This is a genomic window from Rhodoglobus galactosidasius (genome assembly GCF_054957775.1).
In genome coordinates, this window is the sequence record NZ_JBQIAV010000002.1 from 56,909 (window position 1) to 172,251 (window position 115,343).

Sequence of the window (115,343 nt, forward strand, 5' to 3'; positions counted from 1 at the left end):
TCCGATCATGCAGTTTGGCGTTGATCGTTTCGCTGATGAGCTCACGGCCGCCGGGGGAGCGGGGATCATCACTCCCGACCTCGTCAGTGATGAGGCAGCGGAGTGGATTGCTGCATCGCAGCGCACCGGCCTCGACCGCGTGTTCTTGGCAGCGCCGTCATCCAGCGACGCACGCTTGGTTCGCGCTGTTGAGGCAAGTACTGGTTTCGTCTACGCGGTTTCCACTATGGGAATCACGGGCGCCAGATCTGACGTCGATACTGCGGCGAAGACGCTCGTCGCCCGCTTGCGCGACGCCGGTTCGACCAGCGCATGTGTTGGTCTCGGTATTTCCACCGCCGACCAGGTGCGTGAGGTTCTAAGCTATGCCGATGGCGCAATCGTCGGCTCAGTATTCGTTAGCGCTCTGGCTGCCGGCGGGGTGAGCGCGGTTGCACAAACTGCCGCATCACTTTCGACCGGTACGCTTGCTTAGTCGCAGTCCAGAAAGGTCACCGTCTTGTCATTAGTTCCGTTCAGTATCCCAAGCCCGCCTGAGTCGTGGGTCACGTTGGTCACGATTCCCTTCGGACAATGGTTGAGCGGTCTGGGGTTCGACCCAAGCCAGGCAATCCTCATCCGCACCTATGCGATCTGTATCTTGGTTGGCATCGTCGCGGCGACGTGGCTCACGACGCGCCGACTGAACAGCCGTGGTGCTGAACCTGGCATTGTGCTCGACATCATTATCTGGGCTGTGCCCTTGGGCTTGGTCGGGGCGCGGTTCTATCACGTGCTCACCCACCCCGGCGATTACTTCTACGAGGGTGCTGATCTGTGGGACGTATTCCGCATCTGGGAGGGTGGCAATGCCATCTTCGGTTCACTGATTGGTGGCGCCGTCGGCGCCTATATTGGTGCACGCAAGACCGGCATCCGATTCTGGAGCTTTGCAGATGCTCTCGCTCCCGGCATGCTTCTTGCTCAGGCCATCGGACGTCTCGGCAACTACTTTAACCGCGAGTTGTTCGGGCAGCCGACCGATCTGCCCTGGGGCCTCGAGATCGAGGCAACGAACTCTGCTTTTCCAGCAGGACTACCTGCGGATACTCTCTTCCACCCCACGTTCCTCTACGAGATGATCTGGAACGTCGTCGGAATTGTCTTCTTGCTTACTATGGAGCGTCAGTACGGCTTTGTGAAGAAGCACGTACTGGGGCTCACCGTACCGGTATTCACCGCTACCGGCCCGGTCCGCCTTCAGTGGGGCAAGGTTTGGGCGCTGTACATGATCTGGTATGGTATCGGCCGCTCATGGTTCGAGACGATCCGTATCGACCCAAGCGAGGTCTACCTCGGACTGCGCGTCAACGTCTGGGGAGCGATCTTTACGGTGGTTCTCGGCGTGATCTTGTTCATCATTCAGTCGCGTCGTCATGTCGGTGTTGAACAGAGTGCCTACGTCGATGGTCACAGATGGACCGCCGATGGTGTTGTAAACTCCGATGAAACCTATTCCGAGCATGACATTGTCGTCAACGCTGTCGAGGAGTCCGCTCCTGTCACTGTTTCGAAAGAGTCCGCCACAAGCGGCCACACCCCTCAGGCCTAAATCGGGCACTGAATTGTCTCTGGGCCATAGAAGTCCCTCTCCGCACCAGCAACAACGTGAGGACGGTACGGCATGGCTGTTACCCCACCCTTTGAACGCTTTGGTTCGATTCCCATAGCTGCAGGGATGTACGACCCATCCAACGAGAAAGATGCTTGTGGTCTCGCCATGGTGGCGACGCTCCGCGGTACGCCAGGGCACGACATCATTACGACGGCGCTTGAGGCGCTGCGCAACCTAGAACACCGCGGGGCCGTGGGTTCTGACGCCGGTACCGGTGACGGTGCGGGCATCATGACGCAGATTCCGGATGCGTTCTTCCGTGACGTAGTTGGCTTTGAGCTGCCCAGCAACGGCCGCTACGCCGTCGGTAACGTGTTCCTTCCCCTTGATAGCGCGGCACGCCATGAGGTCAAGGTGGGCATCGAGAAGCTCGCAGAAGAAGAGGACCTCACGGTCCTAGGCTGGCGCGATGTCCCGATCCAGCCAGCTGAGTTGGGATCCCTTGCTCGCGGAGCTATGCCTGCGATTGAGCAGCTGTTCCTGCAGTCCAAGCGCATCGACTTGAAGGGCACGCTTCGCGGTATCCACCTTGACCGCCAGACGTACCGCCTGCGCAAGCGCGCCGAGCGCGACCTGCATGCGTATTTCCCGTCGCTCTCATGCCGCACCATTACCTATAAGGGAATGGTTACGACACTTCAGTTGGAGCCGTTCTACCCTGACCTTTCTGATGAGCGTTTCGCTTCGAAGCTCGCTCTCGTGCATTCGCGCTATTCGACGAACACTTTCCCATCGTGGCCTCTGGCTCAACCATTCCGAATGGTCGCTCACAACGGTGAGATCAACACCGTGCAGGGCAACCGCAACTGGATGCGTGCCCGTCAGTCGCAGCTCGAATCGGCTGTCTTCGGTGATATCAAGGACATCCTGCCGGTCAATACGCTAGGCGCGAGCGACTCCGCGTCGTTCGATGAGGTTGTCGAGCTGCTGAACCTCGCTGGTCGGCCCCTGCCGCACGCGATGATGATGATGGTTCCTGAGGCGTATGAGAATCAGGTAGACGCTGATCCTCGTCGCCGCGCGTTCTACGAGTACCACTCGATGCTTATGGAGCCGTGGGACGGTCCAGCTGCGCTGGTCTTTACTGACGGCTCGCTTGTTGGAGCAACGCTCGACCGCAACGGACTTCGTCCTGGTCGTTATCTCGTGACCGACGACGGTCTCGTCGTTCTCGCTAGCGAAATAGGCGTTTTCGATGTCGACCCGACCAAGGTCGTTCGCAAGGGTCGTTTGCGACCAGGCAAGATGTTCTTGGTCGACACTCAGGCCGGCCGTCTGATCGAAGATGATGAGATCAAGGCCGAGCTTGCGGCGTCACAGCCATGGGCAGAGTGGCTTGAGAGCGGTCGGATTGCGCTCGAAGAGCTACCGGAGCGCGAACACATCGTGCACACGCCTGCGTCGGTCACCCGTCGTCAGCGCACATTCGGCTACACCGAAGAAGAAGTACGTATTCTCATCGAGCCAATGTCTCGTTTGGGCGCAGAGCCTCTCGGCGCGATGGGTTCTGACACACCAATAGCGGTGCTGTCTGAGCGCCCTCGACTGCTTTTCGACTACTTCACTCAGCAGTTCGCGCAAGTAACCAACCCGCCGCTCGACTCAATCCGTGAGTCGGTTGTCACGTCGATGCGCCTAGGAGTTGGGCCGCAGCGTAACTTGCTGGCGGCGACTCCCGAGCACGCCAAGCAGGTCGCTCTACCGTTCCCGGTGATCGATAACGACGAGTTGGCCAAGATCCAACACATCGAACCGCATCCGGGATCCCGTCTTGCGACGACCATCAAGGGCCTCTACCGGGTCGATGCTGGTCCCTCTGCGATGGAAGCCCGTTTGGCGGCAATGTGTGCCGAGGCTGACGCAGCGATTGCGGATGGCGCTGAGTTTATCGTGCTGTCAGACCGCGACTCCAACAAAGACTTGGCGCCAATCCCTTCGCTGCTTATGGTGGCGACAGTGCATCATCACCTCATCCGCCAACAGGACCGTATGAAAGTTGGCCTGATGGTTGAGACCGGTGACGTGCGTGAGGTTCACCATGTTGCGTTGTTGGTTGGTTACGGTGCATCCGCAATCAATCCGTACTTGGCGATGGAAACCGCCGAAGAGCTGGTGCGCAACGGCACCATCACCGATGTCAGCGCTGAGAATGCGGTTCGCAACGTGATCACGGCACTCGGCAAGGGCGTCTTGAAGATCATGTCCAAGATGGGCATATCGGTAGTGAGCTCCTATGCCGGCGCTCAAGCATTTGAGGCTGTCGGGCTTTCTCAAGCATTCGTTGACCAGTACTTCACGGGAACGAAGAGCATCCTGGGCGGCGTCGGTCTCGACGCAATCGCTCGTGAGAATGCCGCGCGCCATACTGCCGCGTATCCCGAGGACCGTGCGCCGACCGTGCACGAACGCCTCAACACCGGTGGCGAGTACCAGTGGCGTCGTGAAGGTCCGCCGCACTTGTTCAACCCCGAAACTGTCTTTAAGTTGCAGCATTCGACGCGCACGCGTCGCTACGACATTTTCCGCGAGTACACTTCGCAGGTCGACGAGCAAGCGCAAAGCCTAATGACGTTGCGCGGTCTATTTAAGTTCAAGACTGAGGGTCGCGAAGCGGTACCCATCGACGAGGTGGAGTCGGTAGCGAGTATTGTCAAGCGTTTCAGTACCGGCGCGATGAGCTACGGCTCGATCAGCAAAGAAGCTCACGAAACCTTAGCGATCGCAATGAACCAGCTTGGCGCGCGATCGAACACCGGTGAGGGCGGTGAGGACGTTGAGCGACTGCTCGACCCCAGCCGCCGCAGTGCGATCAAGCAGGTTGCATCCGGTCGATTTGGTGTCACGAGCATGTACTTGACTCACGCGGACGACATCCAGATCAAAATGGCTCAGGGAGCTAAGCCTGGTGAGGGTGGTCAGTTGCCCGCAAGCAAGGTGTACCCGTGGATCGCCCGGACGCGTCACGGCACACCAGGCGTCGGACTGATTTCGCCGCCGCCGCATCATGACATCTACTCGATCGAAGACCTCAAACAGCTGATCTTCGACCTCAAACGTTCGAACCCGTCAGCTCGAGTACACGTCAAACTGGTCAGCCAGAAGGGCATCGGAGCAGTTGCCGCCGGCGTCACGAAGGCCAAAGCGGACGTCGTATTAGTCTCCGGCCACGATGGAGGAACGGGCGCTAGCCCGCTCAACTCCCTCAAGCACGCGGGTACACCGTGGGAGATCGGTTTGGCCGAGACCCAGCAGACTCTCATGCTCAACGGAATGCGCGACCGCGTGGTCGTGCAGGTTGACGGGCAGATGAAGACGGGTCGCGACGTGATCATCGGCGCACTTTTGGGTGCTGAAGAGTACGGATTCGCTACGGCGCCGCTTGTAGTTTCTGGCTGCATCCTGATGAGGGTCTGCCACCTCGACACGTGTCCGGTTGGTGTCGCAACACAAAACCCTGAGTTGCGTGAGCGTTTCTCCGGCAAGCCAGAGTTCATCGTCAACTTCTTTGAGTTCTTAGCTCAAGAGGTTCGCGAGTATCTGGCTGAGCTTGGATTCCGCACGCTTGAAGAAGCTATCGGCCACAGTGAGTTGCTCGACATGAACCGAGCTATTTCACACTGGAAGACCGACGGGCTCGACCTCACCCCGGTATTTGAGGGGCCAGTGTTCGCTGACGATGAGCCGCGCACTCAGTCAGTAGCTCAGGACCATGAGCTTGATGAGCATTTCGACCAGAAGCTTATTGAACTCAGCCGCGACGCACTGGAGAACAAGACGTCTGTGGCGATTGATCTGCCCGTGCGCAATACTGACCGCGCGGTGGGCACAATGCTCGGACATGAAGTTACGCGGCGCCATGGCGAGCATGGTCTCCCGACTGACACGATCACGATTACCCTGCACGGTTCTGCTGGCCAATCACTTGGCGCATTCGTTCCCGCGGGTATTTCGCTGAAACTTTACGGTGACAGCAACGATTACGTCGGCAAGGGACTCTCGGGTGGTTCGGTCGTTGTCCGACCCGACCTGTCGAGTGTCTTCCCTGCAGAGACAAATGTGATTGCCGGAAACGTCATCGGCTATGGCGCCACGAGCGGAAGCATCTTCATCCGCGGCAAAGTTGGCGAACGCTTTATGGTGCGCAACTCTGGTGCCACTGCCGTAGCTGAAGGCGTTGGCGACCACGCGCTTGAGTACATGACCGGTGGGCTTGTGCTCATTCTCGGCACGACTGGTCGAAACCTCGGCGCAGGAATGTCAGGCGGAACCGCGTATATTCACCAGTTGCGTGAAGAACGTGTCAACGGTGAATCATTGAGCTCAGGCGAATTGGGTCTGACCGAACTCGGCAGCGCTGACGTCGAGATCGTGAAAGATCTCCTCGAACGCCATTTCGAAGAAACAGCGTCGGTTGTTGCTGAGCAGATGCTCGCCGACATGGATGCAACGGCAGCCCAGTTTACGAAGGTCACGCCCCGCGACTATGCGGCCGTGATTGAGACTCGAGCAACCGCATTGGCCGAAGGACTCGACCCCGACGGGGACGTTACTTGGGCGCGAATCAAGGAGGTAACCGGTGGCTGATCCCAAGGGATTCCTCAAGGTACAAGAGCGTGAGCTTCCCAAGCGACGCCCCGTCAGTTTGCGACTGATGGATTTCAAAGAAGTCTACGAACAGCAGGAGTCGGGTCAGCTGGCCCGCCAGGCCGGTCGATGCATGGATTGCGGAGTGCCGTTCTGTCACCAGGGCTGCCCACTCGGCAACCTCATTCCCGAGTGGAACGACCTTATGCGTCGTGGTGAGAGCGCTGAAGCAATCGAGCGTCTCCACGCCACAAACAATTTCCCTGAGTTCACTGGTCGGTTGTGTCCCGCGCCGTGCGAGAGCTCGTGCGTTCTGGGAATTAATCAGCCAGCGGTGACGATCAAGCAGATCGAAGTGTCGATCATCGATCAGGCGTTCGCTGACGGCAACGTCACGCCGCATCCGCCCGGCCGTTTGACGGGTAAGACTGTCGCCGTTGTTGGTTCTGGTCCAGCCGGTTTGGCGGCAGCCCAGCAATTGACGCGAGCCGGCCACACTGTTGCCGTGTTCGAACGTGAAGACCGCGTTGGCGGTCTGCTGCGCTATGGCATCCCAGACTTCAAGATGGAGAAGCGCCACATTGAGTTGCGTTTGGCTCAGATGCAGGCCGAGGGGACTCGGTTCCGTGCTGGCGTCACGATCGGCGTAGACATTTCCTGGAGCGATCTGCGATCGCGGTACGACGCGGTTGTCGTCGCAACAGGAGCCACAGTGCCTCGCGACCTGCCGGTCCCTGGCCGTGACTCTCTCGGCGTGCACTTCGCCATGGAGTACCTGGTGCAGTCGAACAAGGTTGGCGCAGGCGACGCGGTCAGCGAGCAGGTCACTGCCGAAGGCAAGCACGTTGTTGTTCTTGGTGGTGGAGACACCGGCGCTGATTGCATCGGCACGGCACACCGTCAGGGTGCGCTCTCGGTGACAAACCTTGCTATTGGTGTTCAGCCGCCAGCCGAGCGCCCAGAACACCAGCCATGGCCTCTCACCCCGACACTCTTCGAAGTGTCGAGTGCTCATGAAGAGGGCGGCGAACGCCTTTACTTGGCTTCGACCGTCGAGTTCGTGACCAACTCGGTTGGCGAAGTTCGTGCGATCAAGGTTGCAGAGACAGAATTCGTTGACGGTCGCCGTGTGCCGAAGGCGGGCACAGAGCGTGAGATTCCCGCGGACCTCGTGTTGCTGGCGCTAGGCTTCACCGGTCCTGAGACTGACACCCTCGACAGTCAACTTCCGTTGGCTTCGGATGACCGTGGCAATCTCACTCGCGATGCTGACTATCAGAGCGACACCCCTGGCGTTTACGTTGTCGGGGATGCCGGTCGTGGTCAGTCGCTAATCGTGTGGGCTATTGCTGAAGGTAGGGCTGCGGCATCCGCTGTAGATCGGTACCTTGAGGGGGAGACACAATTGCCGTTCCCCGTTTCGCCTAGCGATCGCGGTATGACCGTTTAGCTGTTCCACCACCACTATTACCACCACCCGTTCAACCACCACTGAATTGTCAAAGGAAGTTATGAGACGCGCTAAAATCGTCGCGACACTCGGCCCGGCTACGTCGAGCTACGAGAACATCAGGGCAATCATCGATGCAGGTGTCGATGTTGCTCGCATGAACCTCAGCCACGGAACCTACGCCGTTCACGAAGAGGTGTATGCGAACGTGCGTCGTGCCGCAGAAGATGCTGGCCGTGCCGTTGCCGTGATGGTCGACCTTCAGGGCCCCAAGATTCGTCTTGGCAAGTTCGAGGACGGTCCCTATGATCTCGCCGTTGGCGACATTTTCAAGATCACGACCGACGACATCGTGGGGAACCGCGAAATCTGCGGAACAACTTTCAAGGGCCTTCCGCAGGATGTTGCTCCCGGCGACTTCTTGCTGATCGATGACGGCAAGGTCAAGGTCAAGGTTGTTAGCTCGACCGACACCGTGGTTACGACCGAGGTCATTGTTGCTGGTGCTGTCTCGAACAATAAGGGCATCAACCTGCCCGGTGTTGCCGTAAATGTTCCTGCTCTCTCCGAGAAGGACGAGGATGACCTTCGTTGGGGCCTTCAGCTTGGCGCTGACCTCATCGCGCTCTCGTTCGTGCGCAATGCAGAGGACATCGTGCGTGTGCACGAGATCATGGATGAAGAGGGCCGTCGCGTTCCTGTCATCGCCAAGATTGAGAAGCCACAGGCTGTTGACCACCTCGAAGCGATCGTTGACGCCTTTGACTCGATCATGGTTGCGCGTGGTGACCTCGGTGTGGAACTTCCGCTTGAGGCCGTGCCGATTGTGCAGAAGCGCACCGTTGAGTTGGCTCGTCGTATGGCGAAGCCAGTCATTGTGGCAACGCAGATGCTCGAGTCGATGATTTCGAGTCCGGTGCCGACGCGTGCAGAGACTTCTGACGTTGCTAACGCAATCTTGGATGGCGCTGACGCCGTTATGCTCAGCGGTGAGACCAGCGTGGGGGAGTACCCCGTGATTACCGTTCAGACGATGGCAAAGATTGTCGAGTCCACCGAGGAGCACGGCCTCGACCGCATTGCAGAACTCGGTACCAAGCCAAAGACACAGGGCGGTGCGATTACTCTCGCGGCAGCTGACGTTGCCAGCTTCGTTGAGGCGAAGTACGTCTGCGTATTCACTGAATCTGGCGACTCAGCACGCCGGATGTCGCGACTGCGGTTCCGCATCCCGATGAAGGCGTTCACGCCCAACCCTGAAATTCACCGCCGTATGGCGCTGATTTGGGGCATCCAATCGTTCGTCGTTGACCGTGTTACTCACACCGATGCGATGTATCGCCAAGTCGACGAGGTTCTGCTCGACCAGAAACTTGCAGAGATCGGCGACAAGGTCGTCGTAATTTCGGGTTCCCCTCCCGGAATCGCTGGATCGACCAACGATCTGCGCGTGCACATCATCGGAGATGCGATTAACGCCAAGGCTCCGGCTTGGGAGAGCAAGTAGCTCAAGCTAGCTAATTAGCGACACTGTGCCGGCGCTGAACCTCTGGGTTCGCGCCGGCACAGCCGTGAACCCAGGTACTGGCTGCTATCAGAGGCATGGCCGTTAACTACTGAAACCGAGATCAGCAGTGCTGATCTCGGTTTCAGTATCCAAATGTTGTGCCGGATGTGGGACTCGAACCCACACGTCCTTTCGAACAAAGCATTTTGAGTGCTCCGCGTCTACCATTCCGCCAATCCGGCTGACTACAACGCTGAATAGAATACCGTAGGCTTGCTCCTGTGACTGACCAAAACACCAATCAAACTGCTCCTCGCCGCGTCGTCGTTGCCGAAGATGAGTCGCTCATCCGCATGGACATCGTTGAGATCCTCCGTGACGCTGGCTACGAGGTTGTCGGTGAAGCCGGTGACGGCGAGACTGCCGTGGCTCTGGCAACAGAACTGCGCCCCGACTTGGTCATCATGGATGTCAAGATGCCTCAGCTCGACGGTATCTCCGCAGCTGAGCGCCTGAGCGCCAACCACATCGCCCCTGTCGTACTCTTGACAGCCTTCAGCCAGAAGGAACTCGTAGAGCGGGCCTCAGAGGCTGGTGCACTGGCTTACGTGGTCAAGCCGTTCACTCCGAGTGACCTGTTGCCTGCCATCGAGATCGCCCTCAGCCGTTACGCGCAGATCATCACGCTCGAAGCCGAGGTCAGCGACCTCGTCGAGCGTTTTGAGACCCGCAAGCTTGTTGACCGCGCAAAGGGACTGCTGAACGAGAAGATGGGGCTCAGCGAGCCTGACGCCTTCCGTTGGATTCAGAAGGCATCCATGGATCGTCGCTTGACGATGCACGACGTGTCTCAGGCGATCATCGATCAGCTGAGCGCCAAGAAGTAGCTAGCTGCCGTACGCCCTGCCTATGAGGTGTGGCGGTCCTTCAGGATGTTCGTGATGCGCACGGTCGAGAGCCGACGCTCTTGCTCATCACGGATCACGATCTCGTGAGTTGCCAGAGTGCGGCTCAGAGCAATCGCCGTGCACGTGGCAGTGACGATTCCTTCGCGCGCGGCGCGGGTATGAGTCGCATTCACTTCGATACCCATGGCAATCCGGCCGGGGCCTGCGTGGATCGCTGAAGAGATCGAGCCGAGCGACTCGCCGAGAACGACGTGAGCGCCACCATGCAGGATGCCAATCACCTGAGTGTTGCCCTCGACAGGCATCGTGGCAACCGAGCGATCGGCACCAAGCTCCAAGAACTCGATACCCATTTTGCGAGTCAGTGCGCCTCCACCTGACTCAATGAGGCGTGCGACGAGTTCAGGATCAAGGTCATCGGGATACTTCACAGAGGGGTCCTTCGCGCTAAGTCGTTCCGGCTGTCGGCAGGCGCGGCTAGGCTGGCTGCGTGTCGGATAATCAAAAGCCTACCCTCATGATCATTGACGGCCATTCTCTGGCGTTCCGAGCGTTTTATGCGCTTCCTGTCGACAGTTTTCAGAACCGTGAGGGGCAACACACCAATGCCATCCACGGCTTCTTGTCGATGCTTATTTCGCTGCTGCAGAATGAGAAACCCACGCACCTGGCGGTCGCATTCGATATTTCGCGGTACTCATTCCGCACTAGGGAGTACCCCGAATACAAGGGAACCCGCGGCGAGACACCGGCAGAGTTCGTCGGTCAGATCCCGCTCCTCGAAGAAGCTCTCAAGGCGATGGGCGTGCAAACGCTGAGCAAAGAAGATTACGAAGCCGACGACATCCTTGCCACCCTCGCTCATAAGGGTTCGAGCAACGGCTTCCGCGTTCTCGTGGTTTCGGGTGATCGCGACGCCATCCAAATGGTCAACGATGACGTCACGCTTCTCTACCCGAACGCTCGCGGTGTTTCAGAACTGAAGCGCTACGACCGCGACGCTGTCTTTGAACGCTACGGGGTCGAGCCCCACCAGTATCCGGATGTCGCGGCTCTCGTTGGAGAAACCAGCGACAACCTCATTGGCGTCGACAAAGTGGGGGAGAAGACCGCGGTTAAGTGGATCAACCTTTACGGATCACTCGACGAGGTGCTCGCCCATGCCGAAGAGATCAAGGGCGTCGTTGGGCAGAACTTGCGTGACCAGATGGACCGCGCGGTGCGCAACCGCAAGCTCAACCATCTCCTCACCGACGTTGAGTTGCCCGTCACTGTTGGAGATCTTGACCGGCGCCCCATTGACGAGGCCGCCGTTCACGAAGTTTTCGATCGACTTCAGTTCAAGACGCTGCTTCAGCGTGTGCTCAAGATTGCGGCAGCGGAACGCGGCGATGAGCCTTCGTCGTCTGCCCCAGTCGACACCGCCATCACGGTTCCCGTTGTTCGCACCATGGTCGATGAAGAACTTGCCAAGTGGATCGACACGAACAGTGCCCAGGGCACGAAACCCCTCGGGCTCACCGTCGCCACCGTTGATGGCACCGTTACCGGACTCGGGCTGGCCACAGCATCCGAAACCGCCTTCGTGCCGTGGGCTGCAGACAGACTCGACTATGTTGCGCTTTCCGAATGGTTGGCCGGCGATGCACCGAAGCTTATGCACTCCGCAAAGGCGCAGCTCAAGATCGCGTCAGCCAACAGGGTGGAGATCGCAGGTGTTGCGTTCGACACAATGCTCGCAGCCTGGGTTCTCAAGCCCAGCGGCAAACCCGAGGAGCTAGAGGCTCAGGTTTACAACTACCTCGGCGAGACGATCGAGCAGAGTGATCCCAATCAGCTGGTGCCAGAAACCGAGGCGCTGAGTCCTGCAACAATGTCGTGGTACGTGGTGCGGGTGGCCGAATACCTTGCAGGCAAACTCGACGAAGGTTCGCTTGGTGTCCTCACTGACATTGAGATGCCGCTCGTGCCGGTTTTTGCGCAGATGGAACGCACGGGCATCGCCGTGAACCGGCAGTTGCTCAACGATCTCAGCACGTCGCTGTCAGAGACCGCGGCCGAAGTCGCACGCAACGCCTTCGAAGTGATCGGGCGCGAGATCAATTTGGGCAGCCCCAAACAGCTTCAAGAGGTGCTGTTCACTCAGCTGGAGATGCCCAAGACGCGGGCAAATAAGACCGGCTATTCAACGGATGCCGCCAGCCTGATCGACCTGCAAGAACAAGCCCCACATCCCTTCATCGACCTGTTACTCAAGCACCGGGACGCCACCAAGCTGGCTCAGATCATCACCGGCATTGAGAAGGCGATCGACGAGTCCGGCCGCGTTCACACTACCTACGAGCAAGCAGGCTCGAGCACGGGTCGCATCGCATCGAACGATCCGAACCTGCAGAATGTGCCCATCAAGACAGCCACGGGCCGTCAGATTCGCTCAGCATTTGAGGCGGGCGCTGGCTTCGACACGCTGCTGACTGCCGACTACTCGCAGATCGAAATGCGCATCATGGCTCATCTGTCGGGCGACGAGGGTCTCATTCAGGCATTCAACGAGGGTGAAGATCTGCACCGCTTCGTTGGCTCCCGCATCTTCGGTGTCGAGCCGTCCGATGTGACCTCTGAGATGCGCACCAAGGTCAAAGCAATGTCCTACGGATTGGCGTACGGACTCAGCGCCTTCGGGCTGAGCAAACAGCTTCGCATCGAGACCAGCGAAGCCAAGGCTTTGATGACCGACTACTTCGCCCGCTTCGGTGCCGTACGTGAGTACCTGCGCAACGTCGTAGAGCAGGCACGCGCTGACGGATACACGACCACGATTTTCGGGCGCCGTCGTCCGTTCGGTGACCTCAACTCGAAGAACCGCGTACTGAGAGACAACGCTGAACGCCAGGCACTGAACTCGCCTATTCAGGGTTCGGCCGCAGACATCCTCAAACTCGCGATGTTGCAGATCGACGCCGACATCCGCACTGAAGGGCTCAAATCGCGAATGCTGCTCCAGGTTCATGACGAACTCGTATTCGAAATCGCTGCAGGAGAACTTGAGCGAATGACTACTGTTGTCTATGAGCGAATGTCAGGAGCGGCAACACTCTCCGTACCGTTAGACGTTCACATTGGAACCGGTCACAACTGGGATTCCGCCGCTCACTAGGCACTGTGACAACCACAATAAGCAATAGCCACCGCCGCGAAGGAGTCGATATGACCAGCAGAACCGTAACCATCGGATCGAAGGTTGGGCTCCATGCGCGACCTGCGTCAGTGTTTGCTCAAGCAGTGAGCACGTGTGGAGTAACGGTGATGCTCACCGACTCCACAGACAAGACAGTCAATGCGGCGAGCATCCTCAGCGTGCTCTCCATGGGGATCGAGTTCGGCGATTCCGTGACGCTGTCGTCCGATGATGAAGGCGCCGAGACTGCGCTGGAATCGTTAGCTGCGTTGCTTTCAAACGAACTGGACACCTAGACAACTCAGTAGAGAACTCGACACAGAGGAAGCCAGACAACGATGTCAGATTCGAAGCCTCAGCCCGCCAGCGCTGGCGCCAACGGCCCACGCGAGGCCACCCCAATCGACGCGATCGCCGAGGAGTGGGTAGAGACGCTCACGGAGCTCAACCCCGCAATCGGCACCTGGATCGGATCGCCGGGAGCGCACTCGGGCTATGCCGATTATTCTCCAGAGGGCCACGCGGGCGTGATTGACGCCACTCGTAACGTGCTGGCTCGCCTCGAGGCCACGACAGTCGTTGACGATGTAGATCTGGTCACGAAGACCGAGATGGTGTCGACGTTGCGACTCGATCTTGACTCTGATGCCGCGAGCTTATGGATGCGCGATCTCAACAACTTGGCAAGCCCTGCCCAAGAAATTCGTGGCGTGCTCGATCTCATGCCCACCGCGTCAAGCGACGATTGGTCAGTGGTTGCAAACCGCCTCCACAACATTCCGGCGGCCATCGATGGATACATTGCCACGCTTCGTCACGGCATAGCTGAAGCAGTGGTCCCCGCTCAACGTCAAGTCGCCGAAGTAATCACTCAGGCTAAGCAAATCTCGGCATCGGGTGGCTTTTTCGATGACTTCATCGCAGGAGCTCGGGCTCTTTCGGACGACGATTCCACGCTAGATAGCGCACTGACCAAGGGCGCTTCTGAAGCAGCCAAGAGCTACCAGAAGCTCGAAGAATTTCTCCGCACAGAACTTGCTCCCCGAGCTGCGCCCCAGGACGCATTCGGACGCGATCTGTACGCGCTCCAGTCTCAGGGTTTCCTCGGCGCGAAGATCGACCTCGATGAGACGTACGAGTGGGGAATCGAAGAGCTTGCTCGCATGACTCGCGAGCAAGAGGCGATCGCGCGTGAGATTAAACCTGGCGCCACTGTTGCCGAGGCAATTGAGCATCTCGATTCCGACCCCTCGCGTACGCTTCATGGCACCGACGCACTCCGCCAATGGATGCAGAATCTGAGCGACGAGGCGGTGGATGCGTTAGCGGGCACCCACTTTGACATCGCTGAGCCGATGCGCGCGCTCGAGTGCATGATCGCCCCAACCCATGACGGCATCATCTATTACACGGGCCCCAGTGATGACTTCTCCCGCCCTGGCCGCATGTGGTGGTCCGTTCCTGAGTCGGTTACAGAGTTCACGACGTGGCGTGAGGCAACCACCGTCTATCACGAGGGCGTTCCTGGCCACCATCTGCAGATTGCGCAGGCGGTCTACAATCGCGATCAGCTCAACACCTACCGTCGGCAGTTGGCTGGTACATCGGGTCATGCGGAGGGCTGGGCGCTGTACGCGGAACGGTTCATGAGCGAGCTTGGTTTTCTCGATGATCCAGCCGACCGTTTCGGTATGCTCGACGGACAACGGATGCGCGCAGCGCGGGTAGTCCTAGACATCGGTGTGCACTTGGGCAAGCCCAAGCTTGACGGCACGGGGGTGTGGGATTGGGACTATGCGCTGGAGTTCATGACGAACAATGTCACGCTCGACCCCGCGAACATTCGATTCGAGGTCAACCGCTACTTCGGCTGGCCCGGGCAAGCCCCTTCTTACAAAGTGGGGCAACGCATTTGGGAAGAGCTGCGCGATGAGTGCAAAGCTCGTGAGGGTGCGTCCTTCGACCTGAAAGCGTTCCATCGTCGTGCGTTGAACGTCGGGGGAGTAGGCCTCGATACCCTCCGAACCACACTGTTGGCGCCGTACGAACAGCGCTAATTGACGCCAGTGTTCCCGGTTCGCGCCGAGAGAGCACCACTTCCTGCGCAATAGAAAGAAACACGGGGCTTTGCTGGTTGGTTTTACCTGACCTGAGGCGTTAGGCTGGAGTGTCGCAATTACGACTTCTTATTCGCCTGCCATCGGCGATCACAAAGATACATTTCACCCTTGGCCCAATTGTGCGCTTCTCGAAGCGCAACCCATACCGGAGCTACTACTACATGACAATCGCAACGACCGACAAGGCACCCAAGCAGGTCGCCATCAATGACATTGGATCTGCTGAAGATTTTCTCGCCGCGGTCGAAAAGACTCTGAAGTTCTTCAACGATGGTGACCTTATCGAAGGTACCGTCGTCAAAATCGATCGTGACGAGGTTCTCCTCGACGTCGGTTACAAGACCGAGGGCGTAATCCCCTCCCGTGAACTTTCTATCAAGCACGACGTTGACCCCACTGAGGTTGTCAACGTTGGTGACACCGTTGAGGCACTTGTTCTTCAGAAAGAAGACAAAGAAGGCCGTCTCATCCTGTCCAAGAAGCGCGCACAGTACGAGCGTGCATGGGGCGACGTCGAACTGATCAAGGAATCGGATGGCGTTGTCACCGGTTCGGTTATCGAGGTTGTCAAGGGTGGACTCATCGTCGACATCGGACTTCGTGGATTCCTCCCCGCATCGCTCATCGAGCTGCGTCGCGTTCGTGACCTCACGCCGTACCTCGGCCAGGAGATCGAAGCCAAGATCCTCGAACTCGACAAGAACCGCAACAACGTTGTTCTGTCGCGTCGTGCACTTCTTGAAGAGACTCAGTCGGCTAGCCGCACCTCGTTCCTCAACAACTTGGCCAAGGGCCAGGTTCGCAAGGGTGTCGTTTCCTCGATCGTCAACTTCGGCGCATTCGTTGACCTTGGCGGCGTTGACGGTCTCGTTCACGTTTCTGAGCTCTCGTGGAAGCACATCGAGCACGCTTCAGAAGTTGTTGAAGTTGGCCAGGAAGTTACCGTTGAGATTCTCGAAGTTGATCTCGAGCGCGAACGCGTGTCGCTGTCGCTCAAGGCAACTCAGGAAGACCCGTGGCAGGTATTCGCCCGCACCCACGCAATCGGTCAGGTTGCGCCCGGTAAGGTCACCAAGCTCGTTCCGTTCGGTGCGTTCGTTCGCGTCGCAGACGGCATCGAGGGCCTCGTGCACATCTCCGAGCTCTCGGGCAAGCACGTTGAGCTCGCAGAGCAGGTTGTTTCGGTTGGCGACGAGGTATTCGTCAAGGTCATCGACATCGATCTCGAGCGTCGTCGCATCTCGTTGAGCCTCAAGCAGGCCAACGATGGCGTTGACCCCGAGGGCACCGAGTTCGACCCGGCGCTCTACGGAATGCTCACCGAGTACGACGACCAGGGCAACTACAAGTACCCAGACGGCTTCGACCCCGAAACCAACGAATGGAAAGATGGTTTCGAGTCACAGCGCGAAAAGTGGGAGCAGGACTACTCTGCCGCTCAAGAACGTTGGGAACAGCACAAGAAGCAGGTTGCTGCTGCAGCGATTCAGGAAGAGTCGATCAGCAGTACACCCGCCGGAGCATCCTCGTTCTCGAACGACGACGCTGCATCAAGTGCAGGTGCAGGAACGCTTGCAGACGACGAGACTCTCGCCGCTCTGCGAGAAAAGCTTTCGACCAGCAACTAGTTTCTCGTTGAACGCTTGTGGCCAGTCTCCTTCGGGAGGCTGGCCACAGTCAGTTAACCGACGAAGTACGCAGGCGTCTGGACCGCCGGATGCGCAGCACAACGAGTGCGATGAGCGCGAGCAGCGCGACAAACCCTATTACGGGCACGAGCAGTGCCATGAAGCTCAGCAGCACACTGCTGATGTCTTCTGCGGCGCTCACCACGGGAGCGGCTGCGCCCGCTGTTGCCGCATTGAGCGCTGGTCGGGCAAGCATCTTGGTCGTGTGGGTTGCGAAGGCGAGTACCACGCCAATGGCGACCGGAACCCAAGCATTCGAGGTGAAGAACGAAGCGGGGTCGGAGACTACAGCCGTCTCTGAGGCCGCGCCTGTACCGAATGCGATGCCACCCGCCGCAGGCCGAACGACGCTCTGAATCCAGTCATTGATGGAGTCGACCACCGGCACCTTGTCGGCGATGATCTCAACGACGAGTAGTGCGCCGAGAATTATCAGCACCCAGGGATTCTCAAGCCACGCCCACGCGGTCGGTAGCTCGACGAAATCGAAGACGCCACCTGCGAGGCCCAGAATCAATAGGGGAATGTAGGCATTGAGTCCGGCTGCGACAGCCAGACCGCCACCGGTAAGCACCTCGAGCATCCGGAGTTCCTTTCAATACGCTGAGGCTAGCATTGGCGCATGCACTTAATAGCGCTCACTGGAGGCATTGCGTCAGGAAAGTCGACCGTTGCGCGGCGCTGGCAAGAAAATGGCGCTGTGGTTGTTGATGCGGATGCTCTGGCACGCGAAGTGGTTGAGCCGGGTTCGCCCGTGTTACACCAGATCGCACAACATTTCGGCCCACAGGTAATCTCTGACGACGGCTCCTTGAACCGTTCGGCGCTTGGGGCTTTAGTATTTGGCGATATTGACGCGCGAGAAGCATTGAACGGCATCACGCATCCCGCGATCAGTCGTCTCGCTCAAAGCCGCTTTGATGATGCGAATCGTAATGACGCGGAGGCCATCGTTGTCTACGACATTCCGCTGCTGGTGGAGTCGGCCAAATCGCTCAAGCCCTTCGAGTTGGTTGTGACCGTTGAAGCCGATCCTGAAGTGCGAGTGCAGCGACTGATCGATCACCGCGCAATGACGAGCAGTGAAGCGGAAGGACGTGTGGCTTCTCAAGCCACTTCGCGGCAGCGTCGCGCAGTGGCCGACTTTGTGATCGACGCGAATGATTCGCTCGCTGATACCGAGCGTCGTGCAGCTGAGGTGTGGTCGCTCATCATCGATCGGTTGCACAAGCCGCTCTAATCACGTTGTCAGTGCGCGTGCTTAGACTTGAGTAATGGAACCAACCCGCTCAGTGCGTCCGTTTGAGGTGATCAGCGAGTATTCGCCATCTGGAGATCAGCCAGAGGCGATTCGTCAACTCGCTCAGCGGATCAATGCAGGCGAGACCGACGTTGTGCTGCTGGGTGCCACAGGTACTGGCAAGTCTGCAACCACAGCCTGGCTGATTGAGCAAGTGCAGCGGCCAACGCTGATCATGTCGCACAACAAGACCCTTGCCGCGCAGTTGGCAAACGAGTTTCGCGACCTCATGCCGAACAACGCCGTTGAGTACTTCGTTTCGTACTACGACTACTACCAGCCTGAGGCCTACATTCCGCAGACCGATACGTTCATCGAAAAGGATTCTTCGATCAACGCGGAGGTTGAGCGGCTCCGGCACTCCACCACCAACTCTCTGCTGAGCCGCCGCGACACCATCGTGGTTTCGACGGTGTCGAGCATCTACGGTTTGGGCGCTGCTGAGTCATACCTTGAGGCGATGATTGCGCTTCAAGTAGGTATGCGCATCGATCGTGAGACGCTCATCCGCAAATTTGTTGCTATGCAGTACCAACGCAATGACTATGACTTCTCGCGGGGCAACTTCCGAGTGCGTGGCGACACCATCGAGATCATTCCCGTGTACGAAGAGCTGGCCATTCGTATCGAGATGTTTGGTGACGAGATTGAAGCGTTGTATTCGCTGCATCCGCTCACTGGCGAAATCGTCAAGAAAATGGATGCTGTCTCCGTCTTCCCTGGTACGCATTACGCTGCGAGTCCTGAAACCATCAAGCACGCGATTGTATCGATCCAAGCAGAGCTTGCCGATCGGCTGGCGGTGCTTGAACGTCAGGGAAAACTGCTTGAAGCACAACGATTGCGGATGCGCACGACGTACGACATCGAGATGATGGAGCAGATCGGCTTCTGCAACGGTATCGAGAACTATTCGCTTCACATGGATGGTCGCCAGCCGGGGGAACCACCGAGCTGCCTGCTCGATTACTTCCCGGAGGACTTCCTTGTCGTCATCGATGAGTCGCACGTCACTGTGCCACAAATTGGAGCGATGTATGAGGGCGATGCTTCACGAAAGCGCACCCTTGTCGAGCATGGTTTCCGGCTGCCAAGTGCACTCGATAATCGCCCACTCAGGTGGGAAGAGTTTTTGGAACGGGTTGGGCAGAAGATTTACCTTTCGGCCACACCGGGAAAGTACGAGCTCGGCATCACCGACTCAATCGTTGAGCAGGTCATCCGTCCTACCGGTCTGGTCGATCCGCAGATCGTAGTAAAGCCATCGAAGGGTCAGATCGATGACCTGCTTGAACAGATCACGACGCGAGTCGAAAAGAATGAACGCATTCTGGTCACCACTCTGACCAAGAAGATGGCGGAAGAGCTCACCGAGTTCTTGTCAGAGCACGGCGTTCGAGTTCGCTACTTGCATGCTGACGTCGACACTCTACGTCGTGTCGAGTTGCTCACCGAGCTTCGTCAAGGCGTGTATGACGTGCTCGTAGGCATCAACCTGCTTCGTGAGGGCCTCGACCTGCCCGAAGTTTCGCTTGTAGCCATTCTCGACGCCGATAAAGAGGGCTTCTTGCGCTCGTCAACCTCGCTCATCCAGACCATCGGTCGTGCTGCTCGAAACGTCTCCGGCGAGGTTCATATGTATGCGGATGTCATTACCCGCTCCATGCAGTTCGCGATCGAAGAGACCGATCGGCGTCGCGAAAAGCAGGTCGCGTACAACACCGAACACGGCATCGACCCGCAACCACTTCGCAAGAAGATTGCCGATATTACCGACGCGCTTCTCCGGGAAGGCGCTGACACAGCTGAATTGCTGTCTACACGAAACAGGGATGGTAAAAAACGCGCCCCGGCTCCTAATCTTGCGCGCGAAGGCATCGCGGCGTCGGGCGGCAACGATCTCGAGCAAATTATTTCGGATCTCAACGAGCAAATGCTGCAGGCGGCATCCGAGTTGAAGTTTGAACTTGCAGCGAGATTGCGTGACGAGGTTCACGACCTCAAAAAGGAGTTACGCCAAATGGAGCAGGCCGGCCACTTGCGCTAGAGGCCGTCTGTTAGCCCAGTGATTCGTGAAGCTCGACCATCGCTTGTGATAGCGGCATCGCATCGAATGCCAACGCCGTCTCGCGAGCAGCACGCCTGCGGCTCTCTACCGATTCCTCGCTAAGCGCACGAACTGCGTGCACAAGGTGAGCGGGGTCAGCATCGATGCTCACTCCACCGCCGTTGCGAAGATCAAGGCGACTCCGGAGGTTACCGCTCACGATCACTGGTGTGCCAGAGGACAGAGCTTCGAGGGCGACAGCATGACCAACAGTGCCGCCGACAGTGACGAACGCGAAGTCTGCGGTTGCAAAGACCTCAGCTCGTTCGGCGAGGGACAGGTCTTCGGCACTCAAGAATTGCACCGGGAGCCCGGATGCGCTCCGTTCAAGGCGATAGCGCAATGGGCCATCGCCCAGGACGACAAGATGAACGTCTGTGCCCTGTTCGGTGAGCTTGCGGATTGCGTCAATGGCGATCGATACTGAGCCGGCAGCGGTGAGGGGCGCCGCGCACACCACAATCAGGCCAGCACCGCTCGTGTCGCGAAGCGCGGAGTTATGACGCAAGGGAGTGAATATCTCCAGGTCAACACCCTGTTGCATTGTCACAACTTTTCCCGCGTCGGAGTGCGCAGGGGAGGGTGTGGCCCCGTAGAGGCCGCACACGACCCGGTCGTAGTTCTTCAGTGCTGCATCGGTGGCCCAGTCGGCGGGGACATCATCTGCGAACAGCACTGCTGGCACATGGTTATCGCGAGCCCACACTCCGAGCTGACGGAAGCTGAGACGATCTGCGACCTCAATGCGGTCGGGGATGAGCCGATCGAGCGATCGGCGAATCGCGAGCGGAATCCGAACAAATCCCCGTTGTAACGCTGCTCCACGTGCGGGAACAGTGACAACGGTGCCGTATTCAGTCCACGCCACCGATGCAACCCTGCCCGGCACGATCACCGAAAACTCGTGGCCAGCCGCTCGATAGGCGATGCCTCGAGCGCGAACTGCGCTCGAGGGGGAGAGCGCCGGTACTGAATAGAAACTGGTCACGTGCGCGATGTGCATCTCCTCATTATTGCCTGCATGGGGCAAACGTTCAGGCAATGTCAGTGGTCTCCGTAGAATAGTGAGAGTGACTACTGCTCAGTCGATCCCCAATTCTCACCTCAGCGTCCGCGGCGCTCGAGTCCACAATCTCAAGAATGTCGACCTCGAAATACCCCGCGATTCGCTCGTGGTCTTCACCGGTCTCTCCGGGTCAGGAAAATCGAGCCTCGCGTTCGACACGATCTTCGCTGAGGGTCAACGCCGCTACGTTGAATCGCTTTCCGCGTACGCGCGCCAATTTCTTGGTCAGGTCGACCGTCCCGACGTCGACTTCATCGAGGGCCTTAGCCCGGCGGTGTCCATTGACCAAAAGTCGACGAACCGCAATCCCCGCTCAACCGTAGGCACGATCACTGAGATCTACGACTACATGCGGCTCTTGTGGGCTCGCATCGGAGTGCCCCACTGTGCCGTCTGTGGCGAGAAAATCGAACGTCAGTCGGTTCAGCAGATCGCTGATCAGCTCATGAAGTTGGAGAGCGGCACGCGCTACCAAATTGTGAGCCCGGTGGTTTCGCAGAAGAAGGGCGAGTTCGTCGACCTCTTTGCCGAACTAACCTCGAGCGGGTACTCGCGAGCGTTAGTCGACGGCGACGTTGTGCAGCTGAACGATCCACCCAAGCTGAAAAAGCAGGTCAAGCACGATATTTCTGTGGTCGTCGACCGCCTTGTTTCGAACGATGACATCCTCACGCGTCTCACCGACTCACTCGAGACGGCGCTTCGGCTTACCGACGGAACTGTTGCGATCAACTTCGTTGACGAAGAGGGCGATGCTGCGTGGCGCTCGTTCTCAGAGAAGCTCTCATGCCCCAACAATCATCCGATTCAGCTCACCGAGATTGAGCCGCGCACGTTTTCGTTCAACGCCCCTTTCGGTGCGTGCCCCGAGTGCTCGGGTCTGGGTACACGCATGTCGATCGATGCAGATCTTCTCATCGCCGACGACTCGGTAAGCCTGTCAGAGGGTGCAATCTTGCCGTGGACCAACTCCGGTAAGGGCCTCTACAACTATTTTGAGAAGCTCCTTGGCGGCCTGGCGCTAGATTTGGACTTCTCGCTCGACACGCCCTGGGGCGAACTTCCCGAAGACGTTCGTGACGCAATTCTCACCGGCAACAACTTCAAGGTCTCCGTCAAGTGGAAGAACCGCTACGGCCGAGAGATGAAGTACTCCACCGGTTTCGAGGGCGTAATTCCTTACATCGAGCGCAAGTATCTCGAGGCCGAGACTGATGTTCAACGCCAGCGTCACGCTGCTTACCTGCGCGAAATTCCTTGCCCTGTGTGTAACGGTAAGCGTCTCAAGCCAGAAGTGCTCGCCGTGACTGTTGCTGACCGCAACATTTCTGACATCTGTGAGCTGAGCCTGAGCGATGCGTATGGCTTTATGAACGGGATCACCCTCTCAGAGCGCGATGCTCGCATTGCAGCCCAAGTGTTACGCGAGATCCGGCTTCGGCTGGAGTTCTTGGTCGAGGTCGGACTGAGCTATCTCAACCTTGCGCGAGCAGCGGCAACGTTGAGCGGTGGTGAAGCGCAGCGCATCCGACTCGCTACCCAAATTGGCTCAGGACTCACGGGCGTTCTGTATGTGCTTGATGAGCCAAGCATCGGTCTTCACCAACGAGATAACCGTCGATTGATCGAGACCCTTGTCAAGCTAAAGAATCTCGGCAACACACTCATCGTCGTCGAGCACGACGAAGACACCATTCGAACCGCGGACTGGATTGTTGATATTGGGCCAGGCGCTGGCGAGCACGGTGGTGAGGTTGTTCACTCTGGTTCCTACGTCGACCTTCTGAAGAACACGAAATCGATCACCGCTGACTACCTGTCAGGTCGTAAAGCAATTGAGACCCCGAAGAAGCGTCGACCGATTGACCGCGGACGGCAGGTTACTGTCGAGGGCGCGAAAGCCAACAACCTCCAGAACGTGACAGTGAAATTTCCGCTCGGCACGTTTACTGCGGTGACCGGTGTCAGCGGGTCTGGCAAGTCAAGTCTCGTCAACGACATCCTGTACAAGGTGCTCGCCAACGAGCTCAATGGGGCACGTCAGATCCCTGGTAAGCACACTCGTGTGACCGGGCTCGACAACCTCGACAAAGTTGTGCACGTCGACCAAAACCCGATTGGCCGCACACCACGTTCTAACCCCGCGACGTACACGGGTGTTTTCGACAAGATCCGCACGCTCTTCTCCGAGACGGGGGATGCCAGAGCACGTGGCTACCTTCCCGGCCGCTTCAGCTTCAATGTGAAGGGCGGTCGTTGCGAGAACTGCTCCGGTGACGGCACCATCAAGATTGAGATGAACTTTCTGCCCGACGTTTACGTCGCCTGCGAAGTGTGTGGGGGTGCTCGCTACAACCGCGACACGCTCGCCGTAAAGTACAAGTCGAAGAACATCGCCGAAGTACTCGACATGCCCATTAGCGACGCTGCAGAGTTCTTCGAGGCTATCTCGAGCATCCACCGCTATCTCAAGACGCTTGAAGAAGTCGGGCTCGGTTACGTGCGACTAGGCCAAAGCGCGACGACTCTTTCTGGTGGAGAAGCGCAACGTGTGAAGCTCGCTACCGAGCTGCAGAAGCGTTCGATGGGGCGCAGCATCTATGTGCTCGACGAGCCAACAACTGGTTTGCATTTCGAGGACGTACGCAAGTTGCTTTTGGTGCTCAACGGATTGGTCGACAAGGGAAACACTGTCATCGTGATTGAACACAATCTCGATGTGATTAAGTCTGCAGACTGGCTAATCGATCTCGGACCCGAGGGCGGCGCGGGTGGTGGCAAACTGCTCTTCACTGGCACGCCCGAGAAGCTCGCGAAGGTGAAGGATAGCCACACCGGTCAGTTCCTCGCTGAGGTGCTTAGCGGCAACCGTGTCTAGCGTGACGACCGGGTGTCTAGTGTGAAGACTGTGTTTGGAGCAGAGACCGTGTCTAGGTGCAAGGGGGAGAGGAATGGCTGAAACAGTCAGTTGGCGCCCTCGCGCGGGCGATATTCCTGCGCAGCCTGGCGTCTACCGTTTCACCGATGACCGCAAACGGGTGCTGTATGTCGGCAAAGCCAAGAACTTGCGTTCGCGACTCAGCAACTACTTCGCGCCCTTGTCTTCGCTGCACGAGCGCACTCGTCGCATGGTGCTCTCTGCAACGAACGTCGAGTGGACGATCGTGGGCAACGACTTCGAGGCGCTGCAGCTGGAGTACACGTGGATCAAAGAGTTCGATCCACCCTTCAACGTCCAGTACAAAGACGACAAATCGTACCCCTATCTTGCTATCACCATGGGCGATGCTGTTCCGCGCGTGCTGGTGACTCGCAATCGCAACCTGCCTAATGCCCGCTATTTTGGCCCATACTCGCGCGCGTGGGCTATTCGCGACACTGTCGATGTGATGCTCAAGGCTTTTCCGATGCGCAGTTGTTCGACATCGGTGTACAAGCGAGCACAACAAACTGGGCGCCCCTGCCTTCTCGGGGATATCGGAAAGTGTGCTGCTCCGTGCATCGGCCGAGTCACGCTCGAGGAGCACAAGTCAATCGCCCTCGATTTTGCGTCATTCATGGCCGGCAACGATTCGCGGATGCTCAAATCTATCCGTGAACGCATGAGTCAGGCCGCTGCAACTCAGGACTACGAATCTGCTGCCCGCTATCGGGATCAGATCGGGGCAATGGAGACAGCTCTGGCGAAGAACCAGATCGTGCTGTCAGAAGATGTCGATGCTGACTTCTTTGGAATCGCTCATGACGAGCTGGCCGCCGCTGTTCAACAGTTCGTTGTGCGAGGGGGCCGAATTCGTGGAGTGCGAGGCTGGGTTGTCGACAAGGAGCTCGATGTTGATCTCGGTGGGCTGGTGGAGTCTGTGCTCCAGAACGCCTACGACGATACAACGCCACCGCGCGACGTTCTCGTGCCGGCGCTCCCTGAGGACAGCACCACGCTCGAGGAATGGTTGGCGCAACGTCGGGGACTAGGTGCCCGAGCACGTTTGCGCGTCGCTAAGCGCGGCGAGAAGGCTGCGCTCGCACAGACTGTCGAGACGAACGCTAAGAACGCGTTGATGCTCTACAAATCGAAGCGCAGCGGCGACTTCGTAGCACGCTCTCAGGCATTGGCAGATATCCAGGAGGCGCTGGGCATGGCTGAGGCTCCACTGCGTATGGAGTGTTTCGACGTCTCTCATTTGTCGGGAACGAATGTTGTCGCCTCAATGGTGGTGTTCGAGGATGGGCTGCCGAAGAAGCAGCACTATCGACGGTTCAACATCGCAGAAACCACTGACGACACTGACTCGATCTATCAGATCCTTAAGCGTCGGCTCGCGTACCTTGCGGCAGGGGCGGCTGTGCCCGAGGCCACTCCCACGACCGCCGCCGAACCCGCAGCAGTCGCTGGTGCCGACACGCAGTTGGAGATGAACCAACAACCCGCGGCATCCGCGAAGTTTGCGTATCCGCCACAACTACTCATCGTTGATGGCGGGCAACCTCAGGTCTCAGCCGCTCAGCGGGCGCTTGAAGAGTCCGGAGTCTCAGGCATCCAACTTGCGGGAATCGCAAAGAGGCTCGAAGAGATCTGGCTGCCAAATTCAGACTTTCCCGTCATACTTCCGCGCAATAGCGACGCGCTCTTTTTGATTCAACGGTTGCGAGATGAAGCACACCGCTTTGCAATCACGCATCAGCGTCAACGGCGCTCCAGAGATGTGTCCTCAGTTCTCGCGACGGTTCCCGGGCTTGGCCCATCGCGGATCAAAGCTCTCCTCCAACATTTTGGGTCGGTGGCTCGGCTCAGGGCAGCCTCCGCTGAGGAGATCATCGAAGTTCCCGGAATTGGCCCGTCGACTGCCGACGCCATTATCCAGAAGCTCGCCCAACCCGACCTCAGGTAGTCTGGGAGCACCATGGAACCCGTTACCGAACAGCAAGAGATGCTCATCGTGACCGGCATGTCAGGTGCCGGCCGATCAACCGTTGGCAACGCGCTAGAAGATCTCGGGTGGTATGTCGTCGACAACCTCCCGCCCCAGATGTTGCTTCCTCTTGTCGATCTGGCTCACCGCGCCGGAGACTCACTGCCTCGCGTAGCCGCAATCATCGATGTGCGCGGAGGAAAGCACTTCTCCGACGCGCAAGAGGCCATCCAGTCTCTCCGTGGGTCAACGTCACTCAGAGTGCTATTTCTTGACGCGGAAGATGCCGCGCTGGTTCGTCGTTTTGAACAGGTCCGACGACCACATCCACTTCAGGATGAGGGCACTCCGCTCGACGGAATTGCCGCAGAACGCAGGCGGATGGCTGAAATTCGTGCCAGCAGCGACATCATCATTGACACTACTGATCTGAACATTCACCAGCTCGCAACAACAATCATCGAGAAGTTCTCGGCGGAGAACGATGCCGGTTTGCGTATTACTATTGAGAGCTTCGGATTTAAGTATGGCCTTCCAGCAGACGCCGATATGGTGGCTGACTGCAGGTTCTTGCCCAATCCTTTTTGGATTCCTGAACTCAAAGCACTTGACGGACTCGATGAACGAGTGCGCGCGTACGTGGTGGGGGCAACCGGAGCACAAGAATTCATTGCAGACTATGCACGAGCGCTTGAACCTGTTTTCGCCGGATACCAGCGCGAAAATAAACGGCACGCAACGATTGCGATCGGCTGCACCGGTGGCAAACACCGGTCGGTCGCGATCGCAGAAGAGCTGTCAGCCATTCTGAGCGGCTTGCCCGGAGTAGCGGTAAGCATCAAACATCGGGATCGCGGACGAGAGTAGATTACTCATCCATGAAGACCGCCATCCTGAAAGAAAGGCCAGTTAGTGGCATTAACTGCTGAAGTCAAAGAGGAACTGGCACGAATTCAGTTGGGCAAAACCACCGAGCGCGCGGCTGAACTCGCGACGATTCTGCGTTTCTCGGGCGGATTGCACCTGATTTCGGGACGCATCGCCGTCGAGTCTGAACTAGAAACTGAACTTCTCGCTCGTAGAGTGCGACGCGATATCGCCGAACTCTACGGTGTGCGTTCCGAGGTGTCGCGTGTCGCGTCTTCTGGTGGGCGTCGTTCAAACAATCTTTTGGTACGTGTTCTTGACGGGGGAGAGACGCTAGCCCGCCAAACGGGGCTTCTGGATGCTCGACGACGACCAATTCGTGGGCTCCCCAACCGTGTGACAACGGGTGGGCGGGGCGAACTTGCTGCTGTGTGGCGTGGCGCATTCTTGGCTGCCGGATCGCTCACTGATCCTGGCCGCTCTGCGGCACTTGAAGTGACGTGCCCTGGTAACGAAGCCGCAATGGCGCTTGTCGGTGCAGCTGGCCGGCTCCGTGTTGCTGCGAAAGCTCGTGAGGTGCGCGGTGTGCACCGAGTCGTCGTGCGCGACGGCGAGGCTATTAGCGCGATGCTTACCATCATGGGTGCCGAGACAACCGTTGTCAGCTGGAACGAACTGCGCCAGCGTCGCGAAGTACGGGCAACGGCAAACCGTCTTGTGAACTTCGACGACGCAAACCTGCGCCGCTCTGCTCAGGCTGCGGTTGCGGCGTGTGCTCGCGTCGAGCGCGCTCTCGAAATCTTGGGCAACGACGTGCCCAGGCATCTGCGTTACGCTGGCGAGCTGCGTTTGAGCCACCGCGATTCGAGCCTTGACGAGCTAGGGCATCACGCTGACCCTCCGATGACTAAGGATGCAGTTGCCGGGCGGATTCGGCGCTTATTAGCAATGGCTGACAAGCGAGCTAGCGACCTCGGAGTGGCAGGAACTGAAGCAAACCTGCCCACCGAGTTGGAGGAAGCTTAGCGTTCTATCCATGGGGCACGAGTGTCGTATGGACGTGGTTAGACTGGAAGTAACCGCCTGCTCGTGCGTGCCAGCCCTGCAGGATTCAAGATTCTAGGAGGACTTCCGATGGCTGAATACACTCTTCCCGAACTTTCATACGACTACTCGGCGCTTGAGCCCAGCATCAGCGCAACAATCATGGAACTGCACCACAGCAAGCACCACCAGGCCTATGTCACTGGCGCAAACGCTGCCATCTCAGGCCTGGCTGAAGCTCGCGATTCCGGCGATCTCTCAAACGTAAACAAGCTTGAGAAAGACCTCGCCTTCAACCTTGGCGGACACGTCAACCACTCCATCTTCTGGACCAACATGTCGCCAAACGGTGGAGACAAGCCCACCGGTGACCTCGAGAACGCGATCAACGACCATCTCGGATCGTTCGACAAGTTCACCGCGCACTTCACCGCCACCGCGATGGGCGTTCAAGGTTCGGGTTGGGCCGTGCTCGCATGGGACTCGATCGGAGAGCGGCTCATCATCGTTCAGTTCTTTGACCAGCAGGGCAACTTGCCTGCGGGCATCGTGCCGCTTTTGATGCTCGATGTCTGGGAGCACGCGTACTACCTCGACTACAAGAACGTGCGTGCTGACTACGTCAAGGCGTTCTGGAACATCGTTGACTGGGCTAATGTTCAGGACCGTTTCAGCGCCGCGCGCTCGAAGACAAATGGTCTGCTGCTACTCTCGTAGCGGCATCGTGGCCGGGTTAGGCCCCGGCTTTAGCCCTGTCTCCGCTAGATAGCATCACCCCACCACTAGAGCAAGACGCGTCGTAGACGCCTGATTTTCTGGAGCAACAGTGAGCGTAAAAATCGGTATTAATGGTTTCGGTCGCATTGGTCGCAACTTCTTTAGAGCGGCTATGGCCAAGGGCAGCGACATTGAAATCGTTGCCGTCAATGACCTCACAGACAATAAAACTCTCGCGCACCTCCTCAAATACGACACGATCACCGGTCGTCTCGACGCAGAGGTAACGTTCGACCACGATCAGATCGTCGTCAACGGAACTGCGATCAAGGTTTTCGCAGAGCGCGACCCTTCCAACCTTCCTTGGGGCAAGTTGGGCGTTGACATCGTTATTGAGTCAACTGGTCACTTCACCAAGTCGGTAGACGCGGCCAAGCACATCGCCGCCGGCGCCAAGAAGGTAATCGTCTCCGCTCCAGCATCAGGCGATGACGTCGCGACAGTTGTTCTTGGAGTCAATGAGGGCGACTACGACCCCGCCGTGCACAACATCATCTCGAACGCTTCGTGCACCACTAACTGCCTCGCGCCGCTGGCCAAGGTATTCATGGACAACTTCGGCATCGACACCGGATTCATGACTACGGTTCACGCGTACACCGCTGACCAGAACCTTCAGGATGGTCCTCACGGAGACCTGCGTCGCGCTCGCGCTGCTGCGCAGAACGTCATCCCGACGTCGACTGGTGCAGCAAAGGCACTCGGCTTGGTACTTCCTGAGCTCGTCGGCAAGCTCGACGGTTACGCGCTGCGCGTTCCCGTGATCACCGGTTCGATCACTGACCTCACCATCACGACGTCATCCGAGGTCACGGTCGAGAAGATCAACGACGCATACAAAGCAGCAGCAGAGGGCCCCCTCAAGGGCATCCTTAAGTACACCGAAGACGAGATCGTTTCGAGCGACATCGTCGGCGACCCGCACTCCTCGATCTTCGATGCTGGGCTCACCAAGGTAATCGGCAACCAGGTCAAGGTCGCGTCCTGGTACGACAACGAGTGGGGATACTCCAACCGTCTCGTAGACGTCGCAGAGTACGTCGGCGAACGCCTCTAACTCCCGACGAATATGAGCCTCAGAACTCTTTCAGCGCTATCGGATCTCCGTGGAAAGCGCGTCATCGTCCGATGCGATTTGAATGTCCCCCTCAAGGACGGTCAGATCACGGACGACGGTCGCATTCGCGCTTCGCTGCCGACCCTCAACGCTCTCATCAACGAGGGCGCACGAGTTGTTATCGTGTCGCACCTCGGTCGCCCCAACGGCGAGCCGGACTCGCAATACAGTCTTGAACCTGTCGCTCAGCGGCTATCGGAACTTCTGGGCAAGGCAGTCGTCTTCGCCAAGGACACCGTAGGTCACTCAGCCGAGCAAGCTGTCGCGGAACTCGAAGAGTATGGCGTAGCGCTGCTCGAGAATCTGAGATTCAACTCGGGTGAAACCTCCAAGTCAGAGACGGAACGCGAAGAGTTTGCTGGCAAACTCGCTCGCTTCGGCGACGCGTTCGTCTCTGACGGTTTCGGGGTTGTTCACCGCAAGCAAGCAAGTGTTTTCGAACTGGCAAAGATTCTGCCGAGCGCCGCTGGATTGCTCATCGAGACCGAACTCGATGTTCTCGAGCGCTTGACTGTTACCCCTGAACGGCCTTACACGGTTGTCCTGGGCGGCTCAAAGGTGTCTGACAAGCTCGACGTCATCGGCTCGCTTCTTCCTCGCGTGGACTCGCTCCTCGTTGGCGGAGGGATGCTCTTCACCTTCTTGGCCGCACAGGGTCACAAAGTTGGCGCAAGTCTGCTTGAGACAGATCAGCTGGAGACGGTCACGAAATATCTTGCGCAAGCACAAGAACTCGGGGTCGAGATTATTCTCCCCACAGACGTCGTCGTAGCCGCATCGTTCGGCCCTGACGCGGCTCACACGGTGACGGCTGCGGACGAGATTGAAAACACAGAGTTCGGCTCGAGTGGCATTGGCCTCGACATCGGTCCCGAAACTGCCGCACGATTCGCAGAAGTCGTTCGAGCATCCAAGACGGTGTTCTGGAACGGCCCGATGGGTGTATTTGAATTCCCAGCATTCGCAGCAGGTACCCAAGCAATAGCTAAGGCCCTGACTGAAACTGAGGGCTTCGGAGTAGTCGGTGGAGGCGACTCCGCCGCGGCTGTTCGTGCACTAGGTTTTGACGACGACCAGTTTGGTCACATTTCTACGGGTGGTGGAGCGAGCCTCGAGTTCCTCGAAGGCAAGCCGCTTCCCGGACTGGAGGTACTTGGATGGCAAAGCTAAAGCGTGTTCCCCTGATCGCGGGCAACTGGAAGATGAATCTTGACCATCTCCAGTCGATCGCGTTCGTACAAAAACTAGCGTGGACCCTGAAAGACGCGAATCACGACTTCGGTGTCGATGGTGCCGAAGTCGCGGTGTTCCCGCCGTTTACCGATCTGCGGTCTGTTCAAACGCTCATCGCAGCCGACAAGCTTGATGTCCGCTTCGGTGGCCAGGACCTCTCTGAGCACGAGTCGGGCGCGTACACGGGCGAGATCTCAGGTGCATTTCTCTCGTCGCTCGACTGCCGTTATGTTTTGGTAGGTCACTCAGAACGCCGCACGATGCACGGAGAAACCGATGAGCAGCTCTCGCGCAAGGTCGCCGCAGCTCTGAAGCACGGCCTCGTTCCGGTTCTCTGCGTCGGCGAAACTGCTGATGACCTCGAGCAGCACGGTCCCAGCGCGGTACCTGTCGCTCAGCTCAAGGCTGGGCTGGCTGGAATCTCCGGCTCGCCTGAGATCGTTGTCGCCTATGAGCCTGTGTGGGCCATCGGTTCTGGCAAGGCCGCGACCCCTGAGCAGGCTGAGCAAGTTGCCGCTCGACTCCGCGAAACCCTCGCAGAAGTACTGGGCGACGATGTCGCCGCAGCGACTCGAATTCTTTACGGCGGTTCGGTTAAGTCGGCGAACATTGCTAGCTTGATGCGAGAGCCCAACATTGATGGCGCTCTCGTCGGCGGTGCAAGCCTCGATGTCGCCGAATTCGCAAGCATTTCGCGCTTCTCCAAGCACGTCGGCACCTAGACGTTATACTGTTCGAGGCCTGTACGGCCTGTTCGAAAGGTTCTTTGTGGAAATTCTCCAAGTTGTGTTGCAGGTATTGCTCGGCATTACGAGCTTGCTGCTCACACTTCTTATCCTCCTCCACCGCGGTCGCGGTGGGGGCCTCTCCGATATGTTCGGCGGGGGAGTAACATCCAACCTCGGTGCATCGGGAGTTGCCGAACGCAACTTGAACCGCATCACGGTGATCCTCGGAGTCGTGTGGATCAGCTGCATCGTTGTTCTTGGTCTCATTACCAAGTTTAATGGCGCGTAAGAACCTCCAGCCTCACGAGACAAGGGAACACAGTGGCATCAGGCGGTAGTGCAATCCGCGGATCGCGCGTTGGCGCAGGTCCCATGGGTGAACAAGATCGTGGCTTCCATGCCGAGCGCGTCCAGGTTTCGTACTGGGATGCTCTGGGCAATGAGACAGTACGTTCGTTCGCGGCAAACCTTCCCGACGAGGACATCCCCGAGACGATCGATTGTCCATCGTCTGGGCTTCCTGCTGGCCGCGACAAGGAAAATCCTCCTTCGGTGGCAAAGCTTGCGCCATACAAGACTCATCTTGCCTATGTGAAAGAGCGCCGTAGCGACGACGAAGCGGCCGAATTGCTTGAAGAAGCACTCGTTCAGCTGCGAACTCGCCGCGGAACGGTGAGTTCCTAGCAAACCCGCGACATTGCTAACAGATTTAAAGTGATGGGCCCCAACCGATTCGGTTGGGGCCCATCACTGGGTTAACGCGTCTAGTGTTCGTCGGTCGAGTCCGCGCTTGTCCAGAACTCTCCTGGATCGATCAGGGAGTCGGGAACTTGTGCTGCAGCATCCGAGTCCACAAAGAACAGTGTTTTGCGGCGCCCCTCAAGGCCTGCGGCTGGTACCTCGTTGTAGCTGGCTCCTGCAAGAGTCAGGCCTAGTGCTGATGCCTTGTCGCTGCCGGCGACCACAGCCCAAATACGCACCGACGAGTTGATCACCGGCAGGGTCAAGCTGAGTCGCTCATTCGGCGGCTTGGGGGAGTTGCGAACGGCAATCACCGTGCGCTCTGTCTCGCGAATGCCTTCGCGTTCGGGGAAGAGCGATGCAATGTGGCCGTCGGGGCCAACACCGAGAAAAACGATGTCAAAATTGGGGTACTTGCCCGAACGTGCGGCATGGCTTGTCAGCTCTCGCGAGTAGGCATCTGCCGCGTCATCCAAGCTCACGCCGGCGTCTGATGCGGCATATGGGTGAACGCGTGCTGGGTCTACCGAAATGTGGTCAAGCAGCGCCGCTCGCGCTTGCACATCGTTGCGCTCAGGGTCTCCCGCGGGCAACCACCGCTCGTCGCCCCACCAGAAATTGACCCGCGACCAGTCCACTGCGTCGCGCTTGGGGGAGCCGTTTATTGCTTCAAGAACTGCCTGCCCCATCGTGCCACCGGTGAGCACGACAGTCGCCTCATCGAACTCAGCAACGATGTGAGGAACTTTGGTGAGAAAGCGATCGGCTACGGCTTGAGCCAGCTCGGGCTTGGTCGCATGGACGATTGCACGACGTTCGTTGCTCACTAGTTCTTCGCTTTCGTTGAGGCGCCAGCATGCGCACCTGTCATCTCGCTTACACCTCGGCGTACAACGTCGCCGAAAAGGCTGTCAGGGTCGAGACGTCGCAATTCTTCTGCGAGACAGTCCCTCAGGCTCCGTCGCGGCATCGAGATGTCATGAACTGGCTGATCGGGTTGGGTCAAGGTCGCAATGCTGGCGGCATTTCGTTCCAACTGAATGGTGCCCGACGCGCGCTCGAGAACTACCGAGTGAATCCCGGTCGGCACAGGTGAGCCTTCGGCAACGTGCAATGAGACGTTAACCTCAAGCTGCATTTGCAACCATGCGGCGAGCAGCAGAGTCGACGCGGAGTCGGCGGCGCCACTCACTGAGACCGCGGTGATCGACTCGTAGGGAGGCTGATCAAGTACCGCAGCGAGCTGGGCTCGCCACAGGGTTAATCTGGTCCACGCGAAATCGGTGTCTCCGGGAACGTAGGTCTTGCACATTCGGTGCATCGCCTCGAGTGGATGAGCGCTAGCCGCTGCATCGGTAATCCGTCGCTGAGCGATTCGACCCAGGGGCGACTCTGAGGCATTCGCGGGCGCCTCACCGGGCCACCAAGCTACGACTGGCGCGTCCGGCAGCAGCAACCCTGTGACGAGACTCTCCTGGTCGAGAGCGGCGTCTCCGCGCGCTGTGACGACAATGACCTCGCTTGCACCGGCATCGCCACCGACACGAATCTGAGCGTCGACCCGCGACTCGTCGTTCCGCGCACTCTCAGAGGTGCTTGTAGAAATGACCAGCACGCGCATTGGATGCTCACGAGAAGCATCGTTGGCTGCGGCGATCGCCTCTTCTTCGTTGCCAAGTTCCGTGGCGATCACCAGAGTCAGCACTCGCCCCAGTGCAACTGCTCCGCCATCTTCGCGGATGCGAACGAGTGCTTTCGAAATTTTGGCCGATGTTGTGTTCGGCAAATCAACGATCATGGTCGTCTCCAAACTCGTCCATCGCGCTCCATGAGGTCATCAGCAGACTTCGGACCCCAAGTTCCGGGCCGGTACCGCTCCGGCGCTCCCTGCGTTTCCCAGAATTCCTCGATGGGATCGAGGATCTTCCAGCTCAGTTCGACTTCTTCATGTCGAGGGAAGAGCGGTGGATCGCCGAGCAAAACATCGAGGATGAGTCGCTCGTACGCTTCAGGGCTCGCTTCGGTGAAGGCGTGCCCATAGCCGAAGTCCATCGTGACATCGCGTACATGCATTTCTGCACCGGGAACTTTGGACCCAAAACGAATCGTTACGCCCTCATCAGGCTGCACACGAATCACGAGTGCGTTCTGCCCGAGGGCCGATGTGCGGCTCTCCTCGAAAAGGTATTGCGGCGCGCGCTTGAAGACGACGGCGATCTCAGTAACGCGGCGGCCCAATCGCTTGCCCGCTCGGAGGTAGAACGGCACGCCCGCCCAGCGTCGCGTGCCGATGTCTAGCCGAATTGCTGCATAGGTTTCGGTTGTCGATTCAGGGTTCATGCCGTCTTCGTCAAGGAAGCCGTCTACCTTCTCGCCGCCCTGCCATCCACCCGCATACTGACCTCGGGCCGTGTGCTTAGAGAGGTCTGCTGGCAACCGAATGGCTGAGAGCACTTTCTCCTTCTCCGCGCGCAGGTCAGCGGCAGCGAACGATACGGGCTCTTCCATCGCGGTGAGGGCGAGAAGCTGCAGGAGGTGATTCTGGATGACGTCGCGGGCAGCGCCAATGCCGTCGTAGTAGCCGGCTCGACCGCCAACACCAATGTCTTCAGCCATCGTGATCTGCACATGATCAACGTGGTGTGAGTTCCACAGGGGTTCGTAGAGTTGATTGGCAAAGCGCAGCGCCAGAATGTTCTGCACCGTCTCTTTGCCGAGGTAGTGGTCAATGCGGAAGACGCTGTCGGGCGGGAAAACGGATTCCACGACATCGTTGAGCTCACGAGCCGTCTTGAGATCGCTGCCGAATGGTTTCTCGATAACGACTCGGCGCCACTGTCCGTTGCTTTGCTCGGCTAGGCCAGAGCTGCGCAGCTGCTCGGTGACTTGAGGGAACGACTTCGGCGGAATCGACAAGTAGAAGGCATGATTGCCCATTGTGCCGCGTTCCTGATCGAGCTCATCCAGCGTCGACTTCAGGCGTTCGAAAGCTTCAGCGTCGTCAAACTCGCCCTGCACAAAACGGATGCCCTGCGCGAGTTGTTTCCATACGTCTTCGTCGAAGGGGGTTCGCGCATACTGCTTTACCGCATCGTGGACGACCGTCTCGAAGTCTTGATCTTCCCACTCGCGCCGCGCAAAGCCGACGAGCGCGAAGCCTGGAGGAAGCAGCCCCCGATTGGCGAGGTCGTAAACTGCCGGCATCAATTTTTTACGCGACAGGTCACCGGTAACACCGAAAATCACTAGCCCACTCGGGCCCGCAATGCGATTGAGCCTGCGATCAGAACTCAACCGCAGCGGGTTAGAGTCGGCGCTGATTTCAACGGGGGACATGCTTCTCCTCTGTGTGCAGCACGAAAATGCAGCTGCTATCCGATCGCGTCGAGCAATAACGGCAGCGAAACTTGGGGATTCGAGACCGTCAAGCTCAATACAGGTCGACCGTGATCAGCAAGTACGCTGGCGTCTCCCGCAGCCTGTGCGCGGATGAACTGTCCGAAAGTGAATGGTCGGTCAGGGATCTGCAGATCGGTCTCTTCGACCGTGATGATCTGCAGGAAGACGCCAACAGCGGGCCCGCCCTTGTGGAACTGTCCGGTAGAGTGCAAGAACCGCGGGCCCCACCCAAAGGTAACGGGACGCTTAGCTCGTTCTGCTGCACGCTCACGGATCTCAGCCAGCTCTGGATAGGCGACGCGATCGGCATACGCCTGAATCGCCACATAGCCATCGTCGTCGAGGTAGGAGAGAAGCGACGAGATCACTCCGGCAAGGTCACTGCTGTCAGCAACGACGTCATCGGTGCCACGAACTTCAATGTCTCCCACCGTGAAGGCGGCAGCCTGCGGCGGAACCGGGTTATCGATTAGTTCGCGAGCGGCAATTTTGGCCGCTTCGACATCCGGCTGGTCGAAGGGATTAATTCCGAGGATGCGACCGGCGACCACAGTCGCGTACTCCCAGAGGAGCAGTTGTCCGCCAAGCGAACCCGCAATCTCGATTTCTCCCTCGAGCACCTCTTTCGTTTCGTCCCAGTCGCGAACCAAGCGAACAATTTGCAGGTCATCGAGTCCCTCAACAATCTCGGGGGAGTCTGTTTTCAGAACGACTGGAAGGAGTCCCTTGCCCAGTTTCCCCGTTGACTCAGCAATAAGCTGTTCTGCCCAGTCGCCGAAACCGAGGATGTGGGTGCCGTCAGCAACAATGCCAAGCTTGTCTTTGAGCGGGTCGGTGCCCGCAATCGCGGCGCCCAAGATCAGTCCGGGATTGTGGCGCTCATCAACCGCAAGCTCAACCATGACGGCCTCTGCCTCATCAAGAAGCTCGTTGAGGTCGACGCCGGCGAGTCCAGACGGGACGAGACCGAATGCGGTAAGAGCAGAATAGCGGCCCCCTACATTGGGATCTGCGTTGAATACGCGGTACCCAGCTTCACGAGCAGCGGCATCCATGGGCGAACCTGGATCCGTCACAATGATGATTCGTTCGCGCGGGTCGATTCCGGCATCCGTGAAGTACTTCTCGTAGATGCGCTTTTGGGAGTCGGTCTCAAGGGTTGAGCCAGACTTCGACGAAATGACAACCGCGGTCGTCGCTAGGCGATCACCGAGAGCGCTGAGCACCTGCGCGGGATCAGTGGAGTCCAGAACAGTGAGCTCGACCCCATAGGTGCGCGTGATCACTTCTGGGGCGAGTGAAGAACCGCCCATTCCGCCGAGGACAAAGTGATTGACTCCATCAGCGCGAAGCTTGTCGCGAAGTGAGTAGATGTCGTCGACGAGCGGGCGACCAACGGAAACAGCCTCAACCCAACCCAGTCGTTTTGCCGACTCTTCTTCAGCCTCTGGACCCCACAGCGTTGCGTCTCCGCCGGTGATGCGGCTGGCAACCAGATCGTTGACGAGCTGCGGAACAAGGCGCTCTACGGCGCGCGCCGCAGCACCAGAAACGGCGAGTTTGACACTCATTTTGCTGCCTCGAGAGCTGCCGAAACTGTGTCGAGCAGTTCGTTCCACGACACGATGAACTTCTCTACGCCCTCTTTTTCAAGAAGCTCAGTGACCTCGTCGTACGAGATGCCCAAGTCAGTCAACGCGTCAAGAGTGATGTTCGCTGAGTCATAGTTGCCAGTGACCTGCTCGCCGGTGATTACACCGTGATCGAAGGTCGCCTCGAGAGTCTTCTCTGGCATGGTGTTTACCGTCTCGCCGACCGCGAGCTCTGTGACGTACAAAGTGTCTGGCAGGCTCGGGTCCTTCACGCCGGTCGAGGCCCACAGTGGGCGCTGCTTATTGGCGCCAGCGGCAATCAACGCTAGAACACGCTCGGTTGAAAAAGCCGCTTCGTAGAGCTGGTAGGCGAGGCGAGCGTTTGCAACGCCAGCCTTGCTCTTGAGCACCTTGGCATCGTCGGTGCCGATCGCGTCGAGACGCTTGTCAATCTCTGTGTCGACACGCGATACGAAGAACGACGCAACCGAGTGGATCTTCGAAAGGTCGTGCCCTGCGGCCTTCGCCTTCTCAAGTCCGGTCAGGTATGCCTCAATTACGTCGCGATGGCGAGCGAGGCTGAAAATGAGGGTGACGTTGACGCTAATGCCAGCAGCAATCGTCTCAGTAATCGCCTCAAGTCCCTCAACAGTCGCGGGGATCTTGATCATTGCGTTCTCGCGGGCGACCTTTGCCCACAATTGCTGTGCCTGAGCAATGGTGCCTGCGGCATCGTGGGCGAGTCCTGGCTCCACCTCAATCGACACCCGGCCATCACGGCCGCCAGTTGCATCGTAGACAGGACGGAAAATGTCGCTAGCCGCAGCAACATCGTCTGTAGTGATCTCAAATACCGCTTCAGTAACTGTCTTACCTTCAGCGGCGAGAGCGGCAACCTGCTCGTCGTATGCCTCGCCCTTGGCCAGCGCCGTTGCGAAGATCGTGGGGTTGGTTGTTACGCCAACGATGTTGCGCGACTCGATGAGCGACTCAAGGCCGCCCGAGTTGATGCGCTCGCGCGACAGGTCGTCAAGCCAGATGCTCACTCCAAGATTGGAGAGTGCGGTGGTGGGGGTTTCGTTAGTCATTGTTGTCTCCTTTTTCGGAATGCCTAGACGGCATCCAAAGAATCGCGTGCTGCGGCCACTACGGCCTCGGTGGTGATACCAAACTCACGGAACAGAGTCTTGTAGTCGGCTGATGCGCCAAAGTGGTCGATCGAGATGCTGCGACCCGCGTCGCCGACATACTCGCGCCATCCAGTGGCGACTCCTGCTTCGACCGATACGCGTGCACGCACAGTAGAAGGCAATACCGACTCGCGGTATTCCTCGGACTGCTCGGCGAACCACTCAAGGCTTGGTGCCGAAACAACCCGAGCGTTGATGCCGTCGGCCTTGAGCGTTTCGCGTGCTTCAACAGCAAGCTGAACTTCAGAACCGGTGGCGATCAAGATGACGTCTGGAGTTCCGTTAGGAGCCTCCGCAAGAACATACGCGCCACGAGCGACGTTGGATGCCGAAGCGAAGGTCTCGCCGCTGGCGTCACCTTCTCCGCGCTCAAACACGGGAATGTTCTGGCGGGTGAGTGCAATACCTGCTGGGCCGTTACGGCGCTCAAGGATCGTCTTCCATGCCCACGCCGTCTCGTTTGCATCGGCGGGACGCACAACATCGAGACCCGGGATCATGCGCAAGCTTGCGAGCTGCTCAATCGGCTGGTGGGTGGGTCCGTCTTCACCGAGGGCGATCGAGTCATGAGTCCAGACGAAGATCGACGGAATGGCCATGAGCGCAGCCAATCGCACTGCTGGGCGCATGTAGTCGCTGAAGATCAGGAAGGTGCCGCCGAATGCGCGGGTGTTACCGTGCAAGACGATTCCATTGATGATCGCGCCCATCGCGTGTTCGCGGATACCGAAGTGCAGCACACGGCCGTACTCGTTTCCTTTCCACTCTCCGGTGGAGTGCTCGCTCGGGATGAACGACTTTCCATCGGCGATGGTGGTCAGGTTTGACTCTGCGAGGTCTGACGAGCCACCCCACAGCTCAGGCATTACCGCGCCAAGAGCGCCGAGTACCTTGCCGCTTGCTGCGCGCGTTGATACGTCCTTGCCAGCGTCGAACTGAGGGAGTACTTCGCTGATTCCTTCCGGAAGCTCGCCTGCAAGAACCCGGTCGAGCAGTTGCTTGCGCTCGGGGTTTGCTGTGGCCCACTTGTCAAAGGTTTCGGTCCACTCAGCACGCTCTTGCTTGCCACGCTCGACAGCCAGACGTGTGTGAGCAATAACGTCGTCGTCAACGACGAAGCTCTTCTCTGGATCGAAACCGAGTGCCTTCTTGGTGCCGGCAAGTTCCTCTGCACCGAGGGCCGATCCGTGGATCTTACCCGTGTTCTGCTTACTGGGCGCAGGCCAGCCGATGATGGTGCGCAGGATGATCAAGGATGGCTGATCGGTGACGGCCTTGGCCGCATCGATCGCAGCGTTGAGTGCTTCGACGTCTTCGACGTATTCGCCAGTCTTTTTCCAGTCGACAAGCTGAACGTGCCAGTTGTAGGCCTCGTAGCGCTTGTGTACGTCTTCGGTAAACGCGATGTTGGTGTCGTCTTCAATCGAGATCTGGTTGCTGTCATAGATGGCAATCAAGTTGCCAAGCTTTTGGTGACCCGCGAGGGAGGATGCCTCGGATGAGACGCCTTCTTGCAGGTCGCCGTCACTGGCGATGACGTAGACGAAGTGGTCGAACGGGCTTTGCCCGGCTTCGGCTTCGGGATCGAAGAGTCCGCGTTCAAAACGAGCGGCGTAGGCGAACCCTACTGACGAGGCGATGCCCTGGCCGAGCGGCCCTGTCGTGATTTCGACGCCCTTGGTGTGGCCGTACTCGGGGTGACCTGGTGTGAGCGAGCCCCAAGTGCGAAGCGCCTTGAGGTCGTCGAGCTCGAGGCCGTAGCCGCCGAGGTAAAGCTGAACGTACTGAGTAAGCGAACTGTGGCCTACAGAGAGGACGAAGCGATCGCGCCCCAACCACTGATCGTCACTCGGATCGCGACGCATCACCTTCTGAAAGAGCAGATACGCGGCGGGCGCCAAACTCATCGCGGTACCGGGATGCCCGTTACCTACCTTCTCAACAGCATCAGCCGCCAGAATTCGAGCGGTATCTACCGCTTTGTTGTCGATGTGATCCCAGTGAAAAGCTGCCATGAGAATAATGACCCTTCTGCAAGCGAAGTGCCCTACCGCGAACGATCGGGGCACATGAACGGCCCACCACGCGACATCATTGGCTCGCTCAGTGGCTTGACCCAGCTGCGTAAACGCAGTGCTTGGGGGGTGGCCACCGAGAGGCGGGCATCCCAAGTATAGGGAACCAAGCAGGTGAACGCTGCCTTGCTACGTTCACGGTCAGCGCAATTGCTCCAGCGGCTTAGAATCGTTGGTATGGATGTCACTCTAGAAGCCCGAACGCAGCACGAGCGCATCGGCATCCTTCGTAAGACTCTTGCCTACGTGGCGCTCACGAAGCCGCGGGTGATCGAACTTTTGCTGGTGACGACTGTGCCCGTCATGGTGCTTGCCGCAAACGGCATCCCGAACCTGTGGCTTGTACTGGCGACGCTCGTTGGCGGAATTCTCAGCGCATCATCAGCAAACGCATTCAACTGCTATATCGATCGCGACATTGATCGCGTGATGGCTCGCACCAAGAACCGTCCGCTGGTCACGGGGGAGTTGACCGACCGAGAAGCACTCGTATTCGCGTGGGTCACCGGTGTCGGTTCCGTTGTGTGGCTTGGGGTGCTGACGAACTGGCTCGCTGCAGGCTTGTCACTGTTCGCGATTCTCTTCTACGTTTTTGTGTACACGCTGCTCCTGAAGCGTCGCACGCCGCAGAACATCATTTGGGGCGGTATCGCCGGCTGCATGCCGGTTCTCATCGGATGGGCAGCGGTTACCGGCGATCTATCGTGGGCATCGCTCGTGCTCTTCGCTGTCGTATTCCTCTGGACACCCCCGCACTATTGGCCATTGTCAATGAAATACCGGGCGGAGTACCAGTCGGTTGGCGTGCCGATGCTCGCAGTCGTGCGCGGGCGCGCTGCTGTCGGACTTCAGGTCATCTTGTATGCGTGGGCAACGGTGGTGTGCTCGTTGCTGCTGGTGCCGGTAGCTGACATGGGCATCGTGTACACGGTGGTTGCTGCTGGCAGCGGTGCGTGGTTCATCATCGAATCGCACCGCCTGTACTCGACGGCAATCCGTCACGGCGAGGTGAAGGCCATGCGCGTCTTCCACAGCTCAATCAGCTATTTGACTCTCGTCTTCCTCGCGGTCGGTATCGACCCGCTACTCCCGTTCTAGGAGCAGTTCGACAGGTCAGCGAGCCGCCAACGCTTCATCAGGCATCATCGGTGAGTTCTGCTGTTGCGCCGTCGAACGCAGCGACAGCACGACAACGGTCATCGCCGCAGCAATCGCGGTGGCAATGACCATGTGGCTTCCAACCAGTAGGATCGGCAGCCCAGTGCGCGACTGAATGACGCCAATGAGAGCTTGAACAACCTCAAGAGCGAACAGCATCACGGCAAAGTTCATGATTCGGCGGTGACGACCAATCGCGAGCATGATTACGAGCGCAAGTGTGGTCGCCAACAGTGCATACCCAGGCCAACTATGCACGTGCTGCAGGAAGCTAGGGTCAAGCCCGTTACGAGCAGAACCATCATCGCCCGCGTGCGGTCCCGCTCCGGTCGTCAGAATTCCCGCGACTATGGTTAGCGCCACCAAGAGGCTCGTCACGTGAGCAAGAATGGCGATGTGCCGTGATACCACTAGTTGATCACCTCGAGGCCCCACCCAGACTCGGTAGACAAGCGCAGCGCTTACTGCGACAAGAATGGCTGAGATCGCAAAGTGGACCCCGACGACGCTCGGGTCGAGTTGAACGCGCACGGAGAGACCTCCGATGAGCCCCTGGAGCACAGTCCCGCCGAGGATGACCAGTGCGAGAGTCATCAAATCCCGACGCTCACGTCTTATCCGAAGCACCATGAGGACCATAAGAATCGCGACGAAGCCGACCAGGATCGACAGCAAACGATTGCCAAATTCAATCGCGCCGTGCAAACCCATCTCAGGAGTAGCAATCAATGAGGCATCGGTACACAGCGGCCAGGTCGGGCATCCGAGGCCTGAACCGGTGAGGCGTACTGCTCCGCCGGTGGCGACGATCAGAATTTGAATCACCAGAGAAGTCACTGCAAAAAAACGCACCCGCGCGCTTACGGACTGGGGTAATCGTGCGATGACGGCATTCACGGCCGTACCTCCTGTTATTTCGGGCTTCTGCCTGTAGAATGGATTGTGTTCAGGAACACAGCCCATGCCGGGAAGTCAATGATGACAGCGAGGTAATGCCTTGCTTGTCCTGTTGCAGTCTAAGTTCGCCCGCGCAGTGTTTTGTCACAGTGCACGCGCACCTCACGAAATATTCCCGGCAATCTGCTGTGCGAAGGAATGCCAAAGCAGCCACCTTGGTTGATAGGGGTAAGAAAAGAGGTATCAATGTCAGACGTGCTGATTGATCGTCCGGAACTCAAAGGCTTAGGCCAGTACGAGTTCGGCTGGGCCGACTCCGACGTTGCGGGAGCCTCTGCACGACGAGGCATCAACGAAGAAGTCGTCCGCGACATCTCAACGCTGAAGAACGAGCCCGAATCGATGCTGAAGAAGCGTCTAAAAGGTCTCGAGCTCTTCGGCCGCAAGCCGATGCCAAAGTGGGGCGCAGACCTCTCGGGTATCGACTTCGATAACATCAAATATTTTGTCCGTTCCACGGAGAAGCAAGCTCAGACGTGGGAAGACCTTCCCGCAGACATCCGGGACACCTACGAAAAGTTGGGAATTCCCGAGGCAGAGCGCAATCGTCTCGTCTCCGGCGTAGCCGCACAGTACGAGTCTGAAGTCGTCTTCCACTCGATCAATGCTGAACTCGAAGCCAAGGGTGTCATCTTCATGGACACCGATACTGCTCTGCGTGAGCACCCGGAGTTCTTTGACGAGTACTTTGGCGCAGTTATTCCTGCCGGCGACAACAAATTCGCCGCGTTGAACACTGCAGTGTGGTCGGGTGGCTCGTTCGTTTACGTTCCTAAGGGCGTTCACGTCGAGATTCCGCTGCAAGCCTACTTCCGCATCAACACGGAAAACATGGGGCAGTTTGAGCGCACCCTGATCATTGCTGACGAGGGCTCCTACGTTCACTACATCGAGGGCTGCACAGCTCCGATCTACAAGTCAGACTCCCTTCACTCTGCGGTAGTCGAAATCATCGTGAAGAAGAATGCTCGCGTTCGCTACACGACGATTCAGAACTGGTCGAACAACGTCTATAACCTGGTCACCAAGCGCGCTATTGCACACGAAGGCGCAACCATGGAGTGGATCGATGGAAACATTGGCTCCAAGGTAACCATGAAGTACCCGTCGATCTACCTCGTCGGCGAGCACGCAAAGGGCGAAACTCTTTCTGTTGCATTCGCTGGCCCTGGTCAGCACCAAGACGCTGGCGCAAAGATGATTCACATGGCGCCGTACACAACATCGTCGATTGTCTCGAAGTCAGTTGCCCGTGGTGGTGGTCGCGCCGGTTACCGTGGCGAAGTTCGCGTGGATGAGAAAGCTCATCACTCCGCCAATACGGTGCGTTGCGACGCGCTCTTGGTCGACACCATCTCTCGGTCAGACACCTATCCCTCTATCGACATCCGCGTGGATGACGTTCAACTGGGCCACGAAGCAACAGTCTCCAAAGTGAGCGCCGAGCAACTCTTCTACCTGCAGTCACGCGGAATGGAAGAAGACGAAGCGATGGCGATGATCGTTCGAGGATTTATCGAACCCATCGCGCGCGAACTGCCCATGGAGTACGCCTTCGAACTCAATAAGCTCATCGAACTGAGCATGGAAGGATCCGTCGGCTAAATGACCGTCTTTGCACCAGAACAACATGGACTCAAAGCTCACAGCGATGGTGGATGGGATGCCGAGGATAAGAACTTCGTTCCCGTTCAGACGCGCTCTGAGCGCCCCAAGTCCTTTGAGCACGCCGATTTCGCTCCGGTAACCGGAGTAGAAGCTGACTGGAAGCTCACGCCGGTAAAGCTCATCAAGGCTCTGCTTGATGACACCCTCGACGGTGCAGCCTACCCATTCGAAGCGGACGCGCCTGACGGCATTGTCGTTGAATGGGTCGCCAGGGATGATAAGCGAATCGCGTCTGCCGGTGCTCCTGAAGAAAGAGCATCCGCAAACGCGTGGTCAAGCTTCGAGCAGGCACTAGCGATCACCGTGACAAGCGAAGAGCACGTAACCCTGCGCTTGACTCGCACGGAACTCGGCGGTGCAGCGCGAGGAGCGCACACCGTTATTATTGCGCGACCACACAGTAACAGCACGATCATCATCGAATCATCTGGCCAAGCGCTTCTCAGCGAGAATGTTGAAGTCGTCGTAGAAGAAGGCGCAACGCTCAACTTTGTCAACGTTCACGACTGGGACGATGAGGCGATCCACCTCACTAGCCACTTCGCGCAGGTTGGCCGCGACGCACACCTCAAACACACGATCGTGTCGCTCGGCGGCAAGGTCGTTCGAGTCAACCCATCGGTGCATCTCTCAGGAGAAGGCTCGGATGGCGAACTCAATGGCCTCTACTTTGCGGACAAGGGGCAGCACCTCGAACAGCGCGTCTACATGCACCACAAGGCAGGACATACGCGTGGCCGCGTGAACTACAAGGGCGCACTTCAAGGCGAAGGAGCCCGCACCGTTTGGGTCGGCGACGTTTTGATCGGCCGCGAAGGTGCTGGCACCGACAGCTACGAACAGAACCGCAACCTCGTGCTTACCGAAGGCACTCGTGCGGATTCGATTCCGAACCTCGAAATCGAGACCGGTGATATCCAGGGTGCAGGCCACGCAAGCGCGACTGGTCGTTTTGACGACGAGCAGCTCTTCTACCTGCAGGCTCGCGGAATTTCTGAAGCAGAAGCTCGACGCCTAGTTGTTATCGGCTTCCTTGCAGAAATCGTGCAAAAGGTAGGCGATACTCAGCTCGAGACTCGGCTCACGGCAGCGATCGAAGCTGAATTGGAAGGAACCCTCTCGTGACAGCGGAGCGTGTCTGCGCGATCGACGAACTGGAGCCAAACAAGGCGTACCGGGTCGAACTCGATGGCACCGCAATTGCGATTGTGAAAGATTCAGCCGGGCAGGTGCACGCCATTGGCGACACCTGCACTCACGGCGACATCTCTCTCGCCGAGGGTTTTGTTGAAGACGGAGCGATCGAGTGCTGGGCACACGGCTCACTGTTTTCCCTCGACACGGGCAAGCCCTTGAGCCTGCCAGCCTATGAACCTGTGCCGGTCTTTGTAGTGAAGATCGACGACGATGGCGGGGTTCACATCGACCCCGAGCTAACCGTCGCCATCGAGGGCTAGACGCCCTCCTCACGAGACCATTAAGGAAAGAAATAAATGTCAGTACTCGCAGTCAAAGATTTACACGTCAGTGTTGAAACTGAGCAAGGAACCAAGCACATCCTTAAGGGTGTCGACCTCACCATCAAGCAGGGCGAGATCCACGCGATCATGGGCCCTAACGGCTCGGGTAAGTCAACTCTTGCCTACACAATCGCCGGCCACCCCAAGTACCACGTTGAGAGTGGATCGGTAATGCTTGACGGTGAAGAAGTGCTCGACATGAGCATTGATGCGCGTGCGCGTGCTGGCCTCTTCTTGGCCATGCAGTACCCGGTTGAAATTCCCGGTGTCAAAGTTGCCGACTTCCTTCGCACCGCAAAGACCGCACTGAGTGGCGAGGCTCCCGCACTCCGCCCGTGGATCAAAGAGGTTAACTCCTCGATGAAGGCGCTGCGCATGGATAAAGCCTTCTCAGACCGTAATGTGAACGAGGGTTTCTCGGGGGGAGAGAAAAAGCGCAACGAGATTCTGCAGCTTGAACTTCTCAAGCCACGATTCGCGATTCTGGATGAGACCGACTCAGGACTCGACGTTGACGCACTCAAGATCGTCTCTGAAGGTGTGAACCGCGCTCAAGAGTCGACCGGTCTTGGGCTGCTGTTGATCACTCACTACACCCGCATCCTGCGCTACATAAAGCCGGGTTTTGTGCACGTCTTCGTCGATGGTCGCGTTGCTGAACAGGGCGGCCCCGAACTTGCCGATCGCCTAGAGAACGAAGGCTATGATCGATTTTTGACCGACACGAGCGTAGCCTAAGCGTATGTCTACAGTTTTGGCTCCCGCGCTCTTCGACGAGGTTGAAGAGGCGCTAAAGGACGTGGTTGACCCCGAACTTGGCGTCAACATTGTTGATCTCGGTCTGATCTATGATTTGAGCTGGGATCCCGAGAACAACGCGCTCATCATCAGCATGACGCTCACGTCGGCGGGTTGCCCGTTGACGGATGTCATTGAAGAGCAGATTGCACAGTCTCTTGACAACGTTGTTGAAGCATTCCGAATCAATTGGGTCTGGATGCCGCCGTGGGGTCCTGAAAAGATCACCGACGATGGTCGCGATATGATGCGTGCCCTGGGGTTCTCGATCTAACTAGCTTTCTCGTCTAGCGAGACACTGGCGCGGCACCTTCTTCCAGAAGACTACCGATGAGCACGCCCAATCGTGTAGATCTTCGATTGCGCTGCACAGCCAACGCTAGGAAGTAGACTAGTTGGTTGGTGCTGTCGCCCAGTGCCCCCCCTACCCCAAAGATTTGGATGTTTTGCCGTGCTTGCTGTGCATGATCTCGAGTTGCGCGTTGGCGCACGCATGCTGATGCAGGGCGTCAATTTCAGGGTAGATCACGGCGACAAAATCGGCTTAGTCGGGCGGAACGGTGCGGGCAAGACAACACTCACCAAGACGCTCGCTGGCGAACTGGAGTCCACCGGCGGTTCGATCGAGCGCACGGGTGAAATCGGTTACTTGCCGCAGGATCCTCGCTCGGGGAACCCAGAAGACCTTGCACGCACGCGAATTCTTGACGCGCGTGGTTTAGGCAGTATCGTCCTGAAAATGCGTCAGGCTCAAGATGAAATGGGCAGCAGCGACCCCGAAGTCAGCGGTGCAGCCATGGACCGCTACGGCAAACTGGATGATCGATTCCTTTCATTGGGCGGCTACGCTGCCGAAGCGGAAGCGGCATCAATTGCAAGCAATCTGAGCCTTCCTGACCGCATCCTCGACCAGCCGTTGTCAACGCTTTCGGGCGGCCAGCGACGACGGATCGAGTTGGCTCGTATCTTGTTCTCAGGCGCAGACACGATGCTCCTCGACGAACCGACAAACCACCTCGATGCTGACTCTGTTGTATGGCTCCGCGAGTTCCTCAAAAACTTCAGTGGCGGTCTGATCGTGATCAGCCACGATGTTGATCTTGTTGAAGACACCGTAAATAAAGTCTTCTATCTGGATGCCAACCGGCAGCAGATCGACCAGTACAACATGGGCTGGAAGCACTACTTGCGCCAGCGCCAGTCAGATGAAGAGCGCCGCAAGAAGGAGCGTGCTAACGCCGAGAAGAAGGCAAGCACGCTGCAAGCGCAGGCAGCAAAGTTCGGCGCCAAGGCATCCAAAGCTGCTTCTGCTCATCAGATGGTTGCTCGAGCAGAGAAGTTGCTTGCCGGCCTTGATGACGTGCGCGCCAACGATCGCGTTGCAGCACTTCGTTTCCCGGAGCCAGCTCCGTGCGGACGAACACCGCTCATGGGCTTCAACCTCAGCAAGAGCTATGGCTCGCTAGAGATCTTTGCTTCGGTAGATCTCGCTATCGACCGCGGATCGAAGGTGGTAATCCTAGGGTTCAACGGTGCGGGAAAGACAACGCTGCTGCGCATGCTCGCCGGGGTCGACGAGCCCGATACCGGGCATATCGAACCCGGCCATGGGCTCCGCATCGGTTATTACGCTCAGGAACACGAAACGATTGACGTTAAACGTTCCGTTCTCGAGAACATGGTGTCGTCGTCGCCCAACATCACTGAGATGGAAGCACGGCGCGTTCTCGGCTCGTTCCTGTTCAGCGGCGATGACGCAACAAAGCTTGCTGGCGTTCTCTCCGGTGGAGAAAAGACCCGACTCGCTCTCGCAATGATCGTCGTCAGCGGCGCCAACGTGCTGCTTCTCGATGAGCCCACAAACAACCTTGACCCTGCGAGCCGTGAAGAGATCCTCGGCGCACTCTCCAATTACAAGGGTGCCGTTGTACTCGTAAGCCACGATGAGGGCGCTGTTGAAGCCCTCAACCCCGAACGGGTCCTCATTCTGCCCGACGGCATTGAGGATCACTGGAACAAGGACTACGCAGACCTCATTTACTTGGCTTAACTCGCGGTCGGCGACGCCAACAACTGGTCGGGCTCAATACCTACGCGTCGAGAATCCCGTCTTCGATCTCTGCGTCAGTGGGGCCACGATCTTCTGCTTTTCGTTTGCGCTTCTCAGCGCGCACTCGCTCAGCGGGGTCCGCTTCGTTGATGAGTCGGTACTCCTGACGAATTGCCCAGCCAAGTCCGATGAAAGCTAGGACGCCAAATGCCACCCACTGAAGCGCGTACGACAGGTGGGCACCTTCATTGAGAAGCGGTTTGGGATAGGCAATCGGCATGTCGGCGACGCTAGGGGACTCGGAAGCCAACAGCCCGTATCCACCAATATATGTGGGTTCGTCAAGAAGATCGGCAACCGTCGGCAAATGGATTGTGGCAACCTGGCCTGCTGGTGCTGAGCGCCCTTGAACCGTCGGCTCGCTCGGCTTGAGACGAAGCACAATCTCGACGCGCCCCGTTGGGGGAGCGGGAACCGCATCCGGAAAATCTTGACTATTGCCCGCGGGTACCCAGCCGCGGTCGACCACGATCGCACGACCGCTCTCAAGTTTAAAAGGCACAAGTATTTCGAATCCCGGCCGCCCAGAATACGGGCGGCCACGAACCAACAACTGCTCAGCTTCCAGATACTCGCCACTGACGGCCACCGACATCCACTTGTTGTCGACATCAAACTCGGTGAGCTCTGGCATAACGCTCTCGAGTTGCTGAGGTGCGGCGTCCCAGTTTGCGCTGACACGGGCTACCTCGGCGGCTGCTTCCTCGCGGCGATCAAACTGCCACTGCGAAAGAAACACACAACCGATTGCAAACGCGATCACAAAGGCCAAATATCCGAACCACCGTTGCGAAAATGCGAAGCGCCACTTTTTCATTGCGGGGCGCCGTCTGGCACGACAGTTGCCGGATGTGCGAGGTCGCTGACGACTACGGGGAATCCTCGCGTGCTGAGGTATTCATTGAGGTAGTCGACATGTTCGTTGCAGGCCAGCCAGATCTTCACTCGATCAAGACCATGGATGCGAGGATTGCGCCAATTGACGTTCCATTGAGCATCAAGAAGACACCCAGCCCTCGAGCACTGCGACGTTGACGGGCCGTTCTCACCGATCACCGCGCTGCCTCATCGGGAACGCTCGGAATATGTGACGAACTCGCAGAGCCTAAGGCGAATTGACCGGGAACGTCGAGACTGCCGGTTCGTCGTGTGTTGACGTTGGCAAGTACAACGGCGACATACGGCAACACGACCGCGCCCAGGATCGGCAACACTAGCCACCATCCGCGCACGAAGACGCAGAGGATTACGCAAACAATTCTGATCCCCATAGCAATCGAATAATTGATCACGCGCCGTCGTCGCTCGTCATCGGGTCGCTCGGGAAGCGAAGTGATCGACTCAGGACTGTTCATGGGCTTTCTTAGGTTGCCGAGGAAGGTACCCCTAAGCCTACGCCGCTGTTCGCGACTATATGCTGGGAACCATGAGCAGAACAGCACCTGAATCACGGATCGTTCTCGTCACCGGAGGCAACCGCGGCATTGGCCGGGCAATTGCCGAAGAGTTTGTGGCTCAGGGGCACCAAGTTGCCGTCACTGCTCGTTCGGGCACGGGCCCCGAGGGCACCCTCACGGTAGTCGCCGACGTAACTGATGCTGCCAGCATCGATGCAGCGTTCACCGAGATAGAGTCACAACTCGGCCCTGTCGAAGTTGTTGTGGCTAACGCCGGAATTACGCGCGACATGCTGCTCATGCGAATGAGTGACGACGACTTCACCCAGGTGATCGACACCAATCTTTCCGGTGCCTTTCGTGTCGTCAAGCGCGCCTCTAAAGGAATGATGAAGGCGCGCTTCGGGCGCATCATCCTCGTCTCAAGTGTCGTTGGACTTCTCGGTTCGGCAGGCCAGGTCAACTATTCGGCGTCAAAGAGCGGCCTCATTGGTCTTGCGCGCTCGCTGACTCGCGAGCTGGGAAGCCGGGGCATCACAGCAAACGTTGTGGCTCCCGGTTTTATCGAGACCGATATGACCGCTGCGCTGCCATCCGAGCAGCAGGATGCATATCTCAAGCAGATTCCGGCACGTCGCTTTGCGCAGCCACAAGAAGTCGCGAAGGCAATCGCATGGTTAGCGAGCGATGATGCAGCGTACATTTCCGGCGCCGTGATCCCGGTTGACGGTGGCCTCGGGATGGGTCACTAGCTCCTAGCTTCGCTGACGCGGTGGTTCGCTAGCCGCGAAGCCCGAGGAGGGGCAAGAGCGCACTCAAATCCCGCGAATCAATGTGTACATCTGCACTGGCGCGCACGATCGGCTTCGCCGTAATGCCAACGGAGAGCGCGGCCGCCTTCATCATGAGCAGATCGTTGGCACCGTCACCCACGGCAATTGTGGCCGAGAGGGGAGTGCCGGAGTCCTGTGCCCATTCCTGCAGCGCATCCGCTTTGGCTTGGGCGTCAATGACCGCACCAACCACCTTGCCGGTGAGCCGTCCGTCGACTACTTCGAGGCGATTGGCGCGTGCGTAGCTCAGCCCAAGCCTGCGGGCCACCGGATCGAGCAGTTCATGAAACCCACCCGAGACAGCAGCTACCCGTCCGCCGGCAGCGACGACCGCAGCAATCATTTCCTCGGCCCCGTGCGTCACCCGGATGTCGCGTCCGCTCTCCGCAAGCACCGACTCAGGAAGGCCTGCCAGCGTTGCGACGCGCGCCCGTAAGCTCTGCTCAAAATCGAGTTCACCGTTCATCGCCCGCGTGGTGATCTCGGTTACTTCCGGTTCGGAGCCCGCGTGAACGGCGAGCAGCTCAATTACTTCGTTCTCAATCAGGGTGGAATCTACATCGAGAATGACGAGAAATTTTGCCAAAGGTTGGGCCTTTCGTACAACAGCTGTGGTCCTGAAGGGTGGAAACCACACGACTCTGAGTGCCAGACTATCGGGATCGCTCGAGCGGCTTACACGCGCGATGGTCTGAGCGAATAGGATGGGTGATCATGGCTAGCGTCCTCACCTTTTCTGATGTATCCGTTACTCGCAACGGCACCACGATCCTCGACTCTATTTCGTGGAGCGCGCAGGACTCCGATCGGTGGGTGATTTTGGGGCCAAACGGCGCAGGCAAGACAACGCTGTTGCAGTTGGCTGCCGCGCAGATTCACCCCAGCTCGGGAAAAGTCGTTGTGCTCGAGAGCACTCTCGGTTCTGCCGATGTGTTCGATGTGCGACCGCGAATCGGGTTCGCATCGACGGCGCTTGCCCGTCGTGTGCCCAACAACGAGCGAGTAATCGACGTTGTTCTTACCGCCGCGTACTCGGTCACTGGTCGCTGGAACGAACAGTACGACAAGGTAGACCTTCGTCGTGCCCGTCGGGTTCTCGCAGAGTGGAGCCTTTCGCACTTGGAAGACCGCCGCTTTGGTGATCTCAGCGATGGCGAGCAGAAACGAGTTCAGATTGCTCGCTCGGTAATGACTGATCCAGAGTTGTTGCTGCTTGATGAGCCTGCCGCGAGCCTAGACCTCGGTGCTCGCGAGGAGCTCGTTCAGTTATTGAGCGGTTATGCGAAGGCCGAAAGCGCGCCAGCGATCGTCATGGTTACTCACCACGTTGAAGAAATTCCTCAGGGATTTACCCACGCGCTGATTATTACCGACGGCACAGTGCATAGCGCCGGTAAGATTGACGATGTCGTTACGTCAGAGAACTTGAGTGCCGCTTTTGGACTCGAGCTCATCATCACGAAAGACGCCGGCCGCTACACCGCACGAGCCGCCTAAACCTCTGATAGGCTAGTGTGTCGGTCCGCGTGACCGCCTACGTCTTTTTTTACTCCAGAACCCAGGGAAATCCAATGAAGTCCGAGACCCACCCCACATACATGCCCATCGTTTTTCGCGACCTCGCGTCGGGCTCCACGTTCCTCACTCGCTCAACTGTGACGAGCGAGAAGACGATCGAGTGGGAAGACGGCACCACCTACCCGGTGATTGACGTTGAGATCTCCTCCGAGTCGCACCCGTTCTACACGGGCAAGCAGCGCATCATGGACTCTGCAGGACGCGTTGAGAAGTTCAAGAACCGTTATAAGGGCTTCGGCAACTAGTAACACCCAGATTTCACTGAAGGCGACCGGTACTCCGGTCGCCTTCAGTCGTTAACAAAGGAGGCTTATAGGCCAAAACGTGTGGATGGCTTTGGGCGTGTCATGCCCGGCCGGTCCATCCTGATCTGGCCCAGAGGCCTTCTTCGGCTGTTGTGTTGGTGTCGTAGTAGCTCGGCTCGGCTTCTTCCTCAGCGTCAGTTTTCTGGTCTTCGGGTGTCGGGGCTGGGGTGGGGCCTGGGGTGAGTTCGTGGGCGCGTTCCAGTGGTATTTCGTGCAGGGTGAGGAACCATTCCGCGGCACGTTTCATGTGGGCCTCGTTCATGCCGCGGTGGTTGCGCAGCACGGTGCGGATGCCGTTATTGATGCCGCCCTCGAGTGGGCTGGTGGTGCGGGCGTTGCCATGGGTAACGTAGGTGAATAGGGTGCCGTCTCGGCTGAGTTTGGCCAGTAGTTGCCAGGCTTTGCGGAGCCGGTCGTGGGTGAACCAGTACCGGTGACCGTCGGAGCTGCGTTCCTTCGTGAGGTGTCCGTGGGCTTGCCACCAGGCCTCGAGCTTCAGCCGCCACGCGATCACCGCGTCCTCGTCCCGCACGGCGGACAGCTCTCGGGATAACGTCAGCAGGCGGCGGCCGGCATCGGTGCGGGGATTCAAAGTGAGATGACGGCGGATGTTCATCTGCACGTGAAACAAACACCGTTGCGTTTTCGTTTCTGGCCAGACACGGTGCACCGCAGAGGCGATCCCGGCACCACCATCACAGACCACGACCGTAGGGGCGGGGAGGCGTTCCAGTAGTGCCGTCCACGCTGCCGTCGATTCCCTAGCGCACCACTGCCAGGCCAGGACTTCCAGGGTCTCGGTGACTGCGATCAACAGGCACCAGGAACCAACCCAGACCCCGTCGATGAGGATTTGGTGGTGGGTAGTCTCGACCGGTCCCAGACGAGGTTCAACACCCCAGCACCAGGCGGTGGAGCGGCGAAATGAGCGACCCGTAGCAGTGCCAGTGATCTCCGTCTGGGACTGTTTGCCAAGCAGCCACCGCAAGAACTGTTCCAGCTCGTGCCGCCGGGCCAGGTCCGGACGTTTTCGGACTGAGGATGCACGACAGTTTGGGCATAACCACCGTTGTGTTCCTGCGACAGTGCGCCCGTTCTTTATCAGGGTCGTTTCACATACCAGACAACGGGTCGAGTTGAGAGAGTTCGGCACACCTAAGGGTCACCGAGTATGACAACCTCGCTCTTGCCCAGTATTCATATGGTCAGATCAAGATCCCATCCACACGTTTTGGCCTATAACCCGGATTCGAGCCGAGCGCGCATTTCACGCCGTGCCGCCGTCACCTCTTCCGCTCTGGCCGCTACAGCTGTGGCCGTTACTGTTGCGGGAAGGAGCGTACTGGCCACTCATCGTTAGCGACAAAACTGTGATCGCCCTTCGACGACCGCATATAGTCCTGAAAACTGGCAGCTTGGTCGGCGTACCACTGACGCTGACGATCGTGGAGCTCTGAGAACGGGATGCTCAGCTCATCGTTGAATTTCACGAGCAGCGCTTGAGCGACCCGAGCGGCAGCGATCGCATCCGAACCAGCATCGTGTGCGTCATCAAGCGAAACTCCATACAGCCCAGAGGTCACCTCAAGCGTGCGCTTTCCGCGACGATAGCGGTCCACTGCTTTATCGATCACGAGAGGATCAATAACGACGTACGGTTCGACAAGAGCATCGATTGAATAGCGGCGGCACTCCCGATCAAGCAGCGAGAGATCGTAAGGCGCGTTGTACACGACCAGGGGGATACCCAGGGCGCACGTGACCTTGAGAGTTTGCACGATCTCGGCAACAACAATCGCAGCCTCGCGACCCTCAGCACGCGCCCGCTCGGTCGAAATTCCGTGGATAGCGGCAGCACCCTCGGGAATTTCCACTCCCGGGTCTGCCAGCCAGTCCCACCGCGAAATTACGAGGCCAGAAGCATCAACAATAGCGATGCACGCTGAAACGATGCGACTCGTTTCAACGTCGACGCCGGTGGTCTCAAGATCGAAAGTGGCTAAGGTGCCCGAGTTGCTCATCCACTCAGCGTAGGCGGACGCACCGACAGCAGGAACGCGGCTCGCGGAGATCTAACCGCGAAGCTCAATTGTCGACGGCGCGACACAGCGGATGCCAGCAACTCGGCGACGACTGCCTAGAATTGTGTGAATGAGACCCGCATCGCCGTACGGAGCACTGCTCGCCGAGAACCCGGCGAGACACTCCACCATCGACGTCCTCGGTGCCACCACGCACTACTGGGAGTATGGGCCAGCCGATGCCGAGACTGTGCTGGTGCTTGTGCACGGGTTTCGGGGCGACCACCACGGTCTCGACGCTGTGTGCGCGCATATTCGTGGCATCCGCATCATTAGTCCGGATATTCCTGGCTTTGGCGAGTCCGCACCGCTCAATGGCCACACGCACGACATCACGGGCTACGCGATATGGTTTGAAGCGTTCGTCGGCTCGCTAGGCCTCAGCGGTCGCGCAGTGCTTCTCGGCCATTCCTTCGGTTCCATCGTCGTATCTGCGGCCATCGCTCGTGGGCTGGCTACTCCGCAACTCATCTTGGTGAACCCCATCGCAGCCCCAGCACTCGCCGGGCCCAATGCAGTCTTGAGCAAGATCACCCTCGCGTTCTACCGACTCGCACGGGCACTCCCACACGCACTTGGCGCCCCGCTTCTCAGCAATTGGCTGGTCGTACGCGTGATGAGTCTCGCGATGACAAAAACTCGCGACCCTGAACTTCGTCGCTGGGTACATCAACAACATCACGCCCATTTCAGCAGCTACGCAAACCGCGACAGTCTGCTCGAGGGCTTTGAAGCGTCCATCGGATCCGACGTGAGCATGTTTGCCGAGCAGATTCCGATGCCGACCTTGCTGATTGGAGCGCGAAACGACCCGATCAGTCCGGTGCCTGCGCAGGAGCGGCTCGCGACGCTGATTCCGGATGCCCGACTCGAACTCTTCGATAATGTCGGCCACCTCATCCACTACGAACGGCCGCGGGAAGCAGCCGAGCTAATTGTTGCGTTCCTGAACTCGGGAACAGTTGCGGAGTCCAGTACATGAAAATTATCTTCGATTGCCGCTACACGCGCATTGGCAGGCACGACGGAATCAGCCGCTACGGCTCACGGCTCGTAGAAGAACTGAGCAAGCTGCATCCGGTAACCATGCTGATCTCCGACAAGCGACAGCTAGAGCTCCTGCCCGACCTTCCGTGGGAGCTGGCGAGCTCACCCACCGGCGCGGGCGAGCCTTTCGTCGCCCTTCAGGTCAATAAGCTCAATCCCGACGTCGTATTCTCTCCGATGCAAACTATGGGGCCGTTCGGCCGCAAGTACACACTCGTCACCACTGTGCACGACCTCATCTATTACAAACACCCCACGCCGCCGCACAACTTGCCGTGGCCGGTTCGATTGATGTGGCGCATTTACCACCTCACCTGGGCGTTCCAGCGAGCGCTGCTCAACCGAGCGGATGCTCACGTGACCGATTCGCACACGACTCGAGATCAAATGCTTGAGCACCGTCTCACCAAGAAACCTATTTCAGTTGTCACGCTGGGCACAGACAGCTCTGAAGAGTCCGCAGTGCGCGCGGTTCCCACCTCACGTGAGCTGGTTTACATGGGCTCCTACATGCCGTACAAGAACGTAGAGCTAATAGCGCGTGCTCTGCACGACCTGCCCGGCTACACCCTTCACCTGATGAGCCGCGCGAATGATGACGTGAAGGCCCAGTTAAGCGAGCTCGCTCCAGAGTCAAGCCTGATCTTCCACGACGGGGCCAGCGATGAGGTGTATGTCGAAACGCTGTCGCGGGCGACGGCGCTCGTGTCAGCATCGCGCGACGAGGGTTTCGGTCTTCCCCAGATAGAGGCGATGGTGTTAGGAACCCCAGTGCTGGTTAGCGACATTCCGATCTTCCGCGAGATTTCTGGACCTGCCGGAGGATTCTTCAATCCGGATGAGCCCGCGGAACTTGTGCGTGAAGTCAGAGCACTCGAAGATCCCGCCGTCTGGCAGATACGCTCAACAGCCGCGCGCACCCGATCCGCAGACTTCACGTGGGCAAGGGGAGCTGCTGAGCTCTCTCAGGTGTTGCAGGATGCGGTGGCAGCACGCAAGTGAGCACGCAAGTGAGCTACCGTGTTGCCCCGTTACTGAACTGACGACTCTCGGCGCGCGATAACGTTCTGCGCGTCGAACGGCTCTCCACCCTTGGTTTCCGACTCAGCTTCAATCGGGTCATCGAAGTTAACCAAGTAGAGAGATCCATCATCATGGCGAAAGCTGTGCACTGAACCGTTGACGATCGGTGCCCGCGGTCGCTCTGGTGCCACCGCAGCCAAGATCGTGGCGATCACACCACCGTGGGCCACCACGATCACGGACTTCCCGTGGTTTTCCTCGGCGAGCTGCACGAGAGCGGGGAGAGCTCGTTCACTCACCGATTCGCGTGTTTCGCGGCCAGGAACTTCGGTATCTCCTGGATACAGAGCGTCGACTTCATTGGCGGTGCGTCCTTCGGCATCACCGTAACGGCGTTCGACAACCTCAGGAAGTGCGGTCGGCGCAGCCAGACCAACCTCGGCGGCAATGATTTGCGCAGTTTCCATCGCGCGCGAGAGCGGGCTGGCAAAGATTCCGTCCCACTCGCGGCGGGCGAGCAATTCGCCGGTGGTCTTTGCCTGAGCGCGACCCGTCGAGTTCAGCGGAATATCGCTGCTGCCCTGAATGCGCCGTTCACGGTTCCAGTCCGTTTCGCCGTGACGCACGAGGTAAATGAACACAGAACTCCATTCGATAGCAGCACACGCAGTCGCGCTTGTAGAGCGCTCACGCAGTAAGTCGTTCAAGCAAATCGCACAGAATCACGGATGCCCCGCCGTCAAGCTTAACGTCGGCCCGCCGATCAGCTTTAGTCGTGCCTCGATTAATGATCACGAGAGGAATTTGCTTGCGAAGCGCGCGCTCTACCAACCGGATGCCGGAGTTCACCACGAGCGACGAACCCGCGACGATGAGCGCTTCTGACTGGTCGACAAGCGATGATGCGAGCTGGAACTTTCGTGTCGGAACAAACTCGCCAAAGAAGACGACATCCGGCTTCAACATGCCACCACAGACGGTGCACTCAGGAATCACGAAAGCCTCGACGTCGTGAACCTCGGCGTCACCGTCGGGGTTGAGCGTCTGGGACTCAGACTCTTCTAGCCAAGGATTGAGCTCTTCGATCCGCTGAGCGAGCGGGGTACGCGCGTAATACTGGCCGCACCGAAGGCAACGGGCCCGGTCAATGCTGCCATGGACATCCACAACGCGTGTTGATCCTGCCTGTAAGTGCAGTCCGTCGACGTTCTGTGTGATGACGCCGTTGCTGAGCCCGCGACGTTCAAACTCGGCGAGGGTGGAATGGCCGTCGTTGGGGGCAGACGACGCAAATCGCTTCCAACCTAAGTGGCTTCCAGCCCAGTACCGTTTGCGAAAGTCTTCGGCGCCCTGAAACTGCTGGAACGTCATCGGATTACGCACAGCGGCGCCCTCACCGCGATAATCGGGTATGCCGGAATCGGTGCTGATGCCAGCACCCGTGAGAACGCTGATGAGCCTTCCGCTGAGAAGCTCTGCAGCACGGTCGATGTCATGGCTGCCGTTTTGTATCTGCACACCTCCAGCGTAGACACTGCTAACAGCACAAATGCCTCGTCATGCCTCTCTGAGCCGCGAATCTGCAAGTTGGGAACACATAGTGAATGTCGTCAGGGTCACCGAACTCTCCGATCCACGGTTGAGCGACTTCGCCAACCTCACCGATGTTGCCCTTCGCCGGCGCACTGAACCAGAGGGCGGTCTTTACATAGCCGAGTCGTCCAAGGTCATTGCCCGCGCTCTGCGTGCCGGACACATCCCGCGGGCCTTTCTTGTGCTCGAACAGTGGCTCGACGACGTCGCAGAACTCCTGGGCGACTCGGATACCCCGGTCTATGTGGGGGAGTCGGAGCTACTCGAACAACTCACGGGGTTCAATCTTCACCGCGGGGCTCTGGCATCGATGCACCGACCACAATTGCGCTCCGTTTCGGAGTTGATCGAGGGCGCTCGTCGCATCGTTATCCTCGAGGACATTGTTGACCACACCAATGTTGGTGCGGTATTCCGTTCGGCTGCCGCGCTGGGGGCTGACGCCGTTCTCATTACACCGCGCTGTGCGGATCCGCTTTACCGCCGCAGCGTGCGCGTGAGCATGGGCACAGTCCTCCAAGTACCCTGGACCCGGCTTGAAAACTGGCCAGCCGATGCAAAGGTGTTGCAGGCTGCAGGCTTTCACCTCGCAGCGCTCGCACTGAGCGATGACGCAATTGACCTCGACACGTTTGCTGCGAATGCTCCTGAACGTGTCGCGCTGATTCTCGGCACCGAGGGCGATGGCCTCTCGCGGCAGACGATCGAAGCTGCCGACAGTGTCGTGAAGATTCCGATGATGCACGGTGTTGACTCTCTCAATGTGGCTGCCGCCAGCGCAGTGGGCATGTACACACTCCGCGTGCGCTAGCTCTCATCCACCACCAAACTGTTACCGTTATGCGGTGCCGCTGACTCAACGCCAAATCTTTCGTCGCCGTCGCATTGTTGTCTTCTCCGCCATCGGGGTCCTGCTGTCCACGGCCTTCTACCTTCCGATGACGTTGCTTGCGCCACTCGGCGCAGTATCTGCAACGGTGATCGCTCCGGCCACGCCGGATCTCGCAGAACCCGAACTCGCGTTCCCGAGTTACGGAGCATCGGCGATCGCTGCCGTTGACCGGCCTGGGGTGCTCGCTAGTGCTGGCAGCAACGAGGCTTTGCCGATCGCTTCAATCACCAAGGTCATCACTGCGCTTGTCGTCCTCGACGCGAAACCCCTCGGAGCGGATGAGCCGGGGCCCACGATCACGTTCGGGCCAGCCGATCTCGACTACTACTACACACAACAAGCTCAATTTGGTCTCGTGTGGCCAGTATTTGACGGCCAACAGTTGTCGCAGCGCGAGGTCATGAACGTTGTGCTTCTTGCCTCAGCAAACAACTACGCCCAGACGCTTGCACGGTGGGCATATGGCTCAGACGAAGCGTTCGTTGCCGCTGCCGCGACGTGGCTTAGTGCGCACGGGCTCGAGAATACGACGCTAAGCGAAGCCTCGGGCATCCAAACTTCCAACACAAGCACCGCGCAAGACCTCACGGAACTCGCACGACTCGCGATTGGGAGTCCTGTCGTTGCCGCGATCGTGTCAACGCCATCCGTTGAAGTGCCGGGCTTGGGCACCGTCAGCAACCGCAACCAGTTGCTCGGCATTGACGGCGTAGACGGGATCAAGACGGGAACACTCCAAGACGACTGGGCTTGTCTTCTTTTTTCTACCGATGTCACGATCGGCGGCGAGATCAAGACCCTCGTAGGCGTGGTTCTTGGTGGACCAGATCATCCCACTATTGCTGCGGCAATTCGTGCCCTCATTGCGGATGCGACTGAGGGGTATACCGAAGTGACCCTCGCAACTGCCGGTGAAGAGTTCGCCGAGTACGACACGCCGTGGGGTGACGACTCGAGCGCTGTCGCCTCCGACACGGTCACTCGCGTGGTGTGGGGCGAGGACGACATCACAGCGACAGTGGATGCCGAACCAGTCCGTCTCACAGATGCGGGGATGAGCGCGGGTGTGGTCTACGTTCGCATCGGCACGGAGTCCATCGAGATTCCGTTGGAGTTCAGCGACGAGATTGACGATCCCGGCGTGTGGTGGAGACTCACAAATCCACAGAGTCTGTTTTAGTTTACGAATAAACACTGGGCTCACAGGCACTCGCGGTAGGGTGGAGTGCATCTGGAGCACCCGCTCGTATGTCACATGGCTGGGAAGTCATTCGAAATTTCTGAGGTCACGTGAGCAGTTCTCTCTCAGCCGATTCCGCACGTGTAATTAAAACTGGTCCACGCGGTGTTGGTAATCCCATCAGCGAATTCGCCGCGCTACTGCGCACTGTTCGCGAAGCTGGACTGCTGCGTCGCAGCCGAAGCTTCTACATCATCACTTTTGCTGTCATCACCATTGCTATGGTCGCAGCGTGGTTCGGCTTCGCGATGCTCGCAGGCACATGGTACGTGCTACTTATCGCTGCCGCCATGGGCATTATCTTCACGCAGTATGCGTTCTTGACCCATGAGCTCGCTCATCGTCAAGTGTTCGATTCGAGCAAGCTCAATGACACTCTCGGACGTGTCTTGGCCGATCTCGTGGTCGGTATTAGCTACGCCTGGTGGATGAATAAGCATTCGCGTCATCACGCTAACCCCAACACGGTAGACAAAGACCCCGATATCGAGACCGACTTCATCATTTTCCAGAAGGAAAAGGCTGTCGGCCTCAAGGGAATCACTAAGTTCATGGCCAACCGCCAGGGCTACCTGTTCTTCCCCGCGCTTCTCCTCGAGGGTTTCAACCTTCATTCACACGCTTTCCAAGAGGTTTTCAATCTCAAGAAGAAGGTAGATAAGCGCTCGCTCGAAATCGTGCTCCTGCTTGTGCGAAACATCGGTTACCTCGCGGTCGTCTTCACATTCTTGCCTGTGGGCATGGCGTTTGCTTTCCTCGCGGTTCAGATGGGCATCTTCGGCCTGTACATGGGGGCGTCGTTTGCCCCCAACCACAAGGGAATGCCGATTCTGCCGAAAGGTTCGAAGGTCGATTATTTGCGTCGTCAAGTGCTCACGAGCCGCAACATTCGCAGTGGTCACTTCATGAACCATTTCATGGGCGGCTTGAACTATCAGATCGAGCACCACTTGTTCCCCACGATGCCGCGCCCGCACTTGCGTCGCGCCGCAGAGATGGTCAAGGAGTACTGCAAGACCAGGGACATCAGCTACACCGAGGTTGGACTCGTCACGTCGTACGGCATTGTGATCCGTTACCTCAACGAGGTCGGACTCGGTGCCGACGGTGACCCGTTCGATTGCCCCGCAGCGGGTCGAACCGGCTACACCGGCTAAAGAGATACACCGCACTACACAACACGCTAAAAGGGGCCTCTACCGAGCTGGTAGAGGCCCCTTTTAGCGTGTCCTGGCTTAGAAGCCTGGGCGCTTGGCCGTGATGTTGTCTCCCGAAGACTGATGACGAATTCGCCGCAGCACCCAAGGCATGAGGTGTTCGCGCGCCCAACCCATATCTTCGACGCGGGCCCGACGCCACCGCCGAGGCGGCAGGGGCTCTGGCTTGAACGGTTCGAGTTCGTTGGAGACGTTGAGCGCGTTAAGAACCATACGGGCAACGGTGTGATGGCCAACCGGCGAGAAGTGCAGGCGGTCCGGTGCCCACATTCGCGGATCAGCAAGCTCTCGCAACGACCACATGTCGGCGATGACCGCATCGTGACGCTGGGCGATTGCGCGAATGTTCTCGTTATAGATGGCAACTTTGCCACGCATGCGATTGAGCACTGGCGTCATCCCGATGTCTGGGCCGGTAAAAAGCACGACGGTAGCGCCGTCTCTGCGCAGACCTGCAACGAGGGCGTCGACTCGAGCGGCGACTTCATCGGGGTCTGAGCCGGGCCGAATGATGTCGTTACCGCCGGCAGAGACGCTGATGAGGTCTGGCTTGAGCTCCAGCGCTGGCTCAAGCTGTTCGGCCTGCACCTGGTTCAATAGTCGACCGCGGATGGCAAGGTTCGCGTAGGCAAAGTCATCTTTGTTGTGGCCAAGCACCTCTGCCACGCGGTCAGCCCAGCCTCGATTGCCGCCAGGGGAGTCGGGTTCGGGATCGCCGATCCCTTCAGTGAATGAGTCACCGATCGCTACATATCGGGTCCACGGATGTTGTTCTTCCACTTGTCTAGCTTGCCTCAGATCTTGTCTGCGCGAAACCCGTGTGATTCCTGTGAGCGACCTGTATGGCTTGACCCCTGATCGGGGTTCATATTATATTTACTCACGGTCTTCACCTCGAAGACCAGTTAACCCCGTTTGGAGAAAACACAATGGGAATCATCGGTTGGATCGTACTGGGACTGATCGCTGGCGCTATTGCTAAGGCCATCCTGCCTGGCCGCCAAGGCGGCGGTTGGATCGCGACACTGATCCTTGGTGTCGTCGGAGCGCTTGTTGGTGGCTTTGTTGGTGGCGCGATCTTCAACATCGGCCTTGAAGAGTTCTTCTCCATCCAGACGTGGCTGGTCGCCATCGCTGGCTCAGTTCTCGTGCTGTTCATTTATGGACTCGTCACGCGCGGCTCACGTCGCTAACTCTTTATCAGCATGACGGGCGGCATACTTCGGTGTGCCGCCCGTTGTCGTTAACGCGCACCTCAGCCATTTCTCGTTGGCCCGGCATCTTCCGCAGACCTATCGCACGCACGCCGTCAGAAGCACCTGAGACAATAGACACATGGGCAAGCAAGACGGAATGAAGCGGCACGTTTCCGCCATCAACGTCGATGACAGCACCGCGACCATCCTGCATGTCGACATGGATGCCTTCTTCGCGTCGGTCGAACTCCTCGACCGTCCAGAGCTGATCGGCAAGCCCGTAATCGTCGGCCACAACTCGACCCGCTCTGTCGTTACGGCGGCCACGTACGAAGCGCGCAAGTATGGCGTCAATTCGGCGATGCCGATGGCGCTCGCGCTTCGTCGCTGCCCCCAAGCGATCGTGCTCGAACCGCACTTCGAGCGATACCAATACTTCTCCGCAAAGGTCTTCGAGATCTGTGATGAACTCACCCCCAAGGTGGAACGCTTGGGCATCGATGAGGCCTTTCTGGACGTCGCTGGTGCGCGCGCCATTTATGGCTCGCCCATGAAGATTGCTGCCCTGCTGCGGGCACGGGTGCTCGCTGAGACTGGTCTGGTGTGCTCGGTGGGTGCTGCTGCATCCAAATATGTCGCCAAAGTTGCGTCTGGTTTATCGAAGCCAGACGGGTTGCTGGTGATTCCTGCCGACAAGACCATCGAGTTTCTTCACCCCTTGCCCATTTCTGCGTTGTGGGGCGTCGGCGGCAAGACCGAGGAGGCGCTTCACCAGCGCGGTTTCTCCACCATCGCCGATATTGCTCACGCTGATCGTGCGTCGCTGACTCGCGCAGTGGGGGAGGCGAGTGCCGTCAAGCTCCATAATTTGGCCTGGGGTAACGATCACCGGGAGGTTGCGGAGCGCCCTGCAGAGAAGAGCATTGGGCATGAGACGACCTTCGAATACGACGTGCTCAACGCCGACGAAATCCGCAGAGAATTGCTGCGGCTGTCGGGCAAGGTCGCCATTCGCCTGCGAGCAGCGGGCATGGTGGCACGCACAGTAGTTCTCAAGTTGCGGTTTGAAGATTTCAGCACGGTGACTCGGTCACGCAAGCTACCCGAACCAACTGACCTAGGGCGCACTCTCTACGACACTGTACGGGGCGTCTATGAAGAGTTCGCGGCAGAGGGCCGCCCCGTTCGACTAGTGGGTGTTCGCGGTGAACAGCTTGTCGATCCCGGTGGCACGCTAGTGGGTCTCTGGGATACCACCGATGGCTGGCGAGATGCCGAAGAGGCAATGGAAGCGGCGTCAGCGCGCTTTGGGCGAGGAGCTGTTGGCCCCGCTCGGCTGTTAGGCGCTGAGCGCTCCGAGCGCCCGAGGCTCGGCCAACGCGATTAGCCCGCGCTAGCAGCGAAACTCCGCTGCGGCGACCATCGATGTCAGTGAGAAACGGTAAAGTCTTATCAAGTGAGCACTACATTGCCTGGCCCAACAGTGGGCACGTTTGCAGCGGAACATCTCTCACCGTCGTACCCTGAACGCGCCGCCAGAGGCACCGCATCCAAGTTGCGAGCCTGGCAGGCCGAAGCCCTTGACCTGTATTTCGAACGCCAACCGCGTGACTTTCTTGCCGCAGCAACCCCGGGGGCCGGCAAAACTACTTTTGCGCTACGCCTTGCTGTAGAACTCATCGCACGACGCGTCATCGACCGCGTAACCGTTGTCGCGCCCACCGACCACCTCAAACGGCAATGGGCCGACGCTGCCGACCGCGTTGGTCTACGGCTCAACCCAGGATTCTCCAACGGTGATGCCTGGGGCGGGCGCCGGTTCAATGGAATTGCCGTCACCTACGCACAAGTCGCGATGAAGGCCTCTCTACATCAGGAGATCACCGATTCGGCACGAACCCTCGTGATTCTCGACGAAGTGCATCACGGTGGCGATGCTTTGAGCTGGGGCGACGCAATTCATCAAGCGTTTGGCCGAGCAACTCGTCGGCTTTCGCTCACGGGAACCCCTTTCCGCAGCGACACTGCCCCCATTCCGTTCGTCACCTACGCACCCGACGGCAACGGCATCCGCACCTCCGTCACCGACTACAGCTACAGCTACGGTAGAGCTCTCGGGGATGGTGTCGTGCGCCCCGTCATGTTCATGGCCTATGCGGGAAAAATGCGCTGGCGTACCCGAATGGGCGACGAAATGGAAGCGCGTCTCGGCGAAGGCGACACCAAAGATGTCACCTCGCAGGCATGGCGCACTGCTCTAGATCCCAAGGGCGAATGGATGCCGGCCGTACTGCGTGCAGCCGATCGTCGCCTGAGCGAAGTGCGGCATTCAATTCCGGATGCCGGCGGCCTCGTCATTGCTACCGACCAGCTTGCAGCTCGCGCCTATGCGAGCCTCATCAAGGAGATCACGGGGGAGTCGGCAACTATCGTGCTCTCCGACGAGAAGGAGTCTTCCGCTCGAATCGAGCAATTCGCTGCGAGCGACAGCCGGTGGATGGTCGCCGTGCGGATGGTGTCCGAAGGCGTCGATGTTCCCCGGCTAGCCGTCGGGGTGTACGCAACCTCGGCTTCCACACCGCTCTATTTCGCGCAGGCGGTCGGCCGTTTCGTGCGCGTCCGCCGTCGCGGCGAGACTGCATCAATTTTCTTGCCGAGCGTGCCATCGCTGATGCTTCTCGCAGAGAAACTTGAGCAGGAACGCGATCACGCGCTCGATCGCGACAGCGAAAAAGATGATCTTCTCGATGACAGCCTTCTCGACAGCGAGAACCGCGAAGAGAAGACGAGTGATGAGCTTGCTGACGAGTTCATTTGGGAAGCGATTGAATCAGACGCAAACTTCGACCGGGTGCTCTTTGACGGTGCCGAGTTCGGCTTTGCGGCCGAGACAGGCAGCGACGAAGAACTCGACTTCATTGGATTGCCCGGCATCCTGGAGCCCGAGCAGGTGCGCGAGCTGCTTCTGCAGCGCCAGAAACGCCAGTCGCGCCGCGCCGAAAGCAAGCCCAAGGCAGATCAGCCGCAGCCGCTATACCGCACGCTCAAAGAGCAGCGCACGCTCCTGAACAACTTGGTGGGTCGACGCGCCAAACTTTCCAACGAGCCACATGGACTCATTCATGCTGAGCTGCGACGAGTCTGCGGTGGCCCGGCTGTTGCACAGGCGACAGTGACGCAATTGCAGACCCGAATCGACTACCTGAGCAAGAGCAAGCATTAGCAGCACAGTGCTGGTCAACACACAGTGCTCATCAACACACAGTGCTGGTTAACAAGAAAATGCCCCGGTATAGGACCGGGGCATTTTCGTTACTGAACTATCAAGATCAGATGGGGCGGATGTTCTCCGCCTGGGGTCCCTTGGGACCCTGTGTGATGTCAAACTCAACCTTTTGGTTCTCGTCGAGCGACTTGTAGCCATTTGTTGCGATGGCCGAGTAGTGGGCGAACACATCAGGACTTCCGTCCTCGGGGGCGATGAAGCCAAAGCCCTTTTCTGCGTTGAACCACTTGACGGTACCTAGTGCCATTTAAAACTCCTCCAGGAGCGTTCTTTCAGGCCCCGACAGTCGAGGCCGCATCCATGCCTTGTATAGAACATGAACGATTCCATAAGGCTATATCAGTACAGGGCTCTATGTGTCATGTATTTCGAAAAGTTCACACAACGGTAATGAACTGTCACTAATGAAAATCGCGTGATTGTGTGCGAGGGAGCCCCGATAGTGGCTCAAAACGGTCCGCAAGCACGTTGATGACACCATCCTCTGATCGCTCAACAATGCCACGAACGATCAGTGCAGCACTGTCACGGGCCACCCGCCGGTACCGTCCCCACACACCAACACTGCAGATCACGTTGACGAGTCCGGTTTCATCTTCGATATTCATGAACGTGATACCGCTGGCTGTTGCCGGGCGCTGCCGATGAGTAACAACCCCACCAATCTCGATGCGACGCCCCGACTCGGCAACAGTGAGATCAGCGGCAGACAACACCCCGCGGCTCGTCAGCGCCTCTCGCAGATGGATCACGGGATGACTCTCGGGTGATATCCCTGTTGCCCACAAATCAGCCATCAGATCATCGAACTCGGTTGCCAACGAGAACAATGGCGGCTGCACAGTAACCATGCTGTTGGGCAAATACTCTTCACGATCGTGCGCCGCGTTGCCCGCATTCCAGAGCGCCTCTCGACGCGTGAGCCCCAGACCGTCGAACGCACCCGCCGCAGCCAGAGCTTCTAATTGTTTCGTCGTGAGCCCCACGCGGCGAACTAGGTCATGCATCGAAACAAATTCACCCGAATCGCGCTCAGCCAGAATCTTTTCCGCGACAGCTGTGCCGATGCCCTTGACCTCATTTAGACCAAGACGCACAGCAAACGCGCCATCTCGTCGATGATCGTTAGTATCAAAATGAGCCGAGCGATCAAAGGAGCCGACCGGAGGCTGCTCATGATCGACACAGCGACTGTTTCCGGTGGGCGCTGTGCTCTCGAGGTGCTGCTCGAGTACGGCAAAGACTCCGGAACGTTGGATGTCAGGGCCACGCACCTGCACACCGTGACGCCGAGCATCCGCCACCAACGACTGCGGAGAATAAAACCCCATCGGCTGCGCACGCAACAGAGCAGCAAGGAACGCTGCGGGGTAGTGCAGGCGAATCCACGCACTGGCATAGACGAGCAGACCGAAGCTCAAGGCGTGGCTTTCGGCAAAACCAAAACCGGCGAACGCTTGAATGCTCTCGTAAATGCGGTCGGCATCTGCCCCAACAATTCCGTTGCTCGCCATTCCCGCATAGAGCTTCGATCGCAGTTTGTCGATGCGTTCGATTCCGCGCTTAGACCCCATGGCCCGCCGGAGCAGGTCAGCATCATCTGCAGAGCAACCGCCAACCGCCACCGCGATCTGCATTAACTGCTCCTGAAAGACCGGCACGCCCAAAGTACGCTCAAGAGGCTCGACCAGATTGGGGTGCAGATAGGTGATCGGATCGGCACCCATTTTACGGCGCACATAAGGGTGCACCGCCCCACCCTGAATCGGCCCGGGCCGCACCAGCGCAATCTCTACTACCAGGTGATAAAACTCGCGCGGTTGCAGGCGCGGCAGCAACCCCATTTGGGCGCGACTCTCTACCTGAAAAACACCAACGGCATCCGCTCGACACAACTGGTCGTAGACGCCCTGCTCTTCGGCAGGGATCGTCGCGAGATCCCACCGCTCACCCAGCGCTTCATCAACCAGATCGAAACTATATTGCATGGCCGACAGGATTCCGAGGCCCAGCAGATCGAACTTGACCAACCCCATCCACGCACAGTCATCTTTATCCCACTGCACCACTGTGCGTTTCTCTTTGCGCGCATGCTCAATCGGCACCACTTCGCCGACCGGCCGCTGCGTCAACACCATTCCGCCCGAATGGATGCCCAAGTGCCGGGGAAACTTCATCACCTGCTGGGCAAGCTCCAATACCGAGTCGGGGATGTCGTGGTCGACTCCTGAAACCTCGGAACCCCACCGTTCCATTTGCTTCGACCACGCATCCTGTTGGCCTGCGCTGTACCCGAGCGCTTTCGCCATATCGCGTACAGCAAATCGGGGACGGTACTGAATAACGTTCGCCACCTGCGCCGCATTTTCGCGCCCGTACCGCTCGAAGACGTACTGGATGACCTCTTCTCGACGCTCAGAATCAAAATCGACATCGATGTCGGGTTCTTCTTCACGCATCGCCGAAATGAATCGCTCAAATGGCAGCTTGTAGCGGATCGGATCAACCGCCGTGATTTTCAGGAGATAGCAGACCACTGAGCTTGCCGCCGAACCTCGCCCCTGACACAGAATTCCCCGACCTTGAGCAAACGACACAATGTCGTGCACGATCAAGAAGTAGCCCGCAAAGTTCTTTTCTTCGATCACATCAAGTTCACGTTGAATGCGTGCCCGATTCGCATCTGAGAGTTCGATCGCACGGTCGGAGACTCCCGCCCACGTCAACTCGCGCAGCCAACTCGCCGGCGTATGCCCGTCTGGCACCTCCTGATCGGGAAGAGCCGGCTTAGCTTGCCTCAGTTCAAACGCAGCCTCATTCGCCACCTCGACGGTCGCGGCCACTGCACCCGGGTAACGAGCAAAGCGTGCAGCCATCTCAGCCCCCGACCTCAAATGGGCTGTTCCCGCAGCAGGAAGCCAACCATCCATCTCATCGAGACTCCGCCGCGCACGCACGGCGGAGATCGCCGAATGCAAATGGTGTTGGTGCGGCGTTGCGTAGTGAGCGTTAGACGTGGCAACAACACGAAGGCCTCGCTCAGCAGCAAGAGAGTAGAGAGCATCGTTGTAAGCAGAATCGAGGGGATAGCCCTGATCGAAGAGTTCAACAATCACGGCTTCGCTGCCAAAGAGTTCACACAGTCGGTCGAGCTCGTTACCTGCAGCCACCATCGATTCGCTTGTAGGTGCTGAATTGGGTTGCATGCCGCAGAGCGCTCGGCGCACTGCACCCTTGCGGCATCCCGTCAGCACAAACCAGTGGCCATCCGCCAGCTCAGCTAACTCGTGCAGGTCGTACTGCGGGCGACCCTTTTCTCCGCCCGTGAGCTGGGCGCGCGTAATGGCCAACGCCAGCCGGTGGTACCCCTCCTCTTTGCGGGCAAGCACCAGCAGGTGGTCACCTTCTGGGTCAGCATTGCCCGCCTGCGGCCCGGTGAGGCCCAAGGAAAGTTCAGCGCCAAACAGGGTCGAAAGACCCAACTCGGCGGCAGCTTCAGCCATCCGCACGATGCCGTAGAGCCCATCGTGGTCGGTAAGTGCAAGAGCGGTGAGCCCCAATCGGGCAGCTTCTTCTGCCAGTTTCTCCGGCATGCTCGCGCCATCAAGAAAGCTGAAGCTGGAGTGCGCATGAAGCTCGGCATAGGGCACCACGTCAACGGCTGGTGCGGATGTTGCATCCGGGTCGTTCGGCGGCCCGCCCTGCAGCGCGTTGGGCTGCGCGTTCGGCGCAACGTAGGGGGCGCGCTTGCTCGACACGAGAGACATGGCACGACCGTCACCGGCCTCGCCAATTGGCGTGACCGTGCCAAAGCCCGACAGTGTGCGCTCCAACTGGCGCCACGGAATCGGAGGATTAGACCACGCCATGGCACACCTCCATCGATCGGACAGCCATCAGGCGTACACCCATTAGTCGTACCTCGCTTCGGCCCACCAGCCGCCGTCGTCGAGCACTAGTAACCACGCACATCCGGTGTCGTCGACGGTCTGAAAACGCCACGACTGGCCCGATGACCCGGCCTCCCACCAGCGTTCGGCTAAAGGCCAGGGGCCGGCCCACGCCGTGAGCGTGCGGGAGCGAGAGTCGCTGGTTGCGAACCGTGCGGGCGCCGCAGCAACATGACCACGGTCATCCACAGAAACCGGGCTGCCATCGTGAGCAAAAACGTGCACGGCATGGCGCGACGAAAAAACTGTTCCCGGCAATGGAGCCGGCAATGCTCCGGGCCACGGCCGCTGCGCAGAACGCTCGCTCATGCTGCGATCACCCCACGCTGTGAGTTGCTGTCGCGACTGCAGTGTGCGCCCGCCCTGCACTGTTGGCATGAGCACGGCACCATGTCCGAGCATGCTCTGTACTCGAGAGAGTCCGTGGTGGATGCGCGGCTCAAGCCCCGAACCCCACAACCCTGTTTCGTGGTTGCCGATCGCATCCACCGTTTCGGGCACAATGTGCACGCGGCTGATTCCTGAGCTCAACCCCGCTTCGATAAGGCTGGGACCCTGCACTTGCCAACGAACCCGATCAACAACATCGGTGGAGGTAAACGACCGCGGATGCAGCCACACGCGTTCTGCAATCTCACCCGACTCGGAATCAAGTTCAATACGAATTGCAGTGGCCACTAGTTGGGCTCGAACCAGTGCCTCAATAAAGTCATCGACTCGACTGCGGACGCCGAAGGCAACCTGGTCGACCCTGTCTAACGCTGGCTCGAAATCAATGACCACGTCGAGATCAAGCGGAGGTGTGCGCGCAATAAAAGCCTGAGGATCACGACCACCCGCGAGTGAATGCAATCGGGCGCCGAGCTCTCCAAAGCGAGTACGCACATCTGTGTGCCCGAGCTGTGCAAAGTCACCCAGAGTAGAAATGCCGAGTTTTATCAACAGCGTCGCGATCTGAGGTTCATCGAGCACAGCGATCGGCAGCGGTGCCAAAAATTCTGCAGACGCCCCAACAGGAACGAGCCGCGCATGACCAGAACGAGAACGTGGATCCGCGCCCACCGTGCTGCGCGCAGCATGCACCGCAGTGAAAAGAGCATCCGCGATGCCTACCCGCGCATCGGAAGCAGCAATCTCATTGACGCGATCAATGACCGTGAGCGCAGCAGCCTTTTCGCCGCCGTAATACTGTGCGGCTCCACGCACCCGCACAGCACACATGCCAGGGCGGAGAAGCTGCACCCCGGGGATCAGCTCTTCTACGCCAGCAATGACCGGCTCGAATGCGCGGCTATCGAGCGCAGGGTCATAGGCGCGATCGATGAGCCCGGGAAACCTCGACTGTGCCTCCCGCAGCCTCAACCCACGGCTAATCCCTTCGGCGCGGGCAGAAGCAGAAGCAGCAAAAACGAGGCTCTTCTCAGTGAGCACCAGTGGTGCATCCGCCGGCAGCATCTCGTGTTGTCTGGCGGCAACCACCGGCCAATCGGGGCACCACAGCACGAGAACGCGGGGGAGGGGCAGGTGTGACACCGGGAGCGCCCCAGAGGGCGGTGTGGCCGTCATGCTGACACCCGGTGGTGCAGCACAGTCAGTTCGGGCAGCACCGTCAACTCGGGCTTAGCCATCTCATGATCGTTGTAGGCACGAACAGTTTCCGAAGAGTCGGGCAACCACAATCGGGCGCTGCGAGGTCGGGCAGCACTCTTGCTCGTGACAGTGACGGTCACCTCGCGTGCTGCCAAATGCCCATGGCCCGCGCCGATGCCATGCCACCGGCTTTCGCCCAAGGAAACCATTGCCTCGCTTTGCGGCCACGAGCCCATTATGAGCAACGTAGATTTACGCTGTCGAAGTCGTGAAGCCAACCGGGCTACAGCAGAATCGGATGCCCGCGTAGGCGGTCGAGTAACTACGACATCGACCACATCAACGATCGCAGCAGTAACAGCTAGCCACTGATCGCCCGGATGCGGAACCAACACCAGCCGTTCGAGATCGACCCCGAACCGTGCTGCAGCTTCGATGCCGAACTCGGGCACCCCAATAACAGCGCACCATGATCCTGCTGCTGATGGTGGCGCGAGCAACGCCATCAGCAGCATCGTTGACTTGTCTATCGAATAAACGCTGCCTTGCTGCAAGCCGCCACCGGGTAAAAGCTGCCCGATAGCTGGGTGGGTAGGGATCAGTGGTGTATTCAGCGTGCGTGACTGCATCTGGCTGATGCGGGACTGCAACTCGGCTACCCGGTCTGCCGCTGCGCGAACAGGAGTCGCACTGCTAGGAGTCGCACTACCCGGGACTGCACTGCCAAGAACTGCACTCTCAGAAAGCGCGCTCGATAACGCTTCAGCGGTTGCTGAAAAGGCTTGAGCGGAGACAGGGGACACTTGTTCATATTCGAACATATGTTCGAGTGTGTCAATTGCGTACGACATCTATCGGCGTGTCTTTACGATGTCCCAGGCATGCTTTAGCGTTACCTCGTGACTTTTATCGAAGCAGTGGGACTCAAAAAGACTTACACGCCCAAAGGTGCCGCTCCGGTGCACGCGCTCGACGGTCTCGATCTGGTCGTCCCTCAAGGCACAGTCACGGCCCTGCTGGGGCCGAACGGTGCCGGAAAGACGACAACGGTGAAGGTGCTCACCACACTTATCCGCCCCGATTCAGGCAGCGCAACAATCGACGGCATCGATGTGATTGGTTCACCTGAACGTATCCGTCCGATGATTGGGGTCTCTGGCCAATACGCTGCCGTAGATGAGAACCTCACCGGCTTTGAGAATCTCGACATGGTCGGGCGCCTTTATCACTTGGGTGCCAAACAGTCTCGTGAGCGTGCACGTGAACTCATCAACATTTTCGATCTTAAAGAAGCGCAGAATCGTCCGGTCAAGGGGTTTTCTGGCGGCATGCGACGACGCATCGACCTCGCCGGCGCCCTTGTTATGCGACCTCCAGTGCTCTTTCTCGATGAGCCAACTACCGGCCTTGACCCGCGCAGCCGCATTGGAATGTGGGAGATCATCACGACGCTAGTGGGGGAGGGCACAACAGTTCTCCTCACCACCCAATACCTCGAAGAAGCTGATCAACTCGCTGACAACATTTCGGTGATCGACGATGGCAAGGTCATCGCCAAGGGCACGTCAGATGAGCTCAAAGCCTCGATCGGTGGCCAGCGTGTTGAAGTGAGTCTGGTCTCGACGGATGATTCGGCTGTCGCCCACGAGATCCTCACGCGGTTCGGCACAACCGAACCTGCCGTGAGTCTCGACGGCCGCGGGCTCACCGTTAACGCAGAAGATGCCCCCGCTGCGCTGCAGCTCATCCTTAGCGAGTTCGCCCAGCGGGGCGTGCAGCTTTATGACGCAGGCATGCGCAGACCAACGCTTGATGATGTGTTCTTGAAACTCACCGGCCACACAGCAAGCACCGATGACACCGAGATCAACGACTCGACCTCATCAACACCTACGCAGAAGGCAACATCGGCAAAGAAGGCACAGCAATGACCACCTCGGTTCGCGAGAAGAAGCCGTATCCGACTACATCATCGCCCGTCCTGGCGTGGCTCAATGACGGGTGGATCACCACTCGTCGCAACCTCATCAAGATCAAACGTGTCCCAGACATCTTGGTCTTCACGACACTGCAGCCGATCATGTTCGTGCTGCTGTTCACTTATGTCTATGCGGGCGTGATTGATATACCCGGCAGCACGTACGCCGAGTTCATCATGGCGGGCATTTTCGCCCAAACCGTGGTCTTCGGTTCTACCTATTCGGGCTCGGCCATGGCCCAGGACCTCAAGGACGGGATTATTGACCGCTTCCGCACGCTGCCGATGAGTTCATCCGCTGTGCTGGTGGGGCGTACGAACGGTGACCTTCTCATCAACTCGATTTCGATGGTCGTCATGATGGCTACGGGGCTCATCGTGGGTTGGCGGATTAATTCGAGCCCGCTCGAGGCGCTAGCCGCGATAGCACTCCTGTTGCTCTTCGCCTATGCGCTGTCATGGGTAATGGCGTTCGTCGGAATGAGCGTGCGCAGCCCCGAGGTCATCAACAATGTCTCGTTCTTGGTGCTCTTCCCTCTCACCTTCATCTCAAATGCATTCGTTCCCGCGGAGACATTGCCCACCCCGCTGCGGGTCTTTGCCGAGCTCAACCCGGTCTCCGCGCTGGTGCAAGCTGCGCGGGAGCTCTTCGGTAATACTCCGGTTGGTTCCGCTCAGTCCGAGGTGTGGTCGCAGCAGCATCCTGTGCTCACTGTGCTCATTGGAATAGTTGCGATGTTGGCGATTTTTGTTCCGCTGGCAGTGCGCAAGTTCGCGAGCATCAGCACGCGCTAGGTTGAGAGCGCGATCATTTCTGCCTCTTGACTATAGGAACGCGACTACAACGGTGCTAGAGTCCGCATGATTACTACCGCGCTTCCCGTCGGGGTTTTTATGTCGCATTAATCTGAGCGACGCTCTCCGACAATGCCCGAAACGGAGATCGAGAGATGTTCGCCACTCTAGGACATGTCGCCATGAAGTCCTTCATGCTTGTGTGGCTATATACATCTCCGCATTCTTGGCGAGGCCTCCCTGTGCCCGAATCTGAGCCTCCCATTGTCGTCGATGGCCCCCATCCACATCGTGTTCTCCTGTGCGGTTCTGGCATTATTGTCGGATATGGGGTCGCATCGCACGAACTTGCACTCGGCGGGTCTCTAGCCCGCTCGCTCGCAGCTCTAACCAACCGCGGTGCCGAAGTCACTACGGTTGCGAGTCCGAGGTTGAGCACCAAGACCGCGCAGATGCAACTGCATTCTCATGTACTCAAAGGAATGGATGCGGTGGTTCTTTCATTCGGAACCTTCGAACTGCTCACGTACCTGCCAGTCAAAAAATGGCGCCGAGGGTTGCGCGAGCTCATCGACTCGGTGTTCGCAGATACTAGTTCCCACTCGCAGATCTTTGTGATCAGTTGTACTGCGCCTAAAATGTCTAACTTCGCTGCTGCGTACCGTCGTCATCTCGTACGAATGACCTCTGAATACAACGAAGAGATTCGCTCGCTCACACAGCGACACGACCGAGTCCATCAGATTGAGTTCACCCCGAAACCAGAAGACCACGAGGCGATCGAAGGCCGTCAGAGTTATCGCCTGTGGGCTGACGCAATGGCCCCAACGATCGCCAAAGAGCTGGACTATCCGCCAACCCTCGACTAGTGCATGTGCTGTGGAGCGGCTGGAGCGAGACTAGCCCCGGCGTTTCTTGGGCTGACGCTTATCGGGACGAGCTGCGCGCCGCATTTTTCCCTGTAGCTGATTCGCTCGCGAGTTTTTCGGGTTTGATCGCGGCTGTTTCTTCACCGAGGACTTGCTTGGGCTGCCCTCATCAACGGCATCACCCGAATCTGAGGCGTTCGCCGTACCTCGCGAACTTCGAGCGGTGCGTCCGCGAACGATACCGATGAACTCTTCAACGTGAGGATCGACGGAACCATCGCGCCACGCGACAGCGACTTGCCACTCAGGGCCATCCTTGACTAACTTCGCCGTGACATCCCGCCGCATGAGTGCTCTAGCAACTGATTGCGGCATCAACGCCACACCCACATTCGCTGCCACGAGTTCGGTCGCGGCCCGCCACTCACCTGAAACATCATTTTCTTCATCGAGTTCGGTCAGATGTACTGAGTCGCTCTTGGCAAGGGCATGGTCCTTAGGCACGACAACAACTGCGCGTTCCGTGTACAGGGGAATCGCAGCTAGGGGACGATCGCCATCAAAGTCGCGGTCAATGGGGAGTCGCACAAGAGCGACGTCGGCTGCTCCACTGCGAAGCATGTCCAGCGCTTCTTCTTGTTGGCACGCCACGAGATTAAGCGGAACGTCGACGAGGCGGTCGTTCCACACACGCGCCCACTTACCCGGAGTCGCGCCGAGAACAAAGGCGACCGTGAATGATGAAGGCATGTGTTCAGGTTAGTCTTGGGTCGTGCCAGTTCAGACCATGAAGCCCGCGACAGCCGCCAAGAAGCTCGGTATCTATTTGCCAGCGACCCCGGAAGAGTTCCGCGACTCCGAGATCAGTCGCGAAGAACTTGCAGCATTGCTGGAGTCACCTCCGGAGTGGCTAGCGCAGTTGCGACGTGAAGGCCCGCATCCTCGGCAGGTGGTTGCTCAAAAACTCGGCGTTTCAACGTCAGGGCTGGCCCGCGCAGGCGCGCCCGATGTGATGACCACTTCCGAGATCAAAGCCCTGCTAGTCGAAATGCCCAAGTGGCTTGTTGAGGAGCGCTCGGTGCACGCGGCGGTCAACGAAGAGAACGCGCGGATCAAGTCAGAGCGCGCCACTAAAGCCGCAGGAAAATAATTACTAGTTTTCCTCAATCTAGCTAGGGCTGAAAAGTATTCACGTCTATACTTTGTAGCGTGAGTGCGTCCGTGTCTGGACGTTCGGGTGGGGATCAATTGTTTCGTAGCTATGCTGCGCTTTTGGCGTGGCCATTGGTCAAGCTTTGTCTTGCGGTAATTCCGCAGAGCTGGCGCACACTTGCTGTGCCCACAGATGACCCGCGCGCCGAAGCGGTTGGACCCGATCCCGACCGTGTGCTGCTTCTCGGATCGGGCAAGTCAGCTGGGTTCGGAGTACACACCCACGAATTGGGGCTCGGCGGTCACCTCGCCCGCAAACTAGCCTCACTCACCAAACGCGGGTGTAGCGTCGACATCGTCTCTGATCTCTCAATGTCAGCTGCGGATACAAGGGTCGTCATCGGCTGGGCACGCTTAGAAAAATTTGACGCGCTCGTACTGACCTTGGGCGGAGTCGACACCCTTCGGATGCGCTCGTTTTTCGTGTGGCGTCGAGACGTTACGGCTCTGCTCGACGCCGTCAAAGAGAGCGGTGGAGGCACGTTGCAGAGTTTCATCTTGGGAATCGCTCCCGCCGATGAAATGCTTTCACTGCCGTCAATGCTGCTGCGCGTAGTCAATCTGAACATCGCGAATCTCAACGCAATTACTGAACAGCTGTGCGCAGAACGATCGGGTGTCACTTTTATCCCCGCGACGCCACCGGCAGATAACCAGCGCATGACGTTCGAGAGTCGCACTTACGCGCACTGGGCACACGGACTCGCGCCCACCATTGCTGCCCAACTTGCGCACGTCGCGGTTCTTCCTTCGGCAAGCATGTCGACGAATACAACCCGCACAATATTCGATGGTTCGTCGCTCAACTCACAGTCGGTGTCGACGAAACTCACCGCCATAATGCACTCCGCACGAGTCATGTTCAACACGACCGGGGCGGCCGTTACCTTCCACGATCAAGAAGCGTATTGGTTCACGTCAACCTCGGGCGTTGGCGATATGCGCCGCGACGAGGCGGGTGCGTTCTGCAGTTCGGCGTTCACCACTCGCGGACTCGTCGTGCGAGAAGACACACTGCACGATGCGCGGTTTGCCGAGCATCCGTGGGTATTGAGGGGTCCGCGCATTCGCTTCTATGCCGGGTATCCGATTTCGGCAGCCAACGGTGACATTATTGGGGCAGTCTGCGTCTTTGACTCAGAGCCTCGCACGTTTGATTCGAGCCACGAAACACTACTTCGTGAACTGGCCATGCGGGCAGAGTCGGCAATACAGCACCGATAATTGCCGTACCTTGGAAACGGAGGTCATTTCTGAACTCCGAGAGAGGACCCAATGAGTGGCACCGAGTGCATCCACGGCTTCGAGAATCAATTGTGCGATTCCTGCTTCCCCAAGGCTGCCCCTGCCAAGCCGGTAACGCGTACGACAACATCGTCACGCACAAAACGCGTTCCTGGCGCGCCTCGAGCATCCAGCAACAAGCTGCCCGTTTTGGCTGACCAGCGGGTCTACCACGTGACCCACATCAGCAATCTCGAGAACATTCTTCGCACTGGCCAACTCGTTGCCGCAGCGCAGATTGAGACTCCAATTTTGGATGTCAGTTCTCCGCTCACCCGCGAGCTCCGCGAAGCCGCCTCGCTCAGCACGGGGGAGCCTGTCGACCGCTACGTGCCCTTCAGCCTTGTGCCAGAGTCGAATGCGTGGCGTGAGCTTCGCGACGGTGCGGCCGAACCTCGATGGTCGGATGCCGCACGCACCGCGTCATCAACAGATTTTGTTTTCTTGGTAACCACCATTCGAGCGCTGGGCGATGACGCCGTTCTCGCTGACGGAGATGCTGCAGCAAGCCTCACAAGGTTCGCCGCGGATGAAGATACCAAGACCCGCATGCTCGGCAATCTTCGTGCAGATGAGCTCACTGATGACGCCGAAGTTTTGATTCACGGCTCGTTCGCATTCGACGAAGTCCAACTCGTCGGTGTTGCAAGCGACCGTGCGCGGGATCGCGTGAAGCAGCTGCTCGATGCGGCATCCTTCGCGACGAAAGTGGCGGTCTACCCGCCATGGTTCATTCAGTAAAGTTCGCGGTAGCGTTGGGGTATGACGAACGATTTCGCTAAGCACCCTGTAGATGAGACCTCAGCCGCTTCGCTGGCTGCTACCGGATTGCGTTATGGCTTAGTCGACACCTCAGATCGAGAATCGTTCGCTGCCTGGTTTCAGGCCGATTCCCGTGGTTTTCACGGACCAACCATGTCGAAAGAGCAGGTTGATTCACATTTTGCGGGGGTGGCTTACCGTCGCACTATCGGGGTGTGGGATGAAAGTCTTGTCGCGCCAGAAGTCCCCGTGGCAACAACAAGCTCGTGGACGGAACAACTGACAGTTCCCGGCGGTCGCAGCATCCACGCGTGGGCAATTAGTTCTGTCACTGTCTCTCCAACACACCGACGCCGAGGGATTGCTCGATCGCTTCTCGAAGGCGAATTGCGATCCGCCGCTGACATGGGCCTTCCAATGGCGATGCTTACTGTCTCAGAGTCGACGATCTACGGTCGCTTCGGCTTTGGTCCCGCAGTTTTTGCCGCGGATCTCACGGTCGACACCAAGCGCGCGACTTTTATTTCCGCTGAGCGTCGCGGCAGGTTACAACCGGTTTCGCCTTCGGAATTCAGCAGCGAAGCACCGCAAATTTTCGAACGCATCCGCACGTCGACACCCGGGCAGATAAAGGTCTGGCCTCTGCGCTGGGATCAAATTTCAGGCCAGGCGCCCGGTGACGAGGACTACACCAAGAAGACCCGTGTCGTGAGATTCGACGATGATGACGGAACTCCGCGTGGCTTTGTCGTCTACCGCGTGACTGGTGGCGGACTGGACTTCACCAATCACTCATTGACAGTCGATTACCTTCTCGCCGAGAATGCCGAAGCCTACGAGGCTTTGTGGCGTTACGTTCTTGAGGTTGATTTGGTGCGGGAGGTGACGGCAGAGCTCCGTTCAGTGAATGAACCGCTCTTATGGCACCTAGCAGACATGCGAGCAGTAAAAGCCACGCCAGTCGACCACTTATGGCTCCGCATCCTCGATGTTCCGGAGTCTCTCTCTGCGCGCCAGTATTCAGGTGCCGCACGTATCGGCTTTGATGTTTCAGATGCTCTTGGATTCGCCCAGGGATTGTTCCTCCTGGAGACCGACGAAGCCGGTGCTCCTCGAGTTTCTCGCATTGACGAGTTGCCCGCGGATGCGGCCACTGTCGCTCTGTCCGTCAACGACTTAAGTTCATTGTATCTCGGGGGAGTAACCGTCGAGGCTCTGGTCACGGCCGGACGGATCCGTGAGGTCACTGCCGGCGCTGCGGCAATAATTGAGCGCGCTTTCCACTCGCCAGTAACCCCGTGGTTGAGTGTCTGGTTCTAGCCAGTTCGCTTTCGGGATGCAGCGAGACGGATGCTCAACTAACAGTGCGAGAATCGACGTATGACTGCCGCTCTCGATCACGTCCACGATCTCGCTAGCTTTGTTTCCGCATCCCCATCGTCGTTTCATGCGGTAGAAGAGGCCGCTCGCCGTCTTCGCGAGGCCGGCTTTAGTGAACTCCATGAGGCTGACGACTGGAACGGTGCTCGAACCCGCAAAGCAGCAAAGTACTTCGTCATTCGCGACGGGGCGATTGCAGCATGGATCCAGCCGACCAAAGCGACGGCAACGACACCGTTTCGCATCCTCGGCGCTCACACGGATTCGCCGAGCTTCAAGCTCAAGCCGAAACCAACCACGGGTAGTGAAGGCATGCTGCAGGCCGGGGTCGAAGTTTATGGTGGGCCGCTGCTGAACTCGTGGCTGGATCGTGAGCTTGAACTGGCTGGTCGAATCATCTTCAGCGATGGCACCACAGAACTGGTGCGCACCGGACCGCTGCTTCGTTTTCCGCAACTCGCAGTGCACCTTGACCGTAAGGTCAACGACGGATTGACCCTCAAACGCCAGATGCACATGAACCCGGTACTCGGATTGGGCGACCTAGGCGATGCTGACCTGCTTGAACATTTCGCATCTCTTCTGTCGACTGAGACGTCGAAGCGCTCCGCGGCAGACATTGACGGCTACGACATCGTTGTAGCCGACACCGGCGCACCTGCGGTATTCGGGCTCGAGGAGAAGCTGTTTGCTTCGGGTCGGCTCGACAATCTCTCCTCGGTTCATGCGGGCCTTGTCGCCCTCATTGAGCTCTCAACCAAGCTTGATCACATTCCAGTGTTCGTCGCTTTCGACCATGAAGAAGTTGGGTCGGCTACCCGCTCGGGTGCCGCTGGACCGTTCCTCGCGGATCTTCTGGCACGAATCGGTGGCGGACTGGGAGGCTCAGACACGGATCGGATGCGGGCTGTAGCCGAGTCGTGGTGCCTCTCGTCCGACGCAGGCCACGCCGCACACCCCAACTATCCTGAGCGGCACGATCCCGTCAACCGGCCCCGCCTCGGTGGGGGCCCGCTGCTCAAGATCAATGCGAATCAGCGCTACGCAACAGATGGCGTTGGCGCCGGGGAGTGGGCTCGAGCGTGTCGCCAGGCAGGTGTCGGGTACCAAGAGTTCGTTTCCAATAACGACATGCCATGTGGATCGACGATCGGCCCGATTACCGCGACTCGTTTGGGCATCCGTACGATCGATGTCGGGCTCCCGCTGCTGTCCATGCACTCGGCTCGCGAAATGTGCGGCGTCGCGGATCCACTCGCATTGAGCAAAGCGATTGCAGCGTTCTTTTCGCCGGCATAGAACGGCTACCTCCTAACCGCTGAGCGTCCTCAGGCTAACCGAGCTCGTGGAGCGCGAACGCGGTCAAAAATCCTACGGTGACAATCAGTCCGGTGATAGCCCGATCGCGCGCAAACGCTTCCGGAATCATGGTGTTTGACAGCATCGCTAGGATCGCACCTGCGGCAACTGTTGTCACGAATGCGACAGTTGACGAGCTCGCGCTTGCGAGAGCAAATGTGCCAACCATCGCAGCGATTCCACTCGCCACTGCGATGCCGCCCCACACACCAAACACGTATCGAGCTGAACGACCGGACTGCTTCATCCCCGCGGTGGCAGAGAGACCTTCTGGGACGTTGGAGAGCCCGAACGCGACCAGAAGTGACATGCTCACACCTCCGGTCGCTACGACGCTGAGCCCGAGCACGAGGGATTCAGGGATGCCGTCAAAGAGTGCGCCAATAGCTATCGCCGTGCCGCTGCCCTGTTTCTCTTCCTCAGAGGACTGCAGTGCCGTGGAACGTTTGCGATGCTGAGCACCATAGCGAGCAAGGATGCTGTCGGCGATCACATAGAGGATGGCCCCGGCAAGACAACCGGCGATCGTCGCGCTGACACCGCCGCCGTCGTTGGCTTCTTGCACCAGTTCGTAGGCGAGCGTTGAGAGCAGTACACCTGCACCGAATGCCATGATTCCTGCCGTTACGGATGCGGGCACTTTCACGAACCACGATATGAGCGCGCCGATTACCAGCATGCTTCCTGACGCGAATGCAGCGCCACCGGCAATCAGAAAATCGGGCATGAGTCAGTCCTATCGAGGCGAGTGGTTAGAACAGTGGGGCAATTCCATCAGAGGCGGCGTTGGACGTTGCGCCAAGACGTGCGTGGCTGGCCGCAGCGCCGGGGTAGCCAGGTCCTTCTGGACATTCACTGCCGCGCTGGAAGGCCTCCGCCGCGCCACGCGCACGCACATCAGCTGCCTCATTAAGCGGATGGCCTACGTGACCGCGGACCCACTCGAACCGGTACCGTCGCCCGACGATCGCGGCATCGATTTGCTTGAGGAAATCAACGTTCATCACAGGTTTGCCGTCACCCTTGCGCCAACCCTTTTTCTTCCAGCCGGGCATCCACTGGGTCACGGAGTTAATCACGTACTGGCTATCGCACAGAATCAACAGATCTTCATCAACGTGCGCAGTCGAGCGAAAGAGTTGCAGAACGGCCATGAGCTCGCCCTGGTTGTTCGTTGCATGATCCCAACCGCCAGCCGCCCACGTGTTGTCGTCGACGTACCAGGCCCACCCTGCAGGCCCGGGGTTGCCCAGTGCTGACCCATCGGCAGCGGCAGTAATCGTCATAACAACCTTTCGTCTGTGCGTGCATTGTGGCGTTGGCACCAAGCTCTTCGACTCTAGTAGCTGCGCATCGCTGCAGATTCTGGTGTCCGGCACACTATGAGCACCATTCGGTTTTAGGCTAGAGCTGTGCCCGATGTCAAAACTCTCTCGCCAGCCCTAGAAATCCGCAAACTTACCAAACGATTTAGCGACAAGCTTGCAGTGAACTCTGTCGACCTGATTGTTCCGCGCGGCTCCTTCTTCGGCCTAGTCGACCCAAACGGCGCCGGAAAGACCACGACGCTGTCAATGGCAACCGGACTGTTGCGGCCCGACTCGGGCACCGTGGCCGTGCACGGCCTAGACGTCTGGACCAACCTGGTGGAGTCGAAAAAGCGCCTTGGTGTCTTGAGCGATGGGGTGCGGCTGTTTGATCGACTCACCGGCCTGCAACTCGTGACCTACGCTGGCCTCTTGAACGGAATGGAACGCACCGTGGTTGCGGAACGCGCTGCTGATTTACTCGATGTGTTTGATCTCGAGGCTGCCAGCGGAACCCTCGTTGTCGACTACTCAGCGGGCATGACCAAGAAGATCGCTCTCGCCTGCGCCCTCATTCATGCACCTCAAGTGCTGGTGCTCGACGAACCATTCGAGTCTGTCGACCCTGTTTCAGGTGCAAACATCCGCGATATTCTGCACGGTTTCGTTGAGTCGGGCGGAACAGTGATCGTCTCAAGCCATGCAATGGATCTCGTGCAACGCATGTGCGATCACGTCGCCGTGATCGCCGACGGACGTGTTTTGGCATCCGGCACTACCGATGAAGTTCGAGGTGATTCCACTCTCGAAGACCGCTTTGTTGAATTAGTGGGCGGACGACGTCAGGGAAGAGGGCTCGAGTGGTTGCGCATCTCGTAAGGCTGCGCTTTCGGCTTCTCATTAATGGGCTTCGCCGAAGTCCCTGGCAGGCCGTAGCCGTAATCCTGGGCTCCGTGTACGCGCTATTTCTTCTGTTTTTGGCCATTATCGGCCTCTTCACTATGAGTTTTGCGCCCGCCGAAGTCGGCCGCACGGTGAGCGTGCTCGGCGGTGCTGCGCTCGTGCTCGGTTGGACAGTGCTGCCGCTGCTCAGCTCCGGTATCGACGAAACTGTCGACCCTGCCAAGCTCGCCACTTTCCCCATTCCGATCAATACTCTTGTGCTCGCTCTCGCGGTTAGCGGGCTTCTCGGGGTTCCCGGGGTCGTCACCACTCTCGCCACCCTCGCCACGAGCCTCATCTGGTGGCAATCGCCTCTGATCGCTGTTGTGGCCGTCGTGTGCGGGGCAGTCGGGGCAGCAACCTGCATTGTTGGATCGCGGATGCTCGCAGCCCTGACAGTTCGGATCTCTAGCGGTCGTCGGGCCCGAGAAGCAAAGACCGTGCTGGTTGTGATCCCGCTGATTCTGCTCGGCCCCGCAATTTTAGGCATCTCTTCGCTTTTCCGAGAGTTCTCTGCTGTGTTTCCGGCTATTACCACCGTCGTGGCGTGGACACCTCTTGGTGCCATCTGGGCAGTACCCGGTGATCTCGCGCTCGGAAACCTTGGTTATGCAGTACTTCACGCTCTGATAGGAGTCGCGACGCTCGCAGCCTCTGTGCTTGTTTGGCGTTGGGCACTCGACCGTACACTTGAAAGGCCGGGCCGCTCAACAACAAACGACCGCTCCAAGCGTGGACTCGGTTGGTTCAGAGTCTTCCCCGGAACTCCGAGCGGCGCTGTGGCTGCACGCGCACTCACGTACTGGATTCGCGATCCCCGCTATACCCAGTCGCTCATCAGCGTTCCACTCGTACCTGCGTTGGTGTTTTTCTACAGTGGGGCCAGTGGTGACCTGACCGGTTTGCTCTTTGTCGGGCCCATTGTTGCGGTGCTCCTCGGCATGTCGATCTACACGGATGTCTCCTACGACAACACCGCTTTCAGCCTGCACTTGCAGGCTGGCGTCAGCGGTCGCGATGATCGCTGGGGGAGGGTGCTGGGTGTATCGGTTTTTGCGATACCCGTAACGATCATTCTTGCCGTCGCGAGTGTGTGGGTCAGCGGTAGTTGGGAACGCCTGGCCGGGCTCCTCGGGATTTCACTCGGTCTGCTTCTGACGGGGCTCGCGCTCTCGTCTCTGGTCTCGGGCCGCTTCGCATTCTCGGTGCCCGCGCCCGGTGATAATCCATTTAAATCCCGCCCGGGCGGAGGGTTCACCCTCATGCTGTCGATGTTTGCCTCGTGGACGGCGCTGACGATTCTGGCACTACCGGAGATGATTCTGGCACTACTCGGATTCGCCATCGACCAGCCGATACTGGGGTGGATAGCTCTGGTAGTCGGTGTCGGACTCGGCATGGGGCTGCTGATCATTGGTGTGCGTTGGGGTGGAAAAATTCTTGATCAGCGCGGGGCCGAGTTGCTTGTGCAACTTCAACGACAAAAGTAGCGGCAGAATTCTGACGACGTTTACAGCTAAGCGGCGTAGTGTCTCCCTATGAGTGACGATCCCACTCGCTTGAGAAACCAGCCAGCGCTAACTACCGCTTCTGGCAGTAGTTGGCTTATCGTCGGTGCCCTCTTTGCAGGCATCTCGATTGCGATGCTTGCAGTGCTAGCAACGCTGCCACCGCCTGGCCTAGCGTTGGCTGCTATCGCGGCGATTATCGCTCTCTACGCGGCGATGCTCATTGTGCGGTTCGTTGTGCACGCCCGCAGACGCCGCTTGAAGCTCATCGCCGCATGCTTTCTGACGATCGCGGTGGTCGGTTTGGGTTCAGTCATCGCCATTGCGACAGTGAATTGGGCACCGCTGTAACGCTCGAGCGTTGCAACCAAAACTAGCGAGACAGCAACTCTGCGCGTGCCGGATTCGCTTCGAACCAGTCTGCGACGTACCAGCACACCGGCAGAACCCGCTGTGAGGAGTTGGACTCGACGTCATCCATCGCAAACTTTACGAGTTCGGCTGCGTAGCCTTTGCCACGGTGGGCAGGTTGTGTATAGGTGTGGTTGAACGAAATCGAACCACCGTTTAACCGATAATCGGCGACAGCAACAAGAGCGCCGTCTACGTTCATCACGTAACGGCTCGAGTCAGTTTCATGTACAAATTGCGTGGTCATACATCCACCCTAAGCCGGGAGAGCAGCTTCGATTGCATTGACGATGGCAGGGTCATCCGGAACCGTCGTTGGGCGAAAACGCTGCACCTCATTATTCGGCGTGACCAAGAATTTCTCAAAGTTCCACGCGACGCGGCCGGCTTTGCCAGTGCCGTCTGGCGTCTTCTTGAGCTCTGCATAGAGCGGGTGCGCAGACCTGCCGTTGAGCTTCACTTTCTCGAACATCGGGAACGTCACACCCCACGTCATCGAACAATATTCTTTGATCGCATCTTCGGTGCTCAGCTCCTGCAAAAACTGATTGCTCGGAAAGCCCAAAACGGCGAATCCGCGCTCACCGTAAGTTTGTTGCAGTTGCTCGAGCTGTTCATATTGCGGAGACAAGCCGCAGCGCGAGGCAACGTTCACGATGAGAACCACCTTGTCGCGAAAATCAGCGAGAGAGCTCTCGGTGCCGTCAATAGAGGTCAGTGGGATGTCGCGGAGGTCGGTCACACAACAACGCTACGCCCGCAGGCTGGGCACTCGCCTACGACATCCCGAATGTTGCCAGCGAGGTTCGGTACTGTGGAACATTCACCCGAACACTGCGTCTGCCGCACAGCGAAAGCGAGTCCATGCCCGATAGCCCCTTATCAGCGAGTGCCTACGAGGTTCTCGGTGTTGAGGCCTCGGCTAGCGACGCTGAGCTGAAGAAAGCCTTCCGTCGTGCGCTTCGGCAAACGCACCCCGATACCGGGGGAGATCCCGTGCGCTTCGCCGCAGTTCAACATGCTTGGGATCGTGTGAGTACACCAGAAAAGCGACGTGGCTACGATGCCGGATTCGTCCCACGCTCCAGTTCAACGCGCTCCGCTAGTTCGCCGTTCGCCGCCGGCGCCACCGCACACGCTCGCGAAGACTCTCGCCCCCGGGCGCGAGCATACGGGCACCCAGGCGGATGGCGACGGGAACGTTTTCTTGACGACATGCGGGAGTGGGTTGGCCGAGGGGCTAGCCTCGACGACCCCTACGATCCTGCTCTCGTCAGAAGTGCGCCGCGAGAGATCCGACGCACGCTCGCGGATGCTCTCGCCGAAGAGGCAACCGCTCGCACGGTCAGCACGCTCGGAATCGGATTCACCGTCTGGCACGATGTCGCTACCGGTGCTCCCGACCGCAAGATCGATCACGTTATCCTTGGCCCTACTGGGCTGTTTGCGATGCTCTCGGAAGACTTCGGTGGGCCAGTAAAGGTTCGCCGCGGCGAACTTATCGGCCCCGATGTTCAGCCGGACAAGCCCATGCATGAGCTGTCCTCGCGAGCCAAGGCGCTCAGTCGTCAGCTCAGGGTTGCCTTCACGTGTTTCGTGATTGTTGTTCCCGATGATGCCCTCGCTCAGCCTCAGGAGTCTCTCGGTTCGGTGCGCGGGCAGCCGGCGATCGTGGTGCGCCAGAGCGTTCTTGCCCACCTTCTCCGCACCGGTCCTGATGCGGCACGCAGCCGTCACATCGGCGGCAACGAACTCTTTGATGTTCGCACTCGGCTCAGCAACGGAATCACCTTCGTCGACTAGCGGGCCCGGCCGCTAAAGTTTTCCCATTGGCCAACCGCCGTTCACCGGAGGCCAATGCCGCGTGGCGCTGGCACCTGCACGCCAGGAGTAGGGTGAACACGTGAAGACGAACGCCACGCTTTCTCGGCGATTGACCACACTCGATGCCACCATGATTGGTCTTGGATCAATGATCGGCGCAGGGGTGTTCGCGGCATTTGTGCCGGCCGCTCAGGCCGCCGGGGCTGGCCTGCTGATCGGGCTAGTGATTGCTGCAGCCGTGGCGTGGTGCAACGCTGCAGCCTCCGCACAACTCGCGGCAGTGCATCCGGTAGCTGGGGGCACGTATGCGTATGGCCGAGCACAGCTTGGTCCCTGGTGGGGTTACTTCGCCGGCTGGTCATTTCTGGTCGGTAAGACAGCAAGTTGCGCCGCTATGGCGCTCGTATTTGCCGCGTATGTTGCGCCCGCCGGGTGGGAGAAGCCGGTGGCCATTGCCGCAGTCGTTGCCTTGACGATCGTGAACCTTCTCGGTGTGACGCGCACTGCGTTGGCCACAAAGATTATTGTGACGTTTGTGGTTGTAGTGCTCGTCGGTGTCTTAGCGGTGGCTATGAGCTCAGACTCGTTGGCAGCGCACCCATTCGCAGTCCTTGGTGACGCCAGTGTTTACGGTATCCTTCAGTCGGCAGGTTTGCTGTTTTTCGCGTTTGCCGGGTACGCACGCATCGCGACGCTTGGCGAAGAAGTCATCAACCCGCAGCGCGCGATACCCCGCGCGATCATGATCGCGCTCGCTGTCACAGCTGCTCTCTACCTGGCGCTGGGCGTGGTGATGCTCGCCGTGTTGGGAGCGGAGGGGCTCGCCCACTCACAAGCGCCGGTCGCCGATCTCCTAGATGCCGCTGGCTGGGGCTGGGCATCCGGCCTTATTGCAGTGACTGCCGGTGTCGCCTCGCTCGGAGCTCTACTGGCGTTGATGGCGGGGATCGGCCGCACAACATTCGCAATGGCGCGAAATAGTGACGTGCCGCGCTGGCTCGGCGCCGTGCATCCTCGGTTCGTGGTGCCGTATCGTGCCGAACTGGTTCTCGCGTTCGTCGTAATCGTGGTGGTGTCGGTTGCTGACCTTCGAGGTGCAATCGCGTTCTCATCGTTTGGGGTTTTGCTTTATTACTTCGTAGCGAACGTTGCGGCATTCACTCAGCCCCAGACACAGCGTCGAGTGCCGCAATTCGTCAACGTGCTCGGTGCAACCGGATGCTTGGTGCTGGTTGTGACGGTTCCTCTCGTTGGTGTCGTGGTTGGGGCGATCATCCTGATCATAGGAATTCCTGTGCGTTTGTTGTCGAACCGACAATCTCGCGTACTTTCTGACCATGGCGCATAGGCTAGTTCTCTCTTAAGAAAGAGGTATTTGGATTCGTGATTCGCGTAATTAGCTACAACCTCCGCAAAAATAAGGCTGCCACTGAGTTGGCCGCACTCGCCGAAACCCCTGACCTCGATGCCCTGTGCCTTCAAGAGGTCATTGCTTCTGAGCTTCCCACCGAGATTGGTGATTTGCATCTGGCGAATTCGACCAAAAACAACAGGCTCGGGCTTGCCGTTTACTATCGGCGCGAACGCTACGAGCAGACCGCGAGCCAGTCTTTCGAACTCAAGAAGTCGCTTCATGACCGAGTTTTCACGCCAACTTCAGAGCGACTCGTCGGTTCGCGACTAGTCGACCGCGACTCCGGGCACGAGCTTGTTCTTGCCTCGTTCCATGCCGCTCCACTCACCGCGCTCAACTCGTTGCGTCGCAACCAGATCAAGGCAGCGCACGAACTTCTACAAACTCTGGGAACGGGCGCACCGATTCTGATGGTGGGGGACTACAACTACCCGTTGTTCAAAGAGGGGCTCACCCAGCACGTTAACAAGACCGGCTACGATCTTTCCCTCAGCGATCGCATGACGTACACCAACTACAAATTTTTCCGCGGGCACTTCGATTTCGTGACCTCGCAGGGGTTCACGATCGACGGCGTAGAGACCCTAAATCGCGGCGCGTCGGATCACTTGCCGATCTTGGTGACGGCCGCGTACGGCACCGCCAACACACACCACTCAACGATCTCGGTGGAGCCACTCGCGAGCTGAGCTGCGGTCCGGGTCTGAGTTACCCTTCGCCGCCAAGGTTTCCTGCAAGGCGATCGTGCATGTACAGACTTGCTTCGTTGAGACCAATGAGAACCACACGCTTGCCGAGGCGCTCATATTTGGTCGTGATCGCATCAAGTGCTGCCACCGTTGAGGCGTCCCAAATGTGCGAGTTTGACAGGTCAATGATGATCCGATCCGGGTCATCTGAGTACTCGAACTGGGTCGTCAAGTCGTTACTGGATGCAAAGAAGAGCTCGCCGTTGACGCGGTAGTGGGCGGTAGGAACCGACTCATCCTCGGGCAGTGTGCGCTCGACGGTTGCGAAGTGCGCAACGCGACGGGCGAAAGCGACCATCGCTACGATGATTCCCACGAGCACACCGATTGCCAGGTTGTGGGTCGCGACAACGACAACGACCGTGGCAACCATAACGACTGTCTCGCTCATCGGCATCCGCTTGAGGGTTGACCACTGCACGCTGTGCCAATTGAAGGTAGAGACCGCGACGATGATCATCACGGCAACGAGTGCAGCCATGGGGATGAGGGCAACAATGTCACCCAACACAACGATCAGGATGAGCAAGAAGATACCTGCCAAGAAGGTCGAGATGCGAGTGCGAGCTCCGGATGCCTTCACGTTGATCATCGTTTGACCGATCATTGCGCATCCGCCCATTCCGCCGAACAGGCCGGAAAGTACGTTCGCAACACCCTGGCCCCAGGCCTCACGGGTCTTGCGCGAGTGGGTGTCGGTGATGTCATCGACCAGTTTGGCAGTCAGCAGCGACTCAAGGAGTCCGACGAGCGCCATCGCGAGTGCGAAGGGACCGATAATTGAGAGGGTATCCCACGTGAGAGGAACGTTCGGGATGAAGAGTTCGGGAAGGCTGCGGGGAAGCTCGCCCTGGTCGCCGACTGTTGGCACCGCGATCGCCATTGTCACGGTGACGATAGTGATCAACACAATTGCAACCAGCGGTGCGGGGATCACCTTAGTGAAGCGCGGCATCAGCACCATGATGATGAGTCCGACGCCCACGAGCGGGTAGACCATCCACGGCACGTCGATGAGTTGTGGCAGTTGAGCCATGAAGATCAGGATCGCCAACGAGTTGACGAAGCCGAGCATGACGCTTCGAGGGATGAAGCGCATGAGCTTGGCTACGCCCAGTACACCCATGACCACCTGGATAAGTCCACCGAGCATCACCGTGGCGATGAGGTAGTCCATGCCATATTCGCGGGCTACTGGTGCAATCACGAGTGCAATCGCTCCCGTAGCTGCAGTAATCATTGCTGGCCGGCCGCCGAGGAAGGCGATCGACACGGCCATCACGAATGAAGAGAATAGTCCGACCCGAGGGTCAACTCCGGCGATGATCGAGAACGAAATCGCTTCGGGAATCAAGGCCAGCGCCACAACTAGCCCCGCCAACACCTCTCGAGTAAGAATGCGCGGCGTGCGGAGAGCCGTCAGTACAGACGGGTCAGCACGATACCGATTAGGACGGGGTGTTTGAGCAATAGCGATAATGTTCTCCTGCGAAAAGCGCCACACGCGGGCGCGGTTTACTAAATGTTTGGGGAGCCTAGGTGCGAAATTCGCACGGCTGAACGCCAGCAACTGTGCCGGCTAGAGACCAGGGATAGCCCGGGCTAGACAAGAACGGACAACAGTCGGTGCGTCTGGGTCCTCTAACACGATAGCGGATCGCACAGATTCATGGGTGACTCTCAGGCTGTGCGGCACTCCGCTAGTGTCTGCTTCAGTGGCGTCGTGAACCGACAGAGCAGCTCACTCAGAACACGCGGTTTCGGTTGACGACCCCCGCCAAGAGAGCGTGGGCTAGAGGGATGACGGAGAAGATCATCAGCACGGTTCCCAGCGTCGGATCTGTCGGCCGCAAGAGGATTCCGCTGATAAGCAACCCGGTGAAGAGAATTGCAGAGAGTACCCGACGGGTAAGGGTTTCGATCACGCGGAGACGCTTGTCTGCTCCGGGCGTCTCTACGGCGAGTTGGCCGCGTTGCATAAGAGTCGCGACGCTCTCCAGCTGTTGAGGCAACCGCAGTAGGAGGCCAGCAGATGACAAAGCTTGTTTGGCGAACTCCTTTACTGTCCCACCGCCCTCATCAATTGCGAGTCTCTGTGCGAAGGGCTCGATCGCTGTCCACACGTTGTAGGCAGAGTTGAGGTTGCTGGCTACACCAGACGTCACCGAGACGGCGCGGATGATCAGCAGAAAGTTCTCGGGAAGCTGGAACGGCATGGTGCGCATAACGTCACCAAACTCGTTGCCGAACGTTCTGAACTCTTCTGGGTCTACTCGCTGGAGTTCGGCGAAACCCATTCCGCCGAAGCGGTCGAACAGTTCACCCATCGCTCGTTCTAGTGGTGCGGTCTCAGCGGAACGCAGCAGCACTCCCATGTCGCGCACGCTGGCGACGAGTCCGGGCGCGTCTCGTGCGGCCGCGGCGATGATGAGGCGCTGTAGTCCACGGCTCAAGTTCTCGGGAACTTCGCCCATCATTCCGAAATCGATGAAGGTGAGTGTCCAAGCGGGGGTAGCCGGATCCGCACGCTCTAGATCTGCGGGGGTGACAAAGATGTTGCCGGGATGTGGGTCGGCGTGAAAGAAGCGATGCACGAACAGTTGCTCAAACATTGCGCGCGACAACTCGTCGGCGACTTCCGAGGGGTCGATCCCTGCTGCTTCGAGGCGTCGGAGATCGTTAATCTTGATGGCGGTGGCATCGGAGAGTGTCAAAGTTCGTCGCGTGGTCCGCTCCCACACAACCTCTGGGGCTTGCACCCTGGGGTCGTCAGCGAAGTTTGCAGCGAAGCGCTCCGCGTTGCTGCCCTCATTGAGATAGTCGATCTCCCGCAAGCTGATGATCGCAAACTCTTCGAGAAGCGCCGGGAGGTCTACCCGCCGCGAGATGAATCGCACGCGACTGAGCCAGCGGGCGACCCGACGCAGCGCAGAGAGATCAACATCGATAATCTCGGCGATCCCTGGTCGCTGAACTTTGACGACAACATCGCTGAATCCCAGATCGGCGGCATCTGACGGCCTGAGACGTGCGCGATGTACTTGGCCGAAGGATGCCGCGGCGATGGGTGTCGCATCGAAGAAGTCATAGGCGCGCTCGAGGGGGAGCCCGAGTTCGTGTTCGGCACTCTCGCGGATGAGCGCGAAGTCGACGGCGGGGACTTCATCCTGAAGTCCCTCGAGTTCGCGAGTGATTTCCGCAGGGAGCACGTCAAGGCGTGACGACATGAATTGCCCGACCTTGATCATGAGGCCACCGAGGTCTACCGCGAGTGTGTGGAAGTTGCGTGCGATGTGGGTGGCGCGAGCGAGCCGGCGTCGAGCCGCAACACGTTCAAGGCCGAAGCGCGGTAGTACGAGTTCGAACCACCATTCGAGCACCATGTACCGGGCAGCGAAACGCAGGATCCGACGGTAGCGGGCGCGCAGCTGTCTGGTGTCGGTCATCGATTCTCCCTAGTGCCGACGGTGCGGCGACATCCAATCAGTCTTGAGCGAGGATTGCGTAAAGCTTACGACGCGCATCATCAACAACTGTGATGGCCTCGTCTACCTGCTCAGGGTTGCCATTGCGCATGATCGGGATCACGGCTTCAGCCAGTTTGGCTGCAGCGTGGGGGAGTGCCGTTGGTCGTGACGAGTCGCGTGGCTCAGAGTCTTGCCACGGAGCTGGGCGGCTCGACTTGACCTCGTCGTGACCTTTCTCAGTCAGTGTGTAGGTCTTCTTACCGTCGGCCTCATGCGCTTCGATGAGACCTTCGTCGGCGAGCATTTGAAGTGTGGGGTAAACCGAGCCGGGGCTGGGCTTCCAAGCGCCGTTACTGCGCTTTTCGATCTCATGGATGATTTGGTAGCCGTGCATTGATTCTTCGGCCAGAAGGGAAAGGATGGCGACGCGCACATCGCCGCGGCCCATGCGCGGTGCTACTCGGCGCTCGAACTCTGAGCGCACGTTGTCGAAGGCGTCCCACAGGCCTTGCCCTGCGTGGTCGAATGCGTCTGCGAACGGGCGGCGAGAGTTGCGGCCACCGGTTCCGAATGAGTTGTTCATGCTGATCCTCCACTCTGTGGATGCGGGGCACGAGCGGCCCTGCCGATACTCAACGATACATCGTTCGCAAATAGTCAGTAGCGAATCCCAGAGAACTTACAGCCACCAAAGACAGCCAATGATCTCGGAGACACGGGACTCCCGGGAACGGAAAGGCCGCCAGCCGTATAAAACGACCTGCCGACCTAATTTCTCAACTACCGCTTCGTAAGTCCGAATCATTCGCTGTGTGCGAAAGGGTGTGTGGTTTCAGGACATCGTGAACGGTCTGCGGGCAGTGTTCTGAGGATGAGTAAACCCAAGGTCTTGAATTCTGGCTGTCGTCAGCGAAGGGCTCTCTTACAGGCAAGTCGCAGCCCGTTACAGGGTGTCGAAATCGGTTGTTCATCGTCTCCATCACCGGGGGTTGGTGGAAGGTCGTCTCCGAACCAGACCGGACCGGAGGTCACCGCACGAATCCTTGCGCCGACTCAAAACAGCGCTACCAGCCCCAACGAAAAACGGCTGAACCCCCGAAACCCGGGGTTCAGCCATTCACGATGTCCTGAGACAGGACAACTGTGCGCGAAGGGGGACTTGAACCCCCACGCCCTTACGGGCACTAGCACCTCAAGCTAGCGCGTCTACCAATTCCGCCATCCGCGCGCATCAGCGGCGCTACAAGAGCACCGCCGAGATACGAGAATAGCACCAAATTCGAGAGCGAAAACACGCATCCGCTGATCGCCGTTGTTCACAGCTCTACGAGCAGACCGTGGCATACAGAAATTTCCCGGTCAGACGGCTAGCGTGGCCTTATGACTTCTGAGCCTTCTCTCGAGCGCACCGCTCAAATCGCGCAAGATCTCATCCGCCTCGACACCACGAACTACGGTGAGGGGCGCTCCAACGGTGAAACTGAGGCCGCCGAATATTTGGGTGCACTCCTTGAAGAGATAGGTCTCACCACCCAGTATTTTGATGCCGCCACAGGTCGCACCACAGTTGTTGCCCGCGTCGAGGGCAGCTACGACACCGAGTCATCAGCACCCCACGCGAAAGAACGCCCAGCGTTGATCTTGCACGGCCACACCGATGTTGTGCCCGCGGATCCCAAGAACTGGTCAGTTGATCCGTTCGGGGGAGAGATACGCGATGGCCTGCTGTGGGGCCGCGGCGCCGTAGACATGAAGAACATGGATGCCATGATCATCACCGCTCTCGGCGACATCTTGGGAGCCGGAAAGCGCCCCGCACGCGACCTCATCATCGCGTTCTTCTCCGACGAGGAGAATGGTGGAGAGTTCGGTTCGCACTTCATGGTTGACCACCACTCCGACGTTTTCGCTGGCGCTACCGAAGCTATCAGTGAAGTCGGCGGATATTCGGTAGACCTCCAGGGCCAGCGCGCCTACCTACTTCAGACCGGCGAGAAAGCTCTCGTCTGGATCAAGCTCACCGCCCGCGGCATGGCCGCACACGGCTCGCGAGTGATCAGCAACAACGCCGTCACCAAACTTGCCGAAGCTGTAGCAATCTTGGGCCGCCAAGAGTGGCCAGTACGGCTCACCGACACAACGACTTTGCTCATCTCCGAGCTGTCACGCATCCTCAAGATTGACCCAGAAGAGGTTGGGCCAGACGAGCTCATCCTCGCTACCGGCACCGCATCTGGCTTCTTGCAAGCCACCTTGCGCACGACAAGCAATCCGACACTGTTGAAGGCCGGCTATAAGCACAACGTGATTCCTGACATCGCCGAAGCGCTCGTCGACATCCGCACCCTTCCCGGTGAAGAGGATGAGGTTCTGGCTCAGGTGCGTGCGCTGCTTCCCGATGAGATCGAGATCGAAATCATGCACCGCGATATCGGTCTCGAAACGAGTTTTGACGGTCCGTTGGTTGACGCGATGATCGGCAGCCTCAATGTCTTCGATCCCGGAGCTCCTGTGTTGCCGTACCTGATGTCCGGCGGTACCGACAACAAAGCTCTCAAGCGCCTCGACATCACCGGCTATGGCTTCGCGCCCTTGCAGTTGCCTCCTGAGATCGACTTTCCCGGCATGTTCCACGGCGTTGACGAACGAGTGCCGTTAGACGCACTAGTCTTTGGCAGGCAGGTCTTGGGAGACCTGCTTCTCAAGTACTAATTTTCTGCTGATCGGGAGCGCTCCATGGGGTTTATCGAGGCCATTATTTTGGGGCTTGTTCAGGGCCTCACCGAGTTTCTTCCGATCTCGTCGAGCGCCCATTTGCGCATCATGGGCGAGTTTTTGCCGTCTGCGAGCGACCCTGGCGCGACATTCACCGCAATTACCCAGATAGGTACTGAGCTCGCGGTCATCCTCTACTTCCGCAAAGACATCGCGCGTATCCTAAGTCGCTGGTTTCAACAGTTCCGTAAGCCCAGCGGGGCACACCATGAGGTAGTTGACAAGAATCATCCGGATGTTCGGCTCGGCTGGCTCGTCATCATCGGCACCATCCCCATCGTGCTTGTTGGCTACTTCGCGCAGGAGTACATCCGGTCGACCTTCCGTTCGCTCTGGTTGGTAGCGACCGTGCTGATCGTGTTCGGCATCATCTTGGGAATCGCCGACTACCTGGGCAAGCGCACCCGCGCGCTCGATGAGATGAAGTACAGCCACGGCATCACGATCGGGCTCGCACAAGTGTTGGCGCTCGTCCCCGGCGTTTCGCGTTCGGGCTCCACCATGACGGCTGGCCTCGCCCTCGGCTATACCCGCCCGGCTGCAGCGCGCTTCGGCTTCCTGCTCGCCATCCCCGCAGTCTTTGGCAGCGGGCTCTACGAACTCGTACACAGCTTCGGCGAGACGGCTCGGGTATTCACCTACGCCGAAACCGCGCTCGCAACAGTGATCGCGTTCGTCGTTGGTTACGTCGTGATCGCGGCTCTGATGCGCTACATCGAGAAGCGTTCGTTCATGCCGTTCGTGATCTACCGCATACTTCTGGGCGCAACGCTGTTCATGCTGTTGTCGCTCAATGTGATTCAGCCGGTCTAACAGGCCACAAACGCGTGGCTAGTCTTTGCCCCGCCAGGGCTCATCGCCTGCTGAACCCTGATCTGGCTTGTCGTCGCCACGACGCAGATATTTCTCAAACTCCTGAGCAATAGCCTCGCCGCTGGCCTCGGGGGAGTCGACGGTGTCGCGCGCCCGTTCCAACTGTTCGATGTATGACGACATGTCCTCGTCTTCACCGGCGAGCGCGTCGATACCGGTTTCCCAATCGGTGGCCTCGCTCACGAGGTCGCCACGGGGAATCACGACATCCACAATTTCTTCAAGCTTGTCGATGATCGCCAGGGTTGCTTTGGGCGATGGCGCGTTGTGCACGTAGTGAGGAACGGATGCCCAGATCGACATTGTCGTGATTCCGGCCAACTCGGCAGCCTGACCCAATACAGAGAGGATGCCTACGGGGCCCTCGTAGTTGCTGCGCTCAATATCGAGAGCGGTGCGCACTCCGGGGTTTTCGCTTGAGGTGAAGACCGAGATCGGTCGAGTGTGCGGAACATCGGCGAGCATTGCACCAAGAAATACGATCGACGTGATGCCGTTGTCAACGATGGTCTCAAGGATGTGTCTCGTGAACGCTCTCCACGACCGGGATGGCTCAGTACCCAAAAGCAGGTAGATGTTTGACTGGTTGTTGGCGCTCAACTGCAACTCTGCGTCGGCGGCAATGCTTTCAGGGCGCACAGAATTAGGGCGCGAGGGGCCGTAAATGGTGACCGATGGCCACGTCAGTGAACGGTCACCGTCGTCATCGTGAGCTACGACGGGCCGGTTGAACTGGTAGTCGAAATAGTCTTCGGGATCGACTTCGGCGATGGGGTAGACGTCCAGCTGTTCCTTGAGGGATCTGACGGCACCACTGGCCGCCTCTCCGGCGTCATTCCACCCCTCGAAGGCGACGACCAAGAGTCGTCCGTTCGTGAATGGGGTGTTAGTCACTGGTCTCCTTTTGGTCGAGTGCCACGAATGTCACTTACTCAAGGATAGAACTACGATGGTCCGTTGTGACTCACTCCACTCCGGCTGCCGTCCTCTGGGATATGGATGGCACCCTCATAAACTCTGAACCGTACTGGATTTCTGCCGAGGTCGACCTCGTCGAGTCGTTCGGTGGTGAGTGGACCCATGATGACGCTATGGCTGTTGTCGGCAGTGGTCTATTCAATTCAGCACGCGCCATGCAAGCCAAAGGCGTTGAGTTGGATGAGCAGACCATCGTCGATCGCCTCACTGATCGTGTGATGACCCGACTGCGGGAATCGGGCATCCCCTGGCGTCCGGGTGCCCGTGAGTTGCTGCTTGAGCTGCGCGAAGCAAGCATCCCTACCGCGTTGGTCACGATGTCGATTAGCCGTATGGCGCATCACGTCGTCGATAACCTCGGTTTCCTTGGTTTCGACGCTGTGATCTCGGGAGACGACGTTGAGAACCCGAAGCCGCATCCGCAGCCTTACCATGTGGGGGCTACTGCCCTCAGCGTAAAGATCGCCGACTGTGTCGCCATTGAGGATTCACCTCCCGGCGCGACCTCAGCGTTCAGCGCAGGAGCAACAGTGGTGGGCGTTCCCTTTATGGTCGAGATCCCCGAAGAGCAGACTCACGCACTCTGGCCCACTCTTGCCGGGCGCACTTTAGAACATCTGTCAGAACTTCATGCAAAGGTATCCACTCGATGAGCGACGTATTTCGACGACAGAGCGGTGAATTCCGCGTAGGTGACCGAGTACAACTCACCGGGCCAAAAGGCCGACTGAACACCGTCACGCTCGAGCCCGGGGGAGCGTTCCACACGCACCGCGGCGTACTGAGCCACGACGTGATCATCGGTGTTCCGGATGCCAGTGTCGTCATCTGCTCAAACGGCATCGAATACTTGGCGATGCGCCCGCTGCTCACCGACTTCGTCATGTCGATGCCGCGCGGCGCGGCAATCATCTACCCGAAAGACGCAGCACAAATCATCGGTCAGGCAGATATTTTTCCTGGCGCTCACGTCGTCGAGGCTGGCGTCGGTTCCGGTGCACTGTCGCTGTGGCTATTGCGCGCTATCGGGCCTAGCGGTCAGTTGAGTTCATTCGAGCGCCGCGAAGAGTTCTCTGAGATTGCCCGGTCAAACGTTGAGGCGTTCCTCGGCGCGAAGCCGGACAACTGGTCGGTTACTGTCGGCGACTTGCAGGAACAGCTCCCGGCATCCGTGGAGCCTGGTTCCGTCGATCGTGTGGTGCTTGACATGCTCGCGCCGTGGGAGTGCATCGAGGAGTGCGCAACTGCACTGACCCCCGGTGGTGTCTTGCTCTGCTACATCGCCACTGTGACCCAGTTGTCGCGTGTTGCCGAGGCTATCCGTGCGACAGGACGGTTCACCGAGCCTGACTCTAGCGAAACAATAGTGCGCGGCTGGCATGTTGAGGGACTCGCTGTGCGCCCCGACCACCGCATGGTTGCTCACACCGGCTTCTTGATGACTGCGCGCCGATTGGCGCCCGGTTCGGTACTGCCTGAGCTCAAGCGCCGTGCATCGAAGACAGATTTCAGCGACGAGGATGTCGAAATCTGGACGCCTGGAGCACTTGGAGAACGCAATGCCAGCGCGAAGCGCCTGCGAAAGACTGCACGTGAAGCGAAGGCTGCGGCAGAGGCCGCGTCTTCTGACCGGTAGAGTGTTGGCGATGTCTGTGTCGAAGAAAAGAGTGTTTGTGCGCAAGTTTGCAGTGGTGGCGTTGAGCGCCGGAGTCGTTTTTTCGGTGTCCGGTTGCGCCAATATTCCATTCGACTTGGCGGCGTGTTCGCCTCTTTACTCATCCGGCAGTAACTCTGCTCTTGTGAGCGCCGAAGGCGATCTCAGCGCTGACCCTGAGGCCGAGTTCCCCACACCGCTCATCGCAGACAGTGTCGAGAGCGAGACAGTCACGGTTGGCGATGGCGAGCAACTCGGCAATGGCGACGTTGCCTCGCTGCAGATCACGATCTACAACGGAGAAACCGGCGAGCAGCTTATTTCTACCGGGCATGACAATGCCGGATTGCGCGTTCCTGTTACTGAGCGTGCACCCCACTTCGGTGAGATTGCGCAGTGCTCCACTGTTGGATCACGCATCGTGACAGTCGGAACAGCAGGCGACATCTTGGGCTCGGAGAACATCGCTCAGAATCAGCTTCCTCTAGCCGATGACGACACCATCGTCATGGTCAGCGATGTTGAGAGCCGCTACCCGGGCAAGGCGGATGGCGCCAACCAGGTTCCGCCCGCTGGGCTTCCTGCTGTAGTGCTCGCCCCGAACGGTCAGCCAGGTTTCACTTTCCCCGGCGCTGATGCTCCCGCCGAGCTCAAGGTTGCAACACTCAAGGCTGGCTCTGGCGAGACTGTGGCCGAAGGCGACCTTGCCGTCATGCACGCGAGCGGCATCGAGTGGAATGCCGACACGACGTTCATGAATAGCTGGGAAGATGCCGGAGTTCCCGGGACCTACCTTGTTGAGAGCAGTGAAACTTCTGAGCGTGGGCTTCCGCCCGGGCTTGCCGAAGCTCTCGTCGGGCAGACCGTTGGTTCGCAGGTTCTTATTGTGCTTCCCCCTGATGTGGGATTCGCTCAAGGAAGTGAGCCCGATGGCGTGACCAGCGGATCAACGCTGGTATTCGTCTTCGACATTCTGGGAATCCAAGAGCAGTAATCGTTCAACTACGACACGGCCGGGTGTCAGAGACATAGGATTTGACTCGTGCCAGTACCCAAAGTTCCCAACGAGGAACGACTGTTTAGCTTGGTATTAGCCTTACTGTCGTCGGAGGCGGGGCTGACGAAGAGCGAAATCTTGTCGACCGTGCAGGGATACCGTCAGCGCTTCGTACACTCCGGCGATAACTCGAACCTTGCGCGCCAGTTCGAGCGTGATAAAGATGATGTTCGCGAACTTGGGGTGCCGCTGGAGACGATCGAGTCTCCTGAGCAGGCTGGCAACAATCACAACCTGCGTTACCGCATCCCGCGCGTCGACTACGAACTCCCCGAAGACATTAGCTTTTCTGCTGAGGAGTCGACACTACTCGGGCTCGCTGCGATGGTGTGGCGCGAGGGTTCGCTGTCTGAAGAGTCTCGACGCGCAATGGTCAAGCTGCGTTCGCTTGGCATTGCTACTGCCGAACCCGTGCTCAGTTACGCACCGCAGTTGCGGGTACGCGAGCAGTCATTTGAGCCGTTGCGCTCAGCGCTCGACAAGCGGGTACTGGTGACGTTCGACTACCTCAAGCCGGGGGAGCAGGCATCCACCCAGCGCTCTGTTGCTCCTCTCGCGCTTGTGCAGCATCAGGGCCGGTGGCATCTCTACGCAAAGGATCCCGCTACGGATCGTTTCAAGACGTTCCTGCTTCGCCGCATCGTCAGTACGGTGCGGGCGAGCAAAAAGCCTTTCGACGATTCGACAGTGGATGCCGCGGCACGCGCCCTGGCAGAGTTGGAGGCCGTGTGGCAATCCAATGTTGCTGTAGTGCGCGTCGAGCCGGGCACCGACGCAGCAACCCGTTTGAGCAAACGTCGCGGAGCAACGGCGAGTCCGACTACCGATCTTGAACTGCACTTCACCGACCTCAACATTTTTGCTGATGAGCTGGCGAGTTTTGGGCCTGAGGTGCTTGTGGTTTCCCCTCCGGTGCTGCGTGCCGCGGTCATTGAGCGCTTGACGAGAACGGCGGCAAACCATGGCTAAGAAAGTTCAACCACTGCGCGCTCAGGACAAGCTGGTCTATTTGCTCGCACTTGTTCCCTATTTGATGGATCACGACCGTGTGAGCGTGTCTGAGGCAGCCGCGCACTTTGGCGTTCCTGAGCAGCAGATTCGGGATGCCGTGCGACTGATTGCGGTGTCGGGAATTCCTGGCGAAACGGCCACCTATCAAGACAGCGACCTGTTTGATATCGCCTGGGATGACTTCGAAGACAACGACCAGATCGTGCTTACCCACATGGTCGCGATCGATGATTCGCCCCGGTTCTCTGCTCGTGAAGCATCCGCTCTGATTGCAGGGCTGCAGTACCTCTCGGGTCTGCCCGAGCACGCTGATCGCGCCGCGATTGCGACGCTGATGTCGAAACTCTCACGTGGGGCATCCGCTCAACCGACCGCTATGGGCGTCGAGTCGAGCGATCTCGATGAAACTCTTGCCCTGATTCGCGAGTCGGTTGCCGCTGGCACCCAAATTGAGTTCGTCTACCGCAATTCGCGGGGGGAGTCGGAGCGTCGCCGCATTGATCCATTGCGCGTTGAGTCGGTGGATGCCGATTGGTACGTGCGCGGCTGGTGTCACTCTCGCGAAGACGTACGAACGTTCCGCCTCGACCGCATCTCCAGCCCCACGATGACATCGGAGCCGATCACGCATACGACAGCCGATGTGAGCCTTCCTGAAACGCTGTTTGATGCGTCGCCGGAAGACTTCGAGGTCACTATCGATGTTGTCGAGAGCGCGATCCCGTTGTTGGGCGATTATGTGGCTGAGAGTGCCCGGTTGGTCGCGACAGGCGACCGCGTGCGCACTACGGTTCGTGTTCCGCATTTTCACGGTCTCAAGCGGCTCATCGCCGGACTCTCGGGGGTTGTTACCGTAGTCGCGCCTGCCGAAGCTCGTGATGCGGTGGCACAGTGGGCTCGCTTCGGTACTGACCGCTATGCGGAATTGCCGGAGGTACTGCAGTGATCGAGTGGTGGGGATGGCTTCTTATCTGGGTGGGCCTCGTGCTCGCGCTATTAGTTGTGCTTGCGCTCCTTGCGTTCACCCTTTTCCGCAAGGCACTTGCGCTCATGCACGAACTCTCGGCGCTAGCCGATAAGACGTCAGTGCTCGATGTGGACACTGTGGAACTCTCTCAACCGCAGATTGCTGTTCTTGCCGAACTGAGTGAGATTCGGGCAAAGCATAAGTCACAACGGGATCGGCGCCTCGAGCTGAAGCTTGCGCGTCACGAGCGCCGTATTGAGCGTGCGAAACGCCTCACTAAACGCGACGCGAGCACCACCCTGTGGCCAGAGGGCTGGTCGTAGGTGGGCTGGCTTGTGGCCGCTGGCTTACTGCTCCTAGCGCTGCTGTGGACAGCAACACGGTTGCGCCGGCGATCGATCAGGGCGCTTTTGCTCGCAACTGGAGCCCAAACGTCGGGAACGAGCAGCCTCTACCGTCGTGGCCGTCGCACCCCCCGCATCGCGGTACGCTACACGGACAACTCCGGCTACGAACGAGTAGCGGTGAAGGCCTTGGTGAGTGCGGGAGATTCCGAGTTGCTCAAGAGGCCTGCTGTAGTTCTGTACCACCCGAAGCGTGCCAGCCGTTCTGAGTACGTGCTGCTCGGTTTCGGCGAACACCCTCATCGTTGGTTTCCAGTTGAGTTCGTTACAGACCGTACCCCGCGCGACTAGCCGAAGACTGTCCGGCAGTTCAACGCGAAGCTGGGTATGATTGGCTAACGTAGCCTTCGATATTTAAGGAAGTTTCCATGTTCGGCAATGCTCTCAGCGGTTGGCACCTGATCATTCTTTTGGTCGTTATCCTGCTGCTTTTTGGTGCACCGAAACTTCCCGGGCTTGCGCGCAGTATTGGCCAGTCAATGCGTATTTTCCGCAGCGAGGTTAAGACGATGAAAGACGAGAACAGTTCCGATTCCGTGAACGACGATTCGGCGGATTCGAATAGCAACACGCCTCCTAAGCCCTAACCGCGTATGGCAGTGCGCGCCGAGAGGTGGCGTTCTAAGGGTGACGAACGGATGTCGCTCGGCGAACATCTCGTAGAACTCAAGAAAAGGCTGTTCATTTCGGCGATCGCGATTCTGGTCACCGCGGTCGCGGGATTCATTTTTGCTGACTTCTTCATTAGCGCTTTGCGTGCTCCAATTACGAACATTGCTGAGTCGACGGGGCGAGGAGCAGCCCTCAACTACGACGCTGTCACGCAAGCGTTTGATATCCGCATACAGATCGCCTTTACTGTGGCGATTGTTGCCGCAAGTCCGATCTGGCTCTATCAGGTCTGGGTGTTTCTCGTACCGGGGCTCGTACGCAAAGAAAAGCAATACGCGATCGGTTTTCTTGCGACAGCGATTCCACTTTTTCTCGCCGGTTGTGCAGCGGGCTGGTATGTCATGCCCAATATCATCACTCTGATGCTGGGATTCGCCGGCGATCAAGATCTCTCGAACCTCAACGCGAAGTACTACTACGACTTCATAGTGAAGTTGTTACTCGCAGTCGGAATCGCGTTCGTTATGCCCGTATTTGTCGTTCTGTTGAACCTGGTGGGTGTGCTGTCGGCACAGGCGATCCTCAAAGGTTGGCGAATTGCAATTCTGACGATAACCGTCTTCACTGCAATCGCCACACCAGCCGCAGATGTCATCTCGATGTTCTTGCTCGCGATCCCCATGATTGTGCTCTACTTCATTGCCGCGTTTATCGCCTGGCTCCACGATCGACGAGCGGCTAAACGCGCCGCGAGGATCGATGCCGACCTGGGCGCCGACGCCTAGGCTGAATCCGCGCATGCTGCACCCGCCTATGCCGCCACCGTTTAGGCTGTAGCTAATGACTGATCTGTCTCCCGCCGAACGTTTCGCTGCGGCGAAGAAGCGTCGCGGTTACCCCGTGCTTGAAGCTTTTCGTGCCAGCCAGCGTTTTGATCTTGACGAGTTCCAGATCTCGGCCTGCCAGGTGGTCGAAGACGACAAGAGCGTCTTGGTCGCAGCGCCTACGGGCGCAGGCAAGACGATCATCGCCGAGTTCGCGATCTATCGGGCGATGCAGCTCGACGGCCCGAAGGTCTTTTACACCGCGCCGATGAAGGCGCTCAGCAACCAGAAGTTCCAAGAACTGGTCACCGAGTACGGCGCCGAAAACGTCGGTCTTCTGACGGGCGACACCAACGTTAATGCAAGCGCGCGGATCGTCGTTATGACGACCGAAGTGCTGCGGAACATGCTCTACGCCAAATCTGATTTGTTGCGCAATCTCAGCACCGTTGTGATGGATGAGGTCCACTTCTTGGGCGATCGCTTCCGCGGTGCTGTCTGGGAAGAGGTGATCATCCACCTTCCCGAAGATGTTCACATGGTCTCGCTGAGCGCGACAGTATCGAACGCTGAGGAGTTTGGCGACTGGCTGCAAGCCGTACGAGGCGATACGGAAGTTATCGTCTCAGAGGAGCGCCCTGTGCCTCTAGAGCAGCATGTTCTCGTCAGCAGCAAACTTGTCGATCTTTTCGACTCCTCTGGGCTCGCGGCAACGAACCGAGTGAACCCCGAGCTCGTTCAAATGGCTCGTTTGGGTGGACGCAGCCAGAGTGTTCGCAACCGCAAGAACAGCGGGCGGTACGAATCACGCGGCGGTCGACCCGCACGCACCAGAATGGACCGCGCGGATGTCGTCGCGATGCTCTCTTCCAAAAACCTGGTGCCCGCGATTTTCTTCATTTTCAGTCGCATGGGCTGTGATCAAGCTGTGAACCAGGTTCTTCGTGCCGGTGTTCGCCTCACGACTGTCCAGGAGCGTGATGAGATCCGCGAAATCGTGGAGGCACGTTGCCGCACATTACTCGACGAAGATCTTGCCGTGCTTGGCTATTGGGAGTGGCTGAACGGGCTCGAGCGCGGTGTTGCTGCCCATCATGCCGGCATGCTGCCCGCCTTCAAAGAGGTCGTTGAGGAGCTTTTCCAGAAGAAGCTTGTGAAGGCCGTGTTTGCCACGGAAACCCTTGCGTTGGGCATCAACATGCCGGCGCGCACCGTTGTGCTTGAGAAGCTCGAGAAGTTCAATGGTGAAGCTCGAGTTCCGATCACCCCGGGTGAGTACACCCAGCTCACGGGTCGTGCGGGCCGTCGCGGTATCGATATCGAGGGCCATTCGGTCATCCAGTGGGTTGATGGTTTGGATCCACAAGCGGTGGCCTCTCTTGCGTCGCGCCGTACCTATCCGCTCAATTCAAGCTTCAAGCCGACCTACAACATGGCGGTGAACCTGATCGAACTCTTCGGTCGGGAACACACTCGCGAAATCTTGGAGTCGAGCTTCGCGCAGTTCCAAGCAGACCGCGCAGTTGTCGACTTGGCGCGCAAGGTTCGGTCTCAGAAGAACTCGCTTGAGGGCTATGAGAAGTCGATGCAGTGCCATCTGGGCAACTTTGCTGAGTACTCGCGTATCCGCCGTGAGTTGAACGACCTCGAGCGCAAGACATCACCAAAGAACGATCCGAACCAGCGGGCCGATCGGGAGCGACGCCAGCGCAAGCTCGCAAGTCTCCGTAGCCAGATGCGCAAACACGATTGCCATGCGTGCCCCGAGCGTGAGTCTCATGCTCGCTGGGCCGAGCGGTGGTGGCGGCTTAAGCGCGAGACAGATCAGCTGAGCCGTCAGATTCAGAACCGCACCGGTGCCGTCGCTAAGATTTTCGATCGGGTTACCGATGTTCTTACTCAGCTCAACTACATCGAACCCGGTGCTAACGGAGAGATGACAATCAACGAGCATGGCCGAATTCTTCGTCGCATTTATGGCGAACGCGACCTGCTCGTGGCTGAATGTCTTCGTCACGGTTTCTGGAAAGATTTGGATGCCGCGTCGATGGCGGCGATGGCAACCACTCTCGTCTATGAACCCCGACGCGATGAGGGTGACCTCAGCGACCGTTATCTTCCTCGTGGCCCGTTCCGCGAAGCCTTCGATAAGACGTCCACTCTGTGGGCACAGCTCGACGATCTTGAACGGGACAACCGTCTGCCGGGCAGCCAACCGCTCGCAACCGGGCTTTCGCTCGCGATGTACCGCTGGGCGAACGGCGCCAACCTCGACTCGGTGCTCGATCTGGCCGACATGGCTGCTGGCGATTTTGTGCGCTCAACAAAGCAGGCGATTGATCTTCTCGATCAGCTCTCAGTAGTTGCCGATGGCGACGTCGGTCGCACGGCGCGCAAAGCTCTCGACGGCATCCGGCGCGGAATCGTCGCTTACAGTTCTGTCGCTTAGGCTCAACAAGTGATGTTCCACAAACCCGTTGCCGTGCTGCCCCTCTGGGCCGCAGTAGTTACTGCACTCGCCTCAGGCCCGGTGCTGGATGCCGGATTCCCTGACAAAGATATCTGGCCGCTTACCTTCCTCGGCATTGCCCTCGTTCTTATCGCTGCGAGGGGGCGAAGTGTCGGTAGCTCTCTGCTCGTCGGGTTCCTTGCCGGCGCAGCATTCTATTTCACGCATATTCAGTGGGCATCGCTCTTCTTGGGGCCTGTGCCGATGTCTGCCTTGTCAATTCTCGAAGCGATGTTTTTCGCTGTGGGGACTCTCGCGATTACCTTGGCCTACCGATGGCTGCCGCGCGCGTTCGGCACGGGGTGGGGCTCCACGATCGGTCTAGCATTCGTTGTCGCCGGCTTGTGGACGGCACGAGAAGCGTGGGCGAGCGTGTGGCCGTATGGTGGATTCGCGTGGGGCCGAGTTGCGCTCTCTCAGTCCGAGAGTCCGCTTGCCACGCTTTTCGCGTGGCTCGGGATCTCTGGTGTCAGCTTTATCATGGTGCTCGTTGTCGCCCTCGCTCTGGCAGCACTCGAATATTTATGGTCGCGTTACCGCGAACTTCCCCTAGACAAGCGGTCACAGCATGTTTCTCGAGCACTGCGCACGGCATTCGTTCCTGTTGCCGTTTTCACGCTTCTCGTCAACACTCCAGCATGGGCTTCAGCGCCCGAAGGGTCGTTGCGGATTGGTGCCGTGCAGGGCAACGGCAAGGCGGGTTATTTCGATAAGCGGGATCGCGGCGACCTTCTCAACGCACAACTCGAGGCAACTGAACCTCTCTACGGCGAAGATCTCGATCTCGTCGTCTGGCCTGAAGGCGGCACCGACATCTCGCCGCTGAACAACAGCTATGCGGCATCCGCTTTTGACTATGTCGCTGAACGCGCCGGTGCACCTTTGATTTCCGGAGACATCACTGAACGTGACGGCAACATTTACAACAGTCAACTTCTCTGGATGCCGGGGGAGGGCGTCGCAGATATCTATGACAAGCGCCATCCCGTTCCGTTTGGCGAATATGTTCCGAACCGGGATTTCTGGTCGCAGTTTGCGCCTGACCTCATCGGACTCATCGGCCGCGATTACACTCCAGGAACTACTGACATGGTGTTTGATATCAACGGTGTCACCGTGGGTGTGAACATCTGCTTTGATATCGTGGATGATCAAATTCTCACCGAGTCAGTTGAGCAGGGTGCACAGCTCATCATCGCCTCATCGAACAACGCTGATTTCGGCCGCACCGATGAAAGCGCCCAGCAGTTGGCCATGGCGCGAATCCGCGCCCTTGAGCTCGGTCGCAGCGTTGTCAACATCTCTACTGTCGGTCTGAGCGCGATCATCGCGCCCGATGGAACAACGATCGCTGAGGTGCCCTGGTATACCGCGGCAGCGATGATCGAGGATGTTCCGTTGAGTAGCACCATCACGCCGGCCGTTTTCTGGGGTCGTGAGATTGAATGGCTCGTGTCAGGAATTGGACTCGGCGCGCTCGTCGTCGCGGCACTCGCCGGTCGGAGGAAGAGTGCCTAACGTCGTGGTGATCGTCCCCACGTACAACGAGATCGAGAACATTTCGTCGATTGTCGGCAAGCTTCGGCAGGCCGTTCCTCGTGCACACGTGTTGGTCGTCGACGACTCAAGCCCAGACGGCACAGGGGAGCGGGCCGACGAACTCGCAGCGGCAGATCCTGGCGTATCAGTGTTGCACCGGGGGAAGAAGGAAGGCCTAGGTAAGGCCTATCTTGCAGGCTTTGCGCACGCGCTCAACCATGGCTATGACTACATTGTCGAGATTGATGCGGATGGCTCGCACGACCCCACCGAGCTGCCTGCCATGATGAAGCTGGCCAAAGCCGGAAACGATCTCGTCATCGGGTCTCGCTGGGTAGATGGCGGCTCGGTAAAGAATTGGCCGTGGTTTCGGCACAGCGTTTCGCGAGCAGGCAATGCCTATGCGCGCATGGTGCTCGGGTCACACATCCAAGATCTCACGGCCGGCTACCGGGTGTTCCGTGCGAGCGCGCTAAAAGAGCTTGGCCTTGAAGGAGTCTCATCGCAGGGTTACTGCTTCCAAGTGGAGCTGGCTTGGAACTTAGAACGTGCAGGCTACCGAGTGGTAGAGCATCCGATCACATTCGTTGAGCGTTCAACGGGCCGGTCGAAAATGCATGCAGGAATTGTTGCAGAGGCACTGCTCAGGGTCACCGCCTGGGGGCTATCGGCGACCCTGAAAACAGTACGCCGTTAGGCGCCGATCTTCTGCTGACCGCGACGGGCCCGCAGGAAGTCGAGACGTTCCTGAAGAAGCTCTTCTAGTTCGGGACGCGTGCGACGCTCAAGGAGCATGTCCCAATGACTACGGGGGGTCTTGACGTCCACGAGATCGAGTTCGACGAGTTCGCCTTCGCTATCGAGGAGTGTTCCCTCCTGACCAGTCTTGGCATCGTGCCACTGCTGGGGCACCTCGGCGTCGGACGAAAACATCACTTCGAACGTGTTGCCGTCGGCTGCCTTATATGTGCTCTTTTTCCGCGGGGAAAACTCGACACCCTCTTCGCTCTGTAGGCTCTGGGTTCCAAGTCTCATGCCGCGCAAGCTGCGATCTGCCATCGTGTGGCCTCCTTCAATTCGCGGTTTCTACAAGTAATAGACCCTCTTGCTGAACGAATGCTTCCAAGCGCGCAGTGTTCACAGCGAGTTGTCAGTCTTTGACAACGATTTCGCTGCTGAGACGTGGATTATGCACTGCCTGGTTAGGAGCGCGAGTCCACTACTTCGAGGGCTAGATCTGCTCGATCGGTGACGATTCCATCGACTCCCAAATCGAGCAAGTGACGCATTCGCTGCGGTTCATTGATCGTCCACACATGCATCTCGAGTCCGAGAGCGTGCACACGGTGAATCATCCGCTGAGTGGTCACCCGCAACCCTAGCGCCTTCTCGGGCACTTGGATGGCGACGAGGCCGCTGAGCGCGCGGCGCGTTGCCGGCGAAATGCCTGTCTTGGCGCTGAGCAGCGCTACTAAGAAACGTCGGGCGGATGCCGAACTTGCCACCCCGGGCAGCTGTTCGACGGTCGCTGCGCGACGTTTCTCATCAAATGAGGTCACCAGTACGCGCTCTGTCGCTGAAAGATCTCGGATGGCGCGAACTGTGGGCGACACGGCCCCGCGGGACTTCACATCGATGTTGAATCGTGTCTCGGGGAAGGCATCGAGGGCATCGGAGAGCGAGCAGAACCCTTGACCGTCGCCGAGGTCGATTCGTCGCAGCTCCGCCATAGTGAGTTGCTCGACCTTGAGGTCTCGGCCTGCGACGCGAGTGAGGCTGGGGTCATGCGCGACGACAGCCAGACCGTCGAGGCTCGCGTGCACATCCGTCTCAATGTATTGAGCTCCGATTGCTACTGCCTTCGCGAAAGCGAGCATTGTATTTTCGGGTACATCGACCGCAAGCCCCCGGTGCGCGAACACGCGGGGACTTGCAGGGGAGAGGTACGACGAGTTGCCGCTAGCGCGCGACTGGTCCTTTGCCACTAAAGAATCCCTCACCAATGCCTTTGAGTGCTTCCGTCAGTTCAGACGGAATGATCCACATCTTGTTGGAATCACCGTTGGCAAGCTTAGGCAGCGTTTGCAGGTATTCATACGCAAGCAGCTTCGGGTCAGCATCGCCTTCGTGAATGGCGGCGAAGACGGTCCTGATCGCTGCGGCTTCACCGTCTGCACGGAGCACAGCAGCCTTTGCCTGACCTTCAGCTTCGAGGATGGAGGCCTGACGTGAACCTTCGGCTTCGAGAATCGCGGCCTGTTTGGTTCCCTCGGCGGTAAGAATCTGTGCACGGCGGTCACGCTCGGCACGCATCTGCTTCTCCATCGAGTCTTGGATCGAGAGGGGCGGGTCAATCGCTTTGAGCTCAACCCGGCCTACGCGGATGCCCCACTTACCGGTCGCTTCATCAAGTACGACACGAAGTTGCGTGTTGATGTTGTCGCGGCTCGTGAGCGCCTGTTCGAGGTTGAGACCACCAACGACGTTTCGCAGCGTGGTGGTGGTGAGCTGCTCGACAGCTCCCAAGTAGTTGCCGATCTCGTAGGTCGCGGCGCGAGCATCCGTTACCTGGAAGAAGACGACTGTGTCGATGGAAACGACGAGGTTGTCTTCGGTGATTACTGGCTGCGGAGGGAACGAAACAACTTGTTCGCGAAGGTCGATGAGCGGCAGCATCCGGTCGATAAATGGCACCAGGATGTTGAGTCCGGGCAGCAGAGTCTTGCGGTACTTTCCGAGGCGCTCAACGACTCCTGCGCGAGCTTGCGGAACAATGCGAATCGCACGGAACAGGGTCACGATCACAAATATGGCGAGTACAACGAGGAGTATCACCACGAAGATCTGGCCTATAAAACCAGCGGGATCAATCACTTTTCTTCCTTTCGCGGCGACTTTGTAGTCGCTCGAGGTTTGGTGGTGCGGGGTTCGGCTGCGGGATGCTTCGGGTCCTTGGGCTGGACGGTAGCAGCAGCGGGTTCAGGAACAACCACAGCGATCGCGCCTTCGATCGCCGCAACAGCTACGCGTTTGCCGACCGGGATGGCGGATGCGGGGGAGCGGTCGTCGATGCGAGCGGTCCACGTCTCTCCGTTGTCGAGCTTGACTTCGCCAACGCCGTTCGCGAATGCGCCGGTAACGCGTCCGCCGAGTTCGTAGAGTGCGTCGACGTTGCTCTTAGCCGGATCTGAGCCCTTTTCGAGGTTCATCAGCAGCACAGGTCTGATGGTGAAGATGAGCAGACCCGAGAAGGCAGCGGCAAGGGCAACCTGGAGCCACCACGGCCAGCCGAGCAAATTGGCGCCGAGGCCACCGATGAGTGTTCCTGCGGCGATCATGAGGAATGTGAACTCGAGAGTGAGCACTTCGATCACTATGAACAGCACGACAAGGGCAAGCCACAGGATCCACAAGTAATCGGTTAGATCAATGAGCATTGTGCTGCGCCCTTCATCGTTGCGCTGTTCGACAAATCTTCACTCCCGACGCTAGCACTTAGATCACTGCACGGCGCGGCTTCGACCGCTAAAGTTGCAGGGTGAATAGCGAAAATTCGAATCCTCTGGCAGCCCACTCGCTCGACGGCGTACGCGCGCTCATTACTGGCTCATCGCGGGGGATTGGTGCCGACACTGCCGCGTACTTTGCGCAGGCTGGCGCACGCGTTGCGATCAATTACCGCAACAAGGAGGCTCGCGCCCTCAAGCTGGTTGCACAGCTCAATGAGACTGACGGTTCAGCGATCGCTATTGGCGCCGACCTCACCGATCCCGAAACCGTTACGGCACTGTTCGACACTGTGAACGCTGAGTTCGGTGGCCTAGAAATTTTGGTACTGAACGCATCCGGTGGCATGGAGGGTGGCATGGCTGAGGATTACGCCATGCAGCTCAACCGTGACGCTCAGGTCAACTTCTTGACGGCGATGTTGCCGCTGCTGCACGAGGGATCGCGTGTTGTATTCGTGACGAGCCACCAAGCGCACTTCATCCGCACTGTTGAGACGATGCCCGAGTATGTGCCGGTTGCTCTCAGCAAGCGTGCCGGCGAGGATGCTCTGCGCGAGTTGATCCCAGAGCTCGCGGCTAAGGGCATCAGCTTTGTGGTTGTCTCAGGCGACATGATCGAAGGAACCATCACGGCTACTTTGCTGCAGCGCGCTAACCCTGGTGCAATCGAGGCTCGCAAGGAGGCTGCTGGCCGCCTGTACAACGTGAGCGAGTTCGCCGCTGAGGTTGCGTCGGCTGCTGTCGAGCCGATCCCCGAGAACAACACGCGTTACGTCGGCGATGTCTCAGACTTCCTCAACAAGTAACGAACTGCGGATGCCGGTGAACCGGGCTACCAGCCGTGTGCTGCTGTTCGATCGTGATCAGCGTTTCTTGCTCTTTCTCACGAAGGCGCCTGATACGAGCGGTATCGCGCGCTGGTTGACGCCCGGTGGCGGCGTGGATCCGGGGGAGTCGCACTACGAGGCGGCTGTGCGTGAACTTCAGGAAGAGACGGGGCTCGTGCTGCCCGATCTCGGCGAACCCGTGTGGTCGCACGATTTCGACGTCGAGTGGGATGCTGCCGACCATGACACTGGTCATGCCGTGTTCTACAGGGCTGTCACAGATGCTTTCGTGCCGTCTGACGCACTGTGGACCGATGATGAGCATGTGGATGTTCTCGAGCACCGCTGGTGGACGGTGGACGAGCTTGATGCAACAACTGACCGTTGTGAACCGGCGGAGTTGGTTGATGTGATTCGTGCCCAGATTGAGGATCGACGTGACGCATAGCTCGGCTGCGCCATCGAAGCCGATCTCTCGACAGCCTCGCCCAAAAGACAACGAACCATCGGCCAGTAGGTCACCTGCTACTCCACCGATGCCTAATTCCGGTTAGAGTGGGGTTGTCAATAACTAACCACGGGAGCTCGCACCAGCGAGCTGAGAGGACGGCTAGGGCCGTCGACCGTTGAACCTGTCCGGGTAATGCCGGCGTAGGGAGATCTGCCGAATGAGCACAATCGACGCTACACCTCTGTCCGCGGTCACCACGGGGGCCATCTGGGGCAGCACGAAGAGGTACGAAACGGTTGCCGGTTTCCCCGGCATGACTACGCCCGTGCGCCGGGTGAATCTCAGCAATGGTGACCACTTCGACCTCTATGATACGTCGGGTCCGTACACCGACGAGAGCGTCATGATCGATGTGGATGCCGGATTGCCGAAGACCAGGAACGACTGGGACCGGCCTGCACCGATCGATGGGGCCGCGACCCAGCTGGTCTGGGCGCGGGCTGGCATCGTCACCCCCGAGATGGCGTACATCGCTGCGAGGGAAGGCCTGCCGGTCGAACTCGTGCGCGATGAGGTCGCCCGCGGTCGCGCGGTTATCCCGGCGAACCACCGACATCCGGAGAGCGAGCCGATGATCATCGGTAAGGCGTTCGCGGTGAAGATCAACGCAAATATCGGCAGCTCAGCGGTCACTTCATCCGTCGCGGAGGAGGTCGAGAAGATGGTCTGGGCGGCCAGGTGGGGCGCGGATACCCTGATGGACCTGTCAACGGGCAAGGACATCCACCTGACCAGAGAATGGATCCTGCGGAATTCGCCCATCCCCGTCGGGACGGTCCCTATCTACCAAGCCCTGGAAAAGGTGAAGGGTGATCCGACCGCCCTGACCTGGGAGATCTACCGCGACACCGTGATCGAGCAGTGCGAGCAGGGTGTCGATTACATGACCGTGCACGCCGGGGTTCTCCTCCGGTACGTGCCACTGACGGCTAAACGTGTCACCGGGATCGTGTCCCGCGGCGGGTCGATTATGGCGGCCTGGTGCCTCGCGCACCATGAGGAGAGCTTTCTTTACACCCACTTCGTCGAGCTCTGTGAGATTCTGCGCCGCTACGATGTCACCTTCTCACTCGGTGACGGCCTGCGTCCAGGGTCCATCGCCGACGCGAACGACGAGGCCCAGTTCGCGGAGTTGCGAACCCTGGGCGAGCTGACCAAGGTCGCCAAGTCTCACGGCGTTCAGGTCATGATTGAAGGCCCCGGGCACGTGCCCATGCACAAGATCGTGGAGAACGTGCGGCTGGAGGAGGAACTCTGCGAAGAAGCCCCGTTCTACACGCTCGGCCCGCTCGCCACCGACATCGCACCAGCCTACGATCACATCACCTCCGCGATCGGTGCGGCCATCATCGCCCAAG

General features: G+C 58.6%; 107 protein-coding genes, 2 tRNA genes and 1 riboswitch (2 of these 110 running past the window's edge). Of the genes, 72 read left to right on the plus strand and 37 right to left on the minus strand.

Features of this window, described 5'->3' with window-relative positions:
* From trpA to pyk, 5 genes are all read left to right on the plus strand, one after another.
* A protein-coding gene (gene trpA / locus ACTJJW_RS02850; RefSeq protein ID WP_462642564.1) for a tryptophan synthase subunit alpha crosses the window boundary here: on the plus strand, positions 1–475 show its 3' portion. 308 nt of this gene lie to the left of the window's left edge; only the last 475 of its 783 coding nucleotides appear in the window; the start codon falls outside the window, past its left edge; the stop codon is at positions 473–475.
* Positions 476–499: 24 nt separating this feature from the next.
* Positions 500–1,591 carry a prolipoprotein diacylglyceryl transferase gene (gene lgt / locus ACTJJW_RS02855; protein WP_462642565.1) on the plus strand — a complete coding sequence of 364 codons (1,092 nt, stop codon included), beginning with the start codon at positions 500–502 and terminating at the stop codon, positions 1,589–1,591.
* Positions 1,592–1,663: 72 nt separating this feature from the next.
* Positions 1,664–6,238, plus strand: a complete 4,575-nt coding sequence (gene gltB / locus ACTJJW_RS02860) for a glutamate synthase large subunit (protein WP_462642567.1) — start codon at positions 1,664–1,666, stop codon at positions 6,236–6,238.
* Positions 6,231–7,688: a glutamate synthase subunit beta gene (locus ACTJJW_RS02865; RefSeq protein WP_462642569.1), complete on the plus strand. Its 1,458-nt coding sequence runs from the start codon at positions 6,231–6,233 to the stop codon at positions 7,686–7,688. Before gltB ends, ACTJJW_RS02865 begins: the two co-directional genes overlap by 8 nt.
* Positions 7,689–7,749: 61 nt before the next feature.
* Positions 7,750–9,195, plus strand: coding sequence for a pyruvate kinase (gene pyk / locus ACTJJW_RS02870; protein ID WP_462642570.1), 1,446 nt, complete (start codon positions 7,750–7,752; stop codon positions 9,193–9,195).
* Positions 9,196–9,354: 159 nt separating this feature from the next.
* Here pyk and ACTJJW_RS02875 read toward each other — a convergent pair.
* Positions 9,355–9,437 (minus strand) — tRNA-Leu (locus tag ACTJJW_RS02875).
* 39 nt (positions 9,438–9,476) lie between these two features.
* Between ACTJJW_RS02875 and ACTJJW_RS02880 the strand changes: the two genes are divergently transcribed.
* Positions 9,477–10,082, plus strand: a complete 606-nt coding sequence (locus ACTJJW_RS02880) for an ANTAR domain-containing response regulator (RefSeq protein WP_219948491.1) — start codon at positions 9,477–9,479, stop codon at positions 10,080–10,082.
* 20 nt (positions 10,083–10,102) lie between these two features.
* Here ACTJJW_RS02880 and ACTJJW_RS02885 read toward each other — a convergent pair whose 3' ends face one another.
* Complete coding sequence (locus ACTJJW_RS02885) at positions 10,103–10,534, minus strand: PaaI family thioesterase (protein WP_462642571.1); 432 nt, start codon at positions 10,532–10,534, stop codon at positions 10,103–10,105.
* Positions 10,535–10,593: 59 nt separating this feature from the next.
* Here ACTJJW_RS02885 and polA point away from each other — a divergent pair, with 59 nt between their 5' ends.
* The 4 genes from polA to rpsA all read left to right on the plus strand — a co-directional run bounded on the left by polA (position 10,594) and on the right by rpsA (position 17,029).
* Positions 10,594–13,260: a DNA polymerase I gene (gene polA / locus ACTJJW_RS02890; RefSeq protein ID WP_462642573.1), complete on the plus strand. Its 2,667-nt coding sequence runs from the start codon at positions 10,594–10,596 to the stop codon at positions 13,258–13,260.
* Between the two features lie 50 nt (positions 13,261–13,310).
* Positions 13,311–13,577, plus strand: coding sequence for an HPr family phosphocarrier protein (locus ACTJJW_RS02895; protein ID WP_462642575.1), 267 nt, complete (start codon positions 13,311–13,313; stop codon positions 13,575–13,577).
* A 42-nt stretch (positions 13,578–13,619) separates the two neighbouring features.
* A complete protein-coding gene (locus ACTJJW_RS02900; RefSeq protein ID WP_462642577.1) occupies positions 13,620–15,338 on the plus strand; it encodes a DUF885 domain-containing protein in 1,719 nt (572 codons plus the stop codon).
* 224 nt (positions 15,339–15,562) lie between these two features.
* A complete protein-coding gene (rpsA, locus tag ACTJJW_RS02905) occupies positions 15,563–17,029 on the plus strand; it encodes a 30S ribosomal protein S1 (RefSeq protein WP_462642578.1) in 1,467 nt (488 codons plus the stop codon).
* A 49-nt stretch (positions 17,030–17,078) separates the two neighbouring features.
* Here rpsA and ACTJJW_RS02910 read toward each other — a convergent pair whose 3' ends face one another.
* Positions 17,079–17,672 (minus strand): DUF4126 domain-containing protein, encoded by a 594-nt coding sequence (locus ACTJJW_RS02910; RefSeq protein WP_462642580.1) that lies wholly within the window; start codon positions 17,670–17,672, stop codon positions 17,079–17,081.
* Between the two features lie 39 nt (positions 17,673–17,711).
* Between ACTJJW_RS02910 and coaE the strand changes: the two genes are divergently transcribed.
* Positions 17,712–18,329 carry a dephospho-CoA kinase gene (gene coaE / locus ACTJJW_RS02915; protein WP_462642582.1) on the plus strand — a complete coding sequence of 206 codons (618 nt, stop codon included), beginning with the start codon at positions 17,712–17,714 and terminating at the stop codon, positions 18,327–18,329.
* Positions 18,330–18,363: 34 nt separating this feature from the next.
* Positions 18,364–20,436 (plus strand): excinuclease ABC subunit UvrB, encoded by a 2,073-nt coding sequence (gene uvrB, locus ACTJJW_RS02920; RefSeq protein ID WP_462642584.1) that lies wholly within the window; start codon positions 18,364–18,366, stop codon positions 20,434–20,436.
* A 10-nt stretch (positions 20,437–20,446) separates the two neighbouring features.
* Here the strand turns inward: uvrB and ACTJJW_RS02925 are convergent, their stop codons facing one another.
* Complete coding sequence (locus ACTJJW_RS02925) at positions 20,447–21,484, minus strand: glycosyltransferase (RefSeq protein ID WP_462642585.1); 1,038 nt, start codon at positions 21,482–21,484, stop codon at positions 20,447–20,449.
* 82 nt (positions 21,485–21,566) lie between these two features.
* On the opposite strand from ACTJJW_RS02925, the gene uvrA reads away from it, so the two are divergent.
* From uvrA to ACTJJW_RS02975, 10 genes are all read left to right on the plus strand, one after another.
* A complete protein-coding gene (uvrA, locus tag ACTJJW_RS02930) occupies positions 21,567–24,440 on the plus strand; it encodes an excinuclease ABC subunit UvrA (protein WP_462642586.1) in 2,874 nt (957 codons plus the stop codon).
* A 73-nt stretch (positions 24,441–24,513) separates the two neighbouring features.
* Positions 24,514–26,451 (plus strand): excinuclease ABC subunit UvrC, encoded by a 1,938-nt coding sequence (uvrC, locus tag ACTJJW_RS02935; protein ID WP_462642587.1) that lies wholly within the window; start codon positions 24,514–24,516, stop codon positions 26,449–26,451.
* 12 nt (positions 26,452–26,463) lie between these two features.
* Positions 26,464–27,339: an RNase adapter RapZ gene (gene rapZ, locus ACTJJW_RS02940; protein ID WP_462642588.1), complete on the plus strand. Its 876-nt coding sequence runs from the start codon at positions 26,464–26,466 to the stop codon at positions 27,337–27,339.
* Between the two features lie 45 nt (positions 27,340–27,384).
* Positions 27,385–28,365 (plus strand): DNA-binding protein WhiA, encoded by a 981-nt coding sequence (whiA, locus tag ACTJJW_RS02945; RefSeq protein ID WP_462642589.1) that lies wholly within the window; start codon positions 27,385–27,387, stop codon positions 28,363–28,365.
* Between the two features lie 108 nt (positions 28,366–28,473).
* Positions 28,474–29,100, plus strand: coding sequence for a superoxide dismutase (locus tag ACTJJW_RS02950; protein ID WP_462642591.1), 627 nt, complete (start codon positions 28,474–28,476; stop codon positions 29,098–29,100).
* Between the two features lie 109 nt (positions 29,101–29,209).
* A complete protein-coding gene (gap, locus tag ACTJJW_RS02955; RefSeq protein WP_462642592.1) occupies positions 29,210–30,217 on the plus strand; it encodes a type I glyceraldehyde-3-phosphate dehydrogenase in 1,008 nt (335 codons plus the stop codon).
* 12 nt (positions 30,218–30,229) lie between these two features.
* Positions 30,230–31,447: a phosphoglycerate kinase gene (locus ACTJJW_RS02960; RefSeq protein WP_462642593.1), complete on the plus strand. Its 1,218-nt coding sequence runs from the start codon at positions 30,230–30,232 to the stop codon at positions 31,445–31,447.
* Positions 31,435–32,232: a triose-phosphate isomerase gene (gene tpiA, locus ACTJJW_RS02965; protein WP_462642594.1), complete on the plus strand. Its 798-nt coding sequence runs from the start codon at positions 31,435–31,437 to the stop codon at positions 32,230–32,232. The genes ACTJJW_RS02960 and tpiA overlap by 13 nt, the downstream gene beginning before the upstream one ends.
* Positions 32,233–32,278: 46 nt before the next feature.
* Positions 32,279–32,527 (plus strand): preprotein translocase subunit SecG, encoded by a 249-nt coding sequence (secG, locus tag ACTJJW_RS02970; RefSeq protein WP_462642595.1) that lies wholly within the window; start codon positions 32,279–32,281, stop codon positions 32,525–32,527.
* Positions 32,528–32,559: 32 nt separating this feature from the next.
* Entirely contained in the window at positions 32,560–32,922 is a 363-nt protein-coding gene (locus ACTJJW_RS02975) for an RNA polymerase-binding protein RbpA (protein WP_462642596.1), read from the plus strand.
* 80 nt (positions 32,923–33,002) lie between these two features.
* On the opposite strand, the gene pgl is transcribed toward ACTJJW_RS02975, so the two are convergent.
* The 6 genes from pgl to tkt are packed head-to-tail and all read right to left on the minus strand — an operon-like array spanning position 33,003 to position 41,175.
* On the minus strand, positions 33,003–33,806 hold the full coding sequence (gene pgl / locus ACTJJW_RS02980) for a 6-phosphogluconolactonase (protein WP_462642598.1): 804 nt from the start codon (positions 33,804–33,806) through the stop codon (positions 33,003–33,005).
* Entirely contained in the window at positions 33,806–34,777 is a 972-nt protein-coding gene (locus ACTJJW_RS02985) for a glucose-6-phosphate dehydrogenase assembly protein OpcA (RefSeq protein ID WP_462642600.1), read from the minus strand. Before ACTJJW_RS02985 ends, pgl begins: the two co-directional genes overlap by 1 nt.
* Complete coding sequence (gene zwf, locus ACTJJW_RS02990) at positions 34,774–36,315, minus strand: glucose-6-phosphate dehydrogenase (RefSeq protein ID WP_462642601.1); 1,542 nt, start codon at positions 36,313–36,315, stop codon at positions 34,774–34,776. Before zwf ends, ACTJJW_RS02985 begins: the two co-directional genes overlap by 4 nt.
* A 35-nt stretch (positions 36,316–36,350) precedes the next feature.
* A complete protein-coding gene (locus tag ACTJJW_RS02995) occupies positions 36,351–37,949 on the minus strand; it encodes a glucose-6-phosphate isomerase (protein WP_462642603.1) in 1,599 nt (532 codons plus the stop codon).
* Positions 37,946–39,058, minus strand: a complete 1,113-nt coding sequence (gene tal / locus ACTJJW_RS03000) for a transaldolase (RefSeq protein ID WP_462642604.1) — start codon at positions 39,056–39,058, stop codon at positions 37,946–37,948. Before tal ends, ACTJJW_RS02995 begins: the two co-directional genes overlap by 4 nt.
* A 23-nt stretch (positions 39,059–39,081) precedes the next feature.
* Entirely contained in the window at positions 39,082–41,175 is a 2,094-nt protein-coding gene (tkt, locus tag ACTJJW_RS03005; protein ID WP_462642606.1) for a transketolase, read from the minus strand.
* A gap of 237 nt (positions 41,176–41,412) precedes the next feature.
* On the opposite strand from tkt, the gene ACTJJW_RS03010 reads away from it, so the two are divergent.
* Positions 41,413–42,333: a heme o synthase gene (locus ACTJJW_RS03010; protein WP_462642607.1), complete on the plus strand. Its 921-nt coding sequence runs from the start codon at positions 41,413–41,415 to the stop codon at positions 42,331–42,333.
* 15 nt (positions 42,334–42,348) lie between these two features.
* Here the strand turns inward: ACTJJW_RS03010 and ACTJJW_RS03015 are convergent, their stop codons facing one another.
* Positions 42,349–43,356, minus strand: a complete 1,008-nt coding sequence (locus ACTJJW_RS03015; protein ID WP_462642608.1) for a COX15/CtaA family protein — start codon at positions 43,354–43,356, stop codon at positions 42,349–42,351.
* A 180-nt stretch (positions 43,357–43,536) separates the two neighbouring features.
* On the opposite strand from ACTJJW_RS03015, the gene sufB reads away from it, so the two are divergent.
* From sufB to ACTJJW_RS03045, 6 genes are all read left to right on the plus strand, one after another.
* A complete protein-coding gene (gene sufB, locus ACTJJW_RS03020) occupies positions 43,537–44,955 on the plus strand; it encodes a Fe-S cluster assembly protein SufB (RefSeq protein WP_462642610.1) in 1,419 nt (472 codons plus the stop codon).
* The gene (gene sufD, locus ACTJJW_RS03025) at positions 44,956–46,143 is read left to right on the plus strand and encodes a Fe-S cluster assembly protein SufD (RefSeq protein WP_462642612.1); all 1,188 of its coding nucleotides are present in this window, start codon (positions 44,956–44,958) and stop codon (positions 46,141–46,143) included.
* Positions 46,140–46,475 (plus strand): non-heme iron oxygenase ferredoxin subunit, encoded by a 336-nt coding sequence (locus ACTJJW_RS03030; protein ID WP_462642613.1) that lies wholly within the window; start codon positions 46,140–46,142, stop codon positions 46,473–46,475. Before sufD ends, ACTJJW_RS03030 begins: the two co-directional genes overlap by 4 nt.
* A 36-nt stretch (positions 46,476–46,511) precedes the next feature.
* Positions 46,512–47,276 carry a Fe-S cluster assembly ATPase SufC gene (sufC, locus tag ACTJJW_RS03035; RefSeq protein ID WP_462642614.1) on the plus strand — a complete coding sequence of 255 codons (765 nt, stop codon included), beginning with the start codon at positions 46,512–46,514 and terminating at the stop codon, positions 47,274–47,276.
* A gap of 4 nt (positions 47,277–47,280) precedes the next feature.
* Positions 47,281–47,610 (plus strand): metal-sulfur cluster assembly factor, encoded by a 330-nt coding sequence (locus ACTJJW_RS03040; RefSeq protein WP_100388990.1) that lies wholly within the window; start codon positions 47,281–47,283, stop codon positions 47,608–47,610.
* A gap of 177 nt (positions 47,611–47,787) precedes the next feature.
* Complete coding sequence (locus ACTJJW_RS03045; protein WP_462642615.1) at positions 47,788–49,386, plus strand: ABC-F family ATP-binding cassette domain-containing protein; 1,599 nt, start codon at positions 47,788–47,790, stop codon at positions 49,384–49,386.
* A 40-nt stretch (positions 49,387–49,426) separates the two neighbouring features.
* On the opposite strand, the gene ACTJJW_RS03050 is transcribed toward ACTJJW_RS03045, so the two are convergent.
* On the minus strand, positions 49,427–50,263 hold the full coding sequence (locus ACTJJW_RS03050) for an SURF1 family cytochrome oxidase biogenesis protein (RefSeq protein ID WP_462642616.1): 837 nt from the start codon (positions 50,261–50,263) through the stop codon (positions 49,427–49,429).
* Positions 50,264–50,295: 32 nt separating this feature from the next.
* Between ACTJJW_RS03050 and ACTJJW_RS03055 the strand changes: the two genes are divergently transcribed.
* Positions 50,296–50,481: a hypothetical protein gene (locus tag ACTJJW_RS03055; RefSeq protein WP_462642618.1), complete on the plus strand. Its 186-nt coding sequence runs from the start codon at positions 50,296–50,298 to the stop codon at positions 50,479–50,481.
* Positions 50,482–50,498: 17 nt separating this feature from the next.
* Here the strand turns inward: ACTJJW_RS03055 and ACTJJW_RS03060 are convergent, their stop codons facing one another.
* On the minus strand, positions 50,499–50,801 hold the full coding sequence (locus tag ACTJJW_RS03060; protein WP_462642619.1) for a DUF3099 domain-containing protein: 303 nt from the start codon (positions 50,799–50,801) through the stop codon (positions 50,499–50,501).
* Positions 50,802–50,872: 71 nt separating this feature from the next.
* On the opposite strand from ACTJJW_RS03060, the gene fabG reads away from it, so the two are divergent.
* A complete protein-coding gene (gene fabG / locus ACTJJW_RS03065; RefSeq protein ID WP_462642620.1) occupies positions 50,873–51,595 on the plus strand; it encodes a 3-oxoacyl-[acyl-carrier-protein] reductase in 723 nt (240 codons plus the stop codon).
* Between the two features lie 28 nt (positions 51,596–51,623).
* Here the strand turns inward: fabG and serB are convergent, their stop codons facing one another.
* Positions 51,624–52,262 (minus strand): phosphoserine phosphatase SerB, encoded by a 639-nt coding sequence (gene serB / locus ACTJJW_RS03070; RefSeq protein WP_462642621.1) that lies wholly within the window; start codon positions 52,260–52,262, stop codon positions 51,624–51,626.
* A 128-nt stretch (positions 52,263–52,390) separates the two neighbouring features.
* Here serB and ACTJJW_RS03075 point away from each other — a divergent pair, with 128 nt between their 5' ends.
* Positions 52,391–53,173 carry an ABC transporter ATP-binding protein gene (locus ACTJJW_RS03075; RefSeq protein ID WP_462642622.1) on the plus strand — a complete coding sequence of 261 codons (783 nt, stop codon included), beginning with the start codon at positions 52,391–52,393 and terminating at the stop codon, positions 53,171–53,173.
* A gap of 74 nt (positions 53,174–53,247) precedes the next feature.
* Positions 53,248–53,499, plus strand: coding sequence for a type B 50S ribosomal protein L31 (locus ACTJJW_RS03080; protein WP_010202510.1), 252 nt, complete (start codon positions 53,248–53,250; stop codon positions 53,497–53,499).
* Positions 53,500–53,599: 100 nt separating this feature from the next.
* On the opposite strand, the gene ACTJJW_RS03085 is transcribed toward ACTJJW_RS03080, so the two are convergent.
* Positions 53,600–54,712 carry an IS1249 family transposase gene (locus tag ACTJJW_RS03085; RefSeq protein WP_462642623.1) on the minus strand — a complete coding sequence of 371 codons (1,113 nt, stop codon included), beginning with the start codon at positions 54,710–54,712 and terminating at the stop codon, positions 53,600–53,602.
* Positions 54,713–54,878: 166 nt separating this feature from the next.
* A complete protein-coding gene (locus tag ACTJJW_RS03090) occupies positions 54,879–55,580 on the minus strand; it encodes an exonuclease domain-containing protein (protein ID WP_462642624.1) in 702 nt (233 codons plus the stop codon).
* Between the two features lie 130 nt (positions 55,581–55,710).
* On the opposite strand from ACTJJW_RS03090, the gene ACTJJW_RS03095 reads away from it, so the two are divergent.
* On the plus strand, positions 55,711–56,622 hold the full coding sequence (locus tag ACTJJW_RS03095; RefSeq protein WP_462642625.1) for an alpha/beta fold hydrolase: 912 nt from the start codon (positions 55,711–55,713) through the stop codon (positions 56,620–56,622).
* Positions 56,619–57,689 carry a glycosyltransferase family 4 protein gene (locus ACTJJW_RS03100; protein WP_462642626.1) on the plus strand — a complete coding sequence of 357 codons (1,071 nt, stop codon included), beginning with the start codon at positions 56,619–56,621 and terminating at the stop codon, positions 57,687–57,689. The genes ACTJJW_RS03095 and ACTJJW_RS03100 overlap by 4 nt, the downstream gene beginning before the upstream one ends.
* A gap of 29 nt (positions 57,690–57,718) precedes the next feature.
* Here the strand turns inward: ACTJJW_RS03100 and ACTJJW_RS03105 are convergent, their stop codons facing one another.
* Both ACTJJW_RS03105 and ACTJJW_RS03110 read right to left on the minus strand, forming a co-directional pair.
* Complete coding sequence (locus ACTJJW_RS03105; protein WP_462642627.1) at positions 57,719–58,351, minus strand: histidine phosphatase family protein; 633 nt, start codon at positions 58,349–58,351, stop codon at positions 57,719–57,721.
* A 46-nt stretch (positions 58,352–58,397) separates the two neighbouring features.
* Positions 58,398–59,228 carry a Sir2 family NAD-dependent protein deacetylase gene (locus tag ACTJJW_RS03110; protein WP_462642628.1) on the minus strand — a complete coding sequence of 277 codons (831 nt, stop codon included), beginning with the start codon at positions 59,226–59,228 and terminating at the stop codon, positions 58,398–58,400.
* A gap of 82 nt (positions 59,229–59,310) precedes the next feature.
* Here ACTJJW_RS03110 and ACTJJW_RS03115 point away from each other — a divergent pair, with 82 nt between their 5' ends.
* The 3 genes from ACTJJW_RS03115 (at position 59,311) to ACTJJW_RS03125 (ending at position 62,592) form a co-directional block, all read left to right on the plus strand.
* On the plus strand, positions 59,311–60,114 hold the full coding sequence (locus tag ACTJJW_RS03115; protein ID WP_462642629.1) for a TrmH family RNA methyltransferase: 804 nt from the start codon (positions 59,311–59,313) through the stop codon (positions 60,112–60,114).
* Positions 60,115–60,148: 34 nt separating this feature from the next.
* A complete protein-coding gene (locus ACTJJW_RS03120; RefSeq protein ID WP_462642630.1) occupies positions 60,149–61,375 on the plus strand; it encodes a D-alanyl-D-alanine carboxypeptidase family protein in 1,227 nt (408 codons plus the stop codon).
* Between the two features lie 110 nt (positions 61,376–61,485).
* Positions 61,486–62,592 carry a fatty acid desaturase family protein gene (locus ACTJJW_RS03125; RefSeq protein WP_462642631.1) on the plus strand — a complete coding sequence of 369 codons (1,107 nt, stop codon included), beginning with the start codon at positions 61,486–61,488 and terminating at the stop codon, positions 62,590–62,592.
* A 78-nt stretch (positions 62,593–62,670) separates the two neighbouring features.
* On the opposite strand, the gene ACTJJW_RS03130 is transcribed toward ACTJJW_RS03125, so the two are convergent.
* Positions 62,671–63,432 carry an SGNH/GDSL hydrolase family protein gene (locus tag ACTJJW_RS03130; protein WP_462642632.1) on the minus strand — a complete coding sequence of 254 codons (762 nt, stop codon included), beginning with the start codon at positions 63,430–63,432 and terminating at the stop codon, positions 62,671–62,673.
* 149 nt (positions 63,433–63,581) lie between these two features.
* Here ACTJJW_RS03130 and ACTJJW_RS03135 point away from each other — a divergent pair, with 149 nt between their 5' ends.
* The 3 genes from ACTJJW_RS03135 (at position 63,582) to ACTJJW_RS03145 (ending at position 67,071) form a co-directional block, all read left to right on the plus strand.
* Positions 63,582–63,845, plus strand: coding sequence for a GlsB/YeaQ/YmgE family stress response membrane protein (locus ACTJJW_RS03135; protein ID WP_462642633.1), 264 nt, complete (start codon positions 63,582–63,584; stop codon positions 63,843–63,845).
* Positions 63,846–63,987: 142 nt separating this feature from the next.
* Positions 63,988–65,235: a DNA polymerase IV gene (gene dinB / locus ACTJJW_RS03140; protein WP_462642634.1), complete on the plus strand. Its 1,248-nt coding sequence runs from the start codon at positions 63,988–63,990 to the stop codon at positions 65,233–65,235.
* Positions 65,236–65,304: 69 nt separating this feature from the next.
* Complete coding sequence (locus tag ACTJJW_RS03145; protein WP_462642635.1) at positions 65,305–67,071, plus strand: DEAD/DEAH box helicase; 1,767 nt, start codon at positions 65,305–65,307, stop codon at positions 67,069–67,071.
* A 106-nt stretch (positions 67,072–67,177) separates the two neighbouring features.
* On the opposite strand, the gene ACTJJW_RS03150 is transcribed toward ACTJJW_RS03145, so the two are convergent.
* The 4 genes from ACTJJW_RS03150 to ACTJJW_RS03165 form a co-directional block, all read right to left on the minus strand.
* Positions 67,178–67,381: a cold-shock protein gene (locus ACTJJW_RS03150; protein ID WP_009772173.1), complete on the minus strand. Its 204-nt coding sequence runs from the start codon at positions 67,379–67,381 to the stop codon at positions 67,178–67,180.
* 154 nt (positions 67,382–67,535) lie between these two features.
* Positions 67,536–71,003: an error-prone DNA polymerase gene (locus tag ACTJJW_RS03155; RefSeq protein WP_462642637.1), complete on the minus strand. Its 3,468-nt coding sequence runs from the start codon at positions 71,001–71,003 to the stop codon at positions 67,536–67,538.
* A 42-nt stretch (positions 71,004–71,045) separates the two neighbouring features.
* The gene (locus tag ACTJJW_RS03160; RefSeq protein ID WP_462642638.1) at positions 71,046–72,650 is read right to left on the minus strand and encodes a DNA polymerase Y family protein; all 1,605 of its coding nucleotides are present in this window, start codon (positions 72,648–72,650) and stop codon (positions 71,046–71,048) included.
* Entirely contained in the window at positions 72,647–73,495 is an 849-nt protein-coding gene (locus tag ACTJJW_RS03165) for a hypothetical protein (RefSeq protein ID WP_462642639.1), read from the minus strand. The genes ACTJJW_RS03160 and ACTJJW_RS03165 overlap by 4 nt, the downstream gene beginning before the upstream one ends.
* 78 nt (positions 73,496–73,573) lie before the next feature.
* Between ACTJJW_RS03165 and ACTJJW_RS03170 the strand changes: the two genes are divergently transcribed.
* From ACTJJW_RS03170 to ACTJJW_RS03180, 3 genes are all read left to right on the plus strand, one after another.
* Positions 73,574–74,605: an ATP-binding cassette domain-containing protein gene (locus tag ACTJJW_RS03170; RefSeq protein WP_462642640.1), complete on the plus strand. Its 1,032-nt coding sequence runs from the start codon at positions 73,574–73,576 to the stop codon at positions 74,603–74,605.
* Positions 74,602–75,447 (plus strand): ABC transporter permease, encoded by an 846-nt coding sequence (locus tag ACTJJW_RS03175; protein WP_462642641.1) that lies wholly within the window; start codon positions 74,602–74,604, stop codon positions 75,445–75,447. Before ACTJJW_RS03170 ends, ACTJJW_RS03175 begins: the two co-directional genes overlap by 4 nt.
* A 242-nt stretch (positions 75,448–75,689) precedes the next feature.
* Complete coding sequence (locus ACTJJW_RS03180; RefSeq protein WP_462642642.1) at positions 75,690–76,316, plus strand: SGNH/GDSL hydrolase family protein; 627 nt, start codon at positions 75,690–75,692, stop codon at positions 76,314–76,316.
* A 30-nt stretch (positions 76,317–76,346) separates the two neighbouring features.
* Here ACTJJW_RS03180 and ACTJJW_RS03185 read toward each other — a convergent pair whose 3' ends face one another.
* Positions 76,347–77,066, minus strand: coding sequence for a LysR family transcriptional regulator substrate-binding protein (locus ACTJJW_RS03185; RefSeq protein WP_462642643.1), 720 nt, complete (start codon positions 77,064–77,066; stop codon positions 76,347–76,349).
* A 37-nt stretch (positions 77,067–77,103) separates the two neighbouring features.
* On the opposite strand from ACTJJW_RS03185, the gene ACTJJW_RS03190 reads away from it, so the two are divergent.
* From ACTJJW_RS03190 to ACTJJW_RS03210, 5 genes are all read left to right on the plus strand, one after another.
* Entirely contained in the window at positions 77,104–77,466 is a 363-nt protein-coding gene (locus ACTJJW_RS03190; protein ID WP_462642885.1) for a DUF5997 family protein, read from the plus strand.
* A 122-nt stretch (positions 77,467–77,588) separates the two neighbouring features.
* Positions 77,589–78,752, plus strand: coding sequence for a GAF domain-containing protein (locus ACTJJW_RS03195; RefSeq protein WP_462642644.1), 1,164 nt, complete (start codon positions 77,589–77,591; stop codon positions 78,750–78,752).
* A gap of 51 nt (positions 78,753–78,803) precedes the next feature.
* Positions 78,804–79,553 carry a DarT ssDNA thymidine ADP-ribosyltransferase family protein gene (locus ACTJJW_RS03200; protein ID WP_462642646.1) on the plus strand — a complete coding sequence of 250 codons (750 nt, stop codon included), beginning with the start codon at positions 78,804–78,806 and terminating at the stop codon, positions 79,551–79,553.
* Between the two features lie 21 nt (positions 79,554–79,574).
* On the plus strand, positions 79,575–80,894 hold the full coding sequence (locus ACTJJW_RS03205) for a GNAT family N-acetyltransferase (protein WP_462642647.1): 1,320 nt from the start codon (positions 79,575–79,577) through the stop codon (positions 80,892–80,894).
* A 60-nt stretch (positions 80,895–80,954) separates the two neighbouring features.
* The gene (locus tag ACTJJW_RS03210; RefSeq protein ID WP_462642648.1) at positions 80,955–82,253 is read left to right on the plus strand and encodes a M18 family aminopeptidase; all 1,299 of its coding nucleotides are present in this window, start codon (positions 80,955–80,957) and stop codon (positions 82,251–82,253) included.
* Positions 82,254–82,287: 34 nt separating this feature from the next.
* On the opposite strand, the gene ACTJJW_RS03215 is transcribed toward ACTJJW_RS03210, so the two are convergent.
* On the minus strand, positions 82,288–83,040 hold the full coding sequence (locus ACTJJW_RS03215) for a ZIP family metal transporter (RefSeq protein ID WP_462642649.1): 753 nt from the start codon (positions 83,038–83,040) through the stop codon (positions 82,288–82,290).
* A gap of 25 nt (positions 83,041–83,065) precedes the next feature.
* Positions 83,066–83,599, minus strand: coding sequence for an RNase H family protein (locus ACTJJW_RS03220; protein ID WP_462642650.1), 534 nt, complete (start codon positions 83,597–83,599; stop codon positions 83,066–83,068).
* A gap of 126 nt (positions 83,600–83,725) precedes the next feature.
* On the opposite strand from ACTJJW_RS03220, the gene ACTJJW_RS03225 reads away from it, so the two are divergent.
* The 3 genes from ACTJJW_RS03225 to ACTJJW_RS03235 all read left to right on the plus strand — a co-directional run bounded on the left by ACTJJW_RS03225 (position 83,726) and on the right by ACTJJW_RS03235 (position 86,421).
* The gene (locus ACTJJW_RS03225; protein WP_462642652.1) at positions 83,726–84,499 is read left to right on the plus strand and encodes an ABC transporter ATP-binding protein; all 774 of its coding nucleotides are present in this window, start codon (positions 83,726–83,728) and stop codon (positions 84,497–84,499) included.
* A 74-nt stretch (positions 84,500–84,573) separates the two neighbouring features.
* Positions 84,574–86,052: a transporter gene (locus ACTJJW_RS03230; protein ID WP_462642653.1), complete on the plus strand. Its 1,479-nt coding sequence runs from the start codon at positions 84,574–84,576 to the stop codon at positions 86,050–86,052.
* A 48-nt stretch (positions 86,053–86,100) separates the two neighbouring features.
* The gene (locus tag ACTJJW_RS03235) at positions 86,101–86,421 is read left to right on the plus strand and encodes a hypothetical protein (protein WP_343925137.1); all 321 of its coding nucleotides are present in this window, start codon (positions 86,101–86,103) and stop codon (positions 86,419–86,421) included.
* Positions 86,422–86,443: 22 nt separating this feature from the next.
* Here ACTJJW_RS03235 and ACTJJW_RS03240 read toward each other — a convergent pair whose 3' ends face one another.
* Both ACTJJW_RS03240 and ACTJJW_RS03245 read right to left on the minus strand, forming a co-directional pair.
* A complete protein-coding gene (locus tag ACTJJW_RS03240; RefSeq protein WP_462642654.1) occupies positions 86,444–86,728 on the minus strand; it encodes a GNAT family N-acetyltransferase in 285 nt (94 codons plus the stop codon).
* A 9-nt stretch (positions 86,729–86,737) separates the two neighbouring features.
* Positions 86,738–87,223, minus strand: coding sequence for a glutathione peroxidase (locus tag ACTJJW_RS03245; RefSeq protein ID WP_462642655.1), 486 nt, complete (start codon positions 87,221–87,223; stop codon positions 86,738–86,740).
* Positions 87,224–87,345: 122 nt separating this feature from the next.
* On the opposite strand from ACTJJW_RS03245, the gene ACTJJW_RS03250 reads away from it, so the two are divergent.
* The 3 genes from ACTJJW_RS03250 (at position 87,346) to ACTJJW_RS03260 (ending at position 90,408) form a co-directional block, all read left to right on the plus strand.
* Positions 87,346–88,284 (plus strand): J domain-containing protein, encoded by a 939-nt coding sequence (locus tag ACTJJW_RS03250; RefSeq protein ID WP_462642656.1) that lies wholly within the window; start codon positions 87,346–87,348, stop codon positions 88,282–88,284.
* Between the two features lie 100 nt (positions 88,285–88,384).
* Positions 88,385–89,653: an APC family permease gene (locus ACTJJW_RS03255; RefSeq protein ID WP_462642657.1), complete on the plus strand. Its 1,269-nt coding sequence runs from the start codon at positions 88,385–88,387 to the stop codon at positions 89,651–89,653.
* 38 nt (positions 89,654–89,691) lie between these two features.
* Positions 89,692–90,408 carry an endonuclease/exonuclease/phosphatase family protein gene (locus tag ACTJJW_RS03260; protein WP_462642886.1) on the plus strand — a complete coding sequence of 239 codons (717 nt, stop codon included), beginning with the start codon at positions 89,692–89,694 and terminating at the stop codon, positions 90,406–90,408.
* 19 nt (positions 90,409–90,427) lie between these two features.
* Here the strand turns inward: ACTJJW_RS03260 and ACTJJW_RS03265 are convergent, their stop codons facing one another.
* From ACTJJW_RS03265 to ACTJJW_RS03280, 4 genes are all read right to left on the minus strand, one after another.
* The gene (locus ACTJJW_RS03265; RefSeq protein WP_462642887.1) at positions 90,428–91,948 is read right to left on the minus strand and encodes a SulP family inorganic anion transporter; all 1,521 of its coding nucleotides are present in this window, start codon (positions 91,946–91,948) and stop codon (positions 90,428–90,430) included.
* Between the two features lie 265 nt (positions 91,949–92,213).
* Positions 92,214–93,914 (minus strand): ABC1 kinase family protein, encoded by a 1,701-nt coding sequence (locus tag ACTJJW_RS03270; protein WP_462642658.1) that lies wholly within the window; start codon positions 93,912–93,914, stop codon positions 92,214–92,216.
* A gap of 37 nt (positions 93,915–93,951) precedes the next feature.
* Complete coding sequence (locus ACTJJW_RS03275) at positions 93,952–94,518, minus strand: PadR family transcriptional regulator (RefSeq protein ID WP_462642660.1); 567 nt, start codon at positions 94,516–94,518, stop codon at positions 93,952–93,954.
* A gap of 561 nt (positions 94,519–95,079) precedes the next feature.
* A tRNA-Leu gene (locus ACTJJW_RS03280) sits at positions 95,080–95,163 on the minus strand.
* 152 nt (positions 95,164–95,315) lie between these two features.
* Here ACTJJW_RS03280 and ACTJJW_RS03285 point away from each other — a divergent pair.
* Together ACTJJW_RS03285 and ACTJJW_RS03290 are read left to right on the plus strand one after the other, a co-directional pair.
* Positions 95,316–96,647 (plus strand): M20/M25/M40 family metallo-hydrolase, encoded by a 1,332-nt coding sequence (locus tag ACTJJW_RS03285; protein ID WP_462642661.1) that lies wholly within the window; start codon positions 95,316–95,318, stop codon positions 96,645–96,647.
* Positions 96,648–96,671: 24 nt separating this feature from the next.
* Entirely contained in the window at positions 96,672–97,523 is an 852-nt protein-coding gene (locus tag ACTJJW_RS03290; RefSeq protein ID WP_462642662.1) for an undecaprenyl-diphosphate phosphatase, read from the plus strand.
* 18 nt (positions 97,524–97,541) lie between these two features.
* On the opposite strand, the gene ACTJJW_RS03295 is transcribed toward ACTJJW_RS03290, so the two are convergent.
* A complete protein-coding gene (locus ACTJJW_RS03295) occupies positions 97,542–98,477 on the minus strand; it encodes a proteasome assembly chaperone family protein (RefSeq protein WP_462642663.1) in 936 nt (311 codons plus the stop codon).
* A gap of 65 nt (positions 98,478–98,542) precedes the next feature.
* Between ACTJJW_RS03295 and ACTJJW_RS03300 the strand changes: the two genes are divergently transcribed.
* From ACTJJW_RS03300 to ACTJJW_RS03355, 12 genes are all read left to right on the plus strand, one after another.
* Positions 98,543–99,214, plus strand: coding sequence for an HAD family hydrolase (locus ACTJJW_RS03300; RefSeq protein ID WP_462642665.1), 672 nt, complete (start codon positions 98,543–98,545; stop codon positions 99,212–99,214).
* Positions 99,211–100,197 carry a tRNA (adenine-N1)-methyltransferase gene (locus ACTJJW_RS03305; RefSeq protein ID WP_462642667.1) on the plus strand — a complete coding sequence of 329 codons (987 nt, stop codon included), beginning with the start codon at positions 99,211–99,213 and terminating at the stop codon, positions 100,195–100,197. The genes ACTJJW_RS03300 and ACTJJW_RS03305 overlap by 4 nt, the downstream gene beginning before the upstream one ends.
* Before the next feature lie 10 nt (positions 100,198–100,207).
* Positions 100,208–101,209, plus strand: coding sequence for an FKBP-type peptidyl-prolyl cis-trans isomerase (locus ACTJJW_RS03310; RefSeq protein ID WP_462642668.1), 1,002 nt, complete (start codon positions 100,208–100,210; stop codon positions 101,207–101,209).
* A 48-nt stretch (positions 101,210–101,257) separates the two neighbouring features.
* Complete coding sequence (locus ACTJJW_RS03315) at positions 101,258–102,241, plus strand: helix-turn-helix transcriptional regulator (RefSeq protein WP_462642669.1); 984 nt, start codon at positions 101,258–101,260, stop codon at positions 102,239–102,241.
* Positions 102,234–103,229 carry a helix-turn-helix transcriptional regulator gene (locus ACTJJW_RS03320; protein WP_462642670.1) on the plus strand — a complete coding sequence of 332 codons (996 nt, stop codon included), beginning with the start codon at positions 102,234–102,236 and terminating at the stop codon, positions 103,227–103,229. The genes ACTJJW_RS03315 and ACTJJW_RS03320 overlap by 8 nt, the downstream gene beginning before the upstream one ends.
* The gene (locus tag ACTJJW_RS03325) at positions 103,226–103,573 is read left to right on the plus strand and encodes a hypothetical protein (protein ID WP_462642671.1); all 348 of its coding nucleotides are present in this window, start codon (positions 103,226–103,228) and stop codon (positions 103,571–103,573) included. Before ACTJJW_RS03320 ends, ACTJJW_RS03325 begins: the two co-directional genes overlap by 4 nt.
* A gap of 12 nt (positions 103,574–103,585) precedes the next feature.
* A complete protein-coding gene (locus ACTJJW_RS03330; RefSeq protein ID WP_462642672.1) occupies positions 103,586–103,945 on the plus strand; it encodes a hypothetical protein in 360 nt (119 codons plus the stop codon).
* A 77-nt stretch (positions 103,946–104,022) separates the two neighbouring features.
* A complete protein-coding gene (tatA, locus tag ACTJJW_RS03335; protein ID WP_462642673.1) occupies positions 104,023–104,241 on the plus strand; it encodes a Sec-independent protein translocase subunit TatA in 219 nt (72 codons plus the stop codon).
* A gap of 51 nt (positions 104,242–104,292) precedes the next feature.
* The gene (gene tatC, locus ACTJJW_RS03340; protein WP_462642888.1) at positions 104,293–105,051 is read left to right on the plus strand and encodes a twin-arginine translocase subunit TatC; all 759 of its coding nucleotides are present in this window, start codon (positions 104,293–104,295) and stop codon (positions 105,049–105,051) included.
* 55 nt (positions 105,052–105,106) lie between these two features.
* Positions 105,107–107,539: a DEAD/DEAH box helicase gene (locus ACTJJW_RS03345; protein ID WP_462642674.1), complete on the plus strand. Its 2,433-nt coding sequence runs from the start codon at positions 105,107–105,109 to the stop codon at positions 107,537–107,539.
* Positions 107,540–107,551: 12 nt separating this feature from the next.
* On the plus strand, positions 107,552–109,117 hold the full coding sequence (lnt, locus tag ACTJJW_RS03350) for an apolipoprotein N-acyltransferase (protein WP_462642889.1): 1,566 nt from the start codon (positions 107,552–107,554) through the stop codon (positions 109,115–109,117).
* Complete coding sequence (locus ACTJJW_RS03355; RefSeq protein WP_462642675.1) at positions 109,110–109,835, plus strand: polyprenol monophosphomannose synthase; 726 nt, start codon at positions 109,110–109,112, stop codon at positions 109,833–109,835. The genes lnt and ACTJJW_RS03355 overlap by 8 nt, the downstream gene beginning before the upstream one ends.
* On the opposite strand, the gene ACTJJW_RS03360 is transcribed toward ACTJJW_RS03355, so the two are convergent.
* The 4 genes from ACTJJW_RS03360 to ACTJJW_RS03375 form a co-directional block, all read right to left on the minus strand.
* The gene (locus ACTJJW_RS03360) at positions 109,832–110,197 is read right to left on the minus strand and encodes an RNA polymerase-binding protein RbpA (protein WP_341951958.1); all 366 of its coding nucleotides are present in this window, start codon (positions 110,195–110,197) and stop codon (positions 109,832–109,834) included. The two genes, ACTJJW_RS03355 and ACTJJW_RS03360, sit on opposite strands and share 4 nt — an antisense overlap.
* A gap of 143 nt (positions 110,198–110,340) precedes the next feature.
* Positions 110,341–111,123, minus strand: coding sequence for a glycerophosphodiester phosphodiesterase family protein (locus ACTJJW_RS03365; RefSeq protein WP_462642677.1), 783 nt, complete (start codon positions 111,121–111,123; stop codon positions 110,341–110,343).
* Positions 111,098–112,012 carry an SPFH domain-containing protein gene (locus ACTJJW_RS03370; protein WP_462642678.1) on the minus strand — a complete coding sequence of 305 codons (915 nt, stop codon included), beginning with the start codon at positions 112,010–112,012 and terminating at the stop codon, positions 111,098–111,100. Before ACTJJW_RS03370 ends, ACTJJW_RS03365 begins: the two co-directional genes overlap by 26 nt.
* Positions 112,009–112,575, minus strand: coding sequence for an NfeD family protein (locus tag ACTJJW_RS03375; RefSeq protein WP_462642680.1), 567 nt, complete (start codon positions 112,573–112,575; stop codon positions 112,009–112,011). The genes ACTJJW_RS03370 and ACTJJW_RS03375 overlap by 4 nt, the downstream gene beginning before the upstream one ends.
* A 101-nt stretch (positions 112,576–112,676) precedes the next feature.
* On the opposite strand from ACTJJW_RS03375, the gene ACTJJW_RS03380 reads away from it, so the two are divergent.
* From ACTJJW_RS03380 to thiC, 3 genes are all read left to right on the plus strand, one after another.
* Entirely contained in the window at positions 112,677–113,453 is a 777-nt protein-coding gene (locus ACTJJW_RS03380; RefSeq protein ID WP_462642681.1) for an SDR family oxidoreductase, read from the plus strand.
* Complete coding sequence (locus ACTJJW_RS03385) at positions 113,428–113,922, plus strand: NUDIX hydrolase (protein WP_462642682.1); 495 nt, start codon at positions 113,428–113,430, stop codon at positions 113,920–113,922. The genes ACTJJW_RS03380 and ACTJJW_RS03385 overlap by 26 nt, the downstream gene beginning before the upstream one ends.
* A gap of 119 nt (positions 113,923–114,041) precedes the next feature.
* Positions 114,042–114,149: riboswitch (TPP riboswitch) on the plus strand.
* A protein-coding gene (thiC, locus tag ACTJJW_RS03390; protein WP_462642684.1) for a phosphomethylpyrimidine synthase ThiC crosses the window boundary here: on the plus strand, positions 114,143–115,343 show its 5' portion. It continues 452 nt past the right edge of the window; 1,201 of the gene's 1,653 nt are visible here — the first part of the coding sequence; its start codon is at positions 114,143–114,145; its stop codon lies off the right edge, out of view. Its footprint overlaps the riboswitch before it by 7 nt.

Excerpts from the sequence above, each read along its gene's own strand:
- ACTJJW_RS03220 (WP_462642650.1), bottom strand. The coding sequence starts at position 83,599 with ATGACGATTACTGCCGCTGCCGATGGGTCAGCACTGGGCAACCCCGGG.
- ACTJJW_RS02995 (WP_462642603.1), bottom strand. The coding sequence starts at position 37,949 with ATGAGTGTCAAACTCGCCGTTTCTGGTGCTGCGGCGCGCGCCGTAGAG.
- ACTJJW_RS03285 (WP_462642661.1), top strand. The coding sequence starts at position 95,316 with ATGACTTCTGAGCCTTCTCTCGAGCGCACCGCTCAAATCGCGCAAGAT.
- ACTJJW_RS03275 (WP_462642660.1), bottom strand. The coding sequence starts at position 94,518 with ATGAACAACTCATTCGGAACCGGTGGCCGCAACTCTCGCCGCCCGTTC.
- ACTJJW_RS03250 (WP_462642656.1), top strand. The coding sequence starts at position 87,346 with ATGCCCGATAGCCCCTTATCAGCGAGTGCCTACGAGGTTCTCGGTGTT.
- ACTJJW_RS03175 (WP_462642641.1), top strand. The coding sequence starts at position 74,602 with ATGACCACCTCGGTTCGCGAGAAGAAGCCGTATCCGACTACATCATCG.
- ACTJJW_RS03205 (WP_462642647.1), top strand. The coding sequence starts at position 79,575 with ATGACGAACGATTTCGCTAAGCACCCTGTAGATGAGACCTCAGCCGCT.
- ACTJJW_RS03210 (WP_462642648.1), top strand. The coding sequence starts at position 80,955 with ATGACTGCCGCTCTCGATCACGTCCACGATCTCGCTAGCTTTGTTTCC.
- sufD (WP_462642612.1), top strand. The coding sequence starts at position 44,956 with ATGACCGTCTTTGCACCAGAACAACATGGACTCAAAGCTCACAGCGAT.
- ACTJJW_RS03345 (WP_462642674.1), top strand. The coding sequence starts at position 105,107 with ATGACTGATCTGTCTCCCGCCGAACGTTTCGCTGCGGCGAAGAAGCGT.
- ACTJJW_RS03155 (WP_462642637.1), bottom strand. The coding sequence starts at position 71,003 with ATGGCGTGGTCTAATCCTCCGATTCCGTGGCGCCAGTTGGAGCGCACA.
- ACTJJW_RS03385 (WP_462642682.1), top strand. The coding sequence starts at position 113,428 with ATGTCTCAGACTTCCTCAACAAGTAACGAACTGCGGATGCCGGTGAAC.
- uvrC (WP_462642587.1), top strand. The coding sequence starts at position 24,514 with ATGGCTGAAACAGTCAGTTGGCGCCCTCGCGCGGGCGATATTCCTGCG.
- zwf (WP_462642601.1), bottom strand. The coding sequence starts at position 36,315 with ATGTCCCCCGTTGAAATCAGCGCCGACTCTAACCCGCTGCGGTTGAGT.
- ACTJJW_RS02900 (WP_462642577.1), top strand. The coding sequence starts at position 13,620 with ATGTCAGATTCGAAGCCTCAGCCCGCCAGCGCTGGCGCCAACGGCCCA.
- uvrB (WP_462642584.1), top strand. The coding sequence starts at position 18,364 with ATGGAACCAACCCGCTCAGTGCGTCCGTTTGAGGTGATCAGCGAGTAT.
- ACTJJW_RS03185 (WP_462642643.1), bottom strand. The coding sequence starts at position 77,066 with ATGCCTTCATCATTCACGGTCGCCTTTGTTCTCGGCGCGACTCCGGGT.
- ACTJJW_RS03160 (WP_462642638.1), bottom strand. The coding sequence starts at position 72,650 with ATGACGGCCACACCGCCCTCTGGGGCGCTCCCGGTGTCACACCTGCCC.
- coaE (WP_462642582.1), top strand. The coding sequence starts at position 17,712 with ATGCACTTAATAGCGCTCACTGGAGGCATTGCGTCAGGAAAGTCGACC.
- tal (WP_462642604.1), bottom strand. The coding sequence starts at position 39,058 with ATGACTAACGAAACCCCCACCACCGCACTCTCCAATCTTGGAGTGAGC.
- ACTJJW_RS03215 (WP_462642649.1), bottom strand. The coding sequence starts at position 83,040 with ATGCCCGATTTTCTGATTGCCGGTGGCGCTGCATTCGCGTCAGGAAGC.
- ACTJJW_RS03320 (WP_462642670.1), top strand. The coding sequence starts at position 102,234 with ATGGCTAAGAAAGTTCAACCACTGCGCGCTCAGGACAAGCTGGTCTAT.
- ACTJJW_RS02895 (WP_462642575.1), top strand. The coding sequence starts at position 13,311 with ATGACCAGCAGAACCGTAACCATCGGATCGAAGGTTGGGCTCCATGCG.
- ACTJJW_RS02985 (WP_462642600.1), bottom strand. The coding sequence starts at position 34,777 with ATGATCGTTGATTTGCCGAACACAACATCGGCCAAAATTTCGAAAGCA.
- ACTJJW_RS03075 (WP_462642622.1), top strand. The coding sequence starts at position 52,391 with ATGGCTAGCGTCCTCACCTTTTCTGATGTATCCGTTACTCGCAACGGC.
- ACTJJW_RS03040 (WP_100388990.1), top strand. The coding sequence starts at position 47,281 with ATGTCTACAGTTTTGGCTCCCGCGCTCTTCGACGAGGTTGAAGAGGCG.
- rapZ (WP_462642588.1), top strand. The coding sequence starts at position 26,464 with ATGGAACCCGTTACCGAACAGCAAGAGATGCTCATCGTGACCGGCATG.
- pyk (WP_462642570.1), top strand. The coding sequence starts at position 7,750 with ATGAGACGCGCTAAAATCGTCGCGACACTCGGCCCGGCTACGTCGAGC.
- ACTJJW_RS03310 (WP_462642668.1), top strand. The coding sequence starts at position 100,208 with ATGTCTGTGTCGAAGAAAAGAGTGTTTGTGCGCAAGTTTGCAGTGGTG.
- ACTJJW_RS03200 (WP_462642646.1), top strand. The coding sequence starts at position 78,804 with ATGAGTGGCACCGAGTGCATCCACGGCTTCGAGAATCAATTGTGCGAT.
- ACTJJW_RS03015 (WP_462642608.1), bottom strand. The coding sequence starts at position 43,356 with ATGGGCTGTGTTCCTGAACACAATCCATTCTACAGGCAGAAGCCCGAA.
- ACTJJW_RS02960 (WP_462642593.1), top strand. The coding sequence starts at position 30,230 with ATGAGCCTCAGAACTCTTTCAGCGCTATCGGATCTCCGTGGAAAGCGC.
- ACTJJW_RS03050 (WP_462642616.1), bottom strand. The coding sequence starts at position 50,263 with ATGAAAAAGTGGCGCTTCGCATTTTCGCAACGGTGGTTCGGATATTTG.
- tatC (WP_462642888.1), top strand. The coding sequence starts at position 104,293 with ATGTCGCTCGGCGAACATCTCGTAGAACTCAAGAAAAGGCTGTTCATT.
- ACTJJW_RS03100 (WP_462642626.1), top strand. The coding sequence starts at position 56,619 with ATGAAAATTATCTTCGATTGCCGCTACACGCGCATTGGCAGGCACGAC.
- fabG (WP_462642620.1), top strand. The coding sequence starts at position 50,873 with ATGAGCAGAACAGCACCTGAATCACGGATCGTTCTCGTCACCGGAGGC.
- ACTJJW_RS03055 (WP_462642618.1), top strand. The coding sequence starts at position 50,296 with ATGTGCGAGGTCGCTGACGACTACGGGGAATCCTCGCGTGCTGAGGTA.
- sufC (WP_462642614.1), top strand. The coding sequence starts at position 46,512 with ATGTCAGTACTCGCAGTCAAAGATTTACACGTCAGTGTTGAAACTGAG.
- ACTJJW_RS03150 (WP_009772173.1), bottom strand. The coding sequence starts at position 67,381 with ATGGCACTAGGTACCGTCAAGTGGTTCAACGCAGAAAAGGGCTTTGGC.
- ACTJJW_RS03010 (WP_462642607.1), top strand. The coding sequence starts at position 41,413 with ATGGATGTCACTCTAGAAGCCCGAACGCAGCACGAGCGCATCGGCATC.
- sufB (WP_462642610.1), top strand. The coding sequence starts at position 43,537 with ATGTCAGACGTGCTGATTGATCGTCCGGAACTCAAAGGCTTAGGCCAG.
- tpiA (WP_462642594.1), top strand. The coding sequence starts at position 31,435 with ATGGCAAAGCTAAAGCGTGTTCCCCTGATCGCGGGCAACTGGAAGATG.
- ACTJJW_RS03290 (WP_462642662.1), top strand. The coding sequence starts at position 96,672 with ATGGGGTTTATCGAGGCCATTATTTTGGGGCTTGTTCAGGGCCTCACC.
- ACTJJW_RS03240 (WP_462642654.1), bottom strand. The coding sequence starts at position 86,728 with ATGACCACGCAATTTGTACATGAAACTGACTCGAGCCGTTACGTGATG.
- ACTJJW_RS03165 (WP_462642639.1), bottom strand. The coding sequence starts at position 73,495 with ATGTTCGAATATGAACAAGTGTCCCCTGTCTCCGCTCAAGCCTTTTCA.
- dinB (WP_462642634.1), top strand. The coding sequence starts at position 63,988 with ATGGGCAAGCAAGACGGAATGAAGCGGCACGTTTCCGCCATCAACGTC.
- lnt (WP_462642889.1), top strand. The coding sequence starts at position 107,552 with ATGTTCCACAAACCCGTTGCCGTGCTGCCCCTCTGGGCCGCAGTAGTT.
- ACTJJW_RS03190 (WP_462642885.1), top strand. The coding sequence starts at position 77,104 with ATGAAGCCCGCGACAGCCGCCAAGAAGCTCGGTATCTATTTGCCAGCG.
- ACTJJW_RS03360 (WP_341951958.1), bottom strand. The coding sequence starts at position 110,197 with ATGGCAGATCGCAGCTTGCGCGGCATGAGACTTGGAACCCAGAGCCTA.
- ACTJJW_RS03090 (WP_462642624.1), bottom strand. The coding sequence starts at position 55,580 with ATGAGCAACTCGGGCACCTTAGCCACTTTCGATCTTGAGACCACCGGC.
- ACTJJW_RS03080 (WP_010202510.1), top strand. The coding sequence starts at position 53,248 with ATGAAGTCCGAGACCCACCCCACATACATGCCCATCGTTTTTCGCGAC.
- ACTJJW_RS03235 (WP_343925137.1), top strand. The coding sequence starts at position 86,101 with ATGAGTGACGATCCCACTCGCTTGAGAAACCAGCCAGCGCTAACTACC.
- tatA (WP_462642673.1), top strand. The coding sequence starts at position 104,023 with ATGTTCGGCAATGCTCTCAGCGGTTGGCACCTGATCATTCTTTTGGTC.
- ACTJJW_RS02950 (WP_462642591.1), top strand. The coding sequence starts at position 28,474 with ATGGCTGAATACACTCTTCCCGAACTTTCATACGACTACTCGGCGCTT.
- ACTJJW_RS03375 (WP_462642680.1), bottom strand. The coding sequence starts at position 112,575 with ATGCTCATTGATCTAACCGATTACTTGTGGATCCTGTGGCTTGCCCTT.
- ACTJJW_RS03270 (WP_462642658.1), bottom strand. The coding sequence starts at position 93,914 with ATGACCGACACCAGACAGCTGCGCGCCCGCTACCGTCGGATCCTGCGT.
- ACTJJW_RS03095 (WP_462642625.1), top strand. The coding sequence starts at position 55,711 with ATGAGACCCGCATCGCCGTACGGAGCACTGCTCGCCGAGAACCCGGCG.
- ACTJJW_RS03135 (WP_462642633.1), top strand. The coding sequence starts at position 63,582 with ATGGGAATCATCGGTTGGATCGTACTGGGACTGATCGCTGGCGCTATT.
- gltB (WP_462642567.1), top strand. The coding sequence starts at position 1,664 with ATGGCTGTTACCCCACCCTTTGAACGCTTTGGTTCGATTCCCATAGCT.
- ACTJJW_RS03305 (WP_462642667.1), top strand. The coding sequence starts at position 99,211 with ATGAGCGACGTATTTCGACGACAGAGCGGTGAATTCCGCGTAGGTGAC.
- rpsA (WP_462642578.1), top strand. The coding sequence starts at position 15,563 with ATGACAATCGCAACGACCGACAAGGCACCCAAGCAGGTCGCCATCAAT.
- ACTJJW_RS03060 (WP_462642619.1), bottom strand. The coding sequence starts at position 50,801 with ATGAACAGTCCTGAGTCGATCACTTCGCTTCCCGAGCGACCCGATGAC.
- ACTJJW_RS02910 (WP_462642580.1), bottom strand. The coding sequence starts at position 17,672 with ATGCTCGAGGTGCTTACCGGTGGCGGTCTGGCTGTCGCAGCCGGACTC.
- tkt (WP_462642606.1), bottom strand. The coding sequence starts at position 41,175 with ATGGCAGCTTTTCACTGGGATCACATCGACAACAAAGCGGTAGATACC.